This is a genomic window from Caballeronia sp. GAWG2-1 (genome assembly GCF_023631405.1).
In the GTDB taxonomy this organism is placed as follows: domain Bacteria; phylum Pseudomonadota; class Gammaproteobacteria; order Burkholderiales; family Burkholderiaceae; genus Caballeronia.
Genome location: NZ_JALQDD010000031.1, coordinates 230,687 through 346,029, shown reverse-complemented (window position 1 = coordinate 346,029; position 115,343 = coordinate 230,687). Strand labels below are relative to the sequence as shown.

The 115,343-nt window shown below is 60.4% G+C and carries 102 protein-coding genes (2 of these 102 running past the window's edge); 47 read left to right on the top strand and 55 right to left on the bottom strand.

Annotation, left to right across the window (positions count from 1 at the left end):
• Nucleotides 1-278, top strand: the 3' portion of a protein-coding gene (locus NCR98_RS21855) for a diguanylate cyclase domain-containing protein (RefSeq protein WP_250527258.1). Its footprint begins 664 nt before the window's first position; 278 of the gene's 942 nt are visible here — the last part of the coding sequence; its start codon lies beyond the left edge, outside the window; its stop codon occupies nt 276-278.
• A 10-nt stretch (nt 279-288) separates the two neighbouring features.
• Here NCR98_RS21855 and NCR98_RS21850 read toward each other — a convergent pair whose 3' ends face one another.
• Nucleotides 289-1,209, bottom strand: a complete 921-nt coding sequence (locus tag NCR98_RS21850) for a response regulator (protein ID WP_250527257.1) — start codon at nt 1,207-1,209, stop codon at nt 289-291.
• A gap of 409 nt (nt 1,210-1,618) precedes the next feature.
• On the opposite strand from NCR98_RS21850, the gene NCR98_RS21845 reads away from it, so the two are divergent.
• Nucleotides 1,619-3,004: a sigma-54 dependent transcriptional regulator gene (locus tag NCR98_RS21845; RefSeq protein WP_250527256.1), complete on the top strand. Its 1,386-nt coding sequence runs from the start codon at nt 1,619-1,621 to the stop codon at nt 3,002-3,004.
• Between the two features lie 17 nt (nt 3,005-3,021).
• Here NCR98_RS21845 and NCR98_RS21840 read toward each other — a convergent pair whose 3' ends face one another.
• Nucleotides 3,022-4,209 (bottom strand): acyltransferase family protein, encoded by a 1,188-nt coding sequence (locus NCR98_RS21840; protein ID WP_250467975.1) that lies wholly within the window; start codon nt 4,207-4,209, stop codon nt 3,022-3,024.
• A 745-nt stretch (nt 4,210-4,954) separates the two neighbouring features.
• On the opposite strand from NCR98_RS21840, the gene NCR98_RS21835 reads away from it, so the two are divergent.
• Nucleotides 4,955-5,854, top strand: a complete 900-nt coding sequence (locus NCR98_RS21835; protein ID WP_284503899.1) for a phytanoyl-CoA dioxygenase family protein — start codon at nt 4,955-4,957, stop codon at nt 5,852-5,854.
• Between the two features lie 39 nt (nt 5,855-5,893).
• Here the strand turns inward: NCR98_RS21835 and NCR98_RS21830 are convergent, their stop codons facing one another.
• The 4 genes from NCR98_RS21830 to NCR98_RS21815 form a co-directional block, all read right to left on the bottom strand.
• Nucleotides 5,894-7,072, bottom strand: coding sequence for an alpha/beta hydrolase (locus tag NCR98_RS21830; RefSeq protein WP_250527255.1), 1,179 nt, complete (start codon nt 7,070-7,072; stop codon nt 5,894-5,896).
• A gap of 65 nt (nt 7,073-7,137) precedes the next feature.
• Nucleotides 7,138-8,493, bottom strand: coding sequence for an MFS transporter (locus NCR98_RS21825; protein WP_250527254.1), 1,356 nt, complete (start codon nt 8,491-8,493; stop codon nt 7,138-7,140).
• 35 nt (nt 8,494-8,528) lie between these two features.
• Nucleotides 8,529-9,407 (bottom strand): sugar phosphate isomerase/epimerase family protein, encoded by an 879-nt coding sequence (locus tag NCR98_RS21820; protein ID WP_250527253.1) that lies wholly within the window; start codon nt 9,405-9,407, stop codon nt 8,529-8,531.
• The gene (locus NCR98_RS21815; protein ID WP_250527307.1) at nt 9,332-10,075 is read right to left on the bottom strand and encodes an SDR family NAD(P)-dependent oxidoreductase; all 744 of its coding nucleotides are present in this window, start codon (nt 10,073-10,075) and stop codon (nt 9,332-9,334) included. Before NCR98_RS21815 ends, NCR98_RS21820 begins: the two co-directional genes overlap by 76 nt.
• A 112-nt stretch (nt 10,076-10,187) precedes the next feature.
• On the opposite strand from NCR98_RS21815, the gene NCR98_RS21810 reads away from it, so the two are divergent.
• The 3 genes from NCR98_RS21810 (at nt 10,188) to NCR98_RS21800 (ending at nt 12,486) form a co-directional block, all read left to right on the top strand.
• Nucleotides 10,188-11,102, top strand: coding sequence for a LysR family transcriptional regulator (locus NCR98_RS21810; RefSeq protein WP_244831308.1), 915 nt, complete (start codon nt 10,188-10,190; stop codon nt 11,100-11,102).
• 88 nt (nt 11,103-11,190) lie between these two features.
• The gene (locus NCR98_RS21805; protein ID WP_250467970.1) at nt 11,191-12,072 is read left to right on the top strand and encodes an isocitrate lyase/PEP mutase family protein; all 882 of its coding nucleotides are present in this window, start codon (nt 11,191-11,193) and stop codon (nt 12,070-12,072) included.
• A 120-nt stretch (nt 12,073-12,192) separates the two neighbouring features.
• Nucleotides 12,193-12,486 (top strand): DUF1330 domain-containing protein, encoded by a 294-nt coding sequence (locus tag NCR98_RS21800; protein WP_244831306.1) that lies wholly within the window; start codon nt 12,193-12,195, stop codon nt 12,484-12,486.
• Nucleotides 12,487-12,545: 59 nt separating this feature from the next.
• Here NCR98_RS21800 and NCR98_RS21795 read toward each other — a convergent pair whose 3' ends face one another.
• A complete protein-coding gene (locus NCR98_RS21795) occupies nt 12,546-13,268 on the bottom strand; it encodes a haloacid dehalogenase type II (RefSeq protein ID WP_250527252.1) in 723 nt (240 codons plus the stop codon).
• A gap of 296 nt (nt 13,269-13,564) precedes the next feature.
• Here NCR98_RS21795 and NCR98_RS21790 point away from each other — a divergent pair, with 296 nt between their 5' ends.
• The gene (locus NCR98_RS21790; protein ID WP_250527251.1) at nt 13,565-14,941 is read left to right on the top strand and encodes a GntT/GntP/DsdX family permease; all 1,377 of its coding nucleotides are present in this window, start codon (nt 13,565-13,567) and stop codon (nt 14,939-14,941) included.
• Between the two features lie 15 nt (nt 14,942-14,956).
• On the opposite strand, the gene NCR98_RS21785 is transcribed toward NCR98_RS21790, so the two are convergent.
• The 9 genes from NCR98_RS21785 to NCR98_RS21745 all read right to left on the bottom strand — a co-directional run bounded on the left by NCR98_RS21785 (nt 14,957) and on the right by NCR98_RS21745 (nt 23,186).
• Nucleotides 14,957-15,829: an isocitrate lyase/PEP mutase family protein gene (locus NCR98_RS21785; RefSeq protein WP_244831303.1), complete on the bottom strand. Its 873-nt coding sequence runs from the start codon at nt 15,827-15,829 to the stop codon at nt 14,957-14,959.
• 35 nt (nt 15,830-15,864) lie between these two features.
• Complete coding sequence (leuD, locus tag NCR98_RS21780) at nt 15,865-16,482, bottom strand: 3-isopropylmalate dehydratase small subunit (protein WP_250527250.1); 618 nt, start codon at nt 16,480-16,482, stop codon at nt 15,865-15,867.
• Nucleotides 16,479-17,897: a 3-isopropylmalate dehydratase large subunit gene (gene leuC, locus NCR98_RS21775; protein WP_250527249.1), complete on the bottom strand. Its 1,419-nt coding sequence runs from the start codon at nt 17,895-17,897 to the stop codon at nt 16,479-16,481. Before leuC ends, leuD begins: the two co-directional genes overlap by 4 nt.
• 2 nt (nt 17,898-17,899) lie before the next feature.
• Nucleotides 17,900-18,676, bottom strand: a complete 777-nt coding sequence (locus NCR98_RS21770) for an ABC transporter permease (protein WP_244831300.1) — start codon at nt 18,674-18,676, stop codon at nt 17,900-17,902.
• Nucleotides 18,673-19,431, bottom strand: coding sequence for an ABC transporter permease (locus NCR98_RS21765; RefSeq protein ID WP_250467965.1), 759 nt, complete (start codon nt 19,429-19,431; stop codon nt 18,673-18,675). The genes NCR98_RS21770 and NCR98_RS21765 overlap by 4 nt, the downstream gene beginning before the upstream one ends.
• Nucleotides 19,428-20,204: an ABC transporter ATP-binding protein gene (locus NCR98_RS21760; protein WP_244831298.1), complete on the bottom strand. Its 777-nt coding sequence runs from the start codon at nt 20,202-20,204 to the stop codon at nt 19,428-19,430. The genes NCR98_RS21765 and NCR98_RS21760 overlap by 4 nt, the downstream gene beginning before the upstream one ends.
• A 92-nt stretch (nt 20,205-20,296) precedes the next feature.
• A complete protein-coding gene (locus NCR98_RS21755) occupies nt 20,297-21,304 on the bottom strand; it encodes an ABC transporter substrate-binding protein (RefSeq protein ID WP_250527248.1) in 1,008 nt (335 codons plus the stop codon).
• 224 nt (nt 21,305-21,528) lie between these two features.
• Nucleotides 21,529-22,257 carry a GntR family transcriptional regulator gene (locus tag NCR98_RS21750; protein WP_250527247.1) on the bottom strand — a complete coding sequence of 243 codons (729 nt, stop codon included), beginning with the start codon at nt 22,255-22,257 and terminating at the stop codon, nt 21,529-21,531.
• A gap of 41 nt (nt 22,258-22,298) precedes the next feature.
• Nucleotides 22,299-23,186: a LysR family transcriptional regulator gene (locus NCR98_RS21745; RefSeq protein WP_250527246.1), complete on the bottom strand. Its 888-nt coding sequence runs from the start codon at nt 23,184-23,186 to the stop codon at nt 22,299-22,301.
• A 177-nt stretch (nt 23,187-23,363) separates the two neighbouring features.
• Between NCR98_RS21745 and NCR98_RS21740 the strand changes: the two genes are divergently transcribed.
• Nucleotides 23,364-24,137, top strand: coding sequence for a glutaredoxin domain-containing protein (locus NCR98_RS21740; RefSeq protein ID WP_250510539.1), 774 nt, complete (start codon nt 23,364-23,366; stop codon nt 24,135-24,137).
• Between the two features lie 220 nt (nt 24,138-24,357).
• The gene (locus tag NCR98_RS21735) at nt 24,358-25,053 is read left to right on the top strand and encodes a GntR family transcriptional regulator (RefSeq protein ID WP_250527245.1); all 696 of its coding nucleotides are present in this window, start codon (nt 24,358-24,360) and stop codon (nt 25,051-25,053) included.
• Between the two features lie 6 nt (nt 25,054-25,059).
• On the opposite strand, the gene NCR98_RS21730 is transcribed toward NCR98_RS21735, so the two are convergent.
• The gene (locus tag NCR98_RS21730; protein ID WP_250527244.1) at nt 25,060-25,563 is read right to left on the bottom strand and encodes a universal stress protein; all 504 of its coding nucleotides are present in this window, start codon (nt 25,561-25,563) and stop codon (nt 25,060-25,062) included.
• A gap of 152 nt (nt 25,564-25,715) precedes the next feature.
• On the opposite strand from NCR98_RS21730, the gene NCR98_RS21725 reads away from it, so the two are divergent.
• Nucleotides 25,716-26,993 carry a LysR family transcriptional regulator gene (locus NCR98_RS21725; RefSeq protein WP_250527243.1) on the top strand — a complete coding sequence of 426 codons (1,278 nt, stop codon included), beginning with the start codon at nt 25,716-25,718 and terminating at the stop codon, nt 26,991-26,993.
• An 84-nt stretch (nt 26,994-27,077) separates the two neighbouring features.
• Nucleotides 27,078-27,746 carry an O-methyltransferase gene (locus NCR98_RS21720; RefSeq protein WP_250527242.1) on the top strand — a complete coding sequence of 223 codons (669 nt, stop codon included), beginning with the start codon at nt 27,078-27,080 and terminating at the stop codon, nt 27,744-27,746.
• A gap of 17 nt (nt 27,747-27,763) precedes the next feature.
• On the opposite strand, the gene NCR98_RS21715 is transcribed toward NCR98_RS21720, so the two are convergent.
• From NCR98_RS21715 to NCR98_RS21705, 3 genes are all read right to left on the bottom strand, one after another.
• Entirely contained in the window at nt 27,764-29,332 is a 1,569-nt protein-coding gene (locus NCR98_RS21715; RefSeq protein WP_250467955.1) for a SulP family inorganic anion transporter, read from the bottom strand.
• A 70-nt stretch (nt 29,333-29,402) separates the two neighbouring features.
• Nucleotides 29,403-30,044, bottom strand: coding sequence for a carbonic anhydrase (locus NCR98_RS21710; protein ID WP_250527241.1), 642 nt, complete (start codon nt 30,042-30,044; stop codon nt 29,403-29,405).
• Nucleotides 30,045-30,206: 162 nt separating this feature from the next.
• A complete protein-coding gene (locus NCR98_RS21705) occupies nt 30,207-31,049 on the bottom strand; it encodes an oxidoreductase (RefSeq protein WP_250527240.1) in 843 nt (280 codons plus the stop codon).
• A gap of 225 nt (nt 31,050-31,274) precedes the next feature.
• Here NCR98_RS21705 and NCR98_RS21700 point away from each other — a divergent pair, with 225 nt between their 5' ends.
• Nucleotides 31,275-32,183: an AraC family transcriptional regulator gene (locus NCR98_RS21700; protein WP_244831287.1), complete on the top strand. Its 909-nt coding sequence runs from the start codon at nt 31,275-31,277 to the stop codon at nt 32,181-32,183.
• A gap of 52 nt (nt 32,184-32,235) precedes the next feature.
• Nucleotides 32,236-33,042, top strand: coding sequence for an alpha/beta fold hydrolase (locus NCR98_RS21695; protein WP_250527239.1), 807 nt, complete (start codon nt 32,236-32,238; stop codon nt 33,040-33,042).
• A gap of 214 nt (nt 33,043-33,256) precedes the next feature.
• Here the strand turns inward: NCR98_RS21695 and NCR98_RS21690 are convergent, their stop codons facing one another.
• Nucleotides 33,257-34,009 (bottom strand): FadR/GntR family transcriptional regulator, encoded by a 753-nt coding sequence (locus NCR98_RS21690; protein WP_250527238.1) that lies wholly within the window; start codon nt 34,007-34,009, stop codon nt 33,257-33,259.
• Nucleotides 34,010-34,495: 486 nt separating this feature from the next.
• Between NCR98_RS21690 and NCR98_RS21685 the strand changes: the two genes are divergently transcribed.
• Nucleotides 34,496-34,900 (top strand): hypothetical protein, encoded by a 405-nt coding sequence (locus tag NCR98_RS21685; protein ID WP_250527237.1) that lies wholly within the window; start codon nt 34,496-34,498, stop codon nt 34,898-34,900.
• A gap of 49 nt (nt 34,901-34,949) precedes the next feature.
• On the opposite strand, the gene NCR98_RS21680 is transcribed toward NCR98_RS21685, so the two are convergent.
• Nucleotides 34,950-35,195, bottom strand: coding sequence for a hypothetical protein (locus NCR98_RS21680; protein WP_250510533.1), 246 nt, complete (start codon nt 35,193-35,195; stop codon nt 34,950-34,952).
• A gap of 138 nt (nt 35,196-35,333) precedes the next feature.
• Here NCR98_RS21680 and NCR98_RS21675 point away from each other — a divergent pair, with 138 nt between their 5' ends.
• Nucleotides 35,334-38,015, top strand: coding sequence for an excinuclease ABC subunit UvrA (locus NCR98_RS21675; protein ID WP_250527236.1), 2,682 nt, complete (start codon nt 35,334-35,336; stop codon nt 38,013-38,015).
• Between the two features lie 4 nt (nt 38,016-38,019).
• Here the strand turns inward: NCR98_RS21675 and NCR98_RS21670 are convergent, their stop codons facing one another.
• Nucleotides 38,020-38,736, bottom strand: coding sequence for a YdcF family protein (locus NCR98_RS21670; RefSeq protein ID WP_250527235.1), 717 nt, complete (start codon nt 38,734-38,736; stop codon nt 38,020-38,022).
• A gap of 405 nt (nt 38,737-39,141) precedes the next feature.
• Here NCR98_RS21670 and NCR98_RS21665 point away from each other — a divergent pair, with 405 nt between their 5' ends.
• From NCR98_RS21665 to NCR98_RS21645, 5 genes are all read left to right on the top strand, one after another.
• Nucleotides 39,142-39,393 (top strand): acyl carrier protein, encoded by a 252-nt coding sequence (locus NCR98_RS21665; protein ID WP_244831941.1) that lies wholly within the window; start codon nt 39,142-39,144, stop codon nt 39,391-39,393.
• On the top strand, nt 39,390-40,655 hold the full coding sequence (locus NCR98_RS21660; protein ID WP_250493992.1) for an acyl-CoA dehydrogenase family protein: 1,266 nt from the start codon (nt 39,390-39,392) through the stop codon (nt 40,653-40,655). The genes NCR98_RS21665 and NCR98_RS21660 overlap by 4 nt, the downstream gene beginning before the upstream one ends.
• A gap of 5 nt (nt 40,656-40,660) precedes the next feature.
• Entirely contained in the window at nt 40,661-41,728 is a 1,068-nt protein-coding gene (locus NCR98_RS21655; RefSeq protein WP_502799785.1) for an amino acid--[acyl-carrier-protein] ligase, read from the top strand.
• The gene (locus tag NCR98_RS21650) at nt 41,725-42,738 is read left to right on the top strand and encodes a DUF1839 family protein (RefSeq protein ID WP_250527234.1); all 1,014 of its coding nucleotides are present in this window, start codon (nt 41,725-41,727) and stop codon (nt 42,736-42,738) included. Before NCR98_RS21655 ends, NCR98_RS21650 begins: the two co-directional genes overlap by 4 nt.
• Nucleotides 42,739-42,813: 75 nt before the next feature.
• Entirely contained in the window at nt 42,814-45,312 is a 2,499-nt protein-coding gene (locus NCR98_RS21645; protein WP_250527233.1) for a glycosyl hydrolase 2 galactose-binding domain-containing protein, read from the top strand.
• A gap of 12 nt (nt 45,313-45,324) precedes the next feature.
• Here NCR98_RS21645 and NCR98_RS21640 read toward each other — a convergent pair whose 3' ends face one another.
• From NCR98_RS21640 to NCR98_RS21620, 5 genes are all read right to left on the bottom strand, one after another.
• The gene (locus tag NCR98_RS21640; RefSeq protein ID WP_250527232.1) at nt 45,325-46,491 is read right to left on the bottom strand and encodes an ABC transporter permease; all 1,167 of its coding nucleotides are present in this window, start codon (nt 46,489-46,491) and stop codon (nt 45,325-45,327) included.
• Between the two features lie 9 nt (nt 46,492-46,500).
• Complete coding sequence (locus NCR98_RS21635) at nt 46,501-47,655, bottom strand: ABC transporter permease (protein WP_250527231.1); 1,155 nt, start codon at nt 47,653-47,655, stop codon at nt 46,501-46,503.
• 3 nt (nt 47,656-47,658) lie between these two features.
• On the bottom strand, nt 47,659-48,351 hold the full coding sequence (locus tag NCR98_RS21630) for an ABC transporter ATP-binding protein (protein WP_244831275.1): 693 nt from the start codon (nt 48,349-48,351) through the stop codon (nt 47,659-47,661).
• A gap of 1 nt (nt 48,352) precedes the next feature.
• Nucleotides 48,353-49,561 carry an efflux RND transporter periplasmic adaptor subunit gene (locus NCR98_RS21625; protein WP_250493988.1) on the bottom strand — a complete coding sequence of 403 codons (1,209 nt, stop codon included), beginning with the start codon at nt 49,559-49,561 and terminating at the stop codon, nt 48,353-48,355.
• A 197-nt stretch (nt 49,562-49,758) separates the two neighbouring features.
• Entirely contained in the window at nt 49,759-50,679 is a 921-nt protein-coding gene (locus tag NCR98_RS21620) for a LysR family transcriptional regulator (protein WP_250493987.1), read from the bottom strand.
• Between the two features lie 108 nt (nt 50,680-50,787).
• On the opposite strand from NCR98_RS21620, the gene NCR98_RS21615 reads away from it, so the two are divergent.
• The 3 genes from NCR98_RS21615 (at nt 50,788) to NCR98_RS21605 (ending at nt 54,255) form a co-directional block, all read left to right on the top strand.
• Entirely contained in the window at nt 50,788-51,873 is a 1,086-nt protein-coding gene (locus tag NCR98_RS21615; RefSeq protein WP_244831272.1) for a tartrate dehydrogenase, read from the top strand.
• Nucleotides 51,874-52,028: 155 nt separating this feature from the next.
• Nucleotides 52,029-53,348, top strand: coding sequence for an MFS transporter (locus NCR98_RS21610; RefSeq protein WP_250493986.1), 1,320 nt, complete (start codon nt 52,029-52,031; stop codon nt 53,346-53,348).
• A 115-nt stretch (nt 53,349-53,463) separates the two neighbouring features.
• Entirely contained in the window at nt 53,464-54,255 is a 792-nt protein-coding gene (locus NCR98_RS21605; protein WP_250510526.1) for a hypothetical protein, read from the top strand.
• 3 nt (nt 54,256-54,258) lie between these two features.
• Here NCR98_RS21605 and NCR98_RS21600 read toward each other — a convergent pair whose 3' ends face one another.
• The 7 genes from NCR98_RS21600 to NCR98_RS21570 form a co-directional block, all read right to left on the bottom strand.
• Entirely contained in the window at nt 54,259-55,746 is a 1,488-nt protein-coding gene (locus NCR98_RS21600; RefSeq protein WP_250527230.1) for a M81 family metallopeptidase, read from the bottom strand.
• Between the two features lie 2 nt (nt 55,747-55,748).
• The gene (locus NCR98_RS21595; protein ID WP_250527229.1) at nt 55,749-57,008 is read right to left on the bottom strand and encodes a Zn-dependent hydrolase; all 1,260 of its coding nucleotides are present in this window, start codon (nt 57,006-57,008) and stop codon (nt 55,749-55,751) included.
• 49 nt (nt 57,009-57,057) lie between these two features.
• Complete coding sequence (locus NCR98_RS21590) at nt 57,058-57,756, bottom strand: ABC transporter ATP-binding protein (RefSeq protein ID WP_409014797.1); 699 nt, start codon at nt 57,754-57,756, stop codon at nt 57,058-57,060.
• On the bottom strand, nt 57,756-58,523 hold the full coding sequence (locus NCR98_RS21585; protein ID WP_250527228.1) for an ABC transporter ATP-binding protein: 768 nt from the start codon (nt 58,521-58,523) through the stop codon (nt 57,756-57,758). Before NCR98_RS21585 ends, NCR98_RS21590 begins: the two co-directional genes overlap by 1 nt.
• Nucleotides 58,520-59,518: a branched-chain amino acid ABC transporter permease gene (locus NCR98_RS21580; RefSeq protein ID WP_250527304.1), complete on the bottom strand. Its 999-nt coding sequence runs from the start codon at nt 59,516-59,518 to the stop codon at nt 58,520-58,522. The genes NCR98_RS21585 and NCR98_RS21580 overlap by 4 nt, the downstream gene beginning before the upstream one ends.
• 23 nt (nt 59,519-59,541) lie before the next feature.
• On the bottom strand, nt 59,542-60,402 hold the full coding sequence (locus tag NCR98_RS21575; RefSeq protein ID WP_244831266.1) for a branched-chain amino acid ABC transporter permease: 861 nt from the start codon (nt 60,400-60,402) through the stop codon (nt 59,542-59,544).
• Between the two features lie 73 nt (nt 60,403-60,475).
• Nucleotides 60,476-61,684: an ABC transporter substrate-binding protein gene (locus tag NCR98_RS21570; protein WP_250527227.1), complete on the bottom strand. Its 1,209-nt coding sequence runs from the start codon at nt 61,682-61,684 to the stop codon at nt 60,476-60,478.
• A 179-nt stretch (nt 61,685-61,863) separates the two neighbouring features.
• Between NCR98_RS21570 and NCR98_RS21565 the strand changes: the two genes are divergently transcribed.
• The 3 genes from NCR98_RS21565 (at nt 61,864) to NCR98_RS21555 (ending at nt 65,609) form a co-directional block, all read left to right on the top strand.
• The gene (locus NCR98_RS21565) at nt 61,864-62,739 is read left to right on the top strand and encodes a FadR/GntR family transcriptional regulator (protein ID WP_250467937.1); all 876 of its coding nucleotides are present in this window, start codon (nt 61,864-61,866) and stop codon (nt 62,737-62,739) included.
• Between the two features lie 157 nt (nt 62,740-62,896).
• Nucleotides 62,897-64,474: a sensor domain-containing diguanylate cyclase gene (locus NCR98_RS21560; protein WP_250527226.1), complete on the top strand. Its 1,578-nt coding sequence runs from the start codon at nt 62,897-62,899 to the stop codon at nt 64,472-64,474.
• Between the two features lie 85 nt (nt 64,475-64,559).
• Entirely contained in the window at nt 64,560-65,609 is a 1,050-nt protein-coding gene (locus tag NCR98_RS21555; protein WP_250493981.1) for an FUSC family protein, read from the top strand.
• On the opposite strand, the gene NCR98_RS21550 is transcribed toward NCR98_RS21555, so the two are convergent.
• The 5 genes from NCR98_RS21550 to NCR98_RS21530 form a co-directional block, all read right to left on the bottom strand.
• On the bottom strand, nt 65,606-66,751 hold the full coding sequence (locus NCR98_RS21550) for a DSD1 family PLP-dependent enzyme (protein WP_250527225.1): 1,146 nt from the start codon (nt 66,749-66,751) through the stop codon (nt 65,606-65,608). The two genes, NCR98_RS21555 and NCR98_RS21550, sit on opposite strands and share 4 nt — an antisense overlap.
• A gap of 176 nt (nt 66,752-66,927) precedes the next feature.
• On the bottom strand, nt 66,928-68,217 hold the full coding sequence (locus NCR98_RS21545; protein WP_250510517.1) for an MFS transporter: 1,290 nt from the start codon (nt 68,215-68,217) through the stop codon (nt 66,928-66,930).
• A gap of 283 nt (nt 68,218-68,500) precedes the next feature.
• The gene (locus tag NCR98_RS21540) at nt 68,501-71,539 is read right to left on the bottom strand and encodes an FAD-binding and (Fe-S)-binding domain-containing protein (protein ID WP_250527224.1); all 3,039 of its coding nucleotides are present in this window, start codon (nt 71,537-71,539) and stop codon (nt 68,501-68,503) included.
• Nucleotides 71,540-71,615: 76 nt separating this feature from the next.
• A complete protein-coding gene (locus NCR98_RS21535) occupies nt 71,616-72,380 on the bottom strand; it encodes a 2-keto-4-pentenoate hydratase (protein WP_244831259.1) in 765 nt (254 codons plus the stop codon).
• Complete coding sequence (locus tag NCR98_RS21530) at nt 72,377-73,597, bottom strand: pyridoxal-phosphate-dependent aminotransferase family protein (protein WP_250527223.1); 1,221 nt, start codon at nt 73,595-73,597, stop codon at nt 72,377-72,379. The genes NCR98_RS21535 and NCR98_RS21530 overlap by 4 nt, the downstream gene beginning before the upstream one ends.
• 163 nt (nt 73,598-73,760) lie before the next feature.
• On the opposite strand from NCR98_RS21530, the gene NCR98_RS21525 reads away from it, so the two are divergent.
• The 3 genes from NCR98_RS21525 (at nt 73,761) to NCR98_RS21515 (ending at nt 76,027) form a co-directional block, all read left to right on the top strand.
• Complete coding sequence (locus NCR98_RS21525) at nt 73,761-74,507, top strand: GntR family transcriptional regulator (RefSeq protein ID WP_244831257.1); 747 nt, start codon at nt 73,761-73,763, stop codon at nt 74,505-74,507.
• 119 nt (nt 74,508-74,626) lie between these two features.
• Nucleotides 74,627-74,995, top strand: coding sequence for a hypothetical protein (locus NCR98_RS21520; protein ID WP_244831256.1), 369 nt, complete (start codon nt 74,627-74,629; stop codon nt 74,993-74,995).
• 108 nt (nt 74,996-75,103) lie between these two features.
• Nucleotides 75,104-76,027, top strand: coding sequence for a DNA-3-methyladenine glycosylase family protein (locus tag NCR98_RS21515; protein WP_250527222.1), 924 nt, complete (start codon nt 75,104-75,106; stop codon nt 76,025-76,027).
• Nucleotides 76,028-76,247: 220 nt separating this feature from the next.
• On the opposite strand, the gene NCR98_RS21510 is transcribed toward NCR98_RS21515, so the two are convergent.
• The 9 genes from NCR98_RS21510 to NCR98_RS21470 all read right to left on the bottom strand — a co-directional run bounded on the left by NCR98_RS21510 (nt 76,248) and on the right by NCR98_RS21470 (nt 85,638).
• A complete protein-coding gene (locus tag NCR98_RS21510; RefSeq protein ID WP_244831254.1) occupies nt 76,248-76,631 on the bottom strand; it encodes a response regulator transcription factor in 384 nt (127 codons plus the stop codon).
• A gap of 37 nt (nt 76,632-76,668) precedes the next feature.
• Nucleotides 76,669-78,132, bottom strand: coding sequence for an ATP-binding protein (locus tag NCR98_RS21505; RefSeq protein ID WP_250527221.1), 1,464 nt, complete (start codon nt 78,130-78,132; stop codon nt 76,669-76,671).
• Between the two features lie 54 nt (nt 78,133-78,186).
• A complete protein-coding gene (locus NCR98_RS21500; protein WP_250527220.1) occupies nt 78,187-78,606 on the bottom strand; it encodes a hypothetical protein in 420 nt (139 codons plus the stop codon).
• A 61-nt stretch (nt 78,607-78,667) separates the two neighbouring features.
• Nucleotides 78,668-79,624, bottom strand: a complete 957-nt coding sequence (locus NCR98_RS21495; protein ID WP_250527219.1) for a helix-turn-helix domain-containing protein — start codon at nt 79,622-79,624, stop codon at nt 78,668-78,670.
• Between the two features lie 310 nt (nt 79,625-79,934).
• Nucleotides 79,935-80,621 (bottom strand): response regulator transcription factor, encoded by a 687-nt coding sequence (locus tag NCR98_RS21490; protein WP_250527218.1) that lies wholly within the window; start codon nt 80,619-80,621, stop codon nt 79,935-79,937.
• A gap of 194 nt (nt 80,622-80,815) precedes the next feature.
• Complete coding sequence (locus NCR98_RS21485) at nt 80,816-81,778, bottom strand: HlyD family secretion protein (protein ID WP_250467925.1); 963 nt, start codon at nt 81,776-81,778, stop codon at nt 80,816-80,818.
• A 20-nt stretch (nt 81,779-81,798) separates the two neighbouring features.
• Nucleotides 81,799-81,999: a DUF1656 domain-containing protein gene (locus NCR98_RS21480; protein WP_244831248.1), complete on the bottom strand. Its 201-nt coding sequence runs from the start codon at nt 81,997-81,999 to the stop codon at nt 81,799-81,801.
• Nucleotides 81,983-83,464 carry an efflux transporter outer membrane subunit gene (locus NCR98_RS21475; RefSeq protein WP_250527217.1) on the bottom strand — a complete coding sequence of 494 codons (1,482 nt, stop codon included), beginning with the start codon at nt 83,462-83,464 and terminating at the stop codon, nt 81,983-81,985. The genes NCR98_RS21480 and NCR98_RS21475 overlap by 17 nt, the downstream gene beginning before the upstream one ends.
• Nucleotides 83,461-85,638, bottom strand: coding sequence for an FUSC family protein (locus NCR98_RS21470; protein WP_250527216.1), 2,178 nt, complete (start codon nt 85,636-85,638; stop codon nt 83,461-83,463). Before NCR98_RS21470 ends, NCR98_RS21475 begins: the two co-directional genes overlap by 4 nt.
• Before the next feature lie 194 nt (nt 85,639-85,832).
• Between NCR98_RS21470 and NCR98_RS21465 the strand changes: the two genes are divergently transcribed.
• The 8 genes from NCR98_RS21465 (at nt 85,833) to NCR98_RS21430 (ending at nt 94,652) form a co-directional block, all read left to right on the top strand.
• A complete protein-coding gene (locus tag NCR98_RS21465; RefSeq protein WP_244831245.1) occupies nt 85,833-86,552 on the top strand; it encodes a TetR/AcrR family transcriptional regulator in 720 nt (239 codons plus the stop codon).
• A 179-nt stretch (nt 86,553-86,731) separates the two neighbouring features.
• A complete protein-coding gene (locus tag NCR98_RS21460) occupies nt 86,732-87,217 on the top strand; it encodes a VOC family protein (RefSeq protein WP_244831244.1) in 486 nt (161 codons plus the stop codon).
• The gene (locus NCR98_RS21455) at nt 87,214-88,443 is read left to right on the top strand and encodes an FAD binding domain-containing protein (protein WP_250527215.1); all 1,230 of its coding nucleotides are present in this window, start codon (nt 87,214-87,216) and stop codon (nt 88,441-88,443) included. Before NCR98_RS21460 ends, NCR98_RS21455 begins: the two co-directional genes overlap by 4 nt.
• A gap of 16 nt (nt 88,444-88,459) precedes the next feature.
• Nucleotides 88,460-88,825, top strand: coding sequence for a DUF485 domain-containing protein (locus tag NCR98_RS21450; RefSeq protein WP_244831242.1), 366 nt, complete (start codon nt 88,460-88,462; stop codon nt 88,823-88,825).
• Nucleotides 88,822-90,453 (top strand): cation/acetate symporter ActP, encoded by a 1,632-nt coding sequence (gene actP, locus NCR98_RS21445; RefSeq protein ID WP_250527214.1) that lies wholly within the window; start codon nt 88,822-88,824, stop codon nt 90,451-90,453. The genes NCR98_RS21450 and actP overlap by 4 nt, the downstream gene beginning before the upstream one ends.
• A 37-nt stretch (nt 90,454-90,490) precedes the next feature.
• Complete coding sequence (locus NCR98_RS21440; protein WP_250527213.1) at nt 90,491-91,594, top strand: amidohydrolase family protein; 1,104 nt, start codon at nt 90,491-90,493, stop codon at nt 91,592-91,594.
• Nucleotides 91,595-91,746: 152 nt separating this feature from the next.
• Entirely contained in the window at nt 91,747-92,661 is a 915-nt protein-coding gene (locus NCR98_RS21435) for a helix-turn-helix domain-containing protein (protein WP_250527212.1), read from the top strand.
• Nucleotides 92,662-92,861: 200 nt separating this feature from the next.
• A complete protein-coding gene (locus NCR98_RS21430; protein ID WP_250527211.1) occupies nt 92,862-94,652 on the top strand; it encodes an ATP-binding protein in 1,791 nt (596 codons plus the stop codon).
• Here NCR98_RS21430 and NCR98_RS21425 read toward each other — a convergent pair.
• The 4 genes from NCR98_RS21425 to NCR98_RS21410 form a co-directional block, all read right to left on the bottom strand.
• Nucleotides 94,639-95,460, bottom strand: a complete 822-nt coding sequence (locus NCR98_RS21425; protein WP_244831237.1) for an alpha/beta fold hydrolase — start codon at nt 95,458-95,460, stop codon at nt 94,639-94,641. The genes NCR98_RS21430 and NCR98_RS21425 overlap by 14 nt on opposite strands.
• A gap of 139 nt (nt 95,461-95,599) precedes the next feature.
• Nucleotides 95,600-101,185: an AAA family ATPase gene (locus NCR98_RS21420; protein ID WP_250527210.1), complete on the bottom strand. Its 5,586-nt coding sequence runs from the start codon at nt 101,183-101,185 to the stop codon at nt 95,600-95,602.
• Nucleotides 101,186-101,223: 38 nt separating this feature from the next.
• Complete coding sequence (locus NCR98_RS21415; RefSeq protein ID WP_244831936.1) at nt 101,224-101,865, bottom strand: HD domain-containing protein; 642 nt, start codon at nt 101,863-101,865, stop codon at nt 101,224-101,226.
• Nucleotides 101,866-102,270: 405 nt separating this feature from the next.
• Nucleotides 102,271-103,200 carry a LysR family transcriptional regulator gene (locus tag NCR98_RS21410; protein WP_250527209.1) on the bottom strand — a complete coding sequence of 310 codons (930 nt, stop codon included), beginning with the start codon at nt 103,198-103,200 and terminating at the stop codon, nt 102,271-102,273.
• Between NCR98_RS21410 and NCR98_RS21405 the strand changes: the two genes are divergently transcribed.
• From NCR98_RS21405 to NCR98_RS21380, 6 genes are all read left to right on the top strand, one after another.
• Nucleotides 103,199-103,357 carry a hypothetical protein gene (locus NCR98_RS21405; protein ID WP_250467912.1) on the top strand — a complete coding sequence of 53 codons (159 nt, stop codon included), beginning with the start codon at nt 103,199-103,201 and terminating at the stop codon, nt 103,355-103,357. The genes NCR98_RS21410 and NCR98_RS21405 overlap by 2 nt on opposite strands.
• Nucleotides 103,354-104,502 carry an FAD binding domain-containing protein gene (locus NCR98_RS21400; protein WP_250527208.1) on the top strand — a complete coding sequence of 383 codons (1,149 nt, stop codon included), beginning with the start codon at nt 103,354-103,356 and terminating at the stop codon, nt 104,500-104,502. Before NCR98_RS21405 ends, NCR98_RS21400 begins: the two co-directional genes overlap by 4 nt.
• Nucleotides 104,503-104,540: 38 nt before the next feature.
• On the top strand, nt 104,541-105,755 hold the full coding sequence (locus NCR98_RS21395; protein ID WP_250527207.1) for an MFS transporter: 1,215 nt from the start codon (nt 104,541-104,543) through the stop codon (nt 105,753-105,755).
• A gap of 163 nt (nt 105,756-105,918) precedes the next feature.
• Nucleotides 105,919-107,139 carry a c-type cytochrome gene (locus tag NCR98_RS21390; RefSeq protein ID WP_502799789.1) on the top strand — a complete coding sequence of 407 codons (1,221 nt, stop codon included), beginning with the start codon at nt 105,919-105,921 and terminating at the stop codon, nt 107,137-107,139.
• Nucleotides 107,136-107,612 carry a (2Fe-2S)-binding protein gene (locus tag NCR98_RS21385; protein ID WP_244831231.1) on the top strand — a complete coding sequence of 159 codons (477 nt, stop codon included), beginning with the start codon at nt 107,136-107,138 and terminating at the stop codon, nt 107,610-107,612. Before NCR98_RS21390 ends, NCR98_RS21385 begins: the two co-directional genes overlap by 4 nt.
• A complete protein-coding gene (locus tag NCR98_RS21380) occupies nt 107,609-109,870 on the top strand; it encodes a xanthine dehydrogenase family protein molybdopterin-binding subunit (RefSeq protein WP_250527205.1) in 2,262 nt (753 codons plus the stop codon). The genes NCR98_RS21385 and NCR98_RS21380 overlap by 4 nt, the downstream gene beginning before the upstream one ends.
• A gap of 100 nt (nt 109,871-109,970) precedes the next feature.
• On the opposite strand, the gene NCR98_RS21375 is transcribed toward NCR98_RS21380, so the two are convergent.
• Together NCR98_RS21375 and NCR98_RS21370 are read right to left on the bottom strand one after the other, a co-directional pair.
• On the bottom strand, nt 109,971-110,501 hold the full coding sequence (locus tag NCR98_RS21375; protein ID WP_244831229.1) for a DsbA family protein: 531 nt from the start codon (nt 110,499-110,501) through the stop codon (nt 109,971-109,973).
• Nucleotides 110,498-111,007 carry a redoxin domain-containing protein gene (locus NCR98_RS21370; protein ID WP_250467907.1) on the bottom strand — a complete coding sequence of 170 codons (510 nt, stop codon included), beginning with the start codon at nt 111,005-111,007 and terminating at the stop codon, nt 110,498-110,500. The genes NCR98_RS21375 and NCR98_RS21370 overlap by 4 nt, the downstream gene beginning before the upstream one ends.
• Nucleotides 111,008-111,535: 528 nt before the next feature.
• On the opposite strand from NCR98_RS21370, the gene NCR98_RS21365 reads away from it, so the two are divergent.
• The 4 genes from NCR98_RS21365 to NCR98_RS21350 form a co-directional block, all read left to right on the top strand.
• Entirely contained in the window at nt 111,536-112,807 is a 1,272-nt protein-coding gene (locus NCR98_RS21365) for an MFS transporter (RefSeq protein WP_250527204.1), read from the top strand.
• Nucleotides 112,808-112,851: 44 nt separating this feature from the next.
• Nucleotides 112,852-113,550 (top strand): VOC family protein, encoded by a 699-nt coding sequence (locus NCR98_RS21360; protein WP_250527203.1) that lies wholly within the window; start codon nt 112,852-112,854, stop codon nt 113,548-113,550.
• 171 nt (nt 113,551-113,721) lie between these two features.
• Nucleotides 113,722-114,840, top strand: coding sequence for a porin (locus NCR98_RS21355; protein ID WP_250527202.1), 1,119 nt, complete (start codon nt 113,722-113,724; stop codon nt 114,838-114,840).
• 98 nt (nt 114,841-114,938) lie between these two features.
• On the top strand, nt 114,939-115,343 hold the start of the coding sequence (locus NCR98_RS21350; RefSeq protein WP_250527201.1) for a LysR family transcriptional regulator. Its footprint extends 525 nt past the window's final position; 405 of the gene's 930 nt are visible here — the first part of the coding sequence; it begins with the start codon at nt 114,939-114,941; its stop codon lies beyond the right edge, outside the window.

Genomic DNA, 115,343 nt, shown 5'->3' with positions numbered 1-115,343 from the left:
GCTATGGCGGCGAAGAGTTCGCGTGCCTCTTGCCGAATACGAATGTCGATGGTGCCAAACTGGTCGCGCAGAAGATGCTGGACGCCGTGCGTGCGTTGGCCATTGCGAATCGCCTTTCGGACGTCGATGAGCATGTGACCTTGTCGGCGGGTGTGGCCGCGGTTTTGCCATCGCGCGAACTGCTGACCTCCGCTGTGCTCATCAAGGCCGCAGACGACGCTCTTTACGAAGCAAAGCGCGCCGGACGTGCGCGCTTCGCTCTTGCACCTTTAGAATAAATCGCAGCAATCACGCATCACGGCCTTCGCGCGAAGCCGCTGGAAACGAATGCACGCTCGCGCCGCCCGGCGATTCACGAAGCGCATTGATTTCCTCTTCGACTTTGCGCGCCGCCGTCAATGCGTTGAGCACGCGAGCCTGCAATACTGCGGGCTTTGCCGGCTTGGCGATGACATCCGCCGCACCGCTATCCAGCGTGCGCTGCTCGATTGCGACATCGCATGCTTCGACGAGTACGACTATCGGCACATGCGGATGCGAGGCTTCCAATTGGCTCAAAGTTTCGTCGATACCATTTTCGCAGCAACGTGAATCGAGCACGATCGCGGCGGGCGCATGGCGGCTTGCAAGAACCAGCGCGGATTCGCAATCGGCCACGATATCCAGCGCGCCGATCGCTTCGAGCGCGTCGCGATGCGCGTCGGCTGTATCGTCCGCGAGAATGCCCACGACATAGATGCTCGCTGCCTTGCGTTGAACCTGCGGCGTTGTGTCTGCGCTCACAGCTTGCGTCCGTGCTTCCGTGACTCGGCGGCGCAAGCGCAGTTGAGCACGCACACGTGCCTGCAGTCGTGCAGCAACCAGCGGCTTGATAACGTAGTCGGCCGCGCCCATGCGAAAAGCATCGACCTCTAACGCGGGCGCGTCATGACTCGTCACGAAGATGACGGGCACGTGTGCAAGCTTAGGGTCGCGCTTAAGAACCTCGCAAACGTCGAAGCCCGTCATGTTTGGCAGATTCGCGTCGAGCAAAATCAGGTCGGGGATCGATTGGCGAGCGAGCGTCAAGGCCGCTTCGCCTGTCATGGCAAAGCGCTGATCAGGAAATTCCGCAAGCATTTCGCCCACGATGCGAATCATGGCCGGATCGTCCTCGACGAATAGCAAACGCGGCTGGCGAGAGGATGCAAGGGTGCTGAGCTGATCCATTTTCTGACTGGTATTCATCGGGCGGGCACACTCCACGACGTTACGCCTTGCCTTCAAAAATTCTGGTGTCTGGCAGACGAGTTCATTTGAGAATACAAATTATCCGATATTTCCGCTAAGGCTCAAACCAGCGCTAAAAATTCGTTCACCCGATGCGGTCCCTGAAACCAGCAAGTAAAATGTACGGCGCGTTTTCAACGTTTGCCCTTGCTCCGACAGGGCCGATCGGCAGTGCGCAAGCGTACAGACACAGATCGCAAACCGCATCCGCAAATTTTTCTCTTTCGTTTTTAATCGATTTGTACAGATCAATGCAAACATTCAAAAACGCGTTATCGTTTGCGGGGCGTTTAAGCTCTTAGGAATAAAGCGCATACTATCGGCATATACAAATAAGATGAGAAAAGCCATGCACGGGGAAAACAGGACGCTTTATTATGCCGGGCGCACCGTATCGGAAGAACTTTCCGAGCGCTTGCATGCTCGCGGCTGGACGATCGAGCAAATCGATCCCGCCAAGCCACCTAAAGCCGCCCGTCATGGCAAGCGCGCTGCCGCCGGCATTGTCGACCTGACTAAACGCGGGCTCGCAAAAGATACGGCCGTTGTCGCCGAATTGCTTGCACTCTGCCAGATTGGCTGGGTTGCAACGGTCGACGCCGAGCATGTCGAGAATCCCGAGATCTGTCGGCTTATCCGCGACTTCTGCTTCGATTACGTGACCGTGCCTTCATCGGCGGATCGCATAGTCGATGCAGTCGGTCATGCGTATGGCATGGTCGCCTTGCACGATACGGCGAGCAGCGCGACCGGCAACGAATCGCGTAAGGACGATGGCAAGGAAGGCAGCATGGTCGGTTCATGTGACGCCATGCAGGCGCTTTATCGATCAATCCGTAAAGTCGCCATGACGGACGCACCGGTGTTCATTTCCGGCGAATCAGGCACCGGCAAGGAATTAACGGCGGTTGCAATTCATGAACGCTCGGTACGTCGCGATCAACCATTCGTCGCAATCAACTGCGGCGCCATACCACCGTATCTGCTTCAATCCGAATTGTTCGGCTACGAGCGCGGCGCATTTACGGGCGCAAATCAACGCAAGATCGGTCGTGTGGAAGCCGCGGATGGCGGTACGCTCTTTCTCGATGAAATCGGCGATCTGCCGCTCGAGAGTCAAGCGAGTCTCTTGCGCTTTCTTCAAGAACGCAAAATTGAACGTCTTGGCGGCCAGACCTCGACGGACGTGGATGTGCGCATCATTTCGGCCACGCACGTCGATATGCAAACCGCGATGATCGAAGGCCGTTTTCGCGCGGACTTATACCACCGTTTGTGCGTCTTGCAGATCGACGAGCCCCCTTTGCGCGTACGCGGCAAGGATATCGAACTGCTCGCCAATCATATGCTCGATCGCTATAGAAAAGATGCGAGCCGACGCTTGCGTGGCTTCTCGCCGTGCGCCATCGCGGCGCTTCACAATTACGGCTGGCCGGGCAATGTGCGTGAATTGATTAATCGCGTGCGTCGCGCCATTGTCATGGCGGAAGGACGTCAGATTCTCGCTAGCGATCTCGAACTCGGCGAATACGCCGAAGCTGCGCCGACGACGCTTGCGCAAGCACGCGAAGCCGCAGAGCGGCAAGCCATTGAAGTCGCACTCTTGCGTCATCGCGGCCGCTTGGGTGAAGCGGCCGATGAGTTGGGCATTTCGCGAGTCACGCTTTATCGTATGTTGACGGCTTATGGTCTGCGCGCTAAAGCAGATCGCACGCTTGAGGCATCGAGCGCTTAAGACGCACGAGGCGAAGACTAATTAAAGTGTCGGTCGAGCGCTGCCAGTAAGTGCTGCGAGAGTCGCGTCGCGCGGCCCTGAATCGCTCGATCCGATAATCTCGATAACGCATACGACGCCGCCAGCACCGCCGTCAGCGTGGCGCCGTATAGCGCCAAGGCTGTCTCGTTGCTTGTCTCCTTGAACCTTCCCTCAAAGAAATGGAAGGTCACGTAGACACAAATGAAATGCCAAAGATAAATGCCGTAGCTCTCACGGCCTAACGCGGCGGCACAGCGGCGGATCATCGACGGGCTTTGTGTCTTGCGCATGATAGGCGGCGTACTTGCTTTGTGCGCGCGGCGCGTGCAAACGAACAGCAGGAAAGCTACGGCGCTACATGCCGCGAATAACGGTGCGAGGGCATGAGCTTTAGCGAGCCATACGCCGAGCATCGCGGTCACGATGGCAAAGCCAAGCGCCAGCGAAGCGTAGAGGTACGACTTAAGTCGCGTCACTCTTTCGTTGCCCGTCAAGTGCGACCGAAAGGCATACCACGCCCACATGCCAACGATGAAGCACGGTCCCTGCACGGGCGGCCAGAAGTAACTGTACGAGTTGTTCGTCACATCGCAATCGAGCACGCCGTGGCATTCGCTCATCGATGTAATGGCAAAGGAAAGCGCCAGCAGTATTACGGTGGCGAGGAGCAGACGCTTGCGATTCATCGCCAGGAAAAACAATAGCGGTGCAATCAAGTAGAAGAGCATTTCGACGCCAATAGACCATCCTCCCGGGACCACGTTATTGATGGCCGTTGGCGAGAGCGCATGCAGGAAAAGCATGTTGAGGAGGATATCGACCGGGCCATGCACGCCGAGCACCCAAGCGTGTTCGTAACCGGAGCGCGTCGCCCCGTAACTGATAAGGCCGTAGATGACGATGGCCGCATAGTAAAGCGGAGCGATGCGAAAAAAGCGCTTGATGTAGAAGCGTAGCGCGACGTGGCGCGCGTCGACACATCGCGCATGGTCCATCTCGAGGGTCATGAAGATCGTGATTGCGCTGATGACGAAGAACAACTGCACGCCGTACTGCCCCATGTGCGTCAGCAGCGTCACCGCTCCCGGCAGATTGGGGAACTGAAACGATAGATGTACTGCGACAACCCCGACAATCGCGAGCGCACGACCAGCGTCGAGTGCGGCAACGCGTCCTTGCTGCATCGATATCCTCCTTGCATGCATAGCGGCCTTCACAGCCGCGAGGTGCGTGGACATCGACGAATTCAACGAGTTCCCTGATTTCTCCAGCGCGCGCAATTCGATACATGCCGAAACACCTTTGCGTAAATGTGGCCGGTGTCGTTGTTGGCGGAAAATTGTTCGAGTTGAATATGTCTTAGCGGCATGTCTGCGATTCGCAACGATATTAAAAAATCATCGAGATTACATCGCGATCAAATCGTTGCAATCGCTTAACAATAAAACGTTTTAGCGGGAAATGTTGCTTGCTGATTGCCGCTCTCAGCCAGGCTTTGTCCGCCAATGCCGCTCGAATCCGCCAGATGGGTGCGTTGAAAGTGCCTGTAACGCGCCAACGTATGAAAGCATGATGTATGCTCCACCGCTTAGCCTAAGGTTGGCGGCTAGCACATTTGATGGACCATTTGATGGACCTCGGCGCGCTTGCTAGCGATTTCTTCAAGATAAGCGTCAATTTGCTATCGCTTGTTGTTCTCTCAGTAAGCGGCAGCGAACAAAGGTGAAAGCACCTTTCGCGTAAAGTCCAACCGTGTGCTGCGTGCTAAAGACTTCAAAAAAATCAAAGTCGGCAATTTCAGCCAGACGTCGAGGGCCATGGGGGCGCTTTGTGCGAGACCGTACAGAACGCTGTTTTGTGTGCTGTTTCACTGTCGAAGCTTTATTCCAGTGATATGCATTTCTTTCTTTGAGCGGGGCGACAAGGGAGATGACATCGTTATCCCAAGCGCAATGCGAGGGCTTTTGGAAGGACGGATTTCTTCGTCTTGAGAAAGTTGCGGAGCATGCGGAAATTAAGACCTTGCGTACAATTGGCGACCGCCTGCTGCGCGAAAAGGCGGGATTCAAGCAAGGCATGCTGTTCGACTTTTATCCGGAAGGTGAGGGTCCAGACAAGCCTAAGCTCGCGCAATTGCATGGTCCGTCGCATTTCGAGCGAAGCCTCATGGAGAGCGAGCTGAATCGGCGCGTGCAACGTGTCGCCATGCAACTGCTCGGCCCCAAGGCACGCTTCGTGAGCGACAGCTTTTTTCATAAGCCCGCTCATACCGAGGCCGTGACACCCTGGCATCAGGATGAAGCATTCACCGACCCGCGCATCGAACATCGAGAGGTAAACTTCTGGTTCCCCTTGCAGCCGGTGTCGCTGACCAACGGGTGCATGCAGTTCATCGCCGGCTCGCATATTGGACCCGTGCTTCCGCATGGCCCGATTGGCGGCGATCCGAGCACGCATGGCCTTGAATGCGTCACGGGCTTCAATGCTGGCGAGGCGGTCGTTTGTCCGCTCGAACTCGGCGACTGCACCATTCATGCGGGACGTACGCTGCATTTCGCGGGTCCGAATCATTCGGATGCACCGCGCTATGCGTATTCGATGGTGTTTGGCTTACCGCGACGGGCATCGAAAGAAGTCCGCAGCTTTCCCTGGAACGACAATCGCCGTCTCTCACGGCAGGCGCGTGTGAACGACTCCAGGACGCGAGACAGCTTTTGGCCATATTTGTCCCGCAAGGTGCGCGAGTTCGACTACACCAATCCTTATGAATGGCGGCTCGGCGCCGAACGCGTGGCGCGTCTTATCAAGGGTAAGCGCACCGCCGGTTGAGTATTAGAAGCATCAGGCAAAGAGGACGCGTGCGGCAGTCTAAAAGCCGAACGCGTCCTGCCTGAGAAATCGCAGAATTCGGTTAGCCACCGTGACCGGCTGTTCTTGCTGCACCCAATGCCCGGCACCTTCAATCATATGCACCGCGCGGAAATTGCTGCATGCGCGCATGCGCATCGCTTCGTATTGGCCAGGCCGCTGATACACGCCCCAGTCGCTACTTCCAGCAATGAAACATGCAGGCACGTCTATCGTGCTGCCTGACCATGTCTTAAGCGCGGCCGTGTGAGCGTCGCTAGTCGCGCAGCGATACCAGTTAAGCCCGCCTTGAAAACCGGTGCGCGAATATTCCCCCGCATAGACGTCGAGATCGCGTTCCGGCATCCATGCGCATGATGCGATCTGCTCCTCCGAAGGCATATGCGGTGCGACCGTCTCATGCATGCTCTTATCTTTCTCCATCACATAGTAAGTCGGCAACGTAGCGAGTTCTTCCGCGCTCAACGCCGCTAAAGGATGAGGATGATTTTCCGGCCAGTCCGCACTCTTCACGTGAAAATAAGCGCGCAGAAATGCGCCCATGCCTTGCGGCGCGTGCCACATGTCTTCATTCGCATCGGCACCCGAGTAATACCATTGATAGTGCTTACGGGGCGGGTCGAGCGCGTCTAGCGCCGCCAAGACAGTGGCCATCTCGGTCAATGCTGTATCGCCCGCCTCATGCAGCGCATGTTCCGATGCGGTGCCAAATGGAAATGTCGGCGGCCCCGCAAACGGCGCGCTAAGCATGACCACCGACCTGAAGACATCCGGCCTGATCAACGCGCACCAAGCTGCTACGGGCGAACCAAAATCATGGCCGATGACCGCTGCCACGCTGTGATAGCCCAAGGCACTTATAAGCCCAAGCACGTCCCGCACGAGATTTGGGAAATTGAAGTCGTCGAGATCCGTATCGAATATAGCAGCTGCGCCCGTGGTACGCCCGTAGCCGCGCTGATCGGGCGCGACGACATGATAGCCGCCATTGGCAAGCGCCGGCATCACCTTGCGCCAGCTAAAAGCAAGCTCGGGAAAGCCATGCAAGAGCACGATGCATGGCCTGCCCGGCGTTTCGAAACCTGCTTCCAGCACGTGCATGGAGAGGCCATTGCCGTTGTCGATCAGGCGTGAGCGGATGCCATCGGGCAACGGCAGATCCTTCAACGTTTCGGTCATGCATGGCTCCTGTCGAGTTCGGAGCCATTATGCTTCATGCCGCGACGGCTGCGTTGGCGTCAGCGCTAGAGGATCGAATTACGTTTGCCGAGCTGCTCGAGCGGAACGTCATAAGTCTCCCGCATAGAAAAGATGGACACTGCGGACAACAGACACACCAGCACCGCGAATGCAGCCGGCATGACCCACGACGCCGTACTGTATTTACCTATGAGCGCGGATTCCACTAGCGGCGCAAACCCGGCCACGGCGAAGCCAAACTGCGTGCCGATCGCCATGCCGGAAAGGCGGACTTGCGTCGGAAAGCGTTCCGCGTATGTCGCCGGCCACACGGCATTCGTGATGCTATAAGCGAAGCCGCCGAGCACTACTCCCGCTGCAAAGACGAGCGCATTGCTCCCCGTCGTGATCGACCACAAAAAAAACACGACGCTAACTGCGCACAGCAAGTTTCCCGCGATAAATACAGGTCGTCGGCCGATACGGTCGGATAGCGTGGCCCATAACGGAATGGTGAAGACCGCGATGAAGTTAGCGACGATAGCCGTCCACAGCATGACCGAAGTGCTGATGGGTTGCGCCTGTGCGCGCGAAAACGAAAGCGCAAACACGGCGAACGTCGTGCCAATAGACGCAATGAGCGCGGCAAAGAAAACCTGTAGCAATTCCTTGTGATAACCCGTAAGCAGCGTCTTGAGCGGCATAATCGGCACCTCGCCATGCGAGGCTTCGCTTTCGAAGGCGGGCGTCTCTTCGAGTCGGCTGCGCACGATAAAGCCAACGATCACCACCGCCACACTCAACCAGAAAGGCAAGCGCCAGCCCCACGACAGCAATTGGTCTTCAGGTAGCAAAGCCGCAAGCGGCAACACTACGGCGGGCGCAAGCACCTGACCGCCCTGCGTCCCACTTAAAGTCCAACTCGTGTAATAACCCCGACGATGCGCGGGCGCGTGCTCGAACGACATTGAATTTGCCCCGGCTTGTTCCCCTGCTGCGGAGATGCCCTGCAAGATTCGCATCAACACGAGTAGCGCAGGTGAGAGCAGTCCCGCGGTCTGATAAGTCGGCAAGCATCCCACTAAGAACGTCGAGAGCCCCATCAAGAGCAAGGTGCCGACCATCACGACCTTTCTGCCAAGCCTGTCACCGTAGTGGCCCATGAGGAAAGAGCCTAAAGGACGTGCGGCATAAGCCACGCCAAAGGTCGCCATCGATGCAAGCGTCGCGGCGGTCATGTCGCCGGGCGGGAAGAATATCTTTGGAAAGACGAGCGCGGCGACAGTGCCGTAGATAAAGAAGTCGTAGTATTCGAGCGCGCTGCCGATCCACGCCGCGATTGCGGCCTTTCTGGCATGCTTGCCGCCTGACACGCTCGATGATGTCGTCTCCGAGGTTCGACCAATCGTTTCTGTCGTCATATTGTCTCCGTGTTTTTTTATGAAAGTCGAAGCTTCTATCGTGTTACGCGAGCGCTCGTCTCAAGAAGGCTTTGACTAGCATGTTGTATGAGTATCGCGCGTTTAAGCGGATTGGTTTCGCGCTTAAGCGGCACTTCGACTGCTAGCGGAAGGTTATCGGGCAACACGGCAAGCAGCGCGCGTAAGGGCAACTCCCCTTCCCCGGGCAACAACCGATCTCCACGTGCCTCTGCAACGATGTCAGCGGGAGACGCCATTGGCGCATCACAAAGCTGAACGCTGCCGATGATTTGCGGATCAAGCGCCGCGACCTCTTCCACCGTTCCGCCTGAACGAATGAGATGAAGCGCGTCGATCAGAACAAACGCATTGGGCTTGCCAGAGGACAGCACGATATTCACAGCATCGGCTAGACGCGCGACAGGACGCCATAGCATGAACTCGACATCGAGCGACAAACCGAATGGCGCCGCGAGATCGCATAATGCGCTGAAGCGATCGATGACGCGTGCGCGGTCGGTATCGTCGATATTCACGCATGCACGGTGTGCTCCGAGTTCCGCGCCTGCCTCGAATGTGCTTTCATAGTCACCAATGGAAGTATTGGCCGCAAGAGTAATCACTTCGATATCGGTCACCTTCACGTCGAGCTCATGCAGCAAGCGCTTGGTCGAACGCAATTCAGATGACCTCGCAAGCAATGGATACTCGATACCGCCGTGCACGGGTGAGCAAAGACGAATGCTGATCGCTCGAAAGCCAGCGCTCGCCGCCAGTTCGATAAGATCTGGCGGGCCTACGTCCAGTACCGTGAGATGAGCGAGCGATAGAGGTTTCATCAATACGTTGCCCTTCCACCCGTCAAATCGAACGCCGCGCCGGTGGAAAACGAGCATTCCTCCGTGGCGAGCCATGTCACCATCGACGCAACTTCGTCTGGACGACCTGCGCGTCCTAGCGGAATCTTGGCAAGCACGAAGTTGCGTGCATTCTCGGTCATGCCGCGCAGCATGTCGGATTCGATTGCCGCGGGCGTCACGCAGTTGACGCGAATCTCGGTATCCGCGAGCTCCTTGCCAAGCGACTTCGTCAATGCGATCACGCCTGCCTTCGACGCGCCATAAGCACCCTGGTTCGGGTTGCCCTCCTTGCCCCCGACCGACGACAGACTCACGATACGTCCATGCCGCGCGCGACGCAGGTAAGGCAGCACTTCGCGGAAAAAAAAAAACACGCCCGTAAGATTGATGTCGAGTACGCGCCGCCATGCGTCGATCGAATAAGTCGCTACCGGACCGATATCTCCATTGATACCCGCAGCGTTGATCAACACATCGATTGATCCTAAGCGCTTGTGTGCTTCCTGCGCCGCGTTGGCTACACTGGCGGCATTCGTCACATCTACTTGAGAAGCGAAAGCCGCGTGAGCCTGCTTGGCCTTGGAAAAGGCAGCCTCGCTGTCGATATCCCAAAGCACGACCTTCGCACCCGACGCAACGAAGCGCTCAGCAATCGCATATCCGATACCACCAGAGCCGCCGGTGATGACACATACACGGTCCTGCAAATCCAGTTTGTTCATGGTCCCTTTGCGATAGAAATCACTCGAACCGATACTAAGGACAAACGCTGGCTTTGTCGTATGCTGAATTTCCTTTAAGCTATAACTTTTAGTTAAGCTGTACGGCGAACCGATGCGCTTCAAACTCCGCCATATGGAAGTCTTTCGTGCGGTTATGCTCACAGGCTCCATCAACGCGGCAGCCAAGTTGCTCTACGTATCGCAGCCTGCGGTGAGCAAGCTCGTGTCTCACATCGAGACGACATTGGACCTGCGCCTATTCGAGCGCTCCAAGAGCCGCCTCATTCCCACGGCCGAGGCACATGCGTTATTCAGGGAAATCGAGCAGGTTTATCAGGCTGCCGTGCGCGTGGATGAATTCGCGCGCGCGCTTTCGCTAGGGCCGTCGAGCCTTTTGCGCGTCACTTGCAGTGCATCGCTCGCAATGAGCGTCGTGGCTCCCGCGCTCGTCGATATCAAGGCCAAGCTGCCTGCACTGACCGTAGGCTGGCAGACCACACTAATGGCGGACATGCCGATGGAAATCTTGAGCAAGGAAGCAGAGGTCGCCGTTGCCGCAATGCCGGTCACGCATGAACATCTGGAAAACGTTTCGTTCATGTACGGCAGCATGGTTTGCGCCTTGCCAAGGGGGCACAGACTTGAAGCGGCATCGGACGTGTCGCTTGCAGACCTGGTAAGCGAACCCGTGGTGCTGTTCAAGCGAGACATTCCGTTTGGAACCGTGATCGCACAGACGTGCCAGCAAGCGGGCGTCGAACTCAAGTCGACAATCGACGTGATGCGCGCCGATCAGGCATTGGCGCTCGTCGAAGGCGGGCTCGGCGTGACCATCGTCGATGATTTCGCCACGGCAGGCACAGCTCTCACCATACGCCCGCTACGCGAACACATACATTTGACGGCAAGCTTCGTTTATTCGCGCTTTGCGCCGCCATCGCGCAACGCGGTTCTATTCATGCAGGCAGTTTATAAGAATGCGCAGCGCCTAGGCCGCGCCATTCCCGATGCGCGTGTCCCCGGTTAAGCGACGACGCGCTTGACGCCAAGCGCCAAACCGCTGCACGCTTTAACATGAACGAAACGCAAAAATCTCTTACTTACGGAATCAAGCCATGACCACGTCATCCTCTCGCCGCCGCGCCGCCTTTCGCGAACTGGTCAACGCACGCCGCGCACTGCTGTTACCGGGCGCTTTCAACGCGATGAGCGCACGCGTGGCCGTCGACCTCGGCTTCGAAGCAATTTATATAACCGGCGCAGGCGTTACGAATATGTCGCTAGGACTGCCCGATCTTGGTTTCATCAGCCTCGCGGAAGTCGCGGAACATACCTCTCGTATTCGCGATGCCGTCGATGTTCCGCTCATCGTCGATGCGGATACCGGCTTCGGCAATGCACTCAATGTGCGCCACACCGTACGCACGCTCGAGCGCGCGGGCGCGGACGCCATTCAACTCGAAGATCAGGTGATGCCTAAGAAATGCGGCCATTTCGCGGGTAAGAACGTGGTCTCGACCAGCGAAATGGTCGGCAAGATCCACGCCGCGGTCGACGCACGCGAGGACGCGAATTTCCAGATCATTGCACGCACGGATGCCTGCGCGGTGGAAGGCTTCGACCGCGCCATAGAGCGGGCGCGCGCATTTGTCGAAGCCGGGGCCGACATTCTTTTCATCGAGGCCATCGAGACGCCAGAGCAAATTGCCTCGCTAACCGAACTCGTCGAAGCGCCGCAACTCATCAATCTCGTCATCGGCGGAAAGACGCCGGTAACGGCGCGAGAGGACCTCGAGCGCCTTGGCTTTAGCCTCGTCCTTTATGCCAACGCCGCGTTGCAAGGCGCCGTGCGTGGTATGCAGACGGCGTTGTCGGCACTAAAGACACAAGGCCGTCTCGATGAAGATCCAGGCATAGTTGCACCTTTTTCGGAACGTCAGCGGCTCGTGAACAAGCCGCTGTACGACGAGCTGGACCGCAAATACGCAGCCGATTAAAGGCTGCTCTTAGCGCTCGCATGCCTCAAGCGAGAGTTTGCTATGCTGCCTTCGAACCGGACGAGTCGCACGTGACGAAGTCCGGCGCTCAATCACTCAGGTAACAAAACGGAGATAGAGATGGCAAAGGGATATTGGGTCAGCGCATACCGCAAGATCATCAACGCTGATCAGGCCGCGGAGTACGCGAAGCAGGCGACGGTTGCGATCAAGGAAGGCGGCGGACGCCCTCTCGCGCGCGGCGTGGCGTCGTTCATTCAGGGCGATGGCGTTAAGGAACGCACGGTAATCATCGAGTTCGACTCACTCGATGCTGCTAAAGCCGCTTACGACAGCAAGACCTATCAGGACGCGCTCGTTACGTTAGGCGATTCAGTGGAGCGTGATTTCCGCATTGTCGAAGGCGTTGAATAACGTCCTGCGCTTTGTTCGAAAGGCGATGACGTCCCCTCGTCATCGCCTTGAGTCGCCATTCAAGCGCCGGCTGCATCGGCCAGTTCGTTCAAGTCGTTCACGATGAAGTCCCAATCGCTTTCTGCTTTGAGGTCTGTGGCTTGTCGCGCACCGTGCTCATAAGGCCGAGCGATAAACGCAGTCTTCAGGCCGCACGCCCTTGCCGCGACGAGATCGCTATTATGGGCCGCCGCCATGCACACCTCTTCAGGCTTGAGCATGAGCGCATCGACCGCACGCAGATAAGCCTGCGGCGTTGGCTTATAAGCCTGCGCTGTTTCCGCGCCGAGAATCGCATCCCATGGCAGACCACCGTGTTTCGCCATGTCCACCATTAACTTGATATTGCCGTTCGATAACGGCGCAATGATGTAGCGCGTCTTGAGGCGCGCAAGTCCTTTTACGGAATCGGGCCAAGGGTCTAGACGATGCCACGCGAGATTCAACTCATCGAGCACATGCGTTGGAACGGCATCTTTGTCGATGCCGAATTCGGGCAACACGTCGTCCAGATTTTCTCGATGCAAGACATCCAGCCTTACGAACGGTCTTTCGCCACTGCGGACTTTCTGCATTGCGGGTGCATAGCGACTGCGCCATGCATCGGCAAACGCTTCCGGCGACGCGTTCGCTTGACCGAGAGCGTTTAGAAACGACGCAGCTTCCCGCGCTATGCCGCCGCGCCAGTCCACCACGGTACCGAAAACGTCGAATACGAAAGCCTTTACTAAGGGCTGGGTCACGAGACTTCTCCGTTGGCTTCAATTCTCAAAGCTAGTCTAGCAAGGCCACAGCTCCCTGCGCTTGGTTCTACCGCGTAAGACTGTTCGCAGTATGGCCAAAGCGCGTTAAATGACACTGCATTTTGTCGATTGCATGCATCATGCAAGACACCGAATGCAAAACGTGACGACGCCATATTTTGACCATCGCGAAAAAAAATGCTATTACGACGAGGCCTCGCGTCTGCTCAAGAGCGGACGAAAGCAAACCGTAAGCGCTCCGGCATGCCGCCGCCGCGCGCCAGCACAAAGTCACTGTGAACCCAACGACAACTCTTGCTTCGTGGTCAGCCCACGATACTCAGCTTCTGATCGCCTGCGCGCTCGGCCTTGCGGTCATCATCCTCTCAATCGGCGTTCTCAAGCTCGCGCCGTTCCTGTCTATCCTAGTGGGTACATTCGTTGCCGGTTTCGCTGCGCATCAACCGTTGGAAGCCATTGCGCAGGCCTTTAGCAAGGGTGCGGGAGCGTTGCTCGGCGATGTCGGCATCATCATCGCGCTCGGCGCCATGCTCGGTGCGCTGATGGCCGAGTCGGGGGCAGCGGATCGGTTGGTGACGACCCTGCTCGATCTTTCCACGCCCCGCAGTCTGCCGTGGATGATGGCGCTCGTCGCGATCATCGTGGGCCTGCCGCTCTTCTTCGAAGTGGGCCTTGTAATGATGGTGCCGATCATCTTCGTGATGGCACGGCGCTCCAAGCAGCCGATCCTGCGCATCGCGATCCCCGCGCTCGCCGGCATGACGACTTTGCATGCATTATTACCGCCGCATCCAGGGCCGCTCATTGCCGTGAGCGCATTGCATGCAGATCTTGGACTAACGCTCGGGCTCGGTTTGATCGTTGCGCTGCCGGCCGTGATTCTGGCGGGTCCGCTCTACGGCATCTGGCTTTCGAAGCGCATGCACGTCGAAGAGCCAGAAGAGATGGGCAAACTCTTTACCGAGCATGCGGATGGCGCAGCGACACCGGGCTTCGCAATCTCGCTTATCACGATACTTCTACCCGTCGTGATGATGCTCGGCCGCACTATCGCCAAGCTCGCGCTTACCAAGGACACGCTGCTTTACGACACGCTCGACTTCGTAGGCGAACCGTTGATTGCGCTTGCTCTAACGGTACTCTTCGCCATCGTGATGCTCGGTTGGTCGCGCGGCATGGCGCGCGATCGCGTAGGCGGCATCTTGCGCAAGAGCCTGCCGCCAATCGCGGCGCTTCTGCTCACCATCGGCGCAGGCGGTGGACTCAAGCAGACACTCGTCGCCGCAGGCATCAGCACGACCATCGGCAAGATCGCCGTGGGCGCGCATCTGCCGCTGGTCTTGCTTGCGTGGCTGATCGCAGTGGCGCTAAGGCAAGCCACCGGATCGGCAACAGTCGCCACGACGACGACAGCCGGTATCGTGGCGCCCGTGGTTAGCGGCTTGTCTGCCACGCACAACTCGTTGATGGCGCTTGCCATCGGCGCCGGCTCCGTGTTCTTCTGTCACGTCAACGACGCGGGCTTCTGGATGGTGCGCGAATATTTCGGCTTAACGCTCAAGCGCACCGTAGCCGTTTGGTCGGTCTTGCAGACCATCGTGTCGGTCGTCGGACTCGTGCTGACCCTCGCCTTGTGGGCGCTGCTCAACTAGCGATGTCTTTAATCTTTACGAGGTCGCAAAGTGCTTCTCGACTTCCATCGCTTTGTCGAGCCCGACAAAGCGGTTGTATTCCTCGAAGGTCGTGAGCCGGTCCGCAATGGCATCTGTCGTGCCTTCGCGCATGAAGTCGATCATGACTTCCTTGACAGCTTTATGCATGGCAAGCATCGACTCGATTGGGGCGAGGGTGTAATCGAAGCCTATTTCGTAGGCCTCTTTCATCGAGACGAACGGACTCTTTCCCGTTCGCGCCTGATTGAAAAGAATCGGCTTGCCTAACGGCTTGAGACGACGCGTGAGCTCGCGCATGTGTTCGAGGCTTTCGGGCGCATCGGCATAGAGGCCATCCGCGCCTGCTTCGGCGTAGGCTTCGAGCCGCGCGATCGCATCGTCGATTCCGGTTACTGCAATCGCATCCGTACGGGCCACGATGAAGAAGTCCGGATCGGTGCGCGCCTCGATCATTGCGCGCAACTTGAGCACCATCTCGTCCTTCGATACGAGCTGCTTGCCCGCATAGTGTCCACATTTCTTGGGCAATGCTTGATCTTCGAGATGCAGCACCGATGCGCCCGCTTCTTCCCATAGACGGATCGTGCGCTGCACGTCGAGGATGCCGCCGTAGCCCGTATCGGCATCCGCGAATATGGGCACTGTCGTCACGCGACAAATGCGGCGGATATGCTCGAACATTTCCGTCTGCGAGAGTACGCCGATATCCGCCTGCCCTGCAATCACGCCGGATGCAACGAAACCGCTAACGTATAGCGACTTGGCGCCGGCCTGTTCCGCCAGCATCGCGGTCAACGCATCGTGCGCGCCCATGCAGACGAATGGGCCCTCTTTAAATAATTCGCGAAAACGGGCTGAACGGGTCAAGATGATTCTCCGGCAAGTTGAATGATGTCGATGTGTCAAGCGAAGTAAGCCCAACTGCGCGCTTTTCGATCCCTCAAAAGAAAGCGCGCAATATCGTCTTTAAGAAGGCGCGTCTGATCGATCTCGTCGAGTCCTTCCAGAAGCGCTCGCTGCTGTGCCGGATCGAATTCGAAGTGAATCGTTTCCAACCCATGGGCGCGAATTTCGAGCACACCGAGATCGACCTCGATGGGCGTTCCATCGCTAGCAGCAACCGCTATGCGCTCGATCTCGGCAGCGTCGAGTCGCACAGGAAGCAGTCCGTTCTGAAGACAGTTGTTATAGAAGATGTCGCCGAACGATGAAGCGATGACGCATCGAATACCCGCTTCCTCTAGCGCCCACACCGCCATTTCGCGCGAGCTGCCACAACCGAAGTTGCTACCACCGAGGACTGTGCATGCACTTCTGAATGCGGGCTGATTGAGAACGAAGTCCTCACGTTCACCACTTTGCGGACCGTCGCCGCGATAACGCAAAGTCTCGAGCAGATAGGGTCCCAACTGTCCGCGCACGAGTTGCGAAATTCTTTCGATGCGGATGATGAGATCCGTATCGACGTTATCTCGCATGAGCGGAGCCGCTGCTCCGGAGATGATCGTCACCGCTTTCATTGCGACGCCCCTTCCGTTTGACGCACACGTGGCGCGGCGATATGCCCCGCAATGGCGCTAGCTGCGGCAACTGCAGGGCTAGCCAGATGCGTACGCGCACCGGGACCTTGCCTGCCAATGAAATTGCGATTCGAGGTCGATACGCAACGTTCGCCACGCCCAACCACGTCGCCATTTGCGCCCACGCACATCGAACAGCCCGGCTCGCGCCATTCGAAGCCAGCGGCACGGAAGATCGCATCGAGCCCTTCTTGCTCGGCTTGACGCGCCACCGTGAGCGATCCCGGCACGACCCAAGCCTTCACGTTGCTGGCGACATGCTGACCATCGACCACATGTGCTGCCGCACGCAAGTCTTCGATGCGGCTATTCGTACACGAGCCTATGAATACGCGGTCCACGCTTAGTTCATCCAGATGCTGTCCGGCACGCACGCCCATGTAGTCGATCGCATTTTCGGCGGCATGACGGCGCGATTCATCATCGAGCGATGCGGGGTCGGGTATGACATCGTCCAGCGCAATCACGTGTTCGGGACTCGTGCCCCACGTGACCTGTACGCCGATGGACGACGCATCGATACCGATTTCGCGATCGAACTGTGCCTCCGAATCGCTTGCAAGCATCCTCCAGTCGGCGACAGCCTGGTCGAACTGCTCGCCTTGCGGTGCATAAGGCTTGTCGCGCAGATAAGTGAACGTAATTTCATCGGGCGCGACGAGGCCAAACTTGGACCCCAGCTCGATGCTTAGATTGCACAGTGTGAGGCGGCCTTCCATGCTCAATGCTTCGACCGCATCGCCCGCGTATTCGACGGCATAGCCCGTGCCGCCAGCCGCGCCAATCTTTCCGATGAGATACAGAATCATGTCCTTCGCGGTCACGCCTTCGCGCAGCTTGCCATTGAAGCGCACACGCATCGTCTTTGGGCGCTTCTGTCGAATGGTTTGCGTCGCAAGCACATGCACGACCTCCGTCGAACCGATACCGAAGGCAAGCGCGCCCATTGCACCATGCGTGCATGTATGACTATCCGCGCAAACGATGGACGTTCCTGGCAAAGAAAGGCCGAGCTCCGGTCCGATCACATGCACGATGCCCTGAAGGCCTGCCTGGCCTATGTCAAAGATGGGAATCGCGTGATGCGTCATCTGCGTGCGCATCGATTCGACCATCTCGGTGCTCCAGTCGGCATCGCCTGCGCGGCGTCCTGGGGCCGTCGAAATCACATGATCGACGGTGGCAAAGGTAAGCGCGGGACTATCCACGCCAAGGCCGCGCTTTTCAAGCACGCGGACCGCTTCCACGCCGGTGAGCTCGTGCATCAGATGACGATCCACGTGCAGCAGATCGGCGCCACCTGCGAGATGAGCAATGGTATGACTGTCCCACAACTTGTCGAAGAGCGTATGCATGATCAATCGCTATGCGTGAGATGACGCTGCCATTTGAGGAACATGAGATTTACCAGTGTGGCGAACACGAAAAGCATGAGCGCAAGCGCCATGATCGTGCTCGTTTCGTTGCGGTTCATGGCGATCATCAACATGCGGCCGATACCGCTTTGCGACGCGAACATCTCGCCGATAAGCGTGCCAAGCAAGGTAAGCGAAAAGCCGATGCGCAGTCCCGCTACGACTTCAGGCACGCATGCGGGCAGCAACACATGACGCGCGAAATCCATCGGGTTCATGCGGTAAGTGCGGGCCGCGCGTGCGTATATAGGCGGCATATTCTTTACCGCGTTCATGGTGAAGAGCGTAATCGGAACGATCCCGTGTATCACACCGAATACGATCTTGGCCCATAACCCGAGACCGCAAGCGAGCAGCACGACCGGATAAAGCGTGACCTTGGGAATGGAATAAAAGCCCATCATTAGCGGCTCCATCACCTCACCGGCCAAGCGTCGCACGCCAAGAAACAGACCGAGAAAAACGCCTGCTACGGCAGAGATGGCGAACGCCGAAGCAAAGGCAAGCGATGTGACATAGAGGCTTTCCGGAAAATCCGGGTCGCTGACTATATGCATTGCACGTTGGACGGTATGCAGCGGCGTGGTCAGCACATCGGGGCCAAGCCACCCGCTTGCGCCTTGCCAAAGCCCGACCAGCACCACGACGAGCACGAGCGCGTCCATCCATCGCCGCGTGTGTCGCGGCCTTGCCGTATGCGTGACGACGACAGTGCTCATGCGGCCTCCCTTCTGATGCGCCGATAGAGACGCGTTTCCGCTGTGCGTAAAAGGGCATTGAGCGTGGCAACGAAGATCAGCATCAGGAGCATGAGGCCGTACATCGTCGAATTGTCGAACGCGTTGTAGGCGAATGCGATTTGATAACCGAAGCCCGACCCGGACAACACGAATTCACCCGCTACCACCGCGATGAACGCGTAGACCACGGTGAGCTTGATGCCTGTAAATACGAATGGAAGACTCGCGGGCAAGGTGATGAGGCGCACCTCGTCGAGCGTATTCAAGCGGCATACGCGCGCCGTGCGCAACAGCACACGAGGCACACGTTCAAGACCATTTAAAGTATTTACGGCCATGGCGACGACCGCAAAGAGAAACCCGATGCCGACCAGAGGCCAGCGGTTCAAGCCGAAGATCACGATCAAGATCGGATACAGCACGAAGACGGGCACCGCATAGTAGGAAAGCAGCAAGGGGTCCAGCACACGTCTTGCGCGCGGCAATCTGAACAGCAACACGCCGCCGATAAAGCCCACTACCACCGCAAGCGCAACCGCCAGCAATGCGCTGCTAAGCGTCTGCACGATATCCACGGTGTATTGCCCTGACGCGAGAATGTCCCAGGCGCTCACCGCCATACGCGAAGGCGGAATGAATGAGACAGGATTGATCCATGCAAAACGAGTCGCTATCTCCAGCAACAAAATGAAGCCGATGACTATTCCCACGCGCCAGCGTGCGGCAACGCTCATGACTGGCTCCCTAGCGCTTTCATGGCCTCTTCGCGCAACAGACCCCACACTTGCGCGGTCAGTTCGCCGAAGCGCGCATCGAGTGCGATCTTGCTGTCGCGAAGACGCGGCCAGCAGGTTTCAATGGTCGATATGAAGCGTCCCGGACACGCTGACATCACACCAATGCGATCGGACAGCAGCACCGCTTCGTCGATCGAATGCGTAATGAGCATGATGGTCGCGCCCGTATCGCGCCAAAGCTTGAGCATCTCATCGCCCATGAGGAGACGTGTCTGCTGATCTAATGCGCCGAATGGTTCGTCGAGCAACATGAGACGCGGACGCACGACCATGGCGCGCGCAATGCAAACGCGTTGCCGCATTCCGCCCGAGAGTTGCGCGGGATAAACACGCGCGAAAGACTTGAGACCCATGAAAGACAATGCATGATCGACGCGCGCCTTTACTTCGTTCTCTGCCACGCCTGCGCGACGCGCGGCAAAGGCTGCGTTGTCAAAGACGTTGAGCCATGGAAAGCTCGCGTCTTCCTGAAACACGACGGCCACGCCATCTGGAACCTCGCGTCCCACTGCATGCCCTTCGAATTCGACAGTGCCGCCGCTTGCGGGATTAAGGCCTGCGAGCACATCCAGCAAAGTGGACTTACCGCAACCGGAAGGGCCGACAACCGAAAAGAATTCACCCGCGCGCAATTCCAAACTTACGGGGCCGAGCGCATGAAAAGGAGGCTTGCCTGCAATGCCGGGATAAATGCGCGTGACATCGGTCACGCGCGCTTGCACACGATCCCCCGCCTGTGTCGCAGCGTCTGTGGAAACAACGGAAATTCGCGTGCGACGTGACAATACGCTCATCGCGTGCCTCACTTTTTCGTTTGCAGATCGGCGGGAAGCAGAGACTCGTCGACGATCTTCGACCAATCGAACGGGCCTTCCGGAATGGCCTTGACGAGTATCAGGCCCTTGAGCACTTCTTCCATGCCTTTGCGATCGAAGCTTCCTTCGCTCCAGTATTTCGGATCGGACTCGAGCACGTTATTGACCGCCGACGTCGCGACAGCGGGGTCCATCTTGTATTGCTTCGCCAGAATCTGCGCCGATTCTTCGCGGTGCGCGGCAATGTACTGCACCGCCTTGCGACGTGCATTGATAATTCCGCGTATCACCTCGGGATGCGACTTGAGATAGTCGGTGCGCACGATGCCCACGGTCTGTGTCTCGTTAGGCACGATATCGGAAGAGCGAAAAGCTATGCGCAACTGATCTTTTTTCCCGCTATAGGAAGGCTCCGTCATGTAAGCGACATCGACAGCGCCTTGTTGCAGCGAAGTCAGCATACCGCTAGAACTACCGACCGGCTTGCGCTGCACTTGGCCTGCGAGACCTGCACGGTCTAACGCAATCGTCACGACCGTATCCGTAGTCGACTTCGGGCTGCTATAGCCGATAGTCTTGCCCTTCATTTGTTTGATGTTGGTGATGGTGCCGTTCTTTAGTTCCACCCAGACAAGGTCGGCGAGACTCTGCACACCGCCATGCACAATTGTCAGATCAACACCTTGCTTGACTGCGGAAATAGCGGCCGGCAGGGCGACCTCGCCATAAGGAATCTCGGAAGCCATCGCATTGCGCACGGTGGTGCCGCCGCCTTCCGATGTGATGAAGCCTGTTACGTCCACGTTGGCTTCCTTAAAGAAGCCTTTTTCCATTGCGACCGCAAAAGGCACGCCATACATGCCGTCACCCCAATGCGTCACGGTAAGCGGCGCGGCCCGCACATGCGTCGCGCAAATGGACGCGGCAGCGAGAGACATTAAAAGAACACTACGGGCGATTCTCCGTATTCCAGGCATGTAGGCGTCTCCATCCATGTGGGCGGTCTCGCATCGTGCTTGTCGCATGCGGCCGCACTATGTTTTATGCTTCTTGACTAAGCGGACTATTCAGCCGCGCGCGAAATCGAGCTCGCGCGTCTGCCTTAACCGTGCAAGTTAATGTATGCATTAAATTCTTTAAAGTCCAGAAATGCCGGGGGCGGACATACCCGTGTTCGAGCTGGCTCGACTCTTGTCGCGTGCCTTAGGAAGGCGCTGCTTCAGGCCTGTTGAATGCCGAATTGTTGCAGTACGCTCGTTTGGTCGCGCCAGCCGCGCTCTCGATGTGCACGATATAGCGCGCTTGCCTTTGCCGCATCGCCGCATTGCATCGCGTCGATGATGCCGTAATGCTCTTGCACGGATTTCACGGGTTGCGGATGCGGTTTGACCATTTGGGTAAAGCGTCGCACGCGATGCACTTGATCGCGACAATTCATGACCACGCTTTGCAATCGGGCATTCCCGCTAAGCGCGACAAGCGTTTCGTGAAAGACTTCGTCCGCGGCAGCCCAAGCCAACATGTCGCCGCGTTCGTATGCCGCGCTCATCGCCTCGCACGCGGTGACAAGGGGTGTGATGTCCACGCCCTTCTTCGACGCAATAAGGCTGGCAGCCGTCGATTCCAGGCTGATGAGGACCTGGTAGATGTTCCTGATGTCGGAGATGGAAGTTGGCACGATACGAATGCCATGCCTAGGCACGATCTGCACGAGTCCCTCGCCCTGCAGACGAATTGCGGCTTCGCGAATCGGCGTGCGGCTGAAGCCCAGCATCAAACCGAGTTCCTGTTCGAGCATGTAGGAACCAGGCGTCAATTCGCTTTCGATGATTCTGCGGCGCAATTCGACATATGCAAGCTCGGTCGTGTTGCGCTTGACGGGTTTCGTTCCGTTAGCGGTTGCGACCGGTGGCTCGTCCTGCACGAGCTTTACGCGCGTGGCGCTCATGGTTTGCGTCTCCTTAGCCGATGTTAGCACCGGCAATGACGTTATACGGCTGCCAGATGCGCGACGAGTTTTCTGCAGGCTTCGGGCAGGGCATCGAGCGAGCGCATTCCTATCAGGAGTTCACGCGCGGCCCATTTATCCGTTAAAGCGACGACGCAGAGCCCCGAAGACCTTGCATGTTGGCGTGCGACTGCATCGGGCATGACACCAAGACCAAGGCCTGCACCGATCATCAGACATTGGGCATCGTAGCCTGTCACCTGAATGCGCACGTTGACGGCGCGGCCATCTTCGTTTGCGGCTCGCGTAAGACAATGGCTTATAGCGGTATCGGCCGGCAAGACGACGAATTCGAAGTCTAGTGCTTCGGCGAAAGCTATCGAATTTCTTAGCGAAAGCGCGTGACCCGGCGGCGTGACGAGCACGAGATTGTCGGTACGATAGGGAAGCGTCTGAATAGCACGACCATGCGGCACGGCTGTAAAGACGCCTATGTCGGCCGCGTTATCGGCGATCGCGCGCACGACTTGCGTGCTGGGCTTTTCGTCCACTTGCAAGCGAACATTGGGATGACTGGCCGCGAAAGACTGAATATCCTGAGGCAGGAATTGCACGATGGACGAGTTGTTCGCCGCGATGCGCACCATACCACTAAGGCCATTGGTGAAGTCGCGCATTTGCAGGGCAATATCGTCGAAATGATGCAGCGCGCTAAGCGCCAAAGCGACGAGCCGTTCCCCCGCTTCGGTCGGCACTACGCCTTTATTCGTGCGATGCAATAAAGGCACGCCGAACATGGCTTCAATCTCGCTGATACGTCGACTTACCGCAGCTGCCGCAATGTGTTCACGTTCAGCCGCGGCGGCAATGGTGCCCGCCTCGGCAACCGCGACGAAGAGTCTCAGCGAAAGCGGATCGATCGAATGCATAGGGCTTGTTCAGGCCGTTGATGATCGTTAAGAGCGGCAATCGCAGTGTACTGAAAATTGACTCGTCATCGCATATCGCGATGGCGGCATGACGAAGCGTTGCTTTGCGACACTCACCGCATCAAACAGAATTAGCTCCAGGACGTCGTTAAAGGCCTTGACCTTAGGAGCATGAAAATGGAAGCCGAAGTCGCTCAAGCCACGCGTATTCGCGTGTTCTGGCAACCGGGATGTTCGTCGTGTCTGCGGACCAAGGAATTTCTCACGCGTCAAGGCATCGAATACGAATCGATTGACGTGCATAACGATCCGGAAGGCCGCGCGGCGCTCTTGGCGCTTGGTGCACGTAGCGTTCCGGTGGTCGCGCTCGGACAGAGATACACGTTTTGCCAATCCATCAACGACGTCATCCGTTTTCTCGATCTCAAGACCACGGCAGCGCCGCCGTTGCCTCCCGAACAGCTCGTCGCAAAGCTCGCGCACGTACTCGAGTCGAACGCGCGTTATGCGAGGCAGTTCGGTCTTGAGCATTTTCGAAAGCCGTTTCGTAATCGCAACCGCACGCCGGCTGGTTTGACGTTTCACGTCTTTCGCGTCGCCGAAATGGGTGTGCAAGCCGCACATCAGATTGAATTGCGCTTCGAGGGCTTTGACGATGTGCCGCCTGACAATTGGACCGCAGAAGACATCGCGCGTTGGGGAGAAAGCGTGCGCGTCGAACTACTAAAGTGGTGGGAACAGGAAACCGATCGCACGCTTGCCTATGACGTGCCGACTTACTACGGCCGCCGCTCAATGCACGAAGTGCTTGAACGCACTGCATGGCATAGCGCGCAACACACCCGGCAGGTAATGCTCATGCTTGAAAGCGAAGGAGTCACTGTGGACCGACCCTTGAGCGCGGACGACCTCGGGGGCCTGCCTTTGCCGGACGAAGTCTGGGACAGATAATTTCAGGCCAAGACGGAAGCGAGCAGGCCCATTCAGCCGCCCGCCTAGGGCGGCTTTTTTTAGTCTGATGTTAAGCAAATCATCCGCCTTTTCGCCGCGGCATAACGTATACGTTGAGCGATACAAGGCGCTTCTTCTCTTATAATGTAAGGCATTCCGTCCGTCTTCCAAGGCGGATTTTCGTCCATGCCCGGGCGATAACGCATCTGGAATGCCCATCATGGCTGAAGCCCGGACCGCCGAAGCGATCAGCAAGCCGCGAGAAAAATCGACCGCTACGGTCTACCAGAGAATTCGCGAGATGATCCTGCGCAACGAGCTGCGCCCGGGTACGCAATTGCTCGAGCAAGAACTGGTGCAGATGTTCGGCGTAAGCCGCACACCCGTTCGCGAGGCGCTCATCAGACTGCAAAACGAACATCTCGTACAGATCATTCCACGTCACGGTGTGCGCGTGCGCAATGTGTCGATGGCGGATCTCGAAGAAGTTTTCCAGGTGCAGACAAGTCTCGAAGCAACTGCGGTGGCAGCAGTCGCTTCGCGCAAACCAAGCGCGCGTGATATCAAACCACTCGAAAAATCCTGCGCGGATATGGAGCGCGCTTTTGCTAAAGACGATCGCGATGCGTGGGCGGCGGCATGCGAGCTTTTCTATGCGCACCTCGTCGAAATGAGCGACAACCCGAGGCTGGCGCAAATAGTCGGTGAATGTGCCGATCAAGTGCGCCGCGTGCGCGAACTCACGCTAAAGCTCATCAAGCTCGACGACGCAAGCACCAGCGTCCTGCGCGATGTCATCACCGCGTTGCGAAATGGCGATGCCACGAATGCCGAAATGCTTTGTTGTGAACATCGCGCACTGAGCCTTCAAACGCAGATCGAAGCCCTGCAACGCTACCGGATTCTCGACGTGTGAGACCGATTACGCGTGGCTTGCTTCCCACACCGTGCGTGACAGAGTTTCAGTGCAAGCCCGCTCATTCGCGCGCTCCGACGCAATCAGCACTTCACGGTCGGTATGACGGCACACCACATGGCTTACGCGTCGCACGCCGATGCCAAAGAGACTGCGCTTGCCGCCACCGAGCACGATGAGATCCGCTTCGAGCTCGTCTGCAGCCTCTGCGATGATACGTCCGACGTTGTGACCATCGGCAGGCGTTCTGCGCGTCTCCCAGTGAGCTTCGACCCCTGCCTCCTCCAGCATCTTGGTGCTACTGCGATAGACGACGAGCGCAAGCTGGTTGACGAGATCGACCGTATCGCAGCAAATCACATCTGCTTGCGATGCCGTCCACCACGGAGCGCTGTCGATGACATGCAGCATGGTCAGCCGGGCATTGCTTTCACGTGAACGCGCGATCGCGACGGACAACGCGGCTTCGCTGAAGCCAGGACCCACGGCGACGAGAATATGTTGGTACATGGCGCTAGCTCCTGTCGATACGTTTGTTGGTTGGTGCATGTCGTCATGCATCGTCGTCAAGAATTAGCAAACAGTGAGGAGATTGCATTTTGCATGCACCACGTCGGGGCGATAAATTAAACTGATAGGCTTCTACCCTCATTGCGGCTCGAATGGACCATCGCGAACTGCTCAATCTCGCCTATCTGCGTGCTTTCCGGCTCGTTGCGCAGACGGGCAGCGCCACGCGCGCCGCCGTCGCTTTGTTCCGCGCTCAGTCAGCGGTCACGCGCTCGCTACAGGAACTCGAAGCCGCCGTTGGCGAGACGCTGCTCGAACGCCGGTCATCGGGCATGCTTCCTACGCCGGCCGGCCGCGCCGTTCTTCTGCGTTGCGAACGCATCTTCACGGAGCTGGAAACCCTTGCACAGTGGTGTGCAGCGCGCCAGTCACGGCGCCGCGCCAGCAGCGGCGACGGCCTGCCGGCGTTTCTGCTGAACACGCGGCGCCTCCAGTTGTTTTCCGCGCTGGCGCGTCATCGACATATGCCGAGCGCGGCGCAGACGCTCGGACTTAGTCAGCCCGCGGTGTCTAGCGCCATTCGCATCATGGAAACGGGCGCGGGCATGCAGCTTTTTTATCGCAGCCCGCGCGGCTTGCTGCTCACGAGCGAAGGCGAAACTTTTGTCTTGCACGTGCGTCGCGCGCTTAACGAACTGCGCCATATTCCCGACGATATCGCTGCATTACGCGGGACGATTCAGGGCTTCGTCACGGTAGGTTCGCTGCCGCTCGGGCGTACGTTGATCCTGCCGGGCGCGATAGCGAGAGTGGCCGCGCAATATCCGGGCGTGCGCATCATCACCGACGAAAGCGCCTATGAGACGCTCGTTGCCGGCTTGCGGGCGGGCGATATCGATTTCGTGCTCGGCGCGCTTCGGCAGAACGATGCATCGAGCGGTTTGACCAACGAACGTTTCATGTCGGAGGACATGGTCGTGATCGGGCGGCGTGGTCATCCGCTTGCCGAAATCGACGGACTCACTCTTAAGGAACTCGTCTCGGCACAATGGATTTTGCCGCGCAGCCACGCCCCCGCGCGTGGCATGTTCGAGGCGCAGTTCAAGCGATGGAAAATGAAGCCGCCCATGCCGACCGTCGAAACCGCCGACCTCGCGGTCATTCGCGGTTTGCTGATGAACACCGACATGCTCGCGGCGGTCTCAGCGCAGCAATTGCATTATGAATGCGAGTCGGGCCAGCTCATGGTGCTCGACATAGCGATGCAAAATACAAAACGCGATATCGGTCTGACCTTGCGCGCCGGTAGCACTCCCTCGCCAGCTGCCCGAGCGCTGATCGACGCCATTCGGCTGACGGTGGACGAGGTCGGCCATACATTGCGGCGTGAAACGGCTCGGAAAGAGACCGGCACGACGCATCGTGTTTAAAATTTTGAATGCCACCGCGTGGTTTTTTGCATGCATGTCGGCGGGCGGAGTATCGTGGCAGTTCGCTCAAGACGAGGATTTCGGATGGACCAGCAGCAATGGGATGCCATGGACGCCTACCTGTGCCAGCAAACCCAGGCACACGACGAGGTACTCGAAGCAGCGCTCGCGGCGAGCAATGCGTCGGGACTGCCTCCCATCAATGTCGCACCGAATCAGGGCAAGCTGCTGAACCTGCTCGCACGCCTGCGTAGCGCACGCCATATCCTTGAAATAGGCACGCTAGGCGGCTACAGCACCATCTGGCTCGCACGCGCCCTGCCACCTGACGGCACGCTGCTTTCGCTTGAGGCCAATCCCGACTACGCCGAGGTGGCGCGCAAGAATCTCGAACGCGCTGGACTTGCTTCGGTTGCAACAGTCGTGGTCGGCGCGGCGGCCGCATCGCTTGAAGGGTTCGTGCGCGAAGGCATGCGCCCTTTCGACTTCATATTCATCGATGCCGACAAGAAAAGCTATCCCGAATATCTGCGTCTCGCGTTGAGCCTTAGCAAGCCGGGCACGGCGATCGTTGGCGACAACATCATCCGTCGTGGCCGTATCGCCGATGCTGACAGCACCGAGCCCGATGTGATCGGATTGCGCGCCTTTTTCGACATGCTCGCAACCGATCCACGGCTCTCCTCCACCGCCGTGCAAACGGTGGGCAGCAAGGGATGGGACGGATTCTCGCTGTCCATCGTAACGAGCTAGCAAGCTTTATTAGAAGCTCAAGCCGGGCGCCTTCTCCACTGCTGCCAGCGGGAACGCATGCGCGGCATGGCAAGCCGCGCTTCTGCAAGCGGCATTTGCCTGCACTCGACATGCATGCCTCTGGCGGGTGCTTCGCTCACGAAGTCATCGATGATCTCGCGTACGTCCGGGTCGATATGGTCCGCACGCGAAGCATCGAGAATGACAGTCGCGTTGTCAGGAATGGAGCGCAGAAGATGCTTTAGCGCGACCTTGCCGAGAAACGACACGTCCTTTCGAAACGAGAGCAGGTAATGATCGTCGTGCTGCGTCATCGTGATCGGCCGCTTGAGATTTGCGCGCACGGCAAGCACGAGACTACATGCGATGCCAAGCACAATACCCATGAGCAGATCGGTCAGCAACACGCCAACAATTGTCACGACGAAGGGTGCAAATCGCTCGAAGCCTTGTCTGGCGATGGCGACAAACAGCGACGGCTTGGCAAGCTTGAGCCCGGTAAAAATCAATATCGCAGCCAGACATGCAAGCGGAATGAGGTTGATCACGCTCGTCAACGCAAAGACGCTTGCAAGCAGCAAGACACCATGTACGAATGAAGACCAGCGACTTTGCGCGCCGGCGTGAACGTTGGCCGAGCTACGCACGATGACCGATGTAATTGGCAATGCGCCGATAGCGCCCGCCATCATGTTGCCAATGCCTTGCGCTTTCAATTCGCGATCGGGATGTGCACTACGTTTCTTGGGATCGAGTTGCTCGACCGCCTCCAGGCTCAACAATGTTTCAAGGCTCGCGACGATGGCAAGCGTGAATGCGAGACGCCAGACATCCGGGTTGACGAATTGCGAGAAGTTGGGCAATTCAAGCGCATTCGTGAATGCTGCGAACGTTTCAAGCGAAGGCAATGCCACGCGATGTTGCGCGGGCGGAGCCAAGCCCGGCGCGAACATGTCGAGTAAAAGCATTACGCTGATACCGAACGCCACCACGGCAAGCGGCGCGGGCACGGCGCGCACCACGGCAAAACGTCGCATGGCGCGCGTTTCCCAGCCAGCGAGCATGACAAGGGACATCACGGCCACGGCACAAGCAGCGAAAGATACCGGACCGAAAGGCGTATCGAGCAAGCCCGGTCCGCTCGCGGCTGGTGCGCCTGCATTGGCGAAGCCCGCGGCTAGGGGTATCTGCTTGATGACGAGCAATAAGCCAATGGCCGCAAGCATGCCCTTGATCACCGACGACGGCACATACGCTGCAAAACGTCCCGCCTTAAGCAAGCCAAAGCCGAATTGAATTGCGCCCGACAAAAGCACCGCGAGTAGAAATGCAGAAAAACTGCCTAGTCCCGCGATGCCATCGACCACGATGACGATAAGCCCCGCTGCCGGCCCGCTTACGCTCAATTGCGAGCCGCTAAGCAATGCCACGACAATGCCGCCTATGATTCCGGACAAAAGCCCCGCAAAGGGCTCCACGCCCGACGCATTGGCAATGCCAAGACACAGAGGCATCGCTACGAGAAATACGACTGTGCCGGCGAACAGGTCGCGCGGGAACTGGCTTAGACGATTGCTAAGGTTCATAAGGATTTAGCCATGTGGGTGCCTGCTACGTTTAACGAATTCACGCAGCATGAAATGAGCGACGATCGAATCAGCGTCCGGCGGCTTCGACGAGTTCCGCGTACAACGGCACCATACGGGGCGCGTCATAGCCGGAAGCAAGCACTTTGATAAGCCCGTCGTGCAGACCGAAAATCCAGCCGTGCACGAGCGGAGGCTCATCGCGATCGATTACGATCCGCGTCTGACGCAGAAGCCGCACTTGTTCGAGCACATTGAGTTCCGCAAGGCGATCAGCGCGCGCATCGAACTCTTCCAAGTCGTCGAGTTCACGTCGATGCCGCTCGCCTAAAGCGCACACCGGGGCAATACGGCGGTTGACGTGCGGTATTTCATTCGAGAGCGGCAACAACGATGCTCGCACACCGCCGCATCCATAATGCCCGCATACGATCACATGATCGACCTTCAGCACTCGCACCGCATATTCAAGGACGCTCATGGTGTTGTCGTCCGACGGCGAGAACAAGTTCGCGATGTTGCGATGAACGAAAAGATCGCCGGGGTTAGCGTTCGTGATCGTTTCGGCAGGCACGCGACTATCAGAACACCCGATCCACAACACCTTGGGGCTTTGCCCCTCTGCAAGGCGTGGGAAAAATTGCGTGTCCGCCTGCGCGGTTTCGCGAGCCCAGGCAATGTTTTCCAGAAGCATGCGTTTCGGTCGATTCATGGCGTTCTCATGACGAGCATTCGATGGATTGCACCCGCGTTGCAGTGCAACGAATCCTTACGAATCACTTTCGCCGAGAAAGTTCAGCGCCGTCCAAGAGAAAATAATTCGCCTCGCTATTTATTTCTCTTGAGATTTTCCTTGGACGACGCTAACACACGCTCAAGAAAAATCGGTCGAGCGCGACAAATGCTCCCACTTGTCGATTTCTTCGTTGAGCGCCACTAGCTTCCTTTTGACAAGAGAGATTGCATCGCTCCCAAGAAGAAGATGCGCAGGTGCATCATGGGCTTCGATGAGGCTTAGCAAGGCTTGGCCGGCCTTGGCTGGATCGCCCAATTGCTTGCCGCTCTTGGCCTCACGCGCCGCGCGGATCGGGTCGAACAGCGCGTCATAGTCTGCGATGCTGCGCTCCGTTCTGATCATCGAGCGGCCAGCCCAATCGGTACGAAACGATCCGGGCGCAACGGCCGTTACTCTTACGTTGAAGTCCTTGACCTCTTTGGCCAACGTCTCTGAAATGCCTTCCAGCGCGAATTTGCTGCCGCAATAGTATGCAATGCCCGGCATCGTGATGAAGCCGCCCATGGACGTGATGTTGATGATGTGGCCGGCACGGCGCTCCCGCATGGAAGGCAATACGGCTTTGATCATGGCGACCGCACCGAATACGTTGACATCGAACTGCCGGCGCATTTCCTCCAGCGGCGATTCTTCAAGTGTGCCTTCGTGGCCATAGCCAGCGTTATTGACGAGCACATCGATCGGGCCGTATGTGCGCATTACTTCCTCGACAACCGGGCCTATGCGGTCAAACGCCGTCACGTCGAGCACGACTCCATGTGCCGATCGGGGATTGATGGCCTCGAATTCCTTGAGGGCGTCACCATTGCGAACTGTGCCGATAACCGTGTGTCCTGCATCCAGCGCGCTTTGCGCGAAAGCGCGTCCAAAACCCGAACTCACGCCGGTGATGATAAACGTCTTGCCGTTTGTGTTTTCCATGTGAATCTCTCCTATTCGACTCGTCGCGCGCACCATGCCGCAACACCTGTCCAATATTAGAGAGCGCGCATCGTTCTTGATACGCCGGTTCTTCTCGCATGTTTGCCTAAAGCTATTGGCGTATGGATTCGCGGCTGCAAAGCTGGCAAATTAAGGGCTGTCGACACATCTTGCGGAGCCACCGTGATCACCCGCCGAACGCTAGCCACCGAAACTAGACGCCGCATGATCGAGCTGCTGATGCGGCTTGCACCTTTGGAAGGCTATAACCTCACAGCATTGCCAGACGTGCGTTTTCTGCGTTCAAACAGACCACTGCGTCGCACGCCGGTACTTTATGATCCGGGCATCGTCATCGTCTGTCAGGGCCGCAAGCGTGGCTATTTCGGCGAGCAAGTTTATCTATACGATGAGCAGCATTACCTGGCCGTGTCGGTGCCCGTACCCTTTTCCATGGAGACGGATGCCAGCGCGCAAAAACCTTTGCTTGCCATCTATTTCCGGCTCGATCTCAACGTTGCAGCAGAGTTGATCATGCAACTCGATGAACACGGCGCAACCGTAACGTCCGAACCTCACGGCATGATCTCAACGCCGCTGGACAAACAACTCGGCGCGACGGTTCTGCGCTTTCTCGAAACCATGAGTGACCCGCTCGAAGGTCCGGTTCTTGGGCCGGCTCTCGTGCGCGAGATTTATTTTCGAGTGTTGACGGGCGAACAAGGTCCTTCGGTGCGCGCGGCTTTGACACGGCAAGGTCAGTTCGGGAAAGTCGCGCGAGCATTGCGCAAGATCCATCAAAGTTTCGATGAGCCGCTCGATGTTGCGCTGCTTGCAAGCGAAGCCAACATGAGCGTGCCCGCGTTCCATTTGCATTTCAAGACCGTGACCAACACGTCACCAATGCAATATTTGAAGTCGACCCGGCTGCATCAGGCGCGGCTGCTCATGGTGCGGAACGATGTCACGGCAGCCGTCGCATCAGCGCAAGTGGGCTACGAAAGTGCTTCGCAATTCAGCCGCGAATTCAAGCGTTTGTTTGGGCGCAGTCCCGTCGATGAAGCCCAGCGTCTCAAAGACAGTTTCGCGCTGCCAGATCCCGGACCGGGTTCGGGCTACGTGTCATCGCATTGATGCGTGGATCGTCTGTTAATCTTCCACGCAGATCAATCCTGCTACCAAACGCATGAACGAAGCCTTCGTCGAACTGAACTGCGGACCCTATCCGTTGCGCATCGAATATAAGTGGATCAATCCTTCGCGCATCGATGCTCCAATCGCGGTATTTGTGCATGAGGGGCTGGGTTCAGTTGCATTGTGGAAAGACTGGCCGCAGCGGCTATGCGACCGATTGAACTGCCGTGGTCTCGTCTATTCGCGTCCTGGCTATGGACGGTCGACGCCGCGCCCTCCGCATGAAAAGTGGCCTGTGACCTTCATGCATCGTCAGGCGACGAAGATATTGCCTGCGCTTCTAGATGCGCTCAAGGTAAATGCGTTCGAACGTTCTCGCATGTGGCTCGTAGGCCATAGCGATGGCGGGACAATCGCACTGCTTTACGCAAGCACTTTTCCCGAAGCGCTTGCCGGACTGATCGTGCTTGCACCACATGTGTTCGTGGAAGCGATCACAGTCAAAGCCATAAAGGAAGTGCGAAGCGCCTATGAGCACGGTGCGTTGCGAGCGAAACTCGCTGGCTACCATGAGGACGCAGATTCCGCCTTTTATGGCTGGAACGACGCATGGCTCAATCCGGAATTTCTGCGTTGGGACATTACAGACGAAATTCGCTCGATCAAACGGCCATTGCTCGCAATACAAGGCCACGACGATGAATACGCGTCGATGCTTCAGATCGACAAGATCAAGGCGTCCGTGAATCACACTCATCTCGTCAAGCTAGCGGCTTGCGGACATTCACCGCATAGGGATGCCACTCAGGCGGTCAATGATGCAATTGCAGATTTCGTTACCCGCTCGTCTCTGCCGTGAAGCCGAGCGATCAACCGACAGGCCGTCTGCGCCATGATGCCATCGCGCAAGCCCGAACGGCGATTAAGTGACCGTGCCGCGCGTTTGGGCAGATGATCGCAGTCGGTCCAATGCATCTTTTATTGCGGTAAAATCGACGTTGTTCGTCTCGAGCGAGCGAACCCTTAGGGGCTGACTGCTTAAACAAACCATTCGCCCGAAGGACGAATGCGGCTCAAGCCTCCGCAGGCTTAACCGCTGTTTCTTGTGACCGCCGCAAGCGTTCGCGGCTGTTCGACAAATGCATGCGCATGGCTGCGCGGGCAGCTTCCGGATCACGCCGCTCGATGGCGTCGTAGATATCCTCGTGTTCGCGGTTCACGCGATCGAGGTAACTGCCGGGATCGTTATGCGCAAGCGCAGCGGAATTTACACGCGTGCGTGGAATGATCGTGTTGCCCAACTGGCTAAGGATGCTGTGGAAATAACGGTTGCCCGTAGCCTTGGCAAGCTCGAGGTGAAATGCGACGTCTGCGGCAACCGCGTTGCCCGTGCCTTCTGCAATGTGCCGCTCGAACTCGTCCAGAGCATGACGCATGTGCTTCAGATTCTCTTCGCTTCGCCGCATTGCCGCGAGACCTGCGGCCTCGGCTTCGAGACTGATGCGTAGTTCGAGGATGGCCATGACGTCGCGCACGGTGAGATCGCCCGCAGCTTCGATCTGGAAGCGATCGTGATCGGTCGCTTCGAGTACAAAAGTGCCAATGCCATGACGCGTTCGAACGAGGCGCCCCGCTTGAAGGCGCGATATCGATTCTCGTACGACCGTACGGCTAACGCCCAGTTGCGCCATGATCTCCGATTCGGTCGGAAGCTTGTCGCCAGGCTGAAGCGCGCCGCTGCGAATCCGTTCCGAAAGTTCGGCGACAACTTCCTCGGTCAGATTGCGAGAGCGGCGAAGACCGCCGGCTGCGAGAGCTGGTGACATAGGGCGATTGAAAAAGGTAGACGAGCCATTATAGGGGCGCAGACTTGCTTGTACGACGACTGATGCCTGATCGAATACAAAATGCCTTAAGCTCTCAATTCAAAACACAAAAAACCGTTATGGTTCAGGCAACTAAAAATGTAACAAACTGTTGATCAACCATTTCGCCGAGCGTAAAGTTGAAGTACCGCTTGAAGTCAAAGCGCGTGTGTCATGTTTTGCAAGGCATGTAAGCATTCAAGGCGCGCGCCTCGCTTTCAAGAGGTCGACTTCCGATCGAAGGCTCGCGAATCCTCGTCCGCATCCGTTGGATTCGCCATCACCTCGCGCACTCGCGAGCCTCCCTGAAGCGGTTCACCGGCTTACCGCGTCGCGCCTCTCACTCTCCGATTACGCGGCAAACCGGTGTGCTTAGAGCCTCCAAGTTGCGTTCGTGCGAACGCCTTCGTGGAGCGCGGCACCACGTGGGCAGCAAGGAGACAAACAATGATGCGTGAAGTGACCGGAGCTTTTTTTGGCTCCCGCAAGTTGGACGAAGCACTGGAAGACCTCAAGGCAGAGGGCATCACGAGCGACCGCGTTCGCGTCGCGAGCATGTCCGGGTTCGCCGATTTCACCGCCAGCATGGAACTGAGCACCAGTTCACCGACCCAGTGGATCACCGCCGAATTTGCAGGCTATGCCGATCTAGCCGCCACCGACGGCGGGTATGGGATTGCATCGACCGGCAGCGACGACATCCTACCTGGCTTCGATAACGATGAATCCGCTGCATACGGTATAACCCGAGTATTCGTCAGCATTCGCGACGAAGCCGAAATGCGCGCCGTATGCGATATCTTCTCGCGCCTGGGCACTGATGATATCGACGCGGAAGTCGCGGCGGCCTGACCCGCCGCGATTGCATTCAATCGTTTGTATGCAATAAACGTTTGCTTGATTATTGCGCTGGTGCGGTCACGGGCTTCGCTTTCTTCTTGTGCTTGAAGTGAAAACCCTTGCTCGTACCAGTGGCAGCCGAAGTATTGTCACCGCCTGCCGTCGGCGCGGCCGTCGCTGCGCCGTGCGCGTTGCCGCCGCCAGCGCCGCCATTACCGTTGCCACCTTGCGCCATCGCCGCGCCCGACGCGCCCAGCATCAAACCCGCAGTGAGGGCGATAAGTGCTGCCAATCCATTCGTCTTCATGTCGTTCCTTTTTGCGTAGAGTCAGTCGAGTGTGTATTCACCGTGCAGGCTTTTGAATGCCAAATACAATCGGCGAGCGGCTTGGCATGAGACCTGCTCGCCAGACGTATTCGCCTGCAAAAAGCCAAAAGCCATAAGATGGATGCGCCCAAAGTCAAAAGCCCAGCCAAGCCGCCTCGGCGCAATAAAGCCGAAACGCCAACTGTCTCTTCAGCAGGTTTCGTGCGCGTTCGCGGCGCGCGGGAGCATAACCTCAAAAATGTCGATGTAGACGTCCCGCGCGATGCGCTGGTCGTGTTCACAGGCGTGTCCGGATCGGGAAAGTCGTCACTTGCATTCGGAACTTTGTATGCAGAAGCGCAGCGGCGGTATTTTGAATCCGTTGCGCCCTACGCGCGGCGCCTGATCGAGCAGGTCGGCGTACCGGAAGTCGAGTCCATCGAAGGATTGCCGCCCGCCGTCGCCCTGCAGCAGCAGCGCGGCACGCCCAACGCACGTTCGTCGGTGGGAAGCGTGACCACGCTTTCCAGTCTCGTTCGCATGCTGTATTCACGCACGGGCAGCTATCCGCCGAAGCAGCCCATGCTCTACGCGGAAGACTTTTCTCCCAACACGGTTCAGGGCGCGTGCCCCGTTTGCCATGGTCTCGGCCGCGTCTACGAAGTGACCGAGAAGTCGATGGTCCCCGACGACTCACTCACCATCCGCGAACGCGCCATCGCCGCATGGCCGCCAGCGTGGCACGGTCAGAATCTGCGCGACATACTCGTCACGCTGGGCTACGACGTCGACACGCCCTGGCGCGATCTGCCGAAGAAAGACCGCGACTGGATTCTCTTCACCGACGATACGCCCACCGTGCCGGTCTATGCGGGCCTCACACCCGCCGAGACACGTGCCGCACTCAAGCGTCGCGCGGAGCCGAGTTATCAAGGCACCTTTACGGGCGCGCGCCGTTATGTGCTTCATACCTTCGCCCACACGCAAAGCGCGCTCATGAAGAAGCGCGTGTCGCGCTATATGGTCGGGAGCGACTGTTCGTCGTGTCACGGCAAGCGACTGAAGCAGGAAGCGTTATCGGTGACCTTCGCGGGACTGGATATCGCGGAGTTCTCGCGTCTGCCGCTTACGCGGCTTGCGCAGATGCTCGCGCCCATTGCGCGCGGCGAATGGCCCGATCATGAAGAAGCACGCGAGCAAGACGTGCTTGCCAGGGACGTGCGGCAGGCGGCAATTGCGAAGCGTGTCGCGGCGGGTGGATCGGCGCATAAAGCATCGCCCGATGTACGGCGCACGCCCAACTTGTCCAACGAGAAGCGCGCCGCCGCCGAGCGCATAGCAGCCGATCTCGAAGAACGTCTTGCCACGTTGATCGATCTCGGCCTCGGCTATCTTGCTTTGGATCGCGCGACGCCCACCTTGTCGTCAGGCGAATTGCAGCGCTTGCGGCTAGCCACGCAACTAGCCTCGCAACTCTTTGGCGTGGTGTATGTGCTCGATGAACCCTCCGCCGGTTTGCATCCCGCTGACAACGAAGCGCTCTTTGCCGCGCTGCAACGGCTCAAGGCTGCCGGCAACTCGCTTTTCGTGATCGAGCATGACATGGAGACGATGCGTCGCGCAGACTGGCTCGTCGATGTCGGTCCCGCTGCGGGCGAAGCCGGTGGACATGTGCTTTATAGCGGCCCGCCCGCGGGTCTCGCATCGGTGGAGGCGTCACAAACGCGTCTGCATCTGTTCGCGTCCCATTCGAACACCGACCGCGCGCCACGCACGCCGCGCGGCTGGCTGAAGCTCGCGGGCATCACGCGAAACAATCTGCATGAGATCGACGCTGCGTTTCCGCTCGGTTGCTTCACGGCGGTGACGGGTATATCGGGCTCGGGCAAGTCGAGTCTCGTCAGTCAGGCATTGCCCGAACTCGTGGCGCAACATCTGGGAAGAGCGCTCGATGAGCCCGACGAAGACGAAGCCGATCCGCTCTTCACGGTCACCGAAGCGCCTGCGGAAGGCTCCATCGTCGAAGGCATGGACGCTATACGGCGCCTAGTGCGCGTCGATCAGAAGCCGATTGGCCGCACCCCACGTTCGAATCTTGCGACTTACACGGGACTTTTCGATCACGTGCGCAAGCACTACGCCGATACGCCGCTTGCGCGCAAACGCCATTACAGTGCCGGCCGATTTTCCTTCAACGTCGCGCAGGGGCGTTGCCCGACTTGCGAAGGCGAAGGCTTCGTGAGCGTCGAACTGTTATTTTTGCCGAGCGTGTACACGTCATGTTCGACGTGTCACGGTTCGCGTTATAACGCCGAGACACTCGAAGTCACGTGGAATGGCAAAAACATCGCCGAGGTGCTGGCGATGAGCGTCGATGACGCCTGTCTCTTCTTCGCGGATGAGCCCAATGTGATGCGCGCGCTTGCCGTGCTGCGCGATATCGGCCTCGGTTATCTGCGGCTCGGTCAGCCTGCCACCGAACTCTCGGGCGGCGAAGCGCAGCGCATCAAGCTGGCAACCGAACTGCAGCGCGCGCATCGCGGCGACACGCTCTATATCCTCGACGAGCCCACGACCGGACTACATCCTGCCGATGTCGATCGTCTGATGGCGCAACTTCAAGGACTCGTCGACGCAGGCAATACGGTCGTGGTCGTCGAACACGACATGCGCGTCGCGGCCCGGAGCGACTGGGTCATCGATATCGGTCCGGGCGCGGGAGAAGATGGCGGCAAGATAGTCGCGGCCGGCGTGCCTGCGAGTGTGGCGACGCTGGCCGCAAGCCGCACGGCGCCTTATCTGCAAGACGCATTGACCTGAGCAATCAATACAAGCCTAGCCAGCGCCACACGTAAAACTTCAACGTGCCGAGCATCTCGTGCAATCCGCTGTCGGAATCGATCCACCCTTCCGGATGCGGCACGAGCCATGACTTTGGATTGCGCACGAATGCAACCGCAGGCTGCGGGTGTAGGTCGAAAGCATCGAATGCGAGCAACGCGCGACGCATGTGCAGTGAGGACGTGATGAGGATGGTCGTGTCGTATTGACGCGAGCGTAGGATTTTGTACGTATTGCGCGCGTTCTCGTAAGTGTCGAGACTCTGATCTTCGAGGATGAGGTCCGCAGGCTTCACGCCACGATCCACGAGCAGACCGCCGTATAGTTGCGCTTCGGTTTGTTCGTGATGCTGCGGATTTCCGCCGCTCATGATGACCTGACACTGCTTGTCCGTTTCGACACAGGTTTTGTACAGGGCGGCAGCTAGGTCGACGCGATAGATGGAATCGGCCAGTGGAACGAGATGTTTGTTGCGATCGTATTCGGTCCCACCGCCCAGCACGATGATCGCCGTACGGTCCGCGAGCCGGGGCGCCTGCTTCGACCCATAGCCGATCTGCGCGAGGCTTATCATCGGCCCTGCAAGCCAGCTACCGAAGAGCCAGAACACGGTTCCGGCCACGAGGAAGATCACCAGGCGGCGTTTGCGCCACACGATGAACAAGGCGACGAAGACAAGCAGCAGGCAGAGTAGATCCAATTACGTTTCCCGTCGTTTTAAGGTTTCAAATACCTTGCATCACGCGCATGAAACTTGCAAGGCGAGGCTATGCAGTACGAATACCGTCGTAACGCCGCGACAAGTATCAGTCTGAACGATTTGCGTGACATCAAGCGTGGTCGATATCGCACACGCAACGCGTTGTCTTCCGGGCCTCACCGTGCGCCATCGCACGGACGATCACCCCCCGTAATTCGTTAAATACGATCAAACAAGATTCGACGGTGTTGCGAGTGCTCTTGAGTCGTTTGACCAGCGATTCACCGAGTGCACCACCGCCCGTTAGCAACGGGACTGAGCACGGTCCAAAAAATCGAATATTCGTTTGATACCCGCTTCAGTCCGTTTGCACCGTTGGCCATGGTTCAAGGGAAACCAGAGAAAATGAAAACTGAATTGCGCCGCATCCTTGCCGAGTCCGCACGCCTCGACGTGTCGATCGACACTCTCTCCGACAGCGACGACCTGTACGCAGCCGGCCTCTCCTCGCTTGCAACCGTGCACGTCATGCTCGCGATCGAAGACGAGTTCGGCATCGAAATTCCGGATCAAATGCTTACGCGACGTCTGTTCTCGAGCGTCGATTCGCTCGCGGCCGCCGTCAAGGAGCTGCAAGGTTCGCAGGCGGACGCATGAACGCCGCCACGCAAGAACTCGAAGCAGCAGGACACGTTGAAGGCGACGGCGTGATCGCGCCGCGCAGCGAAAGCGAGCTGCTCGAAGCCGCGCGTCGCGTCTCGGCCATCGCCGGCAAGCATGCGGCAGCGGTCGACAAGGATGCACGCTTCCCCGCTGAAGCCGTGGCCGCAATGCGTACGGAGCGTCTCTTCTCTGCAATGGTGCCGGCAAGCTTCGGCGGCGACGGGCTCTCGCTCACGGGCGTGGCCCGCTTGTGCGAAACGCTCGCGCAAGGCTGCGCATCCGCCGCGATGATCTACGCCATGCATCAGAGTCAGGTCGTCTGCATCGTCGATCACGGCGCGAATGTGCCCTGGCAGCGCGCGTTTCTCACGCGCATGGTGAACGAGCAACTGCTGTTGGCATCGGCGACATCGGAAGAAAATATCGGCGGCAACATGCGCACGAGCGCATGTGCGGTCGATCTTGCCGATGACGCCTTCAACATCGAAAAGCTCGCGCCGACGATTTCGTATGGCACATATGCCGATTGCATTCTCGTAACCGCACGCCGTCATCCCGACGCGCCGCCGTCCGATCAGGTGCTGATCGTCGCGCCTCGTTCGACGTGCACGCTCGAATCGCGCGGTACGTGGGACACGCTCGGCATGCGCGGCACCTGCAGTCAGGGGCATCGTCTCACTGCAAGCGGCAAGGCCGAACAGATTCTGCCCTCGCCTTTCTCGAAGATCGCCGATGAAAGCATGCTGCCGGTTTCGCATACCTTGTGGTCCGCGGTGTGGATCGGTATTGCGTCGGATGCCGTGAATCGCGCGCATCAGTTCTTCCGTAATCAGGCGCGTGGCAAGCCTGGCGCATTGCCGCCTTCGGCCGCGCGTCTTTCGCAAGCCGTCACGCTCGTGCGCATGATGCAGGCGCGTCTGCGCGAATCGCTCGCCTCGGTCGAGGCTGCGCAAGCGGAACGGCTCGCAAGGCAGGCATTGCAAACCGACGACAGCGACGCACCGTTGACCGCGTCTATCGGCATTGCCTCCGATCTGAACATGCTGAAGCTCGCCATTTCGCAATCGGCCGTGCACGTCGTGCAAGAGACGCTGATGATCTGCGGCATGGCGGGTTACAAGAACGATACGCCCTTCAGCGTGGGGCGGCACTTGCGCGATCTGCACTCGGCGCCGCTCATGATCAGCAATGACCGCATCGAACTGAACACCGCGAATCTGCTGCTCGCGCAGCGTTCCGCAACCGGGACCCTATAACGATTATGAACATGCCGAACGAACAGGCCGCGCTCATGCAGGCCGAAGAACAAGCACATAACGAGACCAGTCAAGTGCCCTACGATAAATCGGATTTGACCTTGCGCGACCGGCTGATGGCCGCCGGCATTCTCATCGATACGGGCGAAGACGGCCTCTATGGCCGCAGCGCGGTGTTCGAGGATGTGGTGGACCGTCTCAACAACGCGATCACGTTGCTCGGCGCCGACCAGCACGCGGAATCGTTGCGCTTTCCGCCGGCCATGCGCCGCCGCGACTTCGAAGACAGTGAGTACCTGAAGAGCTTCCCGAACCTTGCCGGCACGATTCACTCGTTCAAGGGCAATGATCGCGGACATCATCGTCTGCTCGAAGCGCTCGACAAGATCGTGCATATCGGCGAAGAAGAAGAGCGTTCCGATGACTGGATGGATCAGCAAAAGCCGACGCGTCTCGTGCTCACGCCCGCGGCCTGTTATCCGATCTATCCGCTCGTTGCCAAGCGCGGCAACCTCGCCGAAGACGGCGCGATCTTCGATGCGTTCTCGTATTGCTTCCGTCACGAACCGTCCATCGATCCGGGCCGCATGCAGATGTTCCGCATGCGCGAGTACATTCGCGTGGGCAGCCCCGAGCAAGTAATGGCGTTCCGTCAGAAGTGGATCGAGCGTGGCTCGCTGCTCGTGAATCTGCTGCAACTGCCGTTCGAAATCGATCTGGCTAACGACCCGTTCTTCGGACGCGGCGGCAAGATCGTGGCCGACAGCCAGCGTGCGCAAGAACTCAAGTTCGAACTGCTCGTGCCGGTTGCAACGCCCGACCGTCCGACCGCATGTTTGTCGTTCAACTATCACATGGACCACTTCGGCGAGTTGTGGAACATCCGTCAGGGCAATGGCGAAGTGGCGCATACCGCATGCGTGGGCTTCGGCATGGAACGTACGACGCTTGCGCTCTTCCGTCATCACGGTCTCGACGTGAACGCGTGGCCTGCCGCAGTGCGTGAACTGCTGTGGGGCAATGCGGCGCCGCTCGTCGCCGATGGCCTCGGCACACTGGGCAAAGACGCATGAACGCACGCTCGCCCGAGCACGCCGTGACTGGCGCGTCCAACGAACAGTCTGCCGCTCAAGACGAAGCGAGCCGCCATGCGTTGCATCGCGGCGAGCGCGTCTGGCTGGAGACCAACTGTTACGTCGATCTGTGGATCGAGCTCTTGCACCACTACGGCTGCGATCCGCACGCCGCATTGAGCTTCACCGTGACGCAGGCGTTCGAAGGCGATCAGTTCACGTTCCCCAAGTTCTCGCTCGACGACATCTCGCGGCTCTACGGCTTGCAGGCCCAGGAGCTTGCGATTTTCGACACGCTCGATGCTCACGTGCGCGAGCAGACCAAACGCGGTCACGTAGTGGTCGCCGAAGTGGATGCGTTCTATCTGCCCGACACGCGTGCAACCGCGTACAAGCAGTCGCATTCGAAGACGACCATTGCAGTCGACTCCATCGATGCAGCGGCAAAGCGCATCACGTACTTCCATAACGCGGGCTATTTCGCGTTATCGGGCGAGGACTATGACGGCGTGTTTCGCCTGATGCCAGACCTTGCAAGCGACGTGCATGCGCTCTTTCCGTACGTGGAGTTCGTCAAGCGCGCGCGTGCGCCGCTCGAAGGTCAGGCGCTGGTGCAACGTTCGGTCGATCTGCTCAAGCTGCGCTTGCTCGATCGTCCGACATCGAACCCCGTCTCGCAGTGGCGCGCGGAGTTTCCCGAGCATCTACGTGCATTGCTCGAACGGGATGTGTCTTACTACCATCTCTACACGTTCAACGTGATGCGCCAGCTCGGTTCGAACTTCGAGTTGCTGTCGAAGTATCTGGTGTGGCTCAATGCGCACGGCGTCGAAGTGCCTGACGCAATCCAGACGAGCGCGCAATCCATGGCGAACGAAGCGATGGTCATGCAGTTCCGCCTTGCGCGGGCGCGCATGCGTTCACGGCTCGACCCGTGTACCGACTGCCTCGATTCGCTCGAAGCATCTTACGAGAAGGTCATCGAACCGCTCGCCGCGCGTTTTCTTTGAAGCACCGGGGCCACGCTGCTCGCGTGGCCCGTGCTTCGTTCATCATGTTCATCTTCGCCCATAGAAGGAAGGAACATGCATTCCATGTCCGATATGTCCAACGCTTGCCTGCCGCAACGCCTCTCCGAAGGGTGGACGTGCACGAGCACGGCTGCGGGCGCTTGTGCGACGCCTGCATCGCTCGATGAAAGCGCGCATTGGATCGATGCGCCCGTGCCCGGCACGATTGCATCGGCGCAACGTGCAAACGGCGTTGGCGAAGATGCGCTCGCGCAGCCCTACGCGATGTCGGATCACTGGTATCGCGTGCGCTTGCAGGGTGAAGGCAAGCGGCGCGTGCGCTTCAATGGCCTCGCGACAATTGCCGAAGTGTGGCTCGATAACGACAAGCTGCTCGACTCCGATTCTATGTTCGTCGCGCACGATGTCGATCTGAATCTGCAAGGCGACGCGACGCTTTATCTGTGCTTTCGTTCCATTCAGCCTGCACTTGCCGCAAAACGCGGCCGTGCGCGCTGGCGTCCGAAGCTCGCGCAGCCAGCGACGCTGCGCAACGTACGCACGACCTTGCTTGGACACATGCCCGGATGGTGCCCGCCGATTCAGCCAGTGGGTCCGTGGCGCGCAGTGGAACTGATCGGCGAAGCGCGCAATGGCATCGAGCGTATCGAGCTTGCGCCTTCAATCGATCGTGCCGATGGTCTGCTCGACGTCACTGTACATTTCTATCATCCGCAAGAGCCGGAGGAAATGCATGTCGAATGTGGCGATGGCGAGGCCACGGCGCCGCTGCAATGGCGTGACGCGCATACGCTCACGGGACAAGTGCGCGTGCCGCAAGCGCGGCTCTGGTGGCCGCATACGCATGGCGCGCCATCGCTCTATGCCGTGACCTTGACGAGCGAAACGCTTGGTCGTATCGCGCTTGGTCAGATTGGCTTTCGAAATATCGAAGTGGATCGCGGTGCGGACAAGACGGGCTTTCAGATCATCGTCAACGGCGTGCCGGTGTTCGCGCGCGGCGCATGCTGGACTTCCGCCGATATCGTCGCGCTCGACGCATCGCGCGACAAGCTCGCGGCCATCTTCACCCTGTGCCGCGATGCGGGGCTCAACATCATTCGCGTGAGCGGCATCACGCTTTATGAATCCGATACCTTTTACGAGCTCGCGGACGAATTCGGCATTCTGATCTGGCAAGACTTTGCGTTTGCCAACTTCGACTATCCCTCGGACGAGGCATTCAACCGAAGCGTGCAAGTCGAAGCAGAACAGTTTCTTGCGCGCACGCGGCGTTTTGCATCGCTTGCAGTGCTATGCGGCGGCAGCGAAGTGCATCAGCAAGCGGCCATGCTGGGTCTGCCATTCGATGCCTATCAACAAGGCCTTTTCACGCAACTGCTTCCGGAAGTCATCGCCAAGCATCGCGCCGATGTGGCGTATGTCGTGAACTCACCGAGCGCCGCGCCCGGCGACAGCGTCTCGATGCCCTTCGGCACGCGCGGCGGCATCACGCATTACTACGGCGTCGGCGCATATCAGCGCCCCTTCGACGACGCGCGTCGTGCGCAAGTACGTTTCGCTTCCGAATGCCTTGCGTTCGCGAATGTCCCCGACGATGTCATGCTGCGCTCTGTACCCAATGCGGCGCGCGCGCATGAGCCCCGCTGGAAGACAAGCGTGCCGCGCGATCCCGGTTCCGCATGGGACTTCGACGATGTGCGCGAGCACTATCTGCGCGAACTGTATCGCGTCGACGTGGCGCGTCTGCGTTATGAAGACCCCGAGCGCTATCTCGAACTGTCTCGCGCCGTCGTCGCAGATGTGATCGGCGCTGTGTTTTCCGAATGGCGTCGCGAAGGTTCGACCTGCGCGGGCGGCATCGTATGGAATCTGCTGGATCTGCGTCCGGGCGCGGGCTGGGGTGTGATCGATGCGCGTCACAAGCCCAAAAGCGCGCTGCATGGGCTTGCGCGCGTGCTTCAGCCTATTCAGGCGCTGATTACCGATGAAGGCCTCGACGGCCTCGATGTGCATCTCGTCAACGAGACGGCTCGCGAGATACGCGCACGCGTCGAACTGTCGTGCTTGCGCGATGGCGCGGTGAAGGTCGCAGGCGGTGCGAGCGATGTCGTGCTATTTCCGCGCAGCGTGCAGCGTATCAAATCGGCTTCGCTGCTGGGCGCGTTCTTCGACATCGCCTATGCATATCGCTTCGGTCCTCGCGCGCACGATGTCACGCATGTGCTTCTGCGCGATCAGGATACCGGCGCGGTATTGTCAGAAGCTTTCCATTTTCCCGATCCTTCCATTGGCGAGCGACGTGATGTCGGATTGAACGCGACCATCGGTCAGGATGACAAAGGCTGGTTCCTCGACATTGCAACGACACAGCTTGCACGATGGGTGCACGTGGTCGATCCGGACTATTACGCGAGCATCGACTGGTTCCATCTTGCGCCCGGCGTGCCGCGTCGCGTGCCGCTCGTCGCGCGAAGCGCACATGTTCGCGCGGCGCCCGAAGGCGATGTGTTCGCGGTCAATGGATCGAAAGGTGCGGTGTATCGCGGTTGAGCAGTCTCGCGATTATCGGGCTCGCAACGCATCTACGATACTCAGCCTCGCAGCACGTACGGCAGGCAGAAAGCCACCGACGAACCCCATGATCATCGAGAATAAAACCGTTTGAATAACGACCGATGGCGTGAGCACGAACCGGAACGACAGGTCCGCGAACGTCTGGAAATTGGTCGTCGAAAACGAAGCGAACTGCATGAGTGCCGCGCAGCCGAGGCCGACGAGTCCACCGGTGAGTCCCAAAAGCAGCGCTTCGAGCAGAAACGCAATCAACACATCGAAGCGCTTGAAACCTAACGCGCGAAGCGTTCCAATCTCCGCGACCCGGTTCGCGACCGAGGCATACATGGTGATCATCGCGCCGATCATCGCTGCTATCGAAAAGATAATCGAAAGCGTGATGCCGAGAATATTGATGAACGTGGATAGCGCCTTCGACTGATCGCCGTAGAACACTTGCTCGCGCTTGGCTTCATCGGCAAGACGAGGATCGACGTCGATATCCGCGCGAAAGCGGTCGAAGGCATCGCTGCGGGCAAGCCTCACGACCATCGACGAATAACTCGTGCGGCGAAACGACTGCATGAGTTGATCGACATCGCCCCATATCTCCGAATCGAAGCCGCTGCCGCCTGCATCGAAATGGCCCACCACGGTCCAGTCGCGCTGAGCGAAGCGCAGATGATCGCCAATGCGCGTGCCCGCAAAGCCCTTGGCGATACTGCTGCCGACGATGATCTCCGATGACCCGTGACTGAACATGCGCCCCGCCGTAAGCCTCACTTGCGGCCGCAGTTCGACGCCAGTCGGCGATACGCCGCGTATCACGACATTCGCTGGCGTATTCGAACCGAGCTTATAGAGCGAGATGAGCACCACGGTCTCTTTGGATGCGAAGGGCTCACCCTCGCCATTCATCGCGACAGACGGATGCATCTCCATCACGTTCGCCTGACTGCGGTCGATCGAGCTTTGAATCTCCGTTTCCGCGCCTTTGCGAATGACCACGACGTTATCGCGTTCGCCCGTGGACACGAGCGTTTTCTTGAGTCCCGCATCGAGCATGAGCACGGTCGAGAACACGAAGACGACGAGCGCGAGACCGCCTGCGGTCAACATCGTCGTGAGACGGCGAGCCCATAGATTGCGCGCGATGTATGAAACGGGAATGGCCATATGCTCGCCTTATCCGATCGCTCGCAAGCCTTCGACGATCCGCACGCGGCTCGCCTGCACCGCCGGTACGATCGCCGCCACCAGCGCGATGACGAACGCGCAGGCAGCTTGCAGCATCATCGTTTCGTGCGAGACGCGAAAGACCGGAAACACGCCGCCTGTCGCATTCTTGAAGAAATCGGCGACCGGCGGTGTCGCGAGTATGCCGATTGCACCGCCCATCGTGCAAATCGCCAGCGACTCGCCGAAGACGAGCACGCTAAGAAACGTGGGTCCGAATCCAAGCGCCTTGAGCGTGGCGTATTCGACGGTGCGTTCGCGTGCGCTCATGGCCATTGCATTGGCCATCACGGCCATGATGATGAGAATCACCACGTAAGAGACGACACGTATGGCCGCAATGATCTGATTAGACATCGCGACGAAGCCCAGCTGAAACGCTTGCTCGGTTTCGGTAAGCGTCTCCGCAAGCGAGTTCTTGAAGACGTTATCGACATTGCGCGATACGGTGGCCGCCTGATCCGGATTTCCGATGCCCACGACATACACGCCGACCTGATCCACTTGACGCTTGGTGGTCTTGCGAATCGTCTCGTTGAGATACTCCCAGTGAAAGATGAGTTGCCGCGTGATGGTCGATTCGTCGCGCCCTTCCATGATGCCGCGCACCACGAAGTCCCACGTTCCTGGATAGATCGTCCCCTTGAGAGGAATGACGTCGCCCACTTTGAAGCCGTATTGCGTCGCAAGCTGTCGCCCGATGAGCACGCCCTTGCGATCGCTCTGGTAATCGGAGCGCGCTTGCGGTGTGACGATATACTCGGGATAGAGATCCAGATAGTTGTCCGATACCGCGAATTGCGCGAAGAAATTCTTGGGGTCGCGATAGATGCCGCCGAACCAGTTCGAGCGTGCAACCAGCGTCACGCCATCCACGCCGCGAATGCGATTCTCGTATGCAAGAGGCAGCGGAAACACCAGCGAGATCGCATTGCGAGTGACCAGGCGCGCGTTGGATGCCGCAGCCGCGCCCGCGTACCACGCATCCACGACCGTATGCAGCAGGCCGTATGCAAGCACCGCAATCGTGAGGCCCAGCACGGTCAGCGCCGTGCGGAGCTTGTGACGCGTGGCATTGCGCAGAATGAGCTTGAAGACGAACATGATTCAGCGCACCGCGCCGTCGATCAACTCGCCCTTCTCAAGATGCACCAGCGCCTTCGCGGCATTGGCGGCATGCGCGTCGTGCGTGACCATGATGATGGTCTTGCCAACGCGTTCATTCAGGCGTTGCAGCATCGTCAGGACTTCGGCCGCGGAGGTGCGGTCGAGATCGCCCGTGGGTTCATCGGCGACGATCAGCTTCGGGTCGGTAATCAAGGCGCGTGCAATCGCCACGCGCTGCTGCTGGCCGCCGGATAGCTCCGACGGATAGTGAGTCGTGCGCTCGCTCATGTTCACCATGTCCAGCACCATCGCGACACGTTCACGCCGTTCGGCGCGCGAGAGGCGCGTGAGCATCAGCGGCAATTCGACGTTCTCGAATGCGGTGAGCACCGGCATCAGGTTATAGAACTGGAAGATGAAGCCGACATGAGCCGCGCGCCAGTCGGCAAGCGCGGACTCCGGCAAACGCGTGATATCGAGCCCGCCGACAAGAAGCTCGCCGCTGTCCGGTCGGTCGATGCCCGCGATCAGATTGAGCAACGTGCTCTTGCCCGAGCCGGACGGTCCCATCAACGCGACGAAGTCCCCTTCGGCGATGGACAACGAGATGTCGGTCAGCACGGGCACCGTCTGCACGCCGCGCCGGTATGACTTTACGACGTGACTGATCTGGACCAGAGGTGCGGTGCTCACGTTACTTCTTCGCCAGCGTAACGCTGGTGCCGTCTTTGATCTTGTCGTTTGGCGCGAGTACCAGCGTATCGCCTGGCTTGACGCCTTGCACCGCGAGCAGGTCGCCGATATGTTCACCCGTTGTCACGGGCCTCTGAAGCGCCTTGTCGTTCTCGACGATGAACACGACCTGCTTGCCATCGCGCGTGACCACTGCTGCGGGCTGAACGGCCACCAGCGCCTTCTTCTGTTCAGGCGGTACGGGCTTCGAAAGGAACGCGACCTTCGCGCTCATGTCGGGCAGCACGCGTGGATCGTGTTCGACGAAGCGCACTTTCACGAGGACCGTGGCCTTCGAACGATCGACCGTTGGCACGATGCGCGATACACGTCCCGAGAAGCGAACATCGGGCAGCGCGTCGAGCTGCATTTCGCATGGTTGATCGACCATGATCTTGCCGATGTTCGACTCCGCGACATCCGCCTCGACTTCGAGCGTCTTCATGTCCGCAATCGTCACGACCGCACCCTTGCTGTCCGATGCCGACGAGAACGGCGTGATGTTATCGCCCACGTTCGCATGCTTTTCGAGCACGACGCCATCGAAAGGCGCACGAATGATGGTCTGGTCGACGGCTACGCGCGCCGCGAGCGCATTGGCTTGCGCCGACACGATCGTGGCTGCGTCGCTATTCACGGCTGCCTTGGCTTTGTCGAAGCGGGCGCGGTCGCTGTCGTGCTGAGACGCGGGAATCGCGCCTTGGGGAGCGAGGATATCGGAGCGCTTGAGACTGATCTCTGCGTCCCTCAACTCGGCGCGTTGCAACTCGAGGTTGGCTTGAGCGACTTTAACTTGCGCCTCGGCTTGTGCAAGCGAAGCGGACACATCATCGCGTTCGAGCCGCGCAATCACCTGGCCTTCCTTTACAGGCGTACCTTCGAGTACACCAAGCCATTCCACGCGGCCCTGTCCCTTCGATGCGACCGCCGCCTTGCGTTGCGGCACGACGTAGCCAGTCGCGTTGAGAAGCGTATAGCTTTGCGATGGATAAACCGACGTGACCGTAGCGGTCTCCACCGTTTGCGGCCCGGCAAAGCGCAAGCCGATGCCCACGAGTACGAGAATGATCGCCGCGACGAGCACATAGCGAAGCCACGGACGCCTGCGTCGCGGGACGACGGCAGCGGGACTGCGGTCGATCTTGAGTTTGTCTAAATCGTGTTCAGCCAATTTATCTGGAGTCGCGCCGCGGGTGACCTTGGAGCCGCTTGAGGACGGCTATCCGGTCGTGGGTCGTCATGCAATGGACAGGCAACCAGTATAGCGCCCGCAGGCCCGCCCGCTTTCATTGCCTTTACTGGGTCGACGGAATTTTGCATGCGGTATGCCGACTACAAAATGCCATGTCTTTAACGATAGTCGGAAATTCAAGTGCCGCGCGCATGCTTGAGATCGAGCGCAATGAAATCGACGAAAGCCCTTATGCGCGCGGACATCTGATGCCGTCCGGAGTACACGGCGTAGATGTCCGCATTGGGCGTCTCGTAATCGGGCAATACGGCGACGAGCCGGCCATCCGCCAGATAGTCTGCAATGTCCCATTCAGCTCGCATCAGAATGCCGTGTCCTTCGAGCGCCCATTTGACGGCGATTTCGCCATCGTTGGTCGTGAGATTGCCCTTGATGCGCACCGCCTCCGTCTTCTGCGCAGCACCCCGCCCGCTCGTCAGCCGCCAAACGCCGTACGCTTCGTCGCCTTGCCGGATGCCGATGCAGTTATGCCGCGTGAGATCGTGCGGCGTCGCAGGCAAACCGTGCGTGGCGATATAGCCCGGCGCCGCGCATAGCAGCCGACGATTCGACGCGAGACGCCGCGCGACCACACGCGTATCCGGTGGCTCGCCGAAGCGAATGCAAACGTCGAATGTGTCGTCCGTGAGCGGCGGCGGCGCGACCGACAACTGCAATTGCACCGACACTTGGCGGTGCCGCGCAACGAATCGAGAAATGGCGGGCGCCACATGACTGCGCCCGAAGCCGAGCGTCGCATTCACGCGAAGCAGACCCTTTGGACTCTTCTTCGCGCTGCCAAGCAGCTCCGCAAGTTCGTCGATTTCGTCGAGAATGCGCCGCGCACGCTCCAGATAAAGCTCGCCCTCTGGCGTGAGCATCATGCGGCGCGTCGTGCGATTGACGAGTGGCACGCCTGCCCGCGCCTCCATTTGTGTCAGGCGCTTGCTTACTGCCGCTGCCGTGAGGCCCAGTTCCCGCGCCGCTGCGCTCAGGCTGCCCGATGTCGCGAGCGTCGAGAAAAAGCTCAGATCGGCCGGCTGAACGGTCTCCGCCATGCGCCCTCACTTTTGAATCAAAGTTAAAGATGCTTTGAGTTTAGCACCGGTTTCTTATCCTTAAGTTGGGTAGAGTGAGCTCACACACCCACATCGAGGAACGGAGACATGAAAACTTATCGCATCGCAACCATCCCCGGCGACGGCATCGGCAAGGAAGTCATCCCCGCTGGCCAGCAAGTGCTCGAAGCGCTTGCCAAGACGTCGCGTAATTTTGCATTCGAATTCGAGAGCTTCGACTGGGGCGCGGACTATTACCGTCAGCACGGTTCGATGATGCCCGCCGATGGCCTCGATGCCATCCGCGACAAGGACGCAATTCTCTTCGGTTCGGCAGGCGACCCCGGCGTGCCCGATCACATCACGCTGTGGGGCCTGCGCCTGAAGATCTGCCAGGGCTTCGATCAATACGCCAACGTGCGCCCGACGCGCATTCTTCCCGGCATCGACGGGCCGCTCAAGCGTTGCAAGCCCGAGGACCTCAACTGGGTGATCGTGCGCGAGAACTCCGAGGGCGAATATGCGGGTGTGGGTGGCCGCGTGCATCAGGGTCATCCGATCGAGGCGGCAACCGACGTCTCCATCCTCACGCGTGCCGGTGTCGAACGCATTATGCGTTTTGCATTCAAACTCGCGCAGTCGCGTCCGCGCAAACTGCTTACGGTCATCACCAAGAGCAATGCGCAGCGCCATGCCATGGTGATGTGGGACGAAATCGCGCTGCAGATTTCAAAAGAATTCCCGGACGTGAAGTGGGACAAGGAACTGGTCGATGCCGCCACCGCGCGCATGGTCAACCGTCCCGCCACGCTCGATACGATCGTCGCGACCAATCTGCATGCCGACATCCTGAGCGACCTGGCCGCCGCGCTCGCGGGTAGCCTCGGCATTGCACCGACCGGCAACATCGACCCGGAACGCCGCTATCCGTCGATGTTCGAGCCGATCCACGGTTCCGCTTTCGACATCATGGGCAAGGGGCTTGCCAACCCGATCGGCACTTTCTGGTCGCTCGTCATGTTGCTCGAACATCTGGGCGAAACGGAAGCCGCCAAGCGTGTCATGGATGCCGTCGAAGCCGTGACAGCCGATGAATCGCTGCATACCGGCGATCTCGGCGGCAAGGCGACGACAGCGCAAGTGACGGCTGCCGTGTGCGCGTTTGTCGAACGCGTGGAAGCCGCAGCCGCCTGAATCCGCATTTTGTATGCGATGGACCCCGGCCGCGTGCCGGGGCGCTTGACCGCGATGCAACGCACATCGCGGCAACAGGACGTTCGCGCCTAACGCCTGAGTCTTTCCGCACCGTTCCTTAGAAGAGCACCGCTCGCCTCCCAAGGAGGAGACACATGCATACCCCATCCGAGTCCGGCGTGGAAGCCCGCGTCAATCGCAAGCTGGCATTGCGCATCATTCCGTTCGTCATGCTGCTTTACTTCATCAGCTTTCTCGACCGCGTCAACGTCGGTTTTGCCGCCATGACGATGAACAAGGCCATCGGCCTGTCGCCCACCGCCTTCGGACTGGGCGGCGGATTGTTTTTCATCGGCTACTTTCTGTTCGAAGTTCCGTCAAATCTAATTTTGCATAAAGTCGGCGCGCGCATCTGGATTGCACGCGTGATGGTCACGTGGGGCATCGTCTCCGTTGCATCCGCATTCGTGGCAGGTCCGACGAGCTTCTACGTCCTGCGCTTCCTGCTCGGCGTCGCGGAGGCCGGATTCTTCCCCGGCGTGATTCTTTATCTCAGCCTCTGGTTTCCGGCCAAGCAGCGCGCCGTGGCCGCCGCATGGTTCATGGCAGCCGCGCCGATCTCGACCGCCATCGGCTCACCGTTGTCTGGCGCGATCATGCAGATGCCGCCGATCTTCGGGCTCGCAGACTGGCAGTTGCTCTACATCATCGAAGCGATTCCGGCTATCGTGCTCGGCTTCGTCGTCCTCAAATATCTGACCGACACGCCCGCCCAGGCACACTGGCTCGCGAGCGAAGAGCGCGAATGGCTCATTGCAAGGCTGAAAAGCGAAGCCGACGCGAAGCAAGCGAATGCGGGGCATACGGAAGGCGCTTTGAATGCATTACGCGATCCGCGTGTGCTGGCGCTAGCGCTCATTTATTTCGGCACGTCGGCGGGTCTTTATACGCTCGGATTGTGGGCGCCGCTCATCATCCGTCAGTACGGTTTCAGCGCGCTGGAGACGGGGCTCATCAACGGCATTCCGAGCGTGATCGCCGTCATCGCGATGATCCTGTGGGCCCGGCATTCGGACCGCACGCAGGAACGCACGTGGCACGTGGTCATTCCGTGTGCGCTGGCTTGCGTCGGCTTCTTCTTTGCAGGTCAGGCGACGACGGCGCTCTTTATCGTACTCGCGCTCATCGTGGTCAACGTGGGCATCAGCGCCGCCAAGGCTCCGCTCTGGGCCATGCCGAGCATGTTCCTCTCCGGTGCAGGCGCGGCGGCAGGCATTGCGATGATCAACTCCATCGGCAACCTGGGTGGCTTCGTGGGACCGTTCGCCATCGGCTGGCTAAAGAATTCAACCGGTAGCTATGCCGCGGGCCTGTACGTCGTGGGCGCGACGCTCGCCATGTCGGCGGTCATCACGCTGATGTTGAGCCGCAAGGCGAAGAGCGAGCGGGAGCATGCGGCGGCCGCGCGAATGTGAAGCTGCGCGGCTTTTATTTTAAGATAGCCGCTTCATCAGACTCAGCGCGTGCGCCAGAGGAAGCGAAGTGCTTTTATCGAAGAGAAAGAGTAAGACGGCTATCGGCGCGGCTGGCATGCTGCTAAGTGTATTCATTATTTTGCATGCACCTTGCGCGTGGAGTGCTTCGGCCGATGCAGGCGTTGCGAGCGGCGCGGGCATTTTGTCGGCGGACGCGCTCCCTGCCGACTTCACCGGCGACGATCCTCAACACGTCAGAGACGCGCTTAGCGGCAAGCCGTCGCCCAGCCAGCCGCCTTCCATTACTAGCCGCCTGCGCGGCTTTCTGGACCGTCCGCTGCAACGCTTGCGCAAGTCCACGCAATCCGCATCCGCGACGCAGACAGCGGCGCAAGCACAGGCAAATGCGCAAGCCGATCCCACTTTTGCATTCGTTATTCCAGCGTCTTACGGCGTCCGATACCAGACGAAAAAGAAGCTGCTTAGTGTGAACGTCTCCCTTGCCGCGCCCACGCAACCGGACGCCATCCTGCTCAAGGAGACGGTGAAGGGCCAGAGCGGTCGCAAACTGGTCGTGGCGCCCGAGGCCAAGGCTAAAGGCTTCGTCCAGACTTTCGACGTAATTCAGCTTGGCGTTGAAGGCCGCGCAAGAACGAACGTGCGCGGCGGTGCAATCCTGGCCGATTTCGATAAGACGCACGGCGACGGCGACTTTGCGATTCTGCTGATCTGCACGCTAGAGCCGCCATATCTCATCGACCGCGTCGAACATAACGACCCCACGGATGAAGAGCCGACCGACATCACGCGTAGGACATCCACGCTGCATGGTCGCGTCGATGCCGTCTGGCTCATCGATCGCAAGACGGGAACTATCGTCACCAAGCGGCTCAATCTCGTGAAATAACGCTCAAGCGTCGAACGTCGCGTTCGAATCCAATGGATAAACCGGCCGCTTGAGATTGCTGAACGAGAAAAGCTCATAGTCCGAGCTCGTGACGCCCCGGCTGTCGCACTCCACCAAACCACCGGCAATCGGCACGAACACCGGCCGGCAATACATGCGCGACTTGAGGATAAGAAAGCGCGCACCGCGTGGATCGATACCGACGCTCTCGAATACACCGAGATCCCAAGGCTCATGCGTGCGTTCGGTGACAAGAATCCGCGCGGCCGGTGTCTCGATGACGGCGGCGCGGCCCATATAAGCGCGCTGGCCGGTATAAGTCGGACCGCTGATGATGTACTCGCCATTCGTCAGGGCACGCACCACGCCTGTCACCTCGAGCGGAAACTTGCCGCGCGATGCGACGCTCGGGAGCTTGTTGCCTATGCCGACTGTGACCGTCGCGCCGATGCCAGCATCGAATAAGGTTGCCACTGCTTGCGGGTCGCATAGCGGGCCGACGACGATGCCATCGAGCCCTTGTACAAGGGCTTCTTCGAATGCGTCGGTGGTGTCGCACGTGCCGCCCGACATGCAGTTGTCGCCGTGATCGAGCAGCAAGACGGGCTTGTCGGCTTCTTGCGCCAGCTTCACGCCTTCCGCGATAGATGCTGCAAGCGGTGCGCTGCGATAAACGAAGGCCTCGCGCTCCTTCCAGATCTGCTGCGCGATCTGGTTCGCGACTTTTTGCGCTTTGTCGATGTCGCCGTTTGCAACCACGACTACGCTAATGCAAGGCGACGCGATATCCGCGAGAGAAAAGCCCGACAGCACCGAGACTGCGAGCACTCCTTCCTCTCCCTCCGCTGCGCGTGCCGCTTCGATGGCGCGCTTCATCGCACCGCTTGCCGTCGCGCTTCTCAACGTATGCGTGAGGAGCGGCGGTTGGGCCCACGCGATGACAGGGGTCACCCTTTCATCGATGAGATTGAAAAGCAGGCGGGCCGCGTGCTCGCCGCTTTCATACATATCCACGTGCGGATAGGTCTTGAAGCTCACGATCACATTTGCATTGTCGATGATCTTCTGCGTGACGTTCGCGTGCAGATCGAGCGAGACCGCAATGGGCGCGTGCGGCACCGCCTTGCGTACACGTTCGAGCAAATCGCCTTCGCCGTCCGGCGAATTTTCCGCAACCATGGCGCCGTGCAGGTCGAGCATCACTGCGTCGCATCCTTGCGCGGCTTGGACGATAGATGCGCATATCGCGTCGTAAGCTGCTGCGGCGACCGGGCCGCTAGGATTCGCCGATGCGGAGATAGGCGTGACGATCTCCGCCTTTAGGCGTTCGGCGGCGTCGATGAAAGCAGACATCGCGGTGCGCATACCCGCGTTTTCCTGATATGCGGCTTCGTTATAGCAAGGGCCGTCGCGACCGAATGCTTCGAGCGGTGTCGCCACAGGCGAGAAAGTATTGGTCTCGTGATTCATCCGGGCGATCAGAATTTTCATGCTTACGCTCCTTCTTGAGCCGGTGCATTTGCGGCACGCAGCATGACTTGAAGCAGCACGTTACAGCCTGCTTCGAGATGATCGGCCTGCGCATCCTCTATTTCATTGTGGCTGATGCCATCCTTGCACGGCACGAAGATCATGGCAGCGGGCGCGACGCGCGCAAGGTACACCGCATCGTGACCCGCGCCGCTTATCGCATCCATCGACGTATAAGCTAGTGCATTGGCGCTGTCACGCACCGAATCGACCAGCGATGCATCGAACGGTTGCGGTGCAAAGTAGACCACTTCGTCTACCGCTACAGGCAACGACGACTTGGCGCACATGTCACGCAGGGCGGCATCCATCTCATCGAGCGTGGCGTCGTCGGCAGCGCGGAAGTCGACGGTTAGCTTCACACGGCCCGGGATCACATTGCGCGAATTCGGATGCACGTCCACCCAACCGACCGTACCGCGTCCATGCGGAGCATGCGAGATCGCAATGCGATTGACCTCGCGGATAAGATCGGCTGCCACGAGCAACGCGTCACGGCGCAGTTCCATCGGCGTAGGTCCTGCATGCGCCTCCATCCCCTCGATGGTCACGTCGTACCATCGTTGACCGAGCGCTCCCTGCACCACGCCGATTACTTTGTCATTCGCTTCGAGCACTGGCCCTTGCTCGATATGCGCTTCAAAATAAGCACCGACGCGATGCGCCGCGACGTGTTCACCCTCATAACCGATCGACGCGAGCGCATCGCGCACGGAGATGCCCTCGCGATCCTTTTGCATCAGCGCGTAATCGAGCGTGAACGCGCCAGCAAAGACGCCTGAGCCCATCATGACTGGAACGAAGCGCGACCCTTCCTCATTGGTCCAGACCGCGACTTCGAGCGGCGCGACAGTGGGTACATCGTTGTCGTTCAAGGTGCGCAGGACTTCGAGGCCGGCGAGTACGCCATAGTTGCCATCGAACTTTCCGCCTGTCGGTTGTGTGTCGATATGACTGCCGGTCATAACGGGAGGCAGGTCGTCACGCAAGCCCGCACGACGCGCGAAGATGTTTCCTATTGCATCGATGCGCACCGTACATCCAACTCCCTTCGCCCAAGCGACGAAGAGATCGCGCCCTTTCTTGTCGAGTTCGGTTAACGCCAGACGACACACGCCACCTTTATGCGTCGCGCCGATGCGCGCGAGTTCCATCAGGCTGTTCCAAAGTCGCGCGCCGTCGACGCGCAAGCCAGCATGCGCTGGCAGATCGAGCACTTGCATCGGAATTCCTTCGATAGTTGCAGATGAAAATTGTCAGCCTTCGATGAACTCAAACGACGCCGACACCTAGATAGCGGTCTTTAACGGAGTCGTCGGCAATGAAGACGTCGTTGCTGGCTTCGTACACGATACGGCCTTGCTCGATGATGTAATGTCGATCCGCAAGCTGAGTACAGACCTCGAGATTCTGTTCGACCAGCAGGATTGCCACGCCCGCTTCCCGAATCAGCTTGAGTTGCGCCACGATCTCTTCGACGATCACGGGTGCAAGGCCTTCCACGGGTTCATCGAGCATCAGAAGCCGCGGATGATTCATGAGCGCACGGCCGATCGCCAGCATCTGCTGCTCACCACCCGACAGTTGACCACCGCCATTCGTGCGGCGTTCCTTCAAACGAGGAAAGATGCGATAGATGTCCGTCAACTGCCAAGGCGATTGCTTACGGGCGCCAAGACGAAGATTCTCTTCCACTGAAAGCAGCTTGAAGATACCGCGATGCTCCGGAACAAAACATATCCCGCGCGCGGCAATCTTGTGCGGCTGCATTTTCGCTACTTCAATGCCTTTGAACTTCACACTGCCCTGTTGCGGGGTTACGACGCCGGCAATACTCTTTAACGTCGTCGACTTTCCCGCGCCATTGCGGCCAAGCAAAGTGACAGTCTCGCCGTCCCGAACACTAAGCGTCACGCCTTGCAAGACGTGACTTTTCCCATAGTATCCGTGGATATTCTGTGCTTCGAGCATCAGGCACGGCCTCCGGTAATCATGTTGCCGAGATATGCGGTACGCACGCGCTCGTCGCCGCGAATATCGGCAGGCTTGCCTTCGACCAGGACACGCCCCTGCTGCATGACCGTGATCGTGTCGGAGATATCCATCACGATATCCATGTTGTGCTCGATGAGAACGACGGTATAGTCGTCGCGCAAACTGCGGATCAGTTGCTTCATGTCGTCGAGATCGTCGATTCCCATCCCGGAAGTCGGCTCATCGAGAAAAATTGCCTTGGGACGAGCCGCGAGCGCCATGCCTACTTCAAGTCGCCGCTGCTGACCATGCGAAAGCGCGCTTGCGAACGTCGACGCGAAACGTTGCAAAGAAAGGCGTTCAAGCACGGCATCCACTGTCTCGCGATGCTCAAGCGCACCACGCGGCGGCGTCCACGCATTGAGCGCGCGCTTTGCGTCCACGCCTTGCGCCGCGAGGCGAAGATTCTCGCGCACGGTCAGATTGGCGAAGAGACTCGTTACCTGGAACGATCGCGCGATGCCACGCTTCACGCGCCGATGATCGGGCTCATGTGTGACATCGTGTCCGTCGAACGTGATATTGCCCGCCGTGATGGGCACGGTGCCCGTGAGCACGTGGAACAGCGTTGTCTTGCCCGCGCCATTCGGACCGATGACCGAATGGACCGTATGGCTCGCTATACGCAAGTTCACCTCGGTCAAGGCGGCGAATTTCCCATAGCGCTTGACGACATTCCTCGCTTCGAGAAGGGCCGTGCTCATGTTGCCTCTCCCTGATTGCGCCTGACGGCGCGCCAGACGCGTTCGCCAAGGCCCCACAAGCCACGCTGCATGAAAAGACTTACAGCGATCAACACGAGCCCAAGCAGGAGCAGCCAGCGCGGCCAAAGCGTGCTCAACCAATCAGCGAACAGCACATAGAAGGCCGCACCGAGGACCGATGAAAACAGATTTCCCGTACCGCCAATCACCGTCATCACGAGAATCATCTCGCTCGTGTGATAGTCGATGTTAGACAGCGGCGCGATACCGGTCATCATGGCGTGCAGCGCGCCCGCCAAACCCGTGACCGCACCGGAGATGACAAAGGCCGCGAGCTTGAAGCGCCTGACGTCGTACCCGACCGCGGCCGCTCGGGCTTCATTGTCGCGAATAGCCAGCAATGTGCGACCGAATATCGAATGCGAGACACGCATCATCAGCCAGAATGCGAGCAAGAAAAGCACCGCCACGAACGCGTAATACTGCCAGGGTGAGGTTATCGAAAAGAGCGTCTTGCCGAAGATGGACAAAGCGGGACGGGGGATATCGAGAAGACCGTTGTCACCGCCAGTTAGATCGGGCGTCGTGTAGGCGAGAAAGTAAAACATCTGGCCGAATGCGAGCGTCAACATCACGAAATAGGCACCGCGCTGACGGATGGAAAACCATCCGACGATGGCTGCGGCAACCGCTCCGGCAAGCACCGCCCCTAATAAGGCGACGGGAGCCTGTAGACCGAATTTCGCCAGGATGAGACCCGCGCTATAGCTGCCTAGTCCAAAGAAAATGCCTTGTCCAAAAGAGAGCAACCCTGTGTGTCCCAGGAGCAGATTGCACCCCAAGGCCGCAAGCGCGTAGACAAGTACTTCGGTCGCAAGCGAACCCGAACGTATCGTCATGGGCAATATGCAAACGACCAATAAGGCAAGGAGCAAGAAGCGATAGCGATGAAGCGCTTGCCGGGGCGACGAGCTTTGCGGCGCGTCGACGTCCAGCGCGTTCGAATCCTGTTTGGAAATCACACTGCCCTCCCGAGCAATCCATTCGGACGCAGCAATAGGACAGCGGCCATCGCGACATAGATCATGAGCCGCGCGCCTTCGGGCCATAACGTGCTCATCACGCTTTGGACAATACCGACCAACAAGCCGCCAACAAGCGCGCCAAGGAAATTACCCATGCCGCCCACCACGACAACCACGAAGGCCACGCCCAAAGCTTCGATACCCATGAATGGATCGACGCCGCGTATGGGTGCGGCGAGGACGCCTGCAAGCGCTGCCGTGCCCGCGCCGAGCGCGAACACGAGACTGAAGACGCGCGTCACATTGATACCGAGCAAGGACACCATCTCGCTGGATTCACTGCCCGCGCGAACGGCGCTACCGAGCCGCGTGCCTTCGAGTACCCACCAGAGAATGGCCGCGAGCACAGCCGTGAATCCGATCACGAACAGGCGGTATTTCGGATAGACGAAGCTGCCCCAGATCACGACGCCATTCAGCACATCCGGCACCGCTACGTTGTCGCCGAGCGGTCCCCATAGGATGATTGCGCACTCCTGCAGCACGAGTGCGAGGCCCACTGTCGCGAGAATATGAAACTCGTGCTGCTGCGCATAGACGTGCCGCAATACGATCTTTTCTACTATCCACGCAAGCACGCCTACTACAACCGGCACGACGATGAGCGCCATCCAGAAGCTCATTGACCACTGCATCGCCTGATAGCAAAAATACGCACCAAGAAGGTAGAACGCGCCGTGCGCGAAATTCACGAAGCGCAGGAGCCCGAATACGATCGACAAGCCGACCGCAAGCAGAAAATACAGCATCCCCACGCCGATGCCGTTCACGACCTGCAACAGATAAACGTTCATGGCCTTGGCTCAAAAGAGAAACGGCGCGAACGCGCTTCAGGCGCATTCGCTTCCAGCTTGTGCCTAAGCATTGTCAAGCCATCTTGCATTGCGTCTTGTCGAGCGGAAGGAACGATTGTCCTGAACTGACGATATCGGCGTAGTCGTCCTTGTCTTTCATCTTGCTCTTTGGCTTACCCTTGAGCAAATAATAATTCTTGAGCACCTGATGGTCGCCTGCGCGGATTTCCTCAGGGCCCGTCAGACCTGAATACTTCATTCCTTCCAGCGTCGCGATGACTTTCTTGGAGTCTGCCGTACCTGCCTTCACGATGCCGTCCAGCAAAATCTTGGTACAGATATACGATCCCGCAAGACTGTAGTTCGGGTTCGCCTTGAAGGCCGCATTGGCGCGCTTGACGAGATCCTGATTGAGCGGGGAATCAATTGCGTGCCAGTACTGCGCGCCGAAATACACCCCTTCGCAGATGTCCGGACCCAGCGCTTCGAACTGCTCCAGACCGGACGCCCAGGCCATGAGAATCTTGCAGTTGTTCTTCATGCCGAAGCTCACGGCTTGTCGCAACGTATCCGACGACTGTGAGCCAAAGTTCAGAATAAGCAGGACGTCCGGCTTGGCCGCGACAGCGTTGGTCAGATATCCGCTGAATTCTTTTTCGTTTAGCGAGTGATAGCTGTTGCCCACATGCTCGATGCCCTTTTCCTTGAAGATGGCTTTAGCAGCGGATAAAAGACCATCGCCAAAGACGTATTGTGGCGTGATGGTGTACCAACGCTTGGCCTTGGGGAACGTCTGAATGAGCGGTCGAACCGTCTGCTCTATTGCGCCGAAGGTCGGCACCGACCACCGAAACGTCGCGCTATTGCAGTCTTTCCCCGTGAGCTCGTCGGCGCCCGCCGTAGTGATGAAAACGCCGCCGGCCTTCTCCACTTCCTTACCCATTGCAAGCGCTTCGGACGAAAGAATGCCGCCTGCAAAATAGCGCGCGTTTTTCTGTTGGGCTATTTCCTGAACGCGACGCACCGCGGTCGCGGGCTTGCCTTCGGTATCGAGCGTGGTATATGCGAGCGGCTGACCGAGCACCTTGCCATACTGTTCGATCGCGAGCTTCATGCCGAGATCGGCGTATTTGCCGTTTGCCGCAAAGGGTCCGGACATCGGCACCGGGCAGGCAAACTGAATCGGCGAACCTTGAGCGAGCGCGCTGCGCGACATGAGCGCCTCAAACGATCCGGGAACGGCCGACAGCGCGGCCAGCTTCAACATATTTCGGCGATTCAAAATTGACGCTCCTTGAGAAGAAGACCTGCGCGGCCACCTTGCGTTTTTTTCGTGGTACGTTCATGCGTCGGTTTAGCTTCATCCTATTTATCATGATAAATAGAACGAATCCGATGCTAGGTACAATAAATTCGGGTGTCAATAAGGCAATATTCCGGGGTGTGTAAAGGAGCATCGATATGGTGATGGACCGTGCTAAGCGCGCCAGCGCGGCGGCCGGAGTCGACCCGACTCAACAGGAAGTCTCAAGGCAGCCGCTTGCCAAGCCCATCAAGCAGCCCAAGCGCGCAGACCTCGTCGCTGAGGAAATCAAACGGCTCATTACGGAAAAAGATCTCAAGCCGGGCGACAAGCTGCCGCGCGAAGTCGAGTTGCAGCAGTTGTTTTCCGTTAGCAAGAGCACGATTCGCGAAGCGCTCAAGTCTCTGGAAGTGCAAGGGCTTATCAAGGTCACGACCGGTCCTTCGGGCGGCGGCACCATCGTTGAAGTGCCGCTAGATAGAACCCTTCAGCTCTTGCAAAATTATTTGTTTTTTAAGGACGTAAGCATCGACGACATCTATACGGTGCGTCAGTTACTCGAACCCGAACTTGCTGCAGGGGCAGTGCCGCATTTGACGGAAGAGGATTTGGCCGCGCTCGAAGAAAATATAGCGAGTTGCGACGAACCCGCTTGCGCGCACGAGAGCCGGGATATTGTCAGGCAACGTCAGGAAGACGTGAATTTCCACGACATTCTCGCTGCGGCCAATCCCAATCCGTTCTTGCGGTTTAGCTGCGAGCTGATCAACGAGATGATCCGGCAACTGATCGAATTTCGAAACGATACACCGCAAGCGGAGCACGAACGTTTCGGCCGTGCAAACGTCAAGATTCACAAGGCCATCACCGAAGCAGCACGTGCGCGCGACGCTGAAAAAGTACGCGAACTGATGGTGATACACATGACGGAAGCGCCGCGCTACGTCAAACGCATGAAGGGCAAAATTCGCGGCAGGCTCATACTCGATTCAGAGATTCGCAAGCGCGTTATTAAGCGCGGCGGTAAAGCTTAAGCGAATTTCTTCTTCCGATTACAATCCTGTTGACGAGCGCGCCGCTCTCCAAGCGCGCATTTGAACCCTGTTTTTGTGGGGTTTTCGAAAGTTTCACGCTTGCAGCGTCGTGCTAATGGCGTCGCCTGAGCGAAGCGTGTCTCACGCGGAGAGATGAATGTCCCCGAGATTCGACGTCGTGCGCAAAACGGGCCGTGTGGTCCGGCGTCGGCTAGTCCGACGCAATAGCACCGCCACGATGCGCGTGGCAGATGCCTTCTCGCGCTTTCCCTTGCTTGCCGGCCTAATCGGCACGGCTATCGCTATTTCCATGGCGGTGCTTTCCTTTGCCGCGCTTTGGCAAGGCCGTGCGCAGGCGTTGCAGAACGCACATGAGGCGTCCGCCAATGTTGTTGCGACGCTCACTGCCGATATTTCACGCAATATCGAATCCATCGATCTTTCGTTGCGCACCATCGTAAGTGGAATGGAAAATCCGGCCGTGATGGCCTTGTCCGACGACTTGCGCAAGCTCGTCCTATTCGATGGCGCAACCGCAACGAATTACATAGGCGGCGCATTCGTGATGGACGGGCAAGGACGTATCGTAGTCGAGCGCGATGCATCCGTTCCTAACGAATTGCGCTTTAAAGACCGCGACTATTTCACGGCGCACGCAGCAAGAGCCGACGTCGGGCTCTATATTTCAAAGCCGTATCAATCGCGCTTGCGCAACGGCGCATATTCGCTCGCGCTAAGCCGCCGCATTAACGCACCGGATGGCTCGTTTGCGGGCGTGGCGGTGATCGCGCTCAATATCGACTATCTCAAGGCATTACTCTCGCGCGTCAATGTCGGCCGAGCGGGCTCCGTTTTCCTCGTGCAGCCAGACGGCCTGATGCTTGCCCGCAAGCCTCCCTTGCCCGCTGGCGCCTCCAGCACCGTGGTTCGCTCGCCTACCTTTTCGTCGATGACGGATCAACTCAACGGCTCTTATATTTCGACTTCGCCCCTGGACGGCGTGCGCCGCATCTATACCTTTGCGCATGTGCCGGGCACGCAACTCATCGCAGCGGTCGCGCCTGCGGAAGATGATGTACTTCAAGGCTGGCGCGAACGCAGCACGATGATCGGCGGCCTGACTCTCATGTTCGGCGCTGGCTTCATCGTTCTGTCGTGGCTGCTTGCAATCTCGCTGCGTTCGCGCGCCATCGCTCAGGAAAAGTTGCAAAGGCTCGCAGGGACCGATTCACTCACCGGTCTCGCTAACCGGCGTGCGTTGGATCGCCGTCTCGACGAGGAATGGCGACGTGCGCGGCGCGCGGATCAGCCGCTTTCCGCATTGTTCGTCGATGTCGACCACTTCAAGCTCTACAACGACACCTACGGTCATGCGATGGGCGACGATGCGCTCGTCGCCGTGGCCGATTGCATACAGCATTCAGTCAAGCGACCGGGCGATATCGTCGCGCGCTACGGCGGTGAGGAATTCGTGATCGTGCTGCCTTCAGCGGCGGAGGAAGGCGCAGTGACTTTTGCTGAACGTCTTCGGATGATGGTCGAAGCGCTCGAGATTCCGAACAGCGGTTCGCCGAGAGGCTTCCTTACCGTGAGCATTGGCTGCGCGACGGCCCATCCGCGTCATAGCGATGACGCGCTCAAGTTGCTGAACAACGCGGATGCGGCGCTCTACCGTGCGAAACGCGCAGGCCGGAACCGGGCTGTCCACGAAAATAGCGCAGCGGGCGGCGGCTGACGCGCTCGAATCCTCTCTCGAGATCAATCGACCAGTCGCGCTCCATTGGCATAATGCATACAAAATATCGTCGTCCAGGGACCGCATGAACGCGTTGACCTTCATCCGTCGCGGACCTCGCGGCATGTTCAGCGTCCCCGAGGGGCGCCGGCTTGCACGTACGCTCCTGGGCTGCGCGATTAGTTACGGCGCCGCAAAACTGATCGCGCTTCCCGAAGGTTATTGGGCGCTCATCACCACGCTCGTCGTGGTCACTCAGCCCAGCCTCACGCAGGCGCTGGGAGCCGCGCGCGATCAGATCGTCGGCGCTTGCATCGGCGCGGTGGCGGGGGTGATCGGGCTCATCGCCATCGAGCATGGCGCCGCGCCGCTCGCCGTATTCGCGATCGAACTCGTGCCGCTCGCCGCGCTTGCTGCGGCGCGGCCCGCGTTGCGGCTTGCATGCATCACGCTTGTCATTGTCGTGCTGATTCCGACAGGCGGCGGGCCCTTGTTTCAGCGGCCGCTGCATCGCGTGCTGGAGATTCTCATCGGCGCGGCGTCCGCGTTCATCGTCGCGGCTATCTTGCCGAACCGCTCGCTTACGACCGCGCATCGCTGCGTGGCCGACACGCTGAGGTGTCTTGGCCAGTTAGTCGCCTTGCATCTCTCCGACGACGCAGACGACCATGAAGCCCGAGCGGCGCAGCTCGAAAAGAAGAGCGCTCAGGCGCAGCAAGCGCTCGACGATGCCCTCGAGGAAGCGGAGCGCGAGCACATCATCGTGCCCCTGCAAAGCCGCCGCGCGGATGCCATCGACAAGGCCGCGCCCTTTCTGCGGCGACTGCACAGCGACACCCTCTTTCTCGCCAAGGCAGTCTCGCGTGACCCGCAAGCGGCACGAAGCGATCATCTGCAAGAAAGCGCTGCCGCGCTGCAGACCCTCTTCGACAAGCTCGCGCAAGTGCTCGGCAACGTGCATCGGGATGACGCCGAACTCGACCACGTGCGTGCAACGTTGGAGTCGCTGAAGGACGCGTGCATGAGAAGCGAAGGCTCGCACGATGTCGCGCAGTTCGTCATCAAGCTGATCGTGTCGGATGTCGATGCGTTGATCTCGGCCATCTATCCCGCCGCGCCGTCCGCGCCGGCTTAGCGCGAAAGACCGCGGGCATCCACCGGCCACAGGTCGACGACGCGATTACCGCGATAGCACACGTATTGATCGTAGAGGTTCACCGTGGGATCGCAATGGCCGGGCGGCAGAAGCAGACGCGCGCCGATAGCACCGCTCATGTTCATAGTCGTGCCGGCTTCCAGCATGCCGTGCTCGTCGTTGGCCGATGTGTATGCCAAAGCGGGTGCATCGTCCGATGCATGCAACCAACGCACGCTGCGCGGTAAGCCGGAATCGACCGCCAGCCCCTTCAGGCCGACATCGCAGACAGCCATGCCGGGCCGCGTCGCGCTCATGATGGTCGACAAAATGAATAATGCATGCCGCCAGCGAAGTGCGCCGTCCCAAGCGAGGCGCCCATAATCTCCGTCGATGAAGAGGTAGGAACCGGGCTGCACTTCGGTATAGACGCCGCTGGCCGCGTCGAACTCGACTGTACCGGTGCCTCCGCCGGTCACGATGCCGCATGCGATTCCGCGCGCTTCGATGGCATGAACATAGGCTGCCGTGCGCTCGGCGGCGCGCTGCGCTTCTTCCTTGCGGGCGCTCCACTGCACAATGTGCTGAGCGCCGCCGTGGTATGCCTGAATGCCAGTGAAGCACAGCGCGGCTTGCGCATGAATCGCGTCGATGAGCGCGAGAAGGGCATCTTCATTGGTGACGCCGCACCGATGCTGGCCTGCATCGACTTCCGGCAGCACGTCGATCTCGACGCCCGCGCGTGCGGCGGCATCGCCGAGCGCTGCGACTTGCGGCAACGCGTCGACGCAAACGGAAAGCCGTACATGCGCGGCGAGTTCCACTGCCATCGCCAGTTTATCGGCGCCCACGAATTCGTTGCTGATATGAATGCTTCGAACGCCCGCCGCCGCGAAGGGATAAGCCTCGGAGAGCTTCTGGCAGCATACGCCAACGGCACCCGCCTCGATCTGCTTGCGGGCAATGACGCTCGATTTATGCGCCTTCGCATGCGGTCGGAGCGCGACACCCTTCTGTTTCGCAAACGCCGCCATGGCGGCGAGATTGACGTCGAAAGCATTCAGGTCGAGAAGCAACGACGGCGTGGCAACGGCGTCGAGTGTATCGCCCGGACGGGCAGCGGGAGGAGGAGCGAACGTCATGCGGTGATCGGTCGGATTGGTAGACAAAATGCATGATAGCGCCCGACGGTGCTTTGCATATTGCATGCAAGCAGTACACACCCACCTTCTGCCGCTTCGAAACATGCAAACGCGAAACCCGGCCACCGTGAATGCGCACGGCACCAGGTTTCACTTACAAGGTCGGCCCGGCGCGCTCAAACGTACTTTCGCGCCGGTGTTGTGCCCGGCTTCTCCTCGTCGACTTCGAGCGCTCGGTCCGGACGCATCGTGAACGAGAGGATGATGCCCGCCGCCATCAGAATCATCGACACGGTGAACGGCAGATTCCAGTTGCCGGTGCGGTCGATCAGCCAGCCGCCCACCACTGGACTGATGATCGCCGCGAGCGCCGAACCTGAATTCATAATGCCGGATGCAGTTCCCGAGTGCTTCGGCGCGATGTCCATCGGCACGGACCACATTGGACCGATAGTCATCTCATTGAAGAAGAAGCCGGCCGAGAGGCAGACCGCGGCAAGCGTGATCGAGATGTCGGACACGAGCATGATCGGCGCAAGCGAAAGAAGCGTGAGCAGCATGCAGACGCCGACCATCACGTTACGAGCCATGCGCACGTTGCCGCTCTTGCGAAGGATACGGTCCGTGAGAGAGCCGCCGAGCCAGTCGCCCAGCACGCCCGCGAAGAACACGCCTGACGCGAATAGCGCCGACTTGCCGAGTTGCATGTGATAGCTGTGCAGGAAGTATTGCGGAATCCAGCCAAGGAAGAGCCAGAGCACCCAGCCATAGCAAAAGTAGACGGCGGTCACGGGTGCCATGCGGCCGAGCAGAATGCGCCACGGCACCGGCGAGCGCTGTTTCACGCCGGAATAGCTCGAAAGCGTCGCACACTCCCCTTCGGTGATACGCGGATGATCGCGTGGATTATCGCGGAAGTAGAAGACCCACACGAGCGCCCAGATGAAGCTGATGATCCCCGTGATGATGAACGCGCCGCGCCAGCTGGTCGCGACCATGAGCCACACGATCAACGGCGGCGCGACTGCATTACCAATGCGTGATGCTGCATGCGTAATACCTTGTGCAAACCCGCGCTGATCGGCCGGCATCCAGTTGGACATGGCACGCGTTGCGGTGGGAAAGGTCGCGCCTTCGCCGAGGCCGAGCAGCACGCGCGCGACGATCAGCGAAAGAAAGCCGCCGGACAAGCCGGTGAGCACCGTCGCTCCCGCCCAGATGATCGCGCAGAGCGTGAGCGTGCGGCGCGGACCGAAGCGGTCGCCCACCCATCCGCCGATGATCTGAAACACGAGATACGGATAGGCGAATGCCGAAAACACGAAGCCTACCTGCGTGTGCGACAAGCCCAGTTCGGCGCCGAACTGGCTTGCCGCGGTGCTTACATTGACACGGTCGATATAGGTGATGAAATACATCGCGCAAAGCAGCAACAGCACGCGTGTGGTGGCTCGACGGAACATCATCGTCTCCTTGAGTAGTGGCGAGCGTGTCCGAGGCGTGTGGCGTGATGCCAGATGCCCGTGAACGTGGCCTGCAAATCTGATCTCGGTACGTCTATGAACTGCTTCGATCGATGGCGAACGGATATGCCATGAGCGTGTTATTCCGTGCGGTCATGGAACCGTCGGATGCGTGGCTTGCGCGGCGTTGTCATTGCGTGTCTCCTTTCGCGGGTCGTCGATGGCCCGCTGTCATGTTGTCGATGGTTCAACTCATATGTACGTCGTTTTGCGGGCTCAGGCGACCTCATGCAAGCGCATTGGCAAGCACCCGCGCCACGTGCAACGCTTCGGTCTGTGCACCATCCGCGATCTGATGACGGCAGCTCGTGCCATCCGCGACGATCACGGCATCGCGTGCATCTCTTGCCTTGCGTACCGCCGGCAGCAGCGACAGTTCCGCCATCGCCTGCGAAGCTTCGTAATGCTCCGCTTCGTAACCGAAGCTGCCCGCCATGCCGCAGCATGACGATTCGATCGTCTTCACTTCCAGACCGGGAATCCACTTGAGCACGGTTTCGACCGGACGCACGGCATCGAATGCCTTTTGATGGCAATGGCCATGCAGCAACGCGCGACTGTGATCTAGCGGCTTGAGGTCGATATCGAGTCGTCCCGCAACGCGCTCGCGAACCAAAAATTCCTCGAAGAGAAAGGATGCCTCCGCGAGCTTGCGCGCGGCATCGCCGTAGCCGTAGCCGAGGAACTCGTCGCGCAGCGACAGAAGACACGAAGGCTCGAGGCCGACAATTGCCACGCCGCGTTCGACATATGGCAGAAGCGTATCGAGCGTGCGCCGTGCTTCAGTCTTGGCTTCGTCGACGAGCCCGGCGGAAAGAAACGTCCGTCCGCAACACAACGGCCGTTCTCCCGCTTTCGTATTGAGATGAACCGTGTAGCCCGCCGCCTCGAGCACGCGCTGTGCGGCACGCGCATTGGCCGGCTCCATGTAGTTGTTGAAGGTATCGACGAAGAGCAGGACCTCCTTAGTTGCATTTGCAACTATTGTCGTCGACGCATCCGACAGAAAGGCTTTTTCAAAACGGGGAAATGCGCGTTGCGGCGCCAGGCCGAGTTTCGTCTTTAGCCAGTGCGCCAAGACTGGCATACGCGCTTCGATAGCGCCGCTCATGAACGGCCAGCGGCTCGCATAGGGCGCATAACGCGGCAGATAAGCGACAAGACGTTCACGCACGCTCACACCGTGACGTGCGGTGCGCGCAGCACGCGCTTCGATCTTGATGCGCGCCATATCGACGCCTGTCGGACAATCGCGTTTGCAGCCCTTGCACGACACGCACAGATCGAGCACGTCCTTCACGTCCTGACTCGCAAGACCCTCTTCACCCAATTGTCCCGAGAGCGCGAGACGCAAAGTGTTGGCACGTCCACGCGTGACATGTTGCTCGTCTTTCGTAATGCGATAGCTCGGGCACATGGTTCCCGCATCGAACTTGCGGCAATGGCCATTGTTGTTGCACATCTCGACTGCCTTGGCCAATCCGTTCGAAAGATCATTGCCAGAGCCCGGCGCACCTTCCAGGCCTGTCAACGGATCACGCGTCACGTTCCAAGCCGACCAGTCGAGTTGCGGATCGAATGCACGTTCACGATACGACGGCGGAAAGCGGAAATTCACCGTATCGTCCATTTTCGGGGGCGCCACGATTCGGTCCGGGCTCAGGCGATTGTCCCGATCGAAGAGCTGCTTGATCTCGCGAAACGCCTCGTTGATGCGCGGCCCATATTGCCACGCAACCCATTCACCACGGCATAGTCCATCGCCGTGCTCGCCCGAGAATGCGCCTTTGTATTCGCGCACCATCGCAGCGGCTTCTTCGGCGATAGCTCGCATCTTTGATCCGCCATCGCGACGCATATCGAGGATCGGACGCACATGCAACGTGCCGACGCTCGCGTGGGCATACCAAGTGCCTTCGGTGCCATGCTTTCTGAAGACATCGGTAAGACGGCTCGTGTATTGCGCCAGATGTTCGAGCGGCACCGCGCAGTCTTCGATAAAGGACACGGGCTTGCCATCGCCCTTCATGCTCATCATGATGTTGAGGCCGGCCTTACGCACTTCCCACAGCGCTTTCTGCGGGCCGGCGTCGGGCATCTGCACGACCGAATCGGGCAGGCCGAGATCGCTCATCAGATCGACAAGGCTTGCAAGCTTCGTCACTTGTTCAGCGCGATCGGCGCCCGCGAACTCGACCAGCAAGACTGCTTCCGGCTCACCCACCAGCGCCTTTTCGATGACAGGGCGAAACGCCTGATTCGACATTGCTAGATCGATCATGGTGCGATCCACCAGTTCCACGGCAACAGGTCCGAGCTTGACGATGTGTTGCGTCATCTCCATTGCATCGTAGAAGCTCGAAAAGTTCACCACGCCAAGCGTCTTGTGCTCGGGCAAAGGCGCGAGCTTCAACGTAAGTTGCCGGCTAAAGGCAAGCGTGCCTTCCGATCCCACCAGCAGGTTCGCCAGATTCGGCTCGCCGTCTTCGCTGAAGGGCAACGGGCTTTGGCAATCGAACAGATCGAGGTTATAACCAGCCACGCGGCGCAGAACCTTGGGTATGCGTTCACGCATTTCATCGCGTTCGCGCAATGCAACGTCGCGCACGCTTTCTACGAGCTCACGCATGCGGGCATCGAGCTTCATTGCCGAGAGCTTACCGAAGCTGCCCTCGTATCCGTCAGCAAGAATCGCGTCGATGGCGAGCACGTTATGCACCATGATGCCGTATGCCATGGAGCGCGAACCGCACGAGTTATTGCCCGCCATGCCACCGATCGTGCATTGCGCGCTCGTCGAGACATCGACAGGAAACCACAAGCCATGCGGCTTGAGCCATGCATTTAAGTGATCGAGCACGACGCCCGGCTCGACTGTCACCGTTCGAGCGTCCTTGTCGAAGTGCACGATGTTGTTGAGCCACTTGCTCGTGTCGATGACGAGCGCCTCGCCTATCGTCTGACCGCACTGACTCGTCCCGGCGCCGCGCGCGAGCACGCTTGCCTTTGCCTCGCGCGCGATCTCCAAAGCAAGCCGCAAGTCTTCCTGATCCCTCGGCACGACCACACCTCGCGGCATGATCTGATAGATCGACGCGTCGGTTGCATAGCGTCCACGCGACGCGCGATCGAACAACACATCACCCTTCAGCTCGCGTTGCAGACGCATCTGCAAAGGGGTCGGCGCCGCTGCGCGACCGGCGCGCGCCGACGCTGGCATCAGATGGATCGGCTTGACGAGTCGGTCTGTGGGTGTATTGAGCATCGTCGCTATCGGTTAGTGCGGGAGGCCTGCTTGGGCTTTTGCATGCTGAATGCTTTATGCCGGCACACCGCATGCATTATTCGAAATGCAATTCGACGGTAGGCAGGCCGTCGATCGAGCCCACGGCGTGGCCCGCCCCATCCGGGAAGGCAAGTCCGGTGTAAGAGCCCGCCGTGATCACCGTGCCCGCGGCGAACGCGACGCCATGCGAGACCGCGTGATTGACCGTCCACGCAAGCAGACGACGCGGATCGCCCGCCGGGTTCGCCGGTGGGCCTTCGAACAGCGGCTTGCCGTCGAATTCGAAGCTCATCGCCGGGGCGACGAACGGGAACGCTTCGTCGTAAGGCACGCCCGCGCCGACGAGTAGCGCGCCGTGATTCTGCAGATCCGCGAGTTGCCACGGCTTCTCGACGTCGGGCCACGCAGCGAAGCGACTCGCCACCACTTCGATCGCCGCATGCACGGAACCGATCGCGTCGATGATGTCGGTATCGCTATACGGTCCGCTGCCTGCCTCGAATGCGCGATTGAATACAAAAGCCACTTCGAGTTCGAGCCCTGCTCGTCCGAAAGCCGACATCGATAGCCGCGCGCCCGAGGCATGCACGCCATCGGCCGGGAGCAACGCAGCCTGGATCGGACCATCGGGCGTCTTCGCGCCGACCTTCCACCCGCCGACGCTCGCGCCGAGTGCATGCAAAGTCGCCTTTTGCGCGGCGTAGGCTTCTTCCGCGTTCGATGGCCGCGCGTCTTCCGGCAATGCTTCGAGCTTCGCGCGATGCGCACGCGCTTCCACGAAGAGCCGCGCGAGCGCGTCGGCGTCGAAGGCCGCGCTCATGCCGCCGCCTTGAGTTCGGGTTTCGCGACATGGCTCGTCAGATAGTCCATCGCCGCAGCCACGCCGCTCCCTTCGAGTTTGATGCCCGCGAGCTTCAGTCCCATCTCGCAGCCGGTGAGCGCGGCCATCAACGTGAGATCGTTGCAATCGCCCAGATGCCCGATGCGGAACATGCGGCCCTTCACCTTGCCGAGACCCGTGCCCAGCGACATATCGAAGTGCTCGTAGATGAGCTTGCGTACCGCATCCGCATCGACACCTTCGGGCGTCATCACACCGGTCAGCACCGGCGAATACACGGACGAATCCGCGCACTGGATTTCGAGCCCCCACGCGGTGACTGCCGCGCGACAGGCGGCCGCGAGCCGCTGATGGCGCGCGAACACGTTGTCGAGCCCTTCGCCGAGAATCATGTCGAGCGCTTCGGACAGGCCGTACAGCAGGTTGGTGTTCGGCGTGTAGGGCCAGTAGCCCTGTTTGTTCATTTCGATGATCTCTTTCCAGTCCCAGAAAGCACGCGGCAGCTTTGCCTCTTTCGATGCCTCGATCGCCTTCTGCGACACCGCGTTGAAGCTGATTCCCGGCGGCAGCATCAAGCCCTTCTGCGAGCCGGACACGGTCACGTCCACGCCCCATTCGTCATGACGATAGTCGGCGGATGCGATACCGGAGATCGTGTCGACCATCAGAAGCGCCGGGTGGCCAGCCGCGTCGATGGCGCGCCGCACCGCCGCGATGTCCGAGGTCACGCCCGTGGACGTCTCGTTGTGAACGACGCATACCGCCTTGATCGTGCGCTGCTTGTCTTCGGCAAGGCGCGCTTCGATCATGTCGGCCTGCACGCCGCGGCGCCAGCCCTCGATGCCGGGCAAGCCCAGAAACTCCGGCTTCAGTCCGAGGTTGACCGCCATCTTTTGCCATAGGGTCGCGAAGTGGCCGGTTTCGTACATGAGGACCGTGTCGCCGGGGCTGAGCGTATTGGCGAGCGCCGCTTCCCATGCACCGGTGCCGGAAGCCGGATAAATCACCACCGGCTGGCTCGTCTTAAAGATTTTCTTGATGCCATCGAGCACCTTCAGGCCGAGTGCACCGAACTCCGGCCCGCGATGGTCGATGGTCGGATAACTCATCGCACGCAAAATGCGATCGGGCACCGGGCTGGGTCCCGGAATCTGCAGGAAGTGACGGCCAGCGGGGTGGTAATCGAGTTTCAGCATGGATGCGCATCCTCTTAAATTGAATTTTGCATGCAAAATACTGTAGCGCAGCGATGCGGCCGCGGAAAGGCTTAAATAGGCCAAATGGCCTAGGGATAACCCGCTGGACGTTTTTTTCGGCGAGCTAGGGTTAAAATTGCCGCAAACGAATTCGAGGTATTGAATGCAAAATCGCGACTTGCCCGACGCCAGTCTTTCGCCGCTCCTACAGAAGGTCGAGCGCATGCGTTTGCACGACACGGTGGTGGATCACTTGCGTGAATTCATCGTGGAAGGCCTGCTTGCGCCGGGCGTGAAGCTAAACGAGCGCAAGCTTTGCGAGACGCTCGGCATTTCGCGCACGCCCTTGCGTGAAGCGCTGAAGGTGCTGGCCGCGGAAGGGTTGATCGAGATATCGCCGAACAGGGGTGCATCGGTCTCGCAGATGAGCGAACTCGAAATCCGCGAGATGTTCGAACTGATGAGCGGACTGGAGGCGTTCTCCGGCGAACTGGCTTGCGAGCGAATCACGCCGCAGGAGATCGCGGACATCAAGGCGCTTCACGCGGTCATGCTGGAATGCCGCGCGCGCAATGATTTGTCGGGCTATTACAGCCGGAATCAGGCTATTCACGACAAGATCAATGAAGCCGCGCGCAACACGGCGCTACGGCAAACCTACGTGTCGATCAACCGGCGCTTGCAGGCCATGCGCTTTCGATCGAACTTCCAGACGCCCAAGTGGGATAGCGCGATACGAGAGCATGAAGAGATGATCGAAGCGCTGGAAACGCGCGATGGCAGGCGCATGTCGACCATTCTTCGTCATCACCTGCTCGGCAAACGCGATGCCGTTCTCGCCGAGCGCACGCTGACCACGGTGAAGGCGCCGGTTGCCAGGAAGCGGACGCACACCGGCGACGCTGGCTGAAAACGCCATACTCAAGCGCATCGAACGCTGCGTTCCCCCGCGCACAGTTCGATCGGCCGAATCCTCGCAAGCTTCGCTACGATTCGCGCCAATGGCCGAAGAGCCTGACATCGGGGGACATGTTGAACACAATAAGAGGTACATGCCTGGCGCTTGGGGCGGCGCTCGTCGTTGGCGGCTTCACGCTCTATTACGACGATCAGGACGTGAGCGTCGCGCAAGCCGATACGGACCGCGCAACGGTCGATTGCCTCACGCAGCAGCTCACGCATGATGAGAAGGTCAGCATTGCCCGCCTGACCGTCGATCACGATAACGCGAACATGCGTCGCGTCTACACCGATGTTCTGTCGCGCTGCGTACTACGCGCCGATCAGTGGGACCGGCGCTCGCAACTCGTCGCGAGCGCGCGTCAAACTCTCGCCTACGATACCGAGTTCCGGCGCATGCTCAGCGAAAGCACGATGCGCATTGCACAGCGACCCTGACATCGCCTTCTCGAAGCACGACGTTGGTCGAACGACATAGGCCGCCAGGCGATGGAGTAACATCGGCAGCCATTGCGCGGCAATCGCATGCATCATTCGGCATTCAGAATGCAATCCACATCTCACGGCAATTCGACGACGATCGAGTTGCCCTTCAAGCGGCCCTTCGACTGGACTCGCCTGCTCGCCTTCATAGGCGGCCGGGCGGCGGCGGGCGTCGAGTCGGTGGAAGGCGGCGTTTATCGACGCGCGATCGAATGGCATGGCGATGAAGGCACCGTCGAAGTCAGGCCGCATGAGCGCAAACATCGCCTTGTCGTGACCGTCGACGGCGATGCGCAGCGGCATGCCGATGAACTTGCCGAACCGCTCGCTCGTATGTTCGATCTGCATGCCGATCCCCGCCGGATTGCAAGCGTGTTGTCACGCGACCCATTGTTGGCGCCGCTACTCGATGCCTCGCCGGGGCTACGCGTGCCGGGCGCATGGTCCGGGTTCGAGTTGGTGGTCAGAACCATCGTGGGCCAGCAAGTGAGCGTGAAAGGCGCTTCGACGATCATGGGACGAATCGTGCAGCGCGCGGGACGAATGATCGATGGGCATTCGCACGAGGCCACTGCCTGGCGGTTCCCGACGCCCGCCGAGCTTGCCGCCGCGGACCTGGATAAGATCGGCATGCCCACGAAACGTGTCGAAGCCGTGCAGCGGTTTGCGAATGCGGTGTCAACAGGCGCGTTGCCGCTCGACGAACCGGACGCTGATGCCGAGGCGTTGAAGCGCGATCTGCTGGCGCTGCCGGGTATCGGTCCGTGGACAGTCGGTTATGTCGCGATGCGCGCCCTGCGCGATCCAGACGCATGGCCCGATGCCGATCTCGTGTTGATGCAGGCCATCGCGCGCCGCAATCCGGCCCTGCTCAAGCCCGCGCAGCAACGAGCGCATATCGAGCGTTGGCGGCCTTGGCGCGCTTATGCCGCAGTACATCTGTGGAATGGAGTGGCGATGGAGACTGGGGCAGCGCGAGGCGGGTAGATTGAATATCAGACGAATGTAAGCGGTCGACCGCATGCAATGCCACCGGCCAAACGAAGCTCCACGGAACCCGAATTTCACCAAGCCACCAGACGCCATCAGGTTTGAACAAGATCGCATTCGGTCGATTGAATACCACGCAAATGCATACGGTCGACTGCATGCAAAAGTCGCGTGCGAGCCAGATTTCAAGAAACTGACCCGCCTTCGACCGAAAGGCCTAAGCCCCTGCCGCACCCCGTCTTCCCGCAGCAATCGCAAGCTCGATCGAAACCAGCAACCCCTCTTCATCGAAAGGCTTGCGCAGAAAACCCACCGCGCCACGCTGCATGGCTCGCTGAACCGTATCGTCGTCACCGTGCGCGGACATGAACACCACCGGAATGCCCCGATGCTCGGCGTTCAATCGACGTTGCACATCGAGCCCCTGCATCCCTCGCATTTTGATATCGAGCAGAACGCACATGGCATCGTCGACGGCCGACGATGCAAGGAACTCCTCGCCCGACGAGAACATCGCGGTCGCGTAGCCAACGGCCTTGAGCAAATTGCCGACGCCGCGTCTTACCGAGGCGTCGTCATCGACGATGCAGACAAAGCTCATGTATGCCAATGCTCCCGTGGCTCGCGTCGCGGCAGATTCATCGGGAAGCGGCCGATACCAACACGAGCCTGCCGCCGCGCGCCGCAGCACCTAGCGTTCGCATGCGCGGCTCAGTGCGTGCAGACGTCACGACGCTAGCATCGTCGGACTCGCCCGACTTGCGCAACGCATAGTCGCGCGTCGTCTCCAGCAGGAAATAGTCACGAGTCGTGCTGTCGAACGAAGTCATCAGAAGACACTTCGAGGCGAGGCCGACGATCGCCTCCATGACCTCGTTTCGCGATAACCATTCGCACGCGGCGACTGTACAAGCCTCATCCAGCGAAAAGCGGTCGGGGAATACGGCGAGCCGTCGCAGCACTACGCGTTCGGCCGCGCCGAGCAGTTTGTAGCTCCAGTCGAGCGAAGCGGCCAAGGTCTGCTGCCGAGGCGGCGCAGTCCTGCGCCCGCCCGTCAGCGACTGGAACCGATCATCGAGTTCCGCGGCCAGCCTGCGTATGCCGAACACAGCCGCCCGCGCCGCGGCGAGTTCGAGTGCCAACGGAATGCCGTCGAGCCGGCGGCAGATCGTCGCGAGCATGTCGAGACTGCCGCGGTCCCGTTCGACCGACACATTTAGCGCGCTCATCTGCGCGAGAAACATCCGCACCGAGGCGCTGGCGAGAATCGCTTGCGAGGTGGACTCGACATCGGGCATGTCGAGCGGCGCGACCCGGTAGCACTTTTCGTCGTGCGTGCGCAGTGGCTCACGGCTCGTCGCCAAAATTCGCAGCGCCGCGCATGCTTCCACGAGTTGTTGGGCGAGCGACGCGGCTGCCTCGATTACATGCTCGCAGTTGTCCAGCAACAGCAGTATCTTGCGGCTCTGAAGAACCGTGATGAGCGCTTTGATCGAACCATCGCTCATGGAACGGTCGATGCCAAGTGCTTCGGCGATGGTGTCCGCGACCATGCGCGCATCGTTCACGGCCGCGAGCGAGACGAAGCACACATCGATCTGTGCGTTAGCCGCAATCGAACGCGCCGCCGCGATGCCAAGCTGCGTCTTGCCAATACCGCCCGAGCCCAGCAACGTGACGAGATGCGCTTCCTGCAACGCACCGACGATCTCCGCAAGCGCGCTCTCGCGTCCGATCAAAGCCGCGCGACCATGCGGCAGGGCATCGAGATGCATCGCTTTCGGATCAATTGAATCGGCAGGCGCAGACACGTCGACCGCATTCGCGAGCCGATAACCTCGACCGGACACGGTATGGATAGCCTGACCGTCAGCGCCGAGGACACGCCTGAGCGTCGAAAGCTGCACATGGATGTTGTTCTCGCCGACCACCGATTTCGGCCACACGTGGCGCAGAATCTCATCCTTCGTGACCGTTTTGCCATTTGCGCGAATCAGCAATTCGAGGATGTCGAACGCGCGCGAACCGACCTCGAGCAGTCGCCCATCCAGACGCGCCTCGCGCATTTCCAGCGACACTACGATTCGACCGATCTTGATCATGCCGCACTCACGCCTGGTTGATTAACGGAACCGCCACGTTGCGCGCATGCGCAATCAGTCCTCGTACGGACGAGCATCCGCGGATACGAGACACACGAAGGCGCTCGCCTTCAGCACGCATTCCACCGAAGACAGCAGAAACAGCAGCGGCGACACGCGGAACTCGACCGGCAGCCCGAATGACATTGCCATCAGACCGATCGTGCAGAGCAACGCATAGACGATGCGCGCGACGCGGCTGCCAGTCAGCACGAACCCAGCGAGCGCCAGCCACAAGAGTTTGCCGACGATGCATGCAAGCGCATCGCGCGCCGAGAGACTGATCCATAACTCGAACGGCAACTCGACGAGCGCCCATAGACCGGTCGCGAGAATCAAGCGGCGCGTCCACGCCCCAAGCGCGATGCGGCCGCTCAAGAACGTATTGGCAGAACTGGCTCGTCGTGAGGAGACTGGATCGTCGAGATAGCGCATGACAGTGGTTCCTTGGCGGACTTCCGCGCGTAACGACGCGGCCTTTATCGAACAACACGCATTACCCGGCGACGTTCGTCTTCGTCTTCCAGCAGTACGGGGTATCGCCGACCATTCGCTTGAATACGGTCGTGAAGTGCGCCTGCGAGCGGAAGCCGCAACTCAGGGCGACATCGAGCATGTTTTGCTTCGACTCGCGCAGCAGGCGCTGCGCGTATTCTACGCGGCGGCGCAGGAGAAACTCGTGCGGCGGCATGCCCGTCGCGCGGCGAAACTGCGAGGCGAAATGCATGCGCGTGAGCCCTGTGCTGCTGGCGATATCCGCGAGGCCGATCGAATCGGCGAGATGGGCATCGATAAATTCGATCGCGCGATTGAGCCGCCACGCGGGCAAGGCGCTGGCCTCGCGCTTTTGCCGGTCGGCCAGCGTGAAGTGCCGTGCGACCAGGCGCGACACGATGGCGAAGCTGACGCTATCGGTGAACACCTTGCCCACCGCCGCGTCCTCCGATTGCGATACCGCGAGCGCCTGTCCGAGCCGTTCCAGCGCGGGGTCGCGCACGAGCTTGGGATCGTCGATACGAATATCGCCTGCATGCGGCCGCCCGAACATGTCCTCGAAGCATTCGCTCAAGACCTGTTGCCCGACGAAAAGATGCAGCACGTCGGCAGGCGACTCGAACACTGCGCTGCAGCGCACGTCGGGCGCCGTGATCTGCACGGCTCCGGCGGCGACGCGTCCGCGCACGAGCGTCTTGCCTGCATGAGAAAACGTGAGTGACGTGCACTTGAGACTCAGTGCAATGCAATGATGCGTCGCGCTCTCGACACTCGCGACTTCCACCGGCGACTTATCGTTGCAGGTCCATCGCGAGAGGAGAATGCCGCCGCGCGGACGGCTGCTGGCAGCGTCGTCGGGAGGTGTGCGCCATGCATGTTCCATTCCGATTCCGTTCGCCCGGCTCTTCTGCGCGACCTCGATTACGGGTTCGGGATACGACATCGACGAAATGGTCATGACCGGTCATCCAGTGAAGTTGTTTGAGCGACTTTGCATGGACTCCACGGTATCGCACGGCAATTCGTACAGCCAGTCGTACGTTGGGGTGGCTTGAATGACCGATGGTTGGTTCAGATCATACGGAGGTTTAGTCGGGTTTCGATGCGGCGCGGGCGGGTTGACTAGCGCGAGGTCTAACGCGGTGCGGTTGTTCAGACGGAGGTGGCAGGTGAGTTATACGTGGGTATAGGGTGTGAGCGGTTCGTCGTCGCGTGATTCAGTACGCACACTGCGCAATGCCAGTCGCCCTCGCCCAAGGCCAACCATCTCAAACCCCACCCCGCGCGCGCCTCACCGGCAATGCGACTCCCAACGCCTCCGCCTTCCTCACGAAATCAGCAAGGGAGCGCGCCCCCATCTTCCGCATGGCCTGCCCGCGATAGATTTTCACGGTGATCTCGCTCAGGCCCATCTCCGCCGCGATCTGCTTGTTCATGAGGCCCGAGGCGACGAATGCCATGACCTCACGCTCACGTGCCGTCAACGTGTCGTAGCAATGCCGCAAATCCGCTACCGAACGGTTCGTCGCGCGACGCTGCGCATCGTTGGTCAGCGCCTGTTCCACCGCATCGAGCATGTCCTGATCGCGGAACGGCTTGGCCAGGAAGTCCTGCGCGCCGGCCTTCATCGCCTTGACCGTCATCGCGATATCGCCATGCCCCGTCATGAAGATGATCGGCAGACTCAGTTCGCTCGATGCAATCTGCTCCTGCACCGCAAGTCCGCTTTGTCCCTTGAGACGCACGTCGAGGATCAGGCAACTCGGCACATCCGGCATGTCGAACGCCAGAAACTCCTGCGCGGAGCCGAAGGTTTCGACCTTGAGGCCCACCGAACGCAGGAGATTGCTGACGGCTTGGCGCATCGATTCGTCGTCGTCCACCACGTACACCATGGCGCTCGCGGTGTTGTTGCTGGCGGCAGCGCTCGCATCGCTGCGCGGATGACTGCTCATCACATCTCCCTTCGTGAGCGGACAGAAGAAGATGCAAAGGCGCGCGGCCTTTTACATCGCCGAAAGCGCGCTGGAAGGAGCGGTCGAAGTGACGCGCTCCAGGAAAAGCGTGCTTCCCAAGCGATGATGCGCGAGGCCATCCACGCGACGGTACTTATTTTTCCTTAATCGTTCAAAAGGCGGCGCCGCGACGCTCACCCACGACCGCTCCCATGCGGCTGCAACGTCACCGTGCAAGTCATCCCCATCGCGAGCCTCATTCCCTCGGGAACACGATCGATATGAATCCGCACCGGCACTCGCTGCGCGAGCCGCACCCACGTAAAAATCGGGTTGACGTCGGCGAGCAAATCGCCGCTCGTCGGATTGTCACGGTCGGCGATCCCGCTTGCGAGACTATCCACGTGACCTTGAATGTCTTCACCGCCCGATAGCAGTCTGATCGTCGCCCGATCGCCAACTTGCACGTGCGGCAGCTTCGTTTCCTCGAAGTAGCCGTAGACCCAGAACGAGTGCGAGTCGATCAGCGCCATGCGCGCGGTCCCGGCCGTGGCGAAATCGCCCGGATAAAGGTTCAGGTTCGTGATGAAACCATCGGACGGCGCGCGCACCTCGCTGCGCGTCAGGTTCAGCGCGGCCGTCTCTTGCGCCACTACCGCTGCCTTCACGGCTGCCTCGGCCGCGTTGTAGGCGGCGACATCGGCGGCATGATCCGACGCCGATTGCCTGGCGAGCGATGCCGAATCCAGCCGGCTTTCGTCCGATATCACGTCGCCCGCAAGATTGGCGCGGCGCGCCGCCTGAGCGCGTTTCATCGCAAAACCGGATTCGCTCGCGGCCATGCGCGCCTTCGCCTGCGCCATTTGCGCCTGCGCACGCGCGAGATCGGCATCGGCCTGCGCCACGGCGTAATGGAAGCGAGCCGGATCGAGCACGAACAGAATGTCGCCCTTGCGCACGAGCTGGTTGTCCTTCACGCGTACGTCGCTGACGAGGCCGGAAACATCCGTCGCGACTTGCACGACCTGCGCGCGCACGCGCCCGTCGCGCGTCCACGGCGAGTACATGTAGTCGAGCCACAGCATGCGAACCAGCACGATCGCCACGACCAGTATCGTGAGCGTGAACCCCGCGCGCAGGATGGATTGCGTTTTCATCTTGATGTCATTGGGTGGTTTCATCGCCATGAGAGCAGCGAAGCGCCGCTGAACATCGCAGCGAAGAGCGCGACGCGAAAGAGGCTCGCGTGCCACGTAAAGCGATAAAACCCGAGCCGCGCCAGCACGAGATCGAGAACGACGAACAGCAGCACGCAGCCAGCAAGTATCGGCAGCAAGCCGGGCATGAGAAGCGAGAAGACGTCAATCTCGCGTGGCATCGGCGACTCCTTGCGTTGCTTCCCGCGGCATGGACGATGCAAAGCCGCCGCCCAGTTCCTTCATCAATAACGCCCAGGCATCGAGACGTTTCGCCCGAATCGTCGCGAGGCTTTGTTCCTGCTGCAACTGCGCATCCTGCGCGGCCAGCACGTTCAAAAACTCGGTGATGCCGCTGCGATACCCCGTGTCGGCAAGCTGAAACGACTTGCGCGCCGAATCGAGCGTGTCCTCGATCGACGCCTGCTGCTCGCCGAGCGAACGCAAGGTTACGACTTGCGTGGCAACGCCCTGCATCGCGCCGATCACGCTCTGGTTGTAGGCGTCGACGGCGGCATCGCGCGACGACACCGCGACGCCGTAGTTGCCGCGCCGCCGTCCGCCGTCGAAGATCGGCAGCGAGATCGCCGCGCCCACGCCGTGGCCCATGCCGTTGCTATCGACGAAGTTGAAGAAGCCGCCGAAAGTCGCCGCCGATCCCAGCGATGCCGTCGCCAGCAAGTTGATGTCCGGATAGAAATCCGCATGCGCCGCGTCGATGCCCTTGTCCGCTTGCAACACGCGCCAGCGCCCGGCCACCACGTCCGCGCGATGCCCGACGAGCTCGGCCGGCAGCGTCGCCGGCAGATCGACCGGCACGCTCAGCGCGAGGCCGGGACGGCGCAAGGCATCGGCATAACCCGGCCCCTTGCCCGCCAGCCCCGCAATGCCGATGCGCGAAAGCGCGAGTTGTTGCTGCGCTTCCTGCACGCGTGTCGTGCTCATGGCAAGTTGCGTCTGCGCCTGACTGACTTCGAGACCGCTGCCGACGCCCGCATGCCAGCGGCGCGTGGCGATATCGAGCGTGCGCTGCTGTTCGTTCTGCACGTCGCGATAGACATCGAGCAATGCGTATTGCAGCGACAACTGCACATAGCTGCGCACCACGGCCGTCTGCAGCTCGACTTCGGCGAAGCGCGCGTCGGCCGCCACCGCTTGCACGTTGTCGAGCGCGGCTTCGCGGATCGCGCGATTCTTGCCCCACAGGTCGAGATCGTATGAAAGGTCAGCCTCGACGTTGTTGCTCCACACGGTCGTGCCGCCAGGCGGCGCGGGCGTGGTGTAGCGGGCATAACGTCTGCGCTCGAAGCTGCCGTTCGCGCTGACTTGCGGCAACTCGGCCGCGCCTGCGATCTGCGCCTGAAAACGCGCCGCGTCAATTCGCTCTTGCACCGCGCGCAGCCCGGGATTGCCTGCGGTCGCGTCCTGCACCAGCGTATCCAACTGCGGGTCGTTCCATTGACGCCACCACGCGTCGGCGGGCCATTTCGCATCGGCTTGGGTCGCGCGCAGAGCGGCACCGGCGTCGAGCGTGGCGGGGTCGATCATCGACTCGTGTGGGTGGATGCCGCCGCTCGTGATGCAGGCGGAAAGAAGCAGCGCGCAGCCGCTCGACGACAAGACCCACAACAGGCGGCGCGTGTTCATGCCGGCGTCTCCTTCGTTTGCCATAACGCGAGGCTGTCATCGCGCAAGGTCAGCTCGGTGAAATGCAGCAACGCGCGCATGCGATACCGCTTGAGCGTCGCCGTATCGGTCGCGATGTTGTCTCCGAGCGGCAGCATGTCGAGCGCCCGGCGCGTCGCTATGAGCGCGTTCTGCGCGGCTTCGGGCGTCGTGTTCGAGAACACGCTCGCCAGCGCCGCAAGCCATGCGTCCTGTTCCGCCGCCCAGCCTTCCGGCAAGGTCGCGCCGAGTTGCGCGGTGTCGAGACGAATCTGAATCATCGAGCGGCCGATCTCGAGCGCCGCGAACGCCCAGCCGATCAGACGGTCACGATTCACGCGGGCATCTACCGGCGCGGATGCAATCTGCAAGATGAAATCGCGCAAGCTCAGTTCGAATGTATAGAGCAGGTCGGCGAGGTCGCCATTGCGCGCGTCATGCACGATCAACCCGCGAATCTGCTTCATGTACCGCGCGGAGATCCAGTCGCCCGCGCGCGGAACGAGCACCGAGAACGCGACCGCCGCCACCGCGATTCCGCCTAGCAGCGCGAAGCCGGTGTCGAGATAAGCGCTCGGGTTATAGACCGTCGGGTTCGTAATGCCGACGATGAAGCAGAAGTACAAGCTGAAGCCGAGCCCGAGAATCGCCGTCTTCGGGAACGTGTTTAGATAGCTGCCGATCATCACCACGATCGCCATCGACGCCGCCAGCAACTCGAACGTCTCGATGCGCGGCAGCACGAAGAAATTAAACGCGAAGCCTGCAAGCCATCCTCCAAGACAGCCGCCGAAAATTTGCCAGCTCGCGACCGTCGGGTTCGGTGCAAGCGCGAACAACGCGCTCGTGATCGCCACCGCGACGATGGCGGTTGCGCCTCCGACCCAGCCCGAGGCGATCCACGCCGCGCCGACCGCGAGCACGGCGACGGCGGCGCGCGCACCGGCGATGGTCGCGGCCGTGCGATTAGCCGTGGCCCGAGTCCTGCCGATGCGGCCGATTGCCTGCAGCACCGACTGCGACCACGGCAAGCGGCCGATGGTGCGCGCGTCGATATAGCTTCGGCACATCAGGCGCAGATCGGCCATCGAAAAGAACAGTGCCGCGCCCGTCGTCGATACGAACTGACGCTGATGCGCCGACAGATCCGCGAGCGCCTGCAACAGCTTGCCGAGGCGCGTGGGCAAGGCATCCTCGAAGGCATCGAGATCGCGCATCAGCGTTTCCACCGCTTCGAGCGTGACGAGTTGCGCGTCGGCCTCGTTCGGCACGACGGCGAGCAACGCGTCGATGAGATCGTAAGCGGCCGCGAGAGCGCGCGGGTCAGCTTCGGCGGCGACACTTAACTTCAGTTGATGCAGCGCGTGAATCCACGCGACGGTATCGAGAAAACCGCGGTCGAGATCGAGATAGACATGGTTGTGAAGACGGATAGCCGGGTCTTCGAACACGGCGCCGCTGCGCAGGCTTTCCACTTCCACACGCTCGCGAATCAGCGAGAGGAAGGTGTCGAAACCGGTAAGCGTCGCGGTGCGGTCGAGCATCGCGTGCATGGCGTTGAGCAAGTCCGTGAAGTTCTTGCGGCTGGCCGCATAGAGCGCGGGCGTGACAGAGCGCGGAAAGATCACCGCGCTGACCACGCTCGCGCAGACCACGCCGATCACCACCTCGCTCACGGTGAATACGACGTTGTCGTACACGCCATAAGGATTCGACCACGCCGGTATGGCCGTGATGGCGGTGCCGTATCCTGTCAGCACGAAACCATACGACTGAAAATTGCGGTAGTAGGACGCGCCGAACACGCACACGCCGATCCACACCGCGAGCGCGATCAAAAAAGGCCACGGCTGCTGCGGAAACAGCGCGATGAGCACGAGCCCCGCAAAGCTGCCGCACACCATGCCGAGCCCGCGATAGAAGCCACGCGCGATCACCATGCCGCTTTGCTGATGCATCATCACGATGATGCACGAGACCATGGCGGTGGCCGGCGTGCGCAGTTCGAGCCGCATGCACACGCCCATTGCAAGCGACATGGCAAGCGCCACTTTCGCGATATGCCTGAAGCGGGGTCCGTCGTCGTTCCAGTATGTCTTCAGCTCTTCCCGCCATCGAGGCAGGGCCGCGCTGCCGGCATCGGCTTGCAGGGTCATGGGGCGCTCGTCGCTTGTTCGTGCGGATATTCGCGTGGTATGGAGTCTGCTGCGAACGCGGACCAGGCAATTGCACAATCGCACGCTTTTTGCGCATGCGCTGCATGAAATGACCGGCCATGAGACGTGCTCGCGTAGTCAGGTCCGGCTAATCTTTGTATGATGCGTCCCAACACAACAGGTACCAGCCAGCCATGCCGAGAAAAGCGCGGAACAGCGAAACCCCGCCGAAGATCGAAGACGTCGAACAGGAAAAGCTCGTCACGCGCCGCTTGGCGCCGGAGGTTCGCGAACGGCAGATCGTGCTCAAGGCCGTCGATCATTTCGCCACGCATGGATTCTCCGGCAGCACGCGTGAACTCGCGCGTCAACTCGACATCACGCAGCCGCTTCTGTACCGCTACTTTCCGAGCAAGGAAGCGTTGATCGACCGCGTGTATGAAGAGGTCTATCAGTGGGACACGAGCTGGGAGAACCTCATCAAGGACCGCGACCTGCCCATTCAGGAACGCATGGTGCGGTTCTATTCGGCGTATTCGGTGGTGATCCTGCGGCGCGAGTGGATTCGCATCTTCATCTTCGCGGGACTGACGCGCGAAGGCATCAACTCGAAATATCTGACGCGTCTGCGTGAGCGCGTGTTTCTTCCGGTGATGGCGGAGATTCGTCTTGCTTATGGACTGTCCGCGCCCGCCAGCGCGCGTCAGCGGGAGATCGACCTCGAACTGATCTGGAGCCTGCACGCCAGCATTTTCTATCTCGGCGTGCGCAAGTGGATCTACGGTCTGCCCGTCACCGACGACGTTGAAGATCACATCGCGCGTCAGGTCGACGCCTTCTTGAACGGCGTGCCCGCCGCGCTCAAACACGCAACCAAGCAGCCCGCGCGCATCAAACCGGGCGCCAAAGCCTGAGTCCGCTTCCAGGCCGGCAAACGCGCCGGCCGTTCGTCTCATTCCCATCGCATCACTCCCGCCTCGTGGTTTTTCAGGGTAAACACCGGCGATGCGCCGCTTTATCCCGCTCCCCGCTTCACCTACAATTTATCAAACGATCACTAATCGATCGATAAACAATTTGTCAGGAGCCGAAGATGCCTGTTACGAAACTTGCCCACTACTCGATCCGCACGACCGATCTCGAACAGTCGTGCCACTTTTACGAACGCATCCTCGGCTTCAAGCGCGGCTATCGTCCGCCCTTCGACTTTCCCGGCGCGTGGCTCTACAAAGGCGGCGACGAAGTGGACTTCGGCACGGTTCATATCATTGGCGTGGATCCGAACAATCCCGAAGGACTTACCGCATATCTCGGCGACAAGGCCTTGCCCGCGAGCGGAACGGGCACGGTCGATCACATTGCGTTTCTCGCGACGGGCGTCGAAGAGATGTGGCAGACGCTGACGAGCGAAGGCATCGCGTGGCGCGATCGCACGGTGCCAAGCCTCGGCTTGCATCAAGTGTTCATCGAAGATCCGTCGGGCGTGACTATCGAACTCAACTTCCCCGCCGAAGAACTGAGCCGCCTCACGCACGCACGACCGTCGAGCAAGCAAAACCCCGTCAGCGAAGGAGAATGAGCATGGTCCAGAGTTCCAAACGATCCAGAGCGATCATCGTCGGCGGTTCGCTCGGCGGGCTTTTCGCAGCGAACCTGCTGGTGCGTAACGGCTGGGATGTAGACGTGTTCGAGCGCGTGCCGGATGAACTCGCCGGACGCGGCGCGGGCATCGTAACCCATCCCGAACTTTTCGATGCACTCGGCGCAGCCGGCATTCAAATCGACGATGGCATCGGCGTGAAGGTGCGTTCACGCGTGACCTTCGCGCAGGACGGCGCGGTGCTGTCCGAACGCGATCTGCCGCAAACGCTGACCGCGTGGGGCAAGATGTATCACGTGCTGCGCGCTGCGCTTCCCGACGTGCACTATCACGCTGGAGTAACGGTGGCATCGGTGGAAGATGACGGCGATCGTGCAACCGTCACGCTCGGCGACGGGGCGATATTGCACGCCGATCTCGTCATCGCGGCGGATGGCTTCAAATCGGCTATTCGCGAGCGCTTGATGCCCGAAGTGAAGCTGCAATATGCCGGTTATATTGCGTGGCGCGGTCTTGTCGATGAAGCCTCGCTGTCGCGTGAAACCCGCGACGCGCTCTTCGACAAGTTCGCGTTCTGCCTGCCGCCGCGCGAGCAGATTCTCGGCTATCCCGTGGCCGGTCAAGGCAATAGCACGACGCCCGGCGAGCGCCGCTACAACTTCGTGTGGTATCGCGCGACGAGCGAAGATGTCCAGCTTCCCGATTTGCTGACCGATGCATCGGGCAAGCGCTGGACCGGCGGCATTCCGCCGACGCTCATTCGCGCCGACGTGCTCGCCGACATGGAAGACGCCGCGCTCACGCTGCTCGCACCGCAATTCGGCGAAGTCGTGACGCGCGCGACGCAACCGCTCTTTCAGCCTATCTTCGATCTCGAAGTGCCGCGCATGGCGATCGGCCGCATCGCGCTGCTGGGCGATGCCGCGTTCGTTGCGCGTCCGCATTGCGGAATGGGCGTGACCAAGGCCGCCAGCGACGCCATGACGCTCGTCAAGGCACTGAAGACGCATGGCGATGTGCAAGACGCGCTTGCCGGCTACAGCCTCGAACGCACGCAAGTGGGCGCGGCCATCGTGCAGCACGCGCGCCATCTCGGCGCATACATGCAGGCGCAGTTGAAGACGGAAGTCGATCGCGAGATGGCCGAGCGCTACCGCACGCCCGATGCCGTCATGCGCGAGACCGCCGTTCCCGCGCGGTTCTGATGACAAAGGAGACGACGTGGACCACAGCGCCCCAACCTATGCGATGAACGCGCACGTCATCGCCGAAGAACCGCCGCCGCACATGGCGAACCCGTTGCTCGACGACCCGCGCTTTCAGGCGCTCGTGCAAAAACGCCGCGCCTTCTCGTGGATGCTCACGCTCCTCATGCTCACGGTGTACTTCGCCTTCATCCTCACGCTGGCATTCGCGCCCGCGTTGCTCGGCCGGCCGATTGTCGCCGGTTATCCCGCGACGTGGGGCATTCCAGTCGGCTTCGGTATGTTCGTCTTCACGTTCGGCATCGTGGCGGTGTATGTCGCGCGAGCCAACACTTTCCATGACCGCGCCGTGAATGAAATCCGGCAAGGAGCACGGCAATGAAACGTATCTCTCTTTCGCTCGGCGCGTTGATGGGCGCTGTCACTTCGATCTCTGCCGATGCCGCCGAAGTCGCGTCGGCGTCACGCTCGCATAATCCGATAGCGATCGGCATGTTCCTCGTTTTCGTCGCATCGACCTTGTTCATCACGCGCTGGGCGGCAAGAAAGAACCACAGCGTGTCCGATCACTACGCTGCGGGCGGCAAGATCACCGCGTTCCAGAATGGCTGGGCAATAGCGGGCGATTACATGTCGGCCGCGTCGCTGCTCGGCATTTCCGCGCTGGTCTTCACGAGCGGCTACGACGGCCTCATCTATTCCATCGGGTTTCTCGCGAGCTGGCCGATCATCCTCTTTCTGATCGCCGAACCGTTGCGCAACCTCGGCCGTTATACGCTCGCCGACGTGGTGTCCTATCGCCTGCAACAACGGCCGATTCGTGCGTTCGCCGCGTCGAGCTCCATCGTGATCGTGCTGCTATACCTCGTCTCGCAGATGGTCGGCGCGGGCAAACTCGTCGAATTGCTGTTCGGCTTCGACTACACGGCGGCGGTCGTGCTGGTCGGCGTGCTGATGGTGGTGTACGTGTTCTTCGGCGGCATGCTCGCCACCACATGGATTCAGATCATCAAGGCAGCGCTTCTACTGGCGGGCGCGGCTTTCATGGCGTTCATGGTGTTGAGCCGCTTCGGCTTCAGCATGAACGCGCTCTTTGCACAGGCGATCCTCGCGCATCCGAAACACGCCGCGATCATGAGCCCTGGCGGTTTGGTATCCGATCCCGTCTCCGCCGTTTCGCTCGGCCTCGCGCTGATCTTCGGCACGGCCGGACTGCCGCATATTCTGATGCGCTTCTTCACGGTCGGCGACGCCCGCGCCGCGCGCAAGAGCATTCTGTACGCGACGGGCATCGTGGGAATCGGCTATGCGCTCATCATCGTCATCGGCTTCGGCACGATTGCGCTCGTGGCGACCGATCCGCTCTATCACAGCGCATCCGGCGGCGTGAACATGGTGGCCCTGCATCTGGCGCATGCGGTGGGCGGCAACGTGTTCCTCGGCTTCATGTGCGCGGTCGCGTTCTCGACGATCCTGGCCGTGGTCGCGGGCCTGACGCTCGCCGGTTCCTCGGCGGTATCGCACGACCTGTATGCGAACGTGCTGCGCCGCGGACGCGCGACGGATCGCGAGGAAATGCGCGTGTCGCGGCTCACCACGCTCGTGCTCGGCGTGCTGGCCATCTTGCTTGGCATTGCGTTCGAGAAGCAGAACATCGCGTTTATCGTGAGTCTCACGTTCTCGATCGCGGCAAGCTCCAATTTTCCGGTGCTGTTGCTGTCGATCTACTGGCGCGGCCTAACCACGCGCGGCGCGGTGATAGGCGGTTCGCTCGGTCTGATCTCGGCCGTCACGCTCACCATCCTGAGCCCGACCGTCTGGGTCCAAGTGCTTGGTCACGCGCACGCCATCTATCCGTACGAATATCCCGCGCTCTTTTCCATGCTCGTCGCCTTCGTGAGCGTGGTCTTCTTCTCGATCACCGATCACTCGGCGCGCGCCGTGCGCGAACGTGCGCTCTATGGCAATCAGCTCGTGGACTGCGAGCTCGGCATGATCAAAAACGGCTGAGACAGGCCGATCGAAATCCATCACGGAGACATGACTCATGGATTGCACTTGCTGCATCTCGCCGAAGCGCCGTCGTCTGCTTGGAACCATGGCCGCGCTCGCGGGCGGCTTCGCTTCGGGCCTTCCGAACGCATCCGCCCGAGCCAATGCGACAGTCAAAGGCAAATCGATCGACATTCACGCGCACTATTACCCCGAAAGCTATTGCGAACTCGTCGGCAGCGACGGCGACAGATTCGGCGGCAAGTTCACCTGCGATGCGAGCACCTTCAGCTTTCAGACGCCTGCTGGCGGCCTCGGTCCGCTGCCGCTCAAATTCATCCGTATCGACGAACGGCTTGCCGATATGGACGCGTCCGGCGTCGACGTACAGGCGCTCTCGCTCAGCGTGCCGATGGCCTATTGGGCCGACCGCGCCTTCAACGCGAAGCTGGCAACGACATGGAACACGGCGGCATCCGCGGTGCACGTGCAGCATCCGACGCGCTTCGTCGTCCTCGCGACGCTGCCGATGCTGAACGCGCACGACGCCATCGACGAACTCGAACGTGCGTCCGAATTGCCGGGCGTACGCGGCGTCTATATGGGCACGAACATCAACAACCGCGATCTCGACGATCCGTTGTTCGAGCCGGTCTTCGGGCGCATCGAACAACTCGATTTGCCGGTGTTCCTGCATCCGCAACAGACGGTAGGCGGCGCGCGGCTCACCGACTTCTACCTGAGCAATCTGCTCGGCAATCCATTCGATACCGCCATTGCCGGATCGCATTTGATTCTCGGTGGCGTCATGGACAGGCATCCGCGACTCAACGTCACCTTGCCGCACGCGGGCGGCGCGTTGCCTATCCTCATGGGCCGTATCGATGCGGGCTGGAACGTGCGGCCCGAAACGCGGAGGCTTGCGCAGAAGCCGAGCAGCTATCTGCGCCGCTTCAATTACGACACGGTGTCGCATTCCGGGCCGGTGCTCGATTTCCTGATACAGAACATCGGCATAGACAGGCTCGTGCTCGGCAGCGACTACTGCTTCGATATGGGTTATGAACAGCCGGTCACGTTTCTGGACCGCCTCGAGCTGCCGCCCGAGCAGAAGAATCTGATCCTCGGCGGCAACGCGGCGCAATTGCTCAAGATATGAGATTGACGCCCGGCGACTGAACGAAAATTAATATTTGTCGCGGACAATTTCCAAGATAATCCACGGATTCCGCCGGTTATGACCATCGCTTGATTATGGCAACGCAAACGCCGCATACGTGAGTGCAGCGTGACGAGCAAGGGTGACGGACCATGTTCAACCAGACAGATATTTCCAGCACCACGGCGCCGCGTCAGAAAGACTCGCTCGGCTGTCTTTCGACGCAGCTGCACAAGGACCTCGAACTGCGCGCGGGCGACTTCACGTTCTATCGCAAATGCAGGCGCGAGGAAAAGACGAGCGAAGTCGTCACGCCCGCGTCCGATCGCGGCTTTCTCATCGGTGTCTCGCTCGCGGCGGGACATCGCCGGCGCATCATCACGGGTAGCCGTTCGGCGCTGCACGAGTTCAGGAAGGACTCGGTCTATATCCGCAATTTCGAGGACGACTACCGCGCCGATCTGCATGGCGCGTTCGACTTCGTGCTGATGGAATTTTCGCGGTCGTTCATCGTGAACACGGGCTATGAGCGAAACGGCACGACCATTTCCGGCTTCTCGGTGCCGCCCGGACGCGAGGACGCCATCTTCGGCCAGCTCGCGCAGGTGCTCGCGCTGACGCTGGATCGTTCGTCCGAGACCAGTGCGCTTTTCCTCGAACAACTCGGCGTCACCATCGGCACGCATCTCGTGGATCGATACGGCGACGCGACCATGAAAGCGCTCAAGCCGGGGCCGCGTCTTTCGAGTATTCAGGAAGCGCGCGCCAAGGAGATGCTGCTCGCCAAAACCGATGACAACGTATCGCTCGAAGCCATCGCGAGTGCATGCAACTTGTCGCGCAGCTACTTCATCCGTGCGTTTCGCGAGACCACGCAGCGCACGCCGCATCAATGGGTGCTGGAGCAACGCATCGAACATGCGCGCATGCTGCTTCGCAAATCGACGTGGTCGCTTGCGGAGATCGCCATTGCATGCGGCTTCTCCGATCAAAGCCACTTCAGCCGCACGTTCTCGCAACTGGTCGGCACGCCGCCCGGAAACTGGCGCAGGCAAGCGGGCAATTGACACAGCCTTTCTTCAGTCGATACCTCGCGTCGCCACATCCATAGACTTTCATACAAAGCATCGCACTTACGTGCAATACGCATGAACGGCGCTGCGCTAACTTGATCGTGCCGAGGCTGCGCACGCCACTTTCTTATCCCGCGCCGACCTTAGCTTCTCCCTCGCGTTTCGCTCCCTTTCCCCAACCTGGAAACGTCACGATGCAAATAGGCGGATTTCAGATCGATCTGGAGATGCGCGCCTTATGGCGAAACGGCGAACTCGTGCGTCTCGGCTCGCGCGCTTTCGATATCCTCGCCGTGGTCGCGGCGGCTGGCGGCCGTCTCGTCTCGAAGGACGAGGTGATGAGCGCCGTATGGCCCGACACCGTCGTCGAGGAGAACAATATTCATGTTCATCTCTCGGCGTTGCGCAAGGTGCTCGGCGCGGACCGCGACCTGATTCTCACCGTGCCCGGCCGTGGCTATCAACTCCTGCAACGCAAGCCGAGCACGCCATTCGATGAAGCGCGGCTCAAGCCCGCTTGCGGCCGCCGTCTTCCGCCGCAAAAATCCGCGTTGCTCGGACGCGATACGGAAATCGCCACGATCCGCGCCATGCTGCGCAACTCGCACGTGTTGACGGTGACGGGCGCGGGCGGCATCGGCAAGACGCGGCTCGCTATCGAGGCGGCCCGTCACAGTGCCGAAGACTTTCCAGAACCGGTGTGCTTCGTCGAACTCGCCGCGTTGACGACGCGCGCGGGCGTGCTGTGCGCCATCGCGGAGAGTTGCGGCATTGCCTTGCCCGATACGCATATCGATGTAGCGCGCGTGGCCGCGACACTCGCCGGCCAGTCGAAACTCCTGCTGCTCGATAACGCCGAACATGTGGTCGGCGCCGTGGCGCAGATCGTCGATGCACTCGTCGCCGGCAACGAAAAGCTGCGCGTGCTGGTGACGAGCCGTGAGCCGTTGCGCGTGATGGCAGAGAGCATCTTCCGAGTGGAACCGCTCGACGTGCCTCCCGCCGATGCCGCGGACGCCGATATTCTCCGATGCTCCGCCGTGAGCCTCTTCATCCTGCGCGCCGAGTCGTTGCAGGAAAGCGTGGCGACCGACAGCGCGGAGATCCGGCTCGTCGGTGAAATCTGCCGGCGTCTGGACGGCCTCCCGCTTGCCATCGAACTGGCCGCCGCGCGCGTCGCCGCGCTCGGCGTGGAAGGCGTCTGCCGCAGGCTGGACGACCGCATGGCGATTCTCGCGGGCGGTTACCGCACCGCGCTGCCGCGTCATCAAACCTTGCGCGCCACTTTCGACTGGAGCTTCGCGCTGCTGGACCGCGACACGCAATCCGTGTTCTGGCGGCTCGCGCTCTTTAGCGGCAGGTTCTCTTTCGAGTCGATGTGCGCGGCAGTCTGCGACGAAGAGCACACGACAGCGGACGCCATCGGCGGCATCACCGAACTGGTCGCGAAGTCGCTCGTGAGCGTCGAATTCGAGCGCGCCACCGCGCGCTATCGTCTGTCGGAATCGACGCGCGCCTATGCGCTGGAAAAGCTGCGCGCCAACGGCGAATTGCGCGAGATCATCCGCCGCAATGCGCGTCATGTTGCACGACAGATCGCGGCCACAGCCTGCGGCCTCGACGACCATCCGGCCGCCTTCCAGCACACGCTGGACGATGCGCGCGTCGCGCTCGACTGGGCGATGTCCGTGGACGGCGATGTCCGCGTGGGTATTGAACTGGCGTCGCATCTCGTCGGCGCACTAAGCGACGCGCATCTTTTCGACGAGTGCCGCATGCGCGCCGCGCTCGCCGTCGATGCCATCGCGAAGCTGCCGGCGGGAACGGCAGACGCAGCGATCGAGAAGCGGCTGCGCGCGGCGTTGACAGCGGCGGCGCCCGTGGTCCACGAGACGCCGCCGCTGCCTGCGCGACCCGCCCGCTGGCCGCTTTCCAGGCGCTTGCACAAGCCTGCGCTGACCGCCACGCCGCTTACGACTGGATGAACTCCAGCAGGTCCGCGTTGACGCGATCCGCGTGCGTGGTGCACATGCCATGCGGCGCGCCTTCGTAAATCTTCAGCTTCGCGTTCGGCATGAGCTTCGACGAGAGCTTGCCGGAATCGTCGAGCGGAACGATCTGATCGGCGTCGCCTTGCAGCACGAGCGCGGGCACCGTGACCTGCTTCAGGTCTTCGGTGAAGTCCGTCTCCGAGAACGCCTTGATGCAGTCGTACATGCCTTTGATCGAACCCAGCATGCCGAGCAGCCAGAACGAATCGATCGTGCCTTGCGACACTTTCGCGCCGGGCTTGTTGAAGCCGTAGAACGGCATCGCGAGGTCCTTGAAGAACTGCGCGCGGTTATCGTGCACGCCTTTGCGAATATCGTCGAACACGGATAGCGGCAGGCCGCCCGGGTTCGCTTCGGTCTTGAGCATGATCGGCGGCACGGCCGAGACCAGCACGACCTTCGACACGCGCTTTGCGCCATGACGCGCGATATAGCGCACCACTTCTCCGCCGCCGGTCGAATGGCCGACCATCATGATGTCTTGCAGATCCAGCGCTTCGATCAGCTCGGCAAGATCGTCGGCATAAGTGTTCATCTCGTTGCCGTTCCACGGTTGCGATGAACGGCCGTGGCCGCGACGGTCATGCGCGATCACGCGATAACCGCGTTCGGCGAGGAACATCATCTGCGCGTCCCACGCGTCGGCATCGAGCGGCCAGCCGTGAGAAAACGTGATCGCCGGGCCCGTGCCCCAGTCCTTGTAATAGATTTCCGTGCCGTCCTTGGTCGTGATGTAAGCCATGTCCGCTACTCCTTCTCGATTGATTGACCGGCCCGTGCCGGTGTGTCATGCGTGAAGGGAGTATTCGCGATTCGTGGCACGGCACGCTTGGTTATCGCCCGGCTTTTGTGGATTTGCACGATAGCTTCACGCAACGACTTCAAGCGACCGCCGACAGCGTGAAGACGAACACCGTCCCACGCGGATACGCCGGTCCCGCGGTGAGCGTCCCGCCATGCGCCTCGATGATCGACCTGCAAATGGCGAGCCCCATGCCCATGCCGGTGTCCTTCGTGGTGAAGAACGCGTCGAAGATGCGCTCGGCAATGTCTTCGCGAATGCCATCGCCGTTGTCCTGCACGGACACGATCACGGCGCCCCTGTCGTCGATGCAGGACGTGACGGCGAGCAGGCGCTGACGCGCATCGAGATGGCTCATGGCATCGGCGGCGTTCATGACGAGATTGAACAGCACCTGTTGCAGTTGCACGCGATCAGCCGTTACCGAACAACGCGCAGCCAGATCGAGCCGCACGAGGACACCGCGTTGTTCTATTTCCGCCGCCGCCAGTTCGAACACTTCGCGCACGACGTAATCGATATAGACCGGCGCGAAAATAGGCTTGGTTTCCTTCGCAAGCGTCTGCAATGCGCGGATGATATCGCCCGCCCGCTTGCCGTCCTTGACGATCTCGCGCAGGCCGCTCGATGCCTCGGCCAGATCCGGCTCGGGCCGGTTGAGCCAGCGCACGGACGCACTCGCGTTCGACACGATGGAAGCGAGCGGCTGATTGATCTCGTGCGCGATCGAAGCGGCGAGTTCGCCCATCGTCGATGCGCGCGATGCCTTCGCCAGTTCGCTCTTCGCGTTCTGCAAGGCGAGTTCGGTCATGTGCCGTTCGGTCAGGTCGGTGACCACGCCGACGAAGCTGCTCACGCCGGACGGTTCGCCCAGCACTTCGAGATGCTTGATGGCGCCGTCCGGCGCGACCACGCGAAACTTCTGCCGGAAGGGCACGCGCTTGTGCGCGGCACGCTCGACCATCTCCCGATAAAACGCGACGTCCTCGGGATGAATGCGCTCCATGATCGCGCGTGTCGCGGGACCGCTCGCTTCTATTGGCAAGCAAAACACGTTGTAGAGTTCTTTCGACCAATAGCGCTCGCCCGTCAGCGTGTTCCAGATATAGCTTCCCGAGCGGCCTATCCGCTGCCCGAGCGCGAGCGCTTCCTCGCTCATGCGCAAGGCCGCCTCCGTTTCCTTGCGACGCTTGTTTTCTTCGAGCAACTCGGCATAAAGACGCGCCGTTTCGAGCGATATGGCCGCCTGCGACGCGAGCAATTCGAGCACCGACGTGCGGCTCTCCGTGAACACGCCCGTCGTCAGATCGTTTTCGAGGTAAAGCGCGCCGACGGCATGCCCTTGCTTCACGAGCGGCAGACAGCATACGGAACGAACCGGCCTGCTGGACAAGGCTGCATCGAAGGAAAAACGCGGATCGTGTTGCGCGTCTTCCACCACCACGGGCTTGCGCGTGCGCAGCGCCGTGTACAGGACCGAAGCGGGCAAATCCTCGCGCACGGGCGCTTCGCCGGCCAGCTGAACCTGTACGCCCTCGGGCGTCTCCTGTCCGCGCGCTTCGGCCACGGGCACGTTGCCTTGCATGAGAATCAGGATGCCGCTGCGCGCGCCGGCGTGAACGATAGCGAGCGTGACGAGCGTGCGGATCAGCTTGTCGAGCACGATCTCCTCAGAGAGCGCTTGCGACGACTTCAGCGCCGACAGCAAATCAAAGCGATGCTGCGCATCCTCGATTTCGACCGATGGACGGGACGCCACCGGAACCTCGGGCAGCGCTTGACGCACGGCCGTCGCACGTGCCGGACCCGCATCGCGTTCGAGTCGGCCGACGAGCGCATGCGCGCCCCAGCGCGCATAACCGTCGATCGCGCGCCGCCGATGTTCCCGCGCGGCCGTAAAGAGCCCGTTCGCTTCGCAGCACGCGCACGCCAGCCGATGCGCGAGTGCATCGATATGACTGAAGCCGCTTTCGGACGCTGCGGCTGCCGCTTCTTCATAACGCGCCAGCGCTTCGAGCGGCTTGCCGACCAGACGAGCGATTTCGGCTTCGACCAGCAACAGCTTGTCGAGAAACGTCGCCGGATTGAGTTCCGCCCAGACCGTAAGCTTCGCGAGATGCGGTTCGATGCGCGCAATGGCTTCGTCCGCTTCGTACATTTGCGCGAGATTGAGCGCCGAATAGAAGTGATAGTCCAGTTGATGCACGTGCGCAGGCGTCGCCCACGTCAGCTCGCCGGCTTCAGCGAGGCAATACGACGCGTTGCGGTAATCGCCATGAAAGTAGCAGGACATGCCCTTTAGCAGCCAGATCCAGAAACGCAGCGTCGTCATCTGCGTGTCGAGCAGATCGGCGTCGAAGGTCATGCGTCCGTCCACCACCGAGCCGAAATTGCCCGGCAGTCCCGGCCCGCCCGTCAGGCTGTGTACGTAGCGCTTTTGCAGTTCCAGGATGTCCTCGACATCCCGGAATCTCACGCGTCGCGCGAACGACAAACCCAGGTCGATTTCGCGATCGACCTGTTCGAGCGGTGCGCCCATCGTCAGCAGATCGGAGACGATGTGATTGCATGCGTAACAACTCATCGTGAGGTCGCCGCTCGGCCTGGCGGATTCGAACGCATCGCGCGCGCAGGCCAGCACATAGGGCAACGGCTGAGTCCAGACGGCGACCGTATCGAGCGCCACCAGCGTGCTCGTGGCGACCGTGTTGAAGCCGCGCGATTCGACCAGCGTGCGCGCCAGCCGCGAGAACTCGAAGCCTTCCTCGTAGCGCCCGAAGAACTCGGCGACATAAACGCCGAACCACGACAGACAGTGCGCCGATGCTGCCGTGATGCCGTGGTCGATGGTCATCTGCACCATGTGGCACAGATGCAGAAAACCGAGCCGTTCATCGACGAACGATGCGGGCGCGTAGACGCTCGCGAGCAGGTTCATCTCGGACTCGATCTTCTCGTCGCGCAACGTCGGCAGGTTCGCGAGCGAGGCGATGCTTCGCGATGCAAGCGACGCGTTGAGCTTGCCATACGCGGCTTCGACATCGGCGGCTTGCGGAAAGCGCGGCAGAACCGTGCCGAACAGCCGAACGCCTTCGAGCGCGGTTTCGACGGCGGCTTCATAGTCCGACAGATGCTGCTGCATGTCGACCTTGAGCTTGTAGACCGACGCGCGCGCGACGACAGACAGGTCCTCGCGCAAGAGCGTGGCGATCTCTTTACCGGCAGCGTCGAAATCGGCGTTCAGGATGTGACACTGCACGCGCAACACGCCCATTTCATAACTTGCGGCGTGGGCCTGCGCCGCGCCGTTCGCGTGCAGCAGCGCCTGCACGACGTCCAGATAATTCAGCGCGGAACGGATAGCGATCGCTTCTTTCGCCTGACGCGCCGCTTGCAAACAGACCGTGGCAAACACGGCGGTCTCGTCCGCATCGAGTTCGAGAAGCGCGCCCGCCGCCTGAGCGCGTTCGATATGGTGCGCCACGTCGAACGCCGATTGCAGCGTCCGCGCATTGAAGTCTCGCAGCAAAATGCGCGCGATGCGGGCGTGTTCGACACCGCGCTCGTGCTCGGGCGTCAACGCATACGCCGCCTCTTGCACGCGGTCGTGAGCGAAGGCGAAGCCCGTCCGGTCGGATACGACGAGCCCTGCTTCGAGCGCGGGTTGCAGATGCCGCGCCGACTCGACGCCATCGCCGGGATCGATCAGCATGAGTGTCGAACGGTCGAGCCGTCGTCCCATGAACGCGAGCAGCCTGAGCACCGCCTGCGCCGCTGGCGGCAGGCGCGAAAGCCGCGTCACCATCAGATCGACGACGTTATCCGACGATTCGTACTCGCCGATACGTTCCAGGTCCCACGTCCAGCGACGCGCCTCGCCGTCGTAGACGATCATCCGATGTTCCGCCAGCACGAGCAGCAGTTGCTTGATGAAGAACGGGTTGCCGCCGGTTTTTTCGTGCACCACCGCCGCGAGCGGAAAGACATGCGCGGCATCGGAATGAAGTGCGTCGGCGAGCAAGGCCACGACATTCGCCGGATCGAGCGGCCCGACAGCCAGCGAACTCACGCGCGCGCCGGCATCGGGCAACGAATCGAGGAACGCCTTGAACCGTGGCGAGCGATCCACTTCGTTATCGCGATACGCGCAGATCAGGAGCACATGACGCATATCGGCATGCGCCACGAAAGCAGCGATGAAGTTCAGCGTGGCCTCGTCGAACCAGTGAACGTCGTCGAAGAAGAGAATCAGCGGATGCGCTTCTGTCGCGAACACGGACAAAAGCCGCGAGATCAGCGCCTGAAAGCGCAACTGCGCTTCCACGGGCGGCAACTCCGCTACGTCGGGCGGCTCGCCGAGCACGAGTTCCAGCTCGGGAATGAAGTTCACGATGAGTTTCCCCTGCAAACCGACCGCCTCGCAAAGCACGGCGCGCCAGCGGTCGAGTTCGCTGTCGCTCTCACCGAGAATGCGCTGAAAGAGCGAACGGATGGCCTGCATCAACGGCGCATAAGGCGCGTTCTGACCGTACTGTTCGAGCTTGCCGGAGGCGAAGAGCGCGGCACTCTGCGCGGTCGCGCGATGCACGCTGCGCACGAGCTCCGACTTGCCCGCGCCCGAATAGCCGGACACGAGGATGAGTTCGGCGGCGCCCTGCCGCGCGTTGCGATCGAAGGCGTCCCGCAGCGCCTGATATTCATGCACACGTCCAAACAGACGATGCGTAAAGGCGAGATTCTTGACGTTGTCTTTCGCGGCCGGTTCGAACGGGACGATATGCTGCATCTCGTTCCAGTCGGCAAGACAGTGCCGCAGATCGGCTTCGAGACTCGACGCACTTTGATAGCGTTCCGCAGGACTCTTGGCAAGCAACTTGAGTACGATTGAACCTAGCACATCGGGCAATGACGCGCGGTAGCGGCGCGGATCGGCGGGCTGCCGCGCGACGTGATTGAAGATCCATTCAACCGCATCCGCCGCTTCGAACGGCAAGTGGCCGGTCAATAGCTCGTACAGGGTCACGCCGAGAGAATAGAGATCGCTGCGCTCGTCGGCCTGTTCTTCCGCGCGTCTCGCCTGCTCCGGCGACATATACGCCAGCGTGCCGCTCAAGGTATCGGCGTGGTCGATAAACTCAGCAGCTTCGCTCGTCGAAGCGCGAAAGCCGAGCAAGCGCATCGTGCCATCGGCGCCTTCCAGCAGATTCGAAGGCTTGATGTCGCCGTGCAGAACGCCGCGTTCGTGCGCGAGCGCGAGCGACTGCGCCGCGCCCACGGCAATGCGCAGAAAGCGGCCGAGTGCAATCGTGCCATCGGCGCGTGGAAGAATCGGCGCGCCACCCTGGTCTTCATAGACGAGCACCGGCCCGCGTTCGAGCCTCAAGAGCGCGAGCGGCCGCACGGCCCACGCGGAATCGAGCTTCCCGGCCGGCGCAAACTCTTGCCTGAGACGCCGCAACACGGCATCGGAAGAAGGACCGGCAGGCGCCGCGACGAGCCAGGACCGCGCGCCGTCTTGCGTTCTCGCGCGATGCCGCACGATCTCGCCATCCACGAGCAGCGCTTCGAGTACGAGCTGATCGAACCAGAGCTGATCGAAATGCACGGCGATGCCGGAGCCAGACGACGCCTTGCGCGTCCCGTCGATGAATGCCTCGGTGCTCAATTCATCTCTCCTTCGGCCATGTGCAATAGCCTTCGATTTCAGTTCGGCCAGTCCGATCCCAACACCAGCCCGCAGAAGTTCAGTCGCCGGTAGTTCGGGTCCCAGCGATCGAGCACGTCGGCGTTCACCGTGCCGAAGGTCGTATCCGGCCGATGCTCCATGCCGCGCGCATACGCTTCGATCAACTTCTTCTTGAAGCCGGTTTCCCGCGGATACGCCTGCACGATCTCATCGCGCTCAGGCTCGCTGAACTGGTCGTAACGCGCGCCCGTCACGTCCATCTGCACGCCGGCGGCAATGAGCGCGACCAGCGTCGAAAGATGTTCCGGAATGCCGGGCGTCGTATGCAGCGCGATGCCGAGCCACACCTCTTCGATCTGACGCTCGGCCACGCCGTGCTGACGCATGAAGTCGCGCGCGGCATCGGCGCTGTCCACTTCGAAACGGTTCGGCGAGTGCTGGAAGCGCGTGTTCAGTCCGACATCGTGAAACAGCGCGCCGAGGTAGAGCAGTTCGGCATCGAAGGGCCTGTTCTCGCGGTGGCCGGTCAGTGCGCCGAACAGGAACGAGCGAAGCGCGTGATGAAACATCAGGACGGATTGCGTGGCGCTGATCAGATTCGTGGCGGCCTGAGCCATCGCGGTATCGGGAATCGCCACGCCTGCAATCGTCAGCTTCATGCCCGCTCCTGTGTGTCGAGACATGGCGAGCGGTCCGTCACGACGCGCTGCATTCGCATGACGTCGAGGACCGTTCGCAGTCCGCGTTCTTTGTCAGAGGGTAGCGAAACGAATCTTTAAAGGCTTTGGCGGGTTCTAAAAAAGCCTTAAGCGCTGCGAGGCGGATTGGCGCCAAGAACCGTGAACGAGGGTGAATACGCGAGATGCCAGGCAGTCTCAACGCACCACGCCCGAACCACGCGCCAACTAAGCGCCAACTAAGCGCGACGGTCCTTAAAACTTCTTAATCCGATGCGCGGCGAAGCATGTCGTTCAAGCGTCTTTCCCGCGCCCACGCGCCGCCTCAGAACATTTCACGTTTTTTGCAGGACTTTAGCCGGGCGGCGTTCCTACACTGCACTCAGTTCAAGAGCCTCGGTCTTCGCCCGAAGCGCGCAGACGCGTTTCGAGAAACTGCACGAGCGCGCGCACCTTGCTGGATTGCCGGCGATTGGACAGATACGCGGCGTAGACCACGGCATCGCCCGAGTGAGGACTGGCGTCGAACTGTTCGAAGAGACGCACCACGCGGCCCGTGCGAATGTCGGGCGCGACTTGCCATTCGGGCAGCAACGCAATGCCTCGTCCGGATACGACGCTTTCGAGAAGGATGTCGAGATTATTCGACAGCAGATGACCGCGCACATCGACACGCTGTTCGTCGCCATCGCGCCGGAAGGTCCAGACCTGGCGCGTGCGATAGCCGCCGCCGTACGCGAAGCGCAGGCACTCGTGCGCGTCGAGGTCCTGCGGTGTCTGCGGCGTGCCGTTGCGGGCGAGATACGCGTGGCTTGCCACGACATGGCGCGGATTGTCCGCGAGCTTTTTGGCGATGAGATTGGCGTCGCGGTCGGCGCGGCCGATGCGGATCGCAACATCGATTCGATCGAGCGCGAGGTCCGTGAAGTGATCGGCGATGACGACATCGAGAAACACGCGCGGATGCTCCGCGAGGAACGTCGCAAGATGCGGCGCGAGGCACAGGCGGCTGTACGTGGATGGCGCCGAGATCCGGAGCGTGCCCACGGGCGCCGCGCCGCTGTCGAATACGCTTTCGTCGGCTTCGGCGAGGTCGTCGAGCACTTTCGAAACCTGCTCGACATACGCGATTCCGGCATCCGTGAGGCTGACTTTGCGCGGCGTGCGCGTGAGCAGCGCGGCGCCGAGCGAGTCTTCGAGCGAATCCATGAGACGCGTGACCGATGACGTGGCTACGCCCAGACGTTGCGCTGCCTTCGAGAAGCCGCCAGCGTCCGCGACTTCCAGCAGCGTCCTGACCGCGAGGAGCTTGTCCATGTTCGCCCTCAATCCACATTTCGTTGCGCCCGACGCAACGCGAACTTGCATTCTATCCATATTCAACAATCGCGACGCAACGCATAAGCTGCGTGCATCGGCTCCGGAAGGGTTCATCACCGCGCGGCGTTTAGCGGCGCAAAGGAAAGCAGCATGAACGCGTTCGATAAACCGCGTGCCGTCGTCATCGGCGGATCGCTTGGCGGCTTGCTCACGGCCAACGCCCTGCGCGCGGCAGGCTGGCATGCCGATGTTTTCGAAACCTCGCCGAACCAGCTCGAAAGCCGGGGCGGCGGAGTCGTGTTGCAGCCGGATGTGCTGGAAGCGCTCGCATTTGCGGGCGTCGCAGTGCCGAATCCGCCGGGCGTGAATTCGGGCGATCGCATCTATCTGGATCGCGAAGACCGCGTGCTCGAACAGTTCCACATGCCGCAGATGCAGACGTCGTGGAGCCTGCTCTATCGCGCGATGAAAAACGCCTTGCCGGCGCAGGCGCTTCATGCGGGCGAGACCTTCGTCGATTTCGATCAGGACGGCGAGCGCGTCGTCGCGCGCTTCGAAAGCGGCCGCAGCGTCGAGGCCGATCTGCTGATCGGCGCGGACGGTATCCGCTCGACACTCAGGCGGCGGCTCTTGCCCGAGATCGTGCCGGTCTATGCAGGTTACGTGGCGTGGCGCGGACTTGTCGAGGAACCCGACCTGCCGATTTTCGCCGCGAACATGCTGCGCGACCGCTTCGCGTTTCAGGACGGCGACGGGCACTCGGGGCTTTCATACCTCATTCCCGGCGATGACGATTCGACCGTGCCCGGCGAGCGTCGCTGGAACTGGGTCTGGTATCGCAAGTACGGCGCCGAACGGCTCGGTGAACTGCTCGTCGATCGTCATGGCGAGAAGCGCGCGTTTTCGTTGCCGCCGGGTTCGACCAAGAACGCCGACATCGTTCAGTTGCGCGACGAAGCGCGGACCATGCTTGGCCCGACTTTCCGCGCGCTCGTCGAATCCACGGACGATCCGTTCATGCAGCCGATCGTCGATCTGCGCTCGCCGCAAATGGTGTTCGGACGCGCGCTGCTGCTGGGCGATGCGGCATCCGTGCCACGGCCGCATACGGCGGGCAGCACCGCCAAGGCGGCGGCCAATGCACATGCGCTGGCGCTGGCGTTATCGGCGGCGGCGGATGGCGGCGAGACCATCGATACCGCTTTGCGACGTTGGGAGCATCAGCAATTGCAACTCGGCCGGCGCATGACCGATCTGGGAATTTCGCTCGGCAACCGCCTGATGAAGGTCGGGCATTGAGCGCGCCGCTTTCTTATTTTTTGATTCGAGGAGTCGTCATGTCGACCCAAGCATCCACCACGACGGGCAGTAGCAGCCCCGTCAAGCTGACACGCGGGCTCATTGCGTTGTTCGCGTTCTGTTGCGGCGCTATCGTCGCGAATCTCTACTATGCGCAGCCGATTACCGAGCTGATTGCACCGGACATCCATATGTCGGGCGGCGCGGCGAGCATGATCGTGTCGCTCACGCAGATCGGCTATGCAATCGGCCTGTTCTTTCTCGTACCGCTCGGCGACCTGCTGGAAAACCGCAAGTTGATGATCATCACCGCGCTGGTGTCGATCGCGAGCCTTGCCGCCGCGGCGTTCACGCATCAGGCGGGCTTGTTTCTCGGCGTCTCGCTCCTGGTCGGCTTCAGTTCGGTTGCCGTGCAGATTCTGATTCCGCTTGCCGCGCATCTCGCGCCCGACGAGTCGCGCGGCAAGGTGGTCGGCACCATCATGAGCGGACTCTTGCTCGGCATTTTGCTGTCGCGCCCCATATCGAGCGTGGTCGCCGGTCACTTCGGCTGGCGCGCGGTATTCGGCTGTGCGGCCGTGTTGATGGCGGTCGTCACGAGCGTGCTCGCGTTGACCATTCCGCGTCGCCAGCCGGATCACAAGGCCACGTATTTCGAACTCATCGGCTCGCTTGGACACTTGATTCGCACGATGCCCGTCTTGCGGCATCGTTCGTTTTATCAGGCGCTGATGTTCGCTTCGTTCAGCCTTTTCTGGACCGCGATTCCCGTCGAGTTGACGCGTCACTTCGGACTGTCGCAAACGCAGATCGGCATCTTCGCGCTGGTCGGCGCGATAGGCGCGACGTCGGCACCGGTAGCGGGACGGCTCGCGGATGCGGGCCACACGGTGCGCGCGACGCTCATCGCGCTGGTGGTGGGCGCGCTGGCATACGCGCCGGCGTTGATTCATCCGGCATGGGGCGTGATCGGATTGGTGGCGACAGGCATCGTGCTCGACTTCGGCGTGCAGATGAACATGGTGCTCGGCCAGCGCGAGATCTATGCGCTGCACGCGGCGAGCCGCAATCGTCTCAACGCGCTTTACATGACGAGCATCTTCGTGGGCGGCGCGGTCGGATCGGCGCTGGCGAGTCCGCTTTACGAGCATGGCGGCTGGCCGCTGGTGGCAACGGTGGCAACGGCGTTTCCGTTGATCGCGCTCACGCACTATCTCGCCATCGGACGGGGACATGCGGCTCGTCACGCTTAATGAAAGCTCGTTTGCCTTAACAAGATTTCAGCGCCGCTTCAGGACATTTTCGCGGGCGGTCGATACTTTGACCGGTAGTTGCATGACCACTTCCAAAGGTGCGTGAATGACTCGCAAGTCCCGATTGCTGGCGGGCGTAAGCGTGGTGGTCGCCGCCGCGCTGATGATCGCCGCATGGCTGATGTGGCAACCGGCCATCGCACCGGTCACGCCACCCGCGCCGGCGTCGTTCGACGCAAACACGCGGCTCGCGGGCGCGCGCGTCGTCGCGTTGGGCGACTGCATCGTGTGTCACACGGCCAAGGGCGGCAAGCCGTTCGCGGGCGGCCTGCCGCTCGCCACGCCCTTCGGCACGATCTACGCGACCAACATCACGCCGGACGTTGCGACAGGCATCGGCGACTGGTCGCTCGAAGCCTTCACGCGCGCGTTGCGCCATGGAATCGCGAGCGACGGGCACCTACTGTATCCCGCGTTTCCGTATATCCACTTCACGCGTATGCCTGACAGCGATATCGCGGCAGCCTATGCCTACCTGATGACGCGCGAACCCGTGAAAGCAAGCGCGCCCGCCAATCGGCTCATCTTTCCGTTGAACTTCCGGCCCTTGCTCGCCTTCTGGAACGTGCTCTTTTTACGGCCGGGTCCGGAGCATCCGGATGCATCCAAAGACGCCGAATGGAATCGCGGCAAGCTGCTCGTAGATGGCCTCGGTCACTGTGCATCGTGTCATTCGCCGCTCAATCCGATCGGCGGAGAAAAGGCTGGACGTGCGTTCGATGGCGGCATCGTCGACGGCTGGGAAGCGCCCGCGCTCAACGCACTGTATGCAGCGCCGAAGCCGTGGACGCGCGAGCAACTCGTGACGTATCTGCGTACCGGTCGCGCGAGCGAACACGGCGCGGCCGCCGGCCCCATGCTGCCCGTCACGCGCGATCTCGCAACCGTGCCCGAAGAAGACGTGCAGGCAATCGCCGCGTATCTCATGTCGATACAGAAAGCACGGCCCGCCATCGCCGATAGCGTCGCGCCGGAAGACACATCGCCCGCGATACGACGTGGCGCGACGCTCTTCGCCGCATCGTGCGCGCAATGCCACGGCCCGGCCGCGCCGATGCAGTCTATCGGCGAGCGCCCCACGCTCGCGTTCAGCAGCGCCGTCAATGCCGCGACGCCGCGCAACGCAATCCAGATGATGTTGAGCGGCAACGGCTGGCATGGCGAAGACAGCACGAACTACATGCCCGGCTTCGGCCAGATCTACGACGACCGGCAGATCGCCGATCTCGCGTCCTACATTCGGGCGACGTACTCGCAACGCGATCCGTGGACCGGCATTGACGCCATGGCGGCCAGCATCAGAAAGGAGAATCACGCGCGATGATCAACCTCACCGTCAACGGCGCGCAGCACGCGCTCGACATCGATCCTTCGACACCGCTGCTCTATGCCCTGCGCGAGAACCTGCAACTGCATGGCGCGAAGTTCGGCTGCGGCCTCGGGCAATGCGGCGCTTGCACCGTGATCGTGGATGGCGAAGCCGTGTTCTCATGCCTGATTCCTGTCGCGGCCATCGGCAAGCGGCCCGTGCGGACCATCGAGAGTCTCGGCACGATCCAGCATCCCGGCGCGCTGCAAAAAGCGTTCATCGATCATCAGGCCGCGCAGTGCGGCTACTGCATCGCCGGCATGATCATGCGCGCGCAGGCGCTCATCGACCGCAATCCGCATCCGACCGAGAGCGAACTGCTCGAACACATGGAGCCGAACCTTTGCCGGTGCGGCACGCACATGCGGATTCTCGCCGCGATCCGCGAAGTCGCGCATCTGAGCGCACCGAACGGAGGCGCGCAATGAGCGTCGCGGAAGACAGGATCGACGAGAAACGGCGGCGCTTTCTCATGTCCGGCGCGCTCGTCGTGAGCTTCAGCATGCTTCCCGGCGTGAGCGCCATGGCTCAGGAAGTGATCGCCGACGAAGGCGCCGAAGTGCACATCGGCCGGGCGACGCAGGCGCTCGCGGGCAGCCTCAAGACCAATCCGTATCTCGATTCGTGGATCAAGATCGATCGCACGGGCAAGGTCACCGTCTACACCGGCAAGGTCGAGCTAGGCACGGGCGTGCGAACCGCGCTCCTGCAGATCGCCGCCGAGGAACTGGACATGGCGCCCGCGCTCATCGACTTCCTCACCGCCGATACGGGCGCCTCGCCGGACGAAGGTCTCACCGCGGGCAGTCACACCATTGCCGATAGCGGCAGCGCGTTGCTGAACGCATCGGCACAAGTGCGCGGGCTTCTCGTCGATGCGGCCGCTCGTCATTTCGGCGTCGCCAGCAATGTGCTCCGCACGCACGATGCGGTCATCGAAGCGCCAGACGGACGAAGCATGACGTACGGCGAAGCGGTCGGCATGATCGATCTGCATCGCGTGGCGTCGGCGGTCTCGCCGCTCAAGAATCCCGCGAGCTTCGACATGATCGGCACGTCGTTGCCGCGCGTGGATATTCCGCGCAAGGTCACGGGCGGCGTGAGCTATGTTCAGGACATGACGATGCCCGGCATGGTCCACGCCCGCGTGGTGATGCCGCCCGTGTACGAGGCGCGGCTCATGGAAACCAACACGCCCGCCATCATGAAGATGCCGGGCGTCATCAAGGTCATCAGAAACGGCAGCATGCTTGCCGTGGTGGCCAAAGGCGAATGGCAAGCGGTGCAGGCGCAACGCGCGCTCGCCGCGGGAAGCCAGTGGAGCGCGGGGCGCGCCTTACCCGATCCGGCCACCGTGCATCGCGATTTGAAGACGATCTCGACGCAGCATATCGAGATCGCCGATACACACGGCGCGGCTGGCACGCCGGCAAAGACGCTCGACGCTCGCTACACGCGCCGCTACATGATGCACGGCTCGATCGGACCATCCTGCGCCGTCGCTATGTTCGAGCACGGCGCGATGACTGTATGGACGCATTCGCAAGGCGTGTATCCGTTACGCGACGGCCTCGCCGAGATGCTGTCCATGCCGAAGGAAAAGGTACGTTGCATCCATGTCGAAGGATCGGGCTGCTACGGTCACAACGGCGCGGACGATGTCGCCGCGCACGCCGCGCTCATCGCACGGGAACTGGAAGGCCAGCCCGTGCGCATGCAATGGATGCGCGAACAGGAGCACACGTGGGACCACTACACGCCCGCGATGGTCACTGAAGTGAGCGCGTCGCTCGACGCTGGCGGGAATATCGTCGACTGGAATTATGCGCTTTGGAGCAGCTCGCATAACGAGCGGATCGTGAACGCGGGCCGGTTGATTCCGGCGCAGATGCTGGAACATCCGTTCGCGCCCGCGCCTTCGACGCCAATGGTGCAGCCTGAAGGCGGCGGCGACCGCAACGCCATTCCGCTCTACACGTTCCCCAATCTTCACGTGATGAACAACTTCTCGCCGACGATGCCGCTGCATACGTCAGCCATGCGTTCGCTCGGCGCGCATATGAACGTGTTCACCATCGAGATGTTCATGGACGAACTGGCGGCCGCCGCGAACGCGGAGCCCGTCGCGTTCCGGCTGAAGCATATGCACGACCCGCGCGCCCGCGATGTCATCGCGCTTGCGGCGGAGAAGTTCGGCTGGCCGCGTGCGCCGCGCAAGCGCAATCACGGCGTCGGCTTCGCATTCGCCAAGTACAAGAATCTGATGGCTTATGTGGCGATAGCGGTCGAGGTATCCGTGGTTCCCGAAACCGGTCAGGTGGTGCTGGAACATGCCGAGGTCGCGGTGGATTCCGGGCAGATCGTGAATCCCGACGGTATTCGCAATCAGATCGAGGGCGGCGTTCTGCAGTCGGCGAGCTGGACGCTGTACGAGGAATTGCAGTTCGATACGAAGCGCATCCGCAGCTTCGACTGGAGCAGTTACCCGATCCTGCGATTTTCCGCCGTGCCCCGCGCGGTCAACGTGCATCTGATCGATAGACCGGGCGCGCCGTTTCTCGGTGCAGCGGAAGCGTCGATGGGACCGACCGCGGGCGCGCTCGGCAACGCGCTCTTCGACGCCACGGGGAAGAGGCTGCGCGACATGCCGCTAGCGGGCGACGGGCTGCGGCGGCGGTTGGACTAGCCGCCGCGCACGAATGCAGCGGGTTGGAACACATGCCGCTGACTGACGAGAACTCACGCGAGGCAGCGCCCCCTGGAGACTTGAGGCGCTCGTGCTTCGGTTATTGCACGCGATCGAGCACCGCCCGCAACGCTTCGAGCAAGCTCGCCGCATCGCGCTCGCCGTCATAGCGATGCCCGTTGATGAACAACGTCGGCGTGCCATTCACGCCGCTTCGCAAGCCGCCATCGAAGTCTTGCTGGATGCGCGCGTCGAAGGCGCCATCGAACGCATTCGAAAGCGCGTGCGCGGGCACGCCGAGTTGCGCCGCGTATTGCGCGAGCGCGCGATCGCCAAGCGATGCCTGATGCTCATACAGCACGTCGTGCGCTTCCCAGAACTTGCCGATGCTCGCCGCGGCTTCCGCGAACTCGGCCGCATGAAGCGCATGCGCGTGCATGTCGGTCAACGGAAAATGCCGGAAAACGAACCGCAATTGCGCGCCCATGGCCGCCTGCACGGCCTTGATTACGCCGTACTCGGCGCCGCAATAGGGGCATTCGAAGTCGCCGTATTCGACGAGCGTCACGGGTGCTTCGGCGTCGCCCTGAATGTGATCGAGCGGGCCGACCGGCGGAGAAAGATGGCTCATTGCGCGTCCTGTTTCGTGGATGAGTTCAATTGCTCGAGCGCGTCGAGAATTCCATCGACGCCCGGATTCACGGTGATCGGAGAAACGTAGGCCCAGCGCACCACGCCGTTGGCGTCGAGCACGAACAACGCGCGCTCGGCGACGCCTTCGGCCACGCGATACACGCCGTAGCGTCGCGCCACTTCGCCTTTCGGCTCGAAGTCGGCGAGCAGCGGAAAGTGCAGCTTGCGTTGCGATGCGAACGCCGCGTGCGACCACGCGCTATCCACGGAGATGCCGACGAGCTGCGCACGCAGCCGATGGATCGACGATAGCGCGGCGTTGAAGAGACCGAGTTCATCGCCGCAAACTGGACTCCAGTCCGCCGGATAGAACGCGATGACTACCGGCGTGCCGCGCAATTCGGAGAGCGAGATTTTCTGATCCGGCGTGGCCTGCAAGGTGAAGTCCGGCGCGCTCGTGCCAATCTGAATGATGGGTGCCGCGTGAGAAAGCGAGGTGGTCATGGCCGGCTTGTTTCCTCCGATGTGGGTGAACCGCCCTGCCGCAGCGGTCGTCGTGTAAACGAGGATAGGCCGGATGGCGCTGCGTAAAAAGCTATCCGTGGGGATTGCCGGATCACGACCGAGGTGGATTTTTATAGACCTTCGTATAGTCGGCGACGCTGCCGTGCGTTTTCGGAACAGTTTTTCAAAGAATGGGTGAGTGGGCGATGCTTGAGTTGCCGCCGCGACTCCGTCTTTTCTCTTCACGTCCCTATTCTGCCGGCATTGGCGGGCCCGCTTCGGCGCCGCTTCACCCTCTCTGCATGGCAGCGAATGCAATGCTGCGTTGCCTTGAAGCCCCGTTTATCAATTTTTTTGGCATCAATAAGCTACATAACGAGTGGAGATACACCGGTGTCCTCTGGTTCAAGTGGAATCGTGAGTTCTGTTCCATCTTGAGCTGTCTGCCTTGCTGAACGCTCAACGCTGCGCACATTTACGCGTCGTGCCGAACTTCTATTGATCAACTGATAATTGGCGATTGCTTCCATGAATGTCTCAACGAACACACCAGGCGAATTCAGACGCGGATGGGCGCAGCTGATCGGCTCGACCGTCGGCCTTGGAATTGGCGTAATCGGCCTGGGCTCCTACAATCTCGGCCTGTTCGCCAAAGACCTGCAAAGTGCGGTCGGCCTGACGAAGACGCAATACGGCGCGGGCTATCTGGCGTTCACGCTCGGACTCGCCATTGGCCTGCAAATGTGGGGACGGCTGCTTTCGCGTTTCGGCGCCGCCCGCACCGCAGCAGGCAGCGCCCTCGCTCTGGCTGCGTGCTTTGCAGGGATGGCGGCGTTCATCTCCACGCCCATCGCGTATATCGTGCTCGTGGGCCTGGCCGGATTTTTCGGCGGCGGCACGAGCGGCCTCACGTTCACACGGGTAATCAGCGACTGGTTCGACCGCAGTCGCGGATTCGCGCTGGGTCTGACACAAGTCGGGCTGGGACTGTGCGGAGCCATTCTGCCGCCGATCATCGCCATGACGATCGCCCGATCCGGCTGGCATGCCGGTTATCTGATGCTCGCGGCGATCGCGGCTATTGGTGCACCCGTCTCGCTCCTGATCCTTCGGGACAATCAGCAAGACATCTCGAACGCTTCAAACAATCCCGAAGTCGCCGATCCGAAAGCGCTGGCGAAGGAGTTTGCCGCGGTCAAGCGAAGCCGGACTTTTTGGCTCATGTTCGTGGCCTTCACGTTGTCGACGCTATTCGTTGCAGGCAGCGCGCAGCACATGGCGCCGATGCTTCGTGAACTCGGTGCGACACCGACCTCGGCGGCGAAGTATATGAGCCTGATCGGCGTGGGCACGATCTGCGTGCGCCTGATCGTCGGTTGGCTCTCCGACCACGTGCATGCGCCGCGCCTCATGGCGTTCTCCTGCCTCGTCGGGATGGGCGGCGTCCTGTCGCTCAAACTGGGCGGCCTCGCCTTTGCACCGCTCTATGCCTTCACGGTCGGCTGGGCATTCGGCGGAGAGATCGATTTGGTCGCTTATATGTGCACTCGCTACTTCGGGTTGCGCATGTTTCCACGCGCTTATGCATGGCAGTACGGCTCGCTGTGCATCGCGGCCGGTGTGGGCCCGCTTGGTATCGGCTGGCTCGCGGATCGTCTCGGCAGCTATCAACCGGCGCTCGTGCTGTGCGCCGCGCTGGCCGCTGGCGCCGCCTTCACTTTCCTCTTGCTGCCACGTTACGACGGCACCGCTGGCGACGCGCACCGGCAAGAGAACTTCGGACTGACCTCGACCGATTGAGCAGTCACATAACGAGTACGTATTACTTCATCAGGAATGACGCAATGATCCACTTCGACCATGTCTGCCTTGCAGCGCTCAACGTCTATGAAGCCACGTTCCGGCTCAGCCGTGAAACCGGCTTAGGCAACTACGACGGCGGCTTCTTTCCACTCTACGGCATCGGCCATAAAGTCGTACCGCTCGCGCCGGATATCTATATCGAAGTGGAAGGAATCGTCGATCACACCGTTCTCCAGCGCGATCAACCTCTGCCAAGGTTTTTCGAGCAACAGACACGAAATGGCGACTGTTTCGTCGGCTGGTGCCTGCGGACCGATTCGCTCGATGAACTGAAAGCGTTCGCCCGGCATCACGGAACAGTGATCGATGAAAGCACGACCGGCAAGGATGCCGGGCGCCAGATGATGAACGGCAATCGCGGCTTTGCGCTGCAAACGCCCAGCGCGATGACAGCGTGGCCTATTGGCAAGCCAAATTTGTACTTCAAGCCCGGTAACGCTCCGCATACCGCGAGTCTGCCCGTGGAACCGGGAACTGGAAGCGTACGCGGCGAAGGTCTCGACTGGATCGAGATCGGCGAAGACGAAAGCGCGCTGGCCAAGTGGCTCGGCGAGATTGCACGACCTTCCGATTTCCCGTTCGAGATTCGTTACAACGGCAAGACCTCGGGACTTTATGCGCTCGGCGTGAGAACGAGCGACGGAGAACGGGAGATCCGCCGCGCGTCCGTGCAGCTTTGAGCTTCCCGACATCGCAAACCGCGCAAAGGCAGTGACCGGCCTTTAGCCCGACGCCCACGTCCGTCTCACCGTGACGGGTGGGACAACCGCATCGACCCATTTCGTATTGCCGATATCGATCGTCGCGACCATGACGAGCCCGTTTGTCGCGCCAAAATCATGGAGTATCACGTGAAGTTCAAGCACCTCGCTGTTGCGGCAGGACTTTTGACTGGCCTGCAAGTCCCGATTGCGCATGCGCAAAGCAGCGTTACGTTGTACGGGTTGATATCGGTGGGCGTCGCTTATTCGCCGAATCAATCCGGTCATCATACGTATCAGGCCATCACCGGACAAAATCAGAGCCCGCGCTGGGGACTGCGTGGGATCGAAGATCTCGGCTCGGGCCTGAAGGCAGTATTCACGCTAGAAAACGGCTTCAATGCGTTGAACGGCGCATTGAGCAACAACGGCCGCGAGTTCGGCAGACAGGCTTTTGTCGGCCTTTCGAGCGACGCTTGGGGTACGCTTACCGCTGGCCGTCAGTACGATGCCGTCGTCGACTATCTGGGACCCAATACGGCATGGAGCTGGCTCGGGAGTATTGGCGATAGCGACAACACCTTCAACAATATTCGCATCCAAAATTCGTTGAAGTATGTGAGCCCGGACTTCCACGGTATCAAGGCCACTGCCTTGTATGGCTTCAGCAACTCATCCGGCGGCTTTGCGGACAATCGTGCCTTCAGCCTCGGCCTCCGATACGACCACGGTCCCTTCAACTGGAACGTTGCGTATGCGGAGTACGACTCGCCGTACAGCAACACCAATCAAACGGGCGCCGTCGACAACGATTACTCGCCCACGTATCTGCTGTTCACGCACAGCGCGTTGCCTTCGAAGGCCTATGCCAGCAAACAAAGAATTCTCGGCACCGGCGGCTTCTATGTAGCAGGCCCGCTTCGCTTAGGCGCAATGTTCACGAACGTGGATTACAGCTATCTCGACCAGAGTCACCTGAATCTGAAAAACTTCAACGTGAGCGTCAACTACAACATTCGGCCCGACTTGCTGATCGGCTCCGCCTACTTTTTCACGCGCGGAAAATACGACAATCCCGACCAGTCGCCGATGTGGCACGAGCTGAACGTCACGGTCGATTACATTCTTTCGAAGCGCACGGATATCGCCATGCTCGCCTTCGCCCAGCAAGCTGCGGGCGATGCCACGCACGCCACCGTGCTCGGCTACGGACCGTCGAGCAGCAAGCGTCAGCTCGTGGTGACGCTCGGCATTCGTCACAAGTTCTGAACGCGATCATTCGATGCACCGAGTCTGCCCTCCTCTTTCTGGATGAGTACACTGTCAGCGACGCTCGAAGGTCGCGGCGTCGAACTCATAGAGAGCACATGGACAAGCTGTTGGCATTGAGAACCTTGCTGGCGGTAGCGGAATCCGGCGGCTTCACGGCAGCCGCGCATGAACTCGGCAAGACGACGTCTTCCGTCATGCGACTGATGGACGGACTCGAAGCGTCGCTCGGCACGTCGCTTCTGACACGCACGACGCGCAGCGTCACGCTCACCGACGCCGGTGTGACCTACGTCGAGCAAGTGCGCCAGGTGCTGGCCGATCTGGCGGGCGCCGACGATAGCGTCATCGACACCGGTATCGATCCCATGGGCTCGTTGCGCGTGAGCGTATCGGCAACTTATAGCCGGCTGCATATCGCCCCGCATATCGCGACGTTTCTACGGCAGCATCCGCGCGTGAACCTGGAACTGGTCGTGTCTGACAGTCACATGGATCTGGTC

Coding starts and splice junctions, on each gene's coding strand:
- NCR98_RS21850 (WP_250527257.1), bottom strand. CDS start 1,209: ATGGATCAGCTCAGCACCCTTGCATCCTCTCGCCAGCCGCGTTTGCTA.
- NCR98_RS21845 (WP_250527256.1), top strand. CDS start 1,619: ATGCACGGGGAAAACAGGACGCTTTATTATGCCGGGCGCACCGTATCG.
- NCR98_RS21840 (WP_250467975.1), bottom strand. CDS start 4,209: ATGCAGCAAGGACGCGTTGCCGCACTCGACGCTGGTCGTGCGCTCGCG.
- NCR98_RS21835 (WP_284503899.1), top strand. CDS start 4,955: ATGACATCGTTATCCCAAGCGCAATGCGAGGGCTTTTGGAAGGACGGA.
- NCR98_RS21830 (WP_250527255.1), bottom strand. CDS start 7,072: ATGACCGAAACGTTGAAGGATCTGCCGTTGCCCGATGGCATCCGCTCA.
- NCR98_RS21825 (WP_250527254.1), bottom strand. CDS start 8,493: ATGACGACAGAAACGATTGGTCGAACCTCGGAGACGACATCATCGAGC.
- NCR98_RS21820 (WP_250527253.1), bottom strand. CDS start 9,407: ATGGCTCGCCACGGAGGAATGCTCGTTTTCCACCGGCGCGGCGTTCGA.
- NCR98_RS21815 (WP_250527307.1), bottom strand. CDS start 10,075: ATGAACAAACTGGATTTGCAGGACCGTGTATGTGTCATCACCGGCGGC.
- NCR98_RS21810 (WP_244831308.1), top strand. CDS start 10,188: ATGCGCTTCAAACTCCGCCATATGGAAGTCTTTCGTGCGGTTATGCTC.
- NCR98_RS21805 (WP_250467970.1), top strand. CDS start 11,191: ATGACCACGTCATCCTCTCGCCGCCGCGCCGCCTTTCGCGAACTGGTC.
- NCR98_RS21800 (WP_244831306.1), top strand. CDS start 12,193: ATGGCAAAGGGATATTGGGTCAGCGCATACCGCAAGATCATCAACGCT.
- leuD (WP_250527250.1), bottom strand. CDS start 16,482: ATGAAAGCGGTGACGATCATCTCCGGAGCAGCGGCTCCGCTCATGCGA.
- leuC (WP_250527249.1), bottom strand. CDS start 17,897: ATGCATACGCTCTTCGACAAGTTGTGGGACAGTCATACCATTGCTCAT.
- NCR98_RS21770 (WP_244831300.1), bottom strand. CDS start 18,676: ATGAGCACTGTCGTCGTCACGCATACGGCAAGGCCGCGACACACGCGG.
- NCR98_RS21765 (WP_250467965.1), bottom strand. CDS start 19,431: ATGAGCGTTGCCGCACGCTGGCGCGTGGGAATAGTCATCGGCTTCATT.
- NCR98_RS21755 (WP_250527248.1), bottom strand. CDS start 21,304: ATGGATGGAGACGCCTACATGCCTGGAATACGGAGAATCGCCCGTAGT.
- NCR98_RS21750 (WP_250527247.1), bottom strand. CDS start 22,257: ATGAGCGCCACGCGCGTAAAGCTCGTGCAGGACGAGCCACCGGTCGCA.
- NCR98_RS21745 (WP_250527246.1), bottom strand. CDS start 23,186: ATGCATTCGATCGATCCGCTTTCGCTGAGACTCTTCGTCGCGGTTGCC.
- NCR98_RS21740 (WP_250510539.1), top strand. CDS start 23,364: ATGGAAGCCGAAGTCGCTCAAGCCACGCGTATTCGCGTGTTCTGGCAA.
- NCR98_RS21735 (WP_250527245.1), top strand. CDS start 24,358: ATGGCTGAAGCCCGGACCGCCGAAGCGATCAGCAAGCCGCGAGAAAAA.
- NCR98_RS21730 (WP_250527244.1), bottom strand. CDS start 25,563: ATGTACCAACATATTCTCGTCGCCGTGGGTCCTGGCTTCAGCGAAGCC.
- NCR98_RS21725 (WP_250527243.1), top strand. CDS start 25,716: ATGGACCATCGCGAACTGCTCAATCTCGCCTATCTGCGTGCTTTCCGG.
- NCR98_RS21720 (WP_250527242.1), top strand. CDS start 27,078: ATGGACCAGCAGCAATGGGATGCCATGGACGCCTACCTGTGCCAGCAA.
- NCR98_RS21715 (WP_250467955.1), bottom strand. CDS start 29,332: ATGAACCTTAGCAATCGTCTAAGCCAGTTCCCGCGCGACCTGTTCGCC.
- NCR98_RS21710 (WP_250527241.1), bottom strand. CDS start 30,044: ATGAATCGACCGAAACGCATGCTTCTGGAAAACATTGCCTGGGCTCGC.
- NCR98_RS21705 (WP_250527240.1), bottom strand. CDS start 31,049: ATGGAAAACACAAACGGCAAGACGTTTATCATCACCGGCGTGAGTTCG.
- NCR98_RS21700 (WP_244831287.1), top strand. CDS start 31,275: ATGATCGAGCTGCTGATGCGGCTTGCACCTTTGGAAGGCTATAACCTC.
- NCR98_RS21695 (WP_250527239.1), top strand. CDS start 32,236: ATGAACGAAGCCTTCGTCGAACTGAACTGCGGACCCTATCCGTTGCGC.
- NCR98_RS21690 (WP_250527238.1), bottom strand. CDS start 34,009: ATGTCACCAGCTCTCGCAGCCGGCGGTCTTCGCCGCTCTCGCAATCTG.
- NCR98_RS21685 (WP_250527237.1), top strand. CDS start 34,496: ATGATGCGTGAAGTGACCGGAGCTTTTTTTGGCTCCCGCAAGTTGGAC.
- NCR98_RS21680 (WP_250510533.1), bottom strand. CDS start 35,195: ATGAAGACGAATGGATTGGCAGCACTTATCGCCCTCACTGCGGGTTTG.
- NCR98_RS21675 (WP_250527236.1), top strand. CDS start 35,334: ATGGATGCGCCCAAAGTCAAAAGCCCAGCCAAGCCGCCTCGGCGCAAT.
- NCR98_RS21665 (WP_244831941.1), top strand. CDS start 39,142: ATGAAAACTGAATTGCGCCGCATCCTTGCCGAGTCCGCACGCCTCGAC.
- NCR98_RS21660 (WP_250493992.1), top strand. CDS start 39,390: ATGAACGCCGCCACGCAAGAACTCGAAGCAGCAGGACACGTTGAAGGC.
- NCR98_RS21655 (WP_502799785.1), top strand. CDS start 40,661: ATGAACATGCCGAACGAACAGGCCGCGCTCATGCAGGCCGAAGAACAA.
- NCR98_RS21650 (WP_250527234.1), top strand. CDS start 41,725: ATGAACGCACGCTCGCCCGAGCACGCCGTGACTGGCGCGTCCAACGAA.
- NCR98_RS21645 (WP_250527233.1), top strand. CDS start 42,814: ATGCATTCCATGTCCGATATGTCCAACGCTTGCCTGCCGCAACGCCTC.
- NCR98_RS21640 (WP_250527232.1), bottom strand. CDS start 46,491: ATGGCCATTCCCGTTTCATACATCGCGCGCAATCTATGGGCTCGCCGT.
- NCR98_RS21635 (WP_250527231.1), bottom strand. CDS start 47,655: ATGTTCGTCTTCAAGCTCATTCTGCGCAATGCCACGCGTCACAAGCTC.
- NCR98_RS21620 (WP_250493987.1), bottom strand. CDS start 50,679: ATGGCGGAGACCGTTCAGCCGGCCGATCTGAGCTTTTTCTCGACGCTC.
- NCR98_RS21615 (WP_244831272.1), top strand. CDS start 50,788: ATGAAAACTTATCGCATCGCAACCATCCCCGGCGACGGCATCGGCAAG.
- NCR98_RS21610 (WP_250493986.1), top strand. CDS start 52,029: ATGCATACCCCATCCGAGTCCGGCGTGGAAGCCCGCGTCAATCGCAAG.
- NCR98_RS21605 (WP_250510526.1), top strand. CDS start 53,464: ATGCTGCTAAGTGTATTCATTATTTTGCATGCACCTTGCGCGTGGAGT.
- NCR98_RS21600 (WP_250527230.1), bottom strand. CDS start 55,746: ATGAAAATTCTGATCGCCCGGATGAATCACGAGACCAATACTTTCTCG.
- NCR98_RS21595 (WP_250527229.1), bottom strand. CDS start 57,008: ATGCAAGTGCTCGATCTGCCAGCGCATGCTGGCTTGCGCGTCGACGGC.
- NCR98_RS21590 (WP_409014797.1), bottom strand. CDS start 57,756: ATGCTCGAAGCACAGAATATCCACGGATACTATGGGAAAAGTCACGTC.
- NCR98_RS21585 (WP_250527228.1), bottom strand. CDS start 58,523: ATGAGCACGGCCCTTCTCGAAGCGAGGAATGTCGTCAAGCGCTATGGG.
- NCR98_RS21575 (WP_244831266.1), bottom strand. CDS start 60,402: ATGAACGTTTATCTGTTGCAGGTCGTGAACGGCATCGGCGTGGGGATG.
- NCR98_RS21565 (WP_250467937.1), top strand. CDS start 61,864: ATGGTGATGGACCGTGCTAAGCGCGCCAGCGCGGCGGCCGGAGTCGAC.
- NCR98_RS21560 (WP_250527226.1), top strand. CDS start 62,897: ATGTCCCCGAGATTCGACGTCGTGCGCAAAACGGGCCGTGTGGTCCGG.
- NCR98_RS21555 (WP_250493981.1), top strand. CDS start 64,560: ATGAACGCGTTGACCTTCATCCGTCGCGGACCTCGCGGCATGTTCAGC.
- NCR98_RS21550 (WP_250527225.1), bottom strand. CDS start 66,751: ATGACGTTCGCTCCTCCTCCCGCTGCCCGTCCGGGCGATACACTCGAC.
- NCR98_RS21545 (WP_250510517.1), bottom strand. CDS start 68,217: ATGATGTTCCGTCGAGCCACCACACGCGTGCTGTTGCTGCTTTGCGCG.
- NCR98_RS21540 (WP_250527224.1), bottom strand. CDS start 71,539: ATGCTCAATACACCCACAGACCGACTCGTCAAGCCGATCCATCTGATG.
- NCR98_RS21535 (WP_244831259.1), bottom strand. CDS start 72,380: ATGAGCGCGGCCTTCGACGCCGACGCGCTCGCGCGGCTCTTCGTGGAA.
- NCR98_RS21530 (WP_250527223.1), bottom strand. CDS start 73,597: ATGCTGAAACTCGATTACCACCCCGCTGGCCGTCACTTCCTGCAGATT.
- NCR98_RS21525 (WP_244831257.1), top strand. CDS start 73,761: ATGCAAAATCGCGACTTGCCCGACGCCAGTCTTTCGCCGCTCCTACAG.
- NCR98_RS21520 (WP_244831256.1), top strand. CDS start 74,627: ATGTTGAACACAATAAGAGGTACATGCCTGGCGCTTGGGGCGGCGCTC.
- NCR98_RS21515 (WP_250527222.1), top strand. CDS start 75,104: ATGCAATCCACATCTCACGGCAATTCGACGACGATCGAGTTGCCCTTC.
- NCR98_RS21510 (WP_244831254.1), bottom strand. CDS start 76,631: ATGAGCTTTGTCTGCATCGTCGATGACGACGCCTCGGTAAGACGCGGC.
- NCR98_RS21505 (WP_250527221.1), bottom strand. CDS start 78,132: ATGATCAAGATCGGTCGAATCGTAGTGTCGCTGGAAATGCGCGAGGCG.
- NCR98_RS21500 (WP_250527220.1), bottom strand. CDS start 78,606: ATGCGCTATCTCGACGATCCAGTCTCCTCACGACGAGCCAGTTCTGCC.
- NCR98_RS21495 (WP_250527219.1), bottom strand. CDS start 79,624: ATGACCATTTCGTCGATGTCGTATCCCGAACCCGTAATCGAGGTCGCG.
- NCR98_RS21490 (WP_250527218.1), bottom strand. CDS start 80,621: ATGAGCAGTCATCCGCGCAGCGATGCGAGCGCTGCCGCCAGCAACAAC.
- NCR98_RS21485 (WP_250467925.1), bottom strand. CDS start 81,778: ATGAAAACGCAATCCATCCTGCGCGCGGGGTTCACGCTCACGATACTG.
- NCR98_RS21480 (WP_244831248.1), bottom strand. CDS start 81,999: ATGCCACGCGAGATTGACGTCTTCTCGCTTCTCATGCCCGGCTTGCTG.
- NCR98_RS21475 (WP_250527217.1), bottom strand. CDS start 83,464: ATGAACACGCGCCGCCTGTTGTGGGTCTTGTCGTCGAGCGGCTGCGCG.
- NCR98_RS21470 (WP_250527216.1), bottom strand. CDS start 85,638: ATGACCCTGCAAGCCGATGCCGGCAGCGCGGCCCTGCCTCGATGGCGG.
- NCR98_RS21465 (WP_244831245.1), top strand. CDS start 85,833: ATGCCGAGAAAAGCGCGGAACAGCGAAACCCCGCCGAAGATCGAAGAC.
- NCR98_RS21460 (WP_244831244.1), top strand. CDS start 86,732: ATGCCTGTTACGAAACTTGCCCACTACTCGATCCGCACGACCGATCTC.
- NCR98_RS21455 (WP_250527215.1), top strand. CDS start 87,214: ATGAGCATGGTCCAGAGTTCCAAACGATCCAGAGCGATCATCGTCGGC.
- actP (WP_250527214.1), top strand. CDS start 88,822: ATGAAACGTATCTCTCTTTCGCTCGGCGCGTTGATGGGCGCTGTCACT.
- NCR98_RS21440 (WP_250527213.1), top strand. CDS start 90,491: ATGGATTGCACTTGCTGCATCTCGCCGAAGCGCCGTCGTCTGCTTGGA.
- NCR98_RS21435 (WP_250527212.1), top strand. CDS start 91,747: ATGTTCAACCAGACAGATATTTCCAGCACCACGGCGCCGCGTCAGAAA.
- NCR98_RS21430 (WP_250527211.1), top strand. CDS start 92,862: ATGCAAATAGGCGGATTTCAGATCGATCTGGAGATGCGCGCCTTATGG.
- NCR98_RS21425 (WP_244831237.1), bottom strand. CDS start 95,460: ATGGCTTACATCACGACCAAGGACGGCACGGAAATCTATTACAAGGAC.
- NCR98_RS21415 (WP_244831936.1), bottom strand. CDS start 101,865: ATGAAGCTGACGATTGCAGGCGTGGCGATTCCCGATACCGCGATGGCT.
- NCR98_RS21405 (WP_250467912.1), top strand. CDS start 103,199: ATGTTCGCCCTCAATCCACATTTCGTTGCGCCCGACGCAACGCGAACT.
- NCR98_RS21410 (WP_250527209.1), bottom strand. CDS start 103,200: ATGGACAAGCTCCTCGCGGTCAGGACGCTGCTGGAAGTCGCGGACGCT.
- NCR98_RS21400 (WP_250527208.1), top strand. CDS start 103,354: ATGAACGCGTTCGATAAACCGCGTGCCGTCGTCATCGGCGGATCGCTT.
- NCR98_RS21395 (WP_250527207.1), top strand. CDS start 104,541: ATGTCGACCCAAGCATCCACCACGACGGGCAGTAGCAGCCCCGTCAAG.
- NCR98_RS21390 (WP_502799789.1), top strand. CDS start 105,919: ATGATCGCCGCATGGCTGATGTGGCAACCGGCCATCGCACCGGTCACG.
- NCR98_RS21385 (WP_244831231.1), top strand. CDS start 107,136: ATGATCAACCTCACCGTCAACGGCGCGCAGCACGCGCTCGACATCGAT.
- NCR98_RS21380 (WP_250527205.1), top strand. CDS start 107,609: ATGAGCGTCGCGGAAGACAGGATCGACGAGAAACGGCGGCGCTTTCTC.
- NCR98_RS21375 (WP_244831229.1), bottom strand. CDS start 110,501: ATGAGCCATCTTTCTCCGCCGGTCGGCCCGCTCGATCACATTCAGGGC.
- NCR98_RS21370 (WP_250467907.1), bottom strand. CDS start 111,007: ATGACCACCTCGCTTTCTCACGCGGCACCCATCATTCAGATTGGCACG.
- NCR98_RS21365 (WP_250527204.1), top strand. CDS start 111,536: ATGAATGTCTCAACGAACACACCAGGCGAATTCAGACGCGGATGGGCG.
- NCR98_RS21360 (WP_250527203.1), top strand. CDS start 112,852: ATGATCCACTTCGACCATGTCTGCCTTGCAGCGCTCAACGTCTATGAA.